At 65.4% G+C, this 113187-nt stretch carries 109 protein-coding genes, 1 tRNA gene and 5 pseudogenes (1 of these 115 only partly in view); 39 read left to right on the top strand and 76 right to left on the bottom strand.

What is annotated here, in order from left to right; genetic code table 11:
- The 4 genes from F817_RS0112610 to F817_RS0112590 form a co-directional block, all read left to right on the top strand.
- A protein-coding gene (locus tag F817_RS0112610; RefSeq protein WP_024327982.1) for a GH36-type glycosyl hydrolase domain-containing protein crosses the window boundary here: on the top strand, positions 1 to 1718 show its final stretch. Its footprint begins 6925 nt before the window's first position; 1718 of the gene's 8643 nt are visible here — the last part of the coding sequence; its start codon lies off the left edge, out of view; it ends in the stop codon at positions 1716 to 1718.
- Positions 1719 to 2051: 333 nt separating this feature from the next.
- A complete protein-coding gene (locus F817_RS0112605; protein WP_024327981.1) occupies positions 2052 to 3821 on the top strand; it encodes an EAL domain-containing protein in 1770 nt (589 codons plus the stop codon).
- 969 nt (positions 3822 to 4790) lie between these two features.
- The gene (locus tag F817_RS14405; protein WP_019568825.1) at positions 4791 to 4949 is read left to right on the top strand and encodes a DUF3309 family protein; all 159 of its coding nucleotides are present in this window, start codon (positions 4791 to 4793) and stop codon (positions 4947 to 4949) included.
- 112 nt (positions 4950 to 5061) lie between these two features.
- Positions 5062 to 5376 (top strand): BON domain-containing protein, encoded by a 315-nt coding sequence (locus F817_RS0112590; protein WP_024327980.1) that lies wholly within the window; start codon positions 5062 to 5064, stop codon positions 5374 to 5376.
- 133 nt (positions 5377 to 5509) lie between these two features.
- On the opposite strand, the gene F817_RS0112585 is transcribed toward F817_RS0112590, so the two are convergent.
- From F817_RS0112585 to F817_RS0112565, 4 genes are all read right to left on the bottom strand, one after another.
- Positions 5510 to 8065: a chemotaxis protein CheB gene (locus tag F817_RS0112585; protein WP_024327979.1), complete on the bottom strand. Its 2556-nt coding sequence runs from the start codon at positions 8063 to 8065 to the stop codon at positions 5510 to 5512.
- Positions 8066 to 8087: 22 nt separating this feature from the next.
- Entirely contained in the window at positions 8088 to 8696 is a 609-nt protein-coding gene (locus F817_RS0112580) for a PAS domain S-box protein (RefSeq protein ID WP_024327978.1), read from the bottom strand.
- Positions 8697 to 9054: 358 nt separating this feature from the next.
- Complete coding sequence (locus F817_RS0112575) at positions 9055 to 9246, bottom strand: hypothetical protein (protein WP_024327977.1); 192 nt, start codon at positions 9244 to 9246, stop codon at positions 9055 to 9057.
- 569 nt (positions 9247 to 9815) lie between these two features.
- Entirely contained in the window at positions 9816 to 10856 is a 1041-nt protein-coding gene (locus F817_RS0112565; protein ID WP_024327976.1) for a fatty acid desaturase, read from the bottom strand.
- A 690-nt stretch (positions 10857 to 11546) separates the two neighbouring features.
- On the opposite strand from F817_RS0112565, the gene F817_RS0112560 reads away from it, so the two are divergent.
- The 3 genes from F817_RS0112560 (at position 11547) to F817_RS0112550 (ending at position 13470) form a co-directional block, all read left to right on the top strand.
- On the top strand, positions 11547 to 12164 hold the full coding sequence (locus F817_RS0112560) for a Crp/Fnr family transcriptional regulator (RefSeq protein ID WP_024327975.1): 618 nt from the start codon (positions 11547 to 11549) through the stop codon (positions 12162 to 12164).
- A gap of 243 nt (positions 12165 to 12407) precedes the next feature.
- The gene (locus F817_RS0112555) at positions 12408 to 12728 is read left to right on the top strand and encodes a rhodanese-like domain-containing protein (protein ID WP_024327974.1); all 321 of its coding nucleotides are present in this window, start codon (positions 12408 to 12410) and stop codon (positions 12726 to 12728) included.
- A gap of 13 nt (positions 12729 to 12741) precedes the next feature.
- Positions 12742 to 13470, top strand: a complete 729-nt coding sequence (locus tag F817_RS0112550) for a glycosyltransferase (RefSeq protein WP_024327973.1) — start codon at positions 12742 to 12744, stop codon at positions 13468 to 13470.
- Between the two features lie 21 nt (positions 13471 to 13491).
- Here the strand turns inward: F817_RS0112550 and F817_RS0112545 are convergent, their stop codons facing one another.
- The 8 genes from F817_RS0112545 to F817_RS0112510 all read right to left on the bottom strand — a co-directional run bounded on the left by F817_RS0112545 (position 13492) and on the right by F817_RS0112510 (position 24148).
- On the bottom strand, positions 13492 to 14838 hold the full coding sequence (locus tag F817_RS0112545) for a sigma-54 dependent transcriptional regulator (protein WP_024327972.1): 1347 nt from the start codon (positions 14836 to 14838) through the stop codon (positions 13492 to 13494).
- Positions 14835 to 16343 carry a HAMP domain-containing sensor histidine kinase gene (locus F817_RS0112540; protein ID WP_024327971.1) on the bottom strand — a complete coding sequence of 503 codons (1509 nt, stop codon included), beginning with the start codon at positions 16341 to 16343 and terminating at the stop codon, positions 14835 to 14837. The genes F817_RS0112545 and F817_RS0112540 overlap by 4 nt, the downstream gene beginning before the upstream one ends.
- Before the next feature lies 1 nt (position 16344).
- Positions 16345 to 17109, bottom strand: coding sequence for a PhnD/SsuA/transferrin family substrate-binding protein (locus F817_RS0112535; RefSeq protein WP_231369417.1), 765 nt, complete (start codon positions 17107 to 17109; stop codon positions 16345 to 16347).
- Between the two features lie 168 nt (positions 17110 to 17277).
- On the bottom strand, positions 17278 to 18216 hold the full coding sequence (locus F817_RS0112530) for a molecular chaperone (protein ID WP_024327969.1): 939 nt from the start codon (positions 18214 to 18216) through the stop codon (positions 17278 to 17280).
- A gap of 139 nt (positions 18217 to 18355) precedes the next feature.
- A complete protein-coding gene (gene nrfD / locus F817_RS0112525) occupies positions 18356 to 19564 on the bottom strand; it encodes an NrfD/PsrC family molybdoenzyme membrane anchor subunit (RefSeq protein ID WP_024327968.1) in 1209 nt (402 codons plus the stop codon).
- A gap of 12 nt (positions 19565 to 19576) precedes the next feature.
- Entirely contained in the window at positions 19577 to 20323 is a 747-nt protein-coding gene (locus tag F817_RS0112520; protein ID WP_369774226.1) for a 4Fe-4S dicluster domain-containing protein, read from the bottom strand.
- A gap of 40 nt (positions 20324 to 20363) precedes the next feature.
- Entirely contained in the window at positions 20364 to 22874 is a 2511-nt protein-coding gene (locus F817_RS0112515) for a molybdopterin-dependent oxidoreductase (RefSeq protein ID WP_024327966.1), read from the bottom strand.
- Positions 22871 to 24148, bottom strand: coding sequence for a 4Fe-4S binding protein (locus tag F817_RS0112510; protein ID WP_024327965.1), 1278 nt, complete (start codon positions 24146 to 24148; stop codon positions 22871 to 22873). The genes F817_RS0112515 and F817_RS0112510 overlap by 4 nt, the downstream gene beginning before the upstream one ends.
- 605 nt (positions 24149 to 24753) lie before the next feature.
- Between F817_RS0112510 and F817_RS0112505 the strand changes: the two genes are divergently transcribed.
- On the top strand, positions 24754 to 25242 hold the full coding sequence (locus F817_RS0112505; RefSeq protein WP_231369416.1) for a peptidylprolyl isomerase: 489 nt from the start codon (positions 24754 to 24756) through the stop codon (positions 25240 to 25242).
- A gap of 242 nt (positions 25243 to 25484) precedes the next feature.
- On the opposite strand, the gene F817_RS0112500 is transcribed toward F817_RS0112505, so the two are convergent.
- From F817_RS0112500 to F817_RS0112475, 6 genes are all read right to left on the bottom strand, one after another.
- On the bottom strand, positions 25485 to 25898 hold the full coding sequence (locus F817_RS0112500) for a bacteriohemerythrin (protein ID WP_024327963.1): 414 nt from the start codon (positions 25896 to 25898) through the stop codon (positions 25485 to 25487).
- A 19-nt stretch (positions 25899 to 25917) separates the two neighbouring features.
- Positions 25918 to 26742, bottom strand: coding sequence for a universal stress protein (locus F817_RS0112495; RefSeq protein WP_024327962.1), 825 nt, complete (start codon positions 26740 to 26742; stop codon positions 25918 to 25920).
- 16 nt (positions 26743 to 26758) lie between these two features.
- Positions 26759 to 27052, bottom strand: a complete 294-nt coding sequence (locus F817_RS0112490; RefSeq protein ID WP_024327961.1) for a CC/Se motif family (seleno)protein — start codon at positions 27050 to 27052, stop codon at positions 26759 to 26761.
- Positions 27049 to 28140, bottom strand: a complete 1092-nt coding sequence (arsB, locus tag F817_RS0112485; RefSeq protein ID WP_024327960.1) for an ACR3 family arsenite efflux transporter — start codon at positions 28138 to 28140, stop codon at positions 27049 to 27051. Before arsB ends, F817_RS0112490 begins: the two co-directional genes overlap by 4 nt.
- Before the next feature lie 30 nt (positions 28141 to 28170).
- Complete coding sequence (locus F817_RS0112480; protein WP_024327959.1) at positions 28171 to 28644, bottom strand: ArsI/CadI family heavy metal resistance metalloenzyme; 474 nt, start codon at positions 28642 to 28644, stop codon at positions 28171 to 28173.
- Positions 28645 to 28745: 101 nt separating this feature from the next.
- Complete coding sequence (locus F817_RS0112475) at positions 28746 to 29123, bottom strand: helix-turn-helix transcriptional regulator (protein WP_024327958.1); 378 nt, start codon at positions 29121 to 29123, stop codon at positions 28746 to 28748.
- 56 nt (positions 29124 to 29179) lie between these two features.
- Between F817_RS0112475 and F817_RS14400 the strand changes: the two genes are divergently transcribed.
- Positions 29180 to 29911: a VOC family protein gene (locus tag F817_RS14400; RefSeq protein ID WP_024327957.1), complete on the top strand. Its 732-nt coding sequence runs from the start codon at positions 29180 to 29182 to the stop codon at positions 29909 to 29911.
- Between the two features lie 99 nt (positions 29912 to 30010).
- Here F817_RS14400 and F817_RS0112465 read toward each other — a convergent pair whose 3' ends face one another.
- Together F817_RS0112465 and F817_RS0112460 are read right to left on the bottom strand one after the other, a co-directional pair.
- The gene (locus F817_RS0112465; protein ID WP_051132352.1) at positions 30011 to 30556 is read right to left on the bottom strand and encodes a histidine phosphatase family protein; all 546 of its coding nucleotides are present in this window, start codon (positions 30554 to 30556) and stop codon (positions 30011 to 30013) included.
- 91 nt (positions 30557 to 30647) lie between these two features.
- Complete coding sequence (locus F817_RS0112460; RefSeq protein ID WP_024327955.1) at positions 30648 to 31169, bottom strand: DsrE family protein; 522 nt, start codon at positions 31167 to 31169, stop codon at positions 30648 to 30650.
- Between the two features lie 311 nt (positions 31170 to 31480).
- Between F817_RS0112460 and dapC the strand changes: the two genes are divergently transcribed.
- From dapC to F817_RS0112440, 4 genes are read left to right on the top strand one after another with little or no spacing between them, the layout of a single operon-like run.
- Positions 31481 to 32674, top strand: coding sequence for a succinyldiaminopimelate transaminase (gene dapC, locus F817_RS0112455; RefSeq protein WP_024327954.1), 1194 nt, complete (start codon positions 31481 to 31483; stop codon positions 32672 to 32674).
- 45 nt (positions 32675 to 32719) lie between these two features.
- Entirely contained in the window at positions 32720 to 33541 is an 822-nt protein-coding gene (dapD, locus tag F817_RS0112450; protein WP_018145491.1) for a 2,3,4,5-tetrahydropyridine-2,6-dicarboxylate N-succinyltransferase, read from the top strand.
- On the top strand, positions 33534 to 33887 hold the full coding sequence (locus tag F817_RS0112445) for an ArsC family reductase (protein ID WP_024327953.1): 354 nt from the start codon (positions 33534 to 33536) through the stop codon (positions 33885 to 33887). Before dapD ends, F817_RS0112445 begins: the two co-directional genes overlap by 8 nt.
- Positions 33888 to 33900: 13 nt before the next feature.
- Positions 33901 to 34437, top strand: coding sequence for a DUF2062 domain-containing protein (locus F817_RS0112440; protein WP_024327952.1), 537 nt, complete (start codon positions 33901 to 33903; stop codon positions 34435 to 34437).
- 6 nt (positions 34438 to 34443) lie between these two features.
- On the opposite strand, the gene F817_RS0112435 is transcribed toward F817_RS0112440, so the two are convergent.
- Genes F817_RS0112435 through F817_RS0112425 form a run of 3 tightly spaced genes read right to left on the bottom strand, consistent with a single transcriptional unit; the run spans position 34444 to position 36222 of the window.
- Entirely contained in the window at positions 34444 to 34656 is a 213-nt protein-coding gene (locus F817_RS0112435) for a hypothetical protein (RefSeq protein ID WP_024327951.1), read from the bottom strand.
- Positions 34644 to 35423 (bottom strand): type III pantothenate kinase, encoded by a 780-nt coding sequence (locus F817_RS0112430; protein ID WP_024327950.1) that lies wholly within the window; start codon positions 35421 to 35423, stop codon positions 34644 to 34646. Before F817_RS0112430 ends, F817_RS0112435 begins: the two co-directional genes overlap by 13 nt.
- A complete protein-coding gene (locus F817_RS0112425; RefSeq protein WP_024327949.1) occupies positions 35416 to 36222 on the bottom strand; it encodes a biotin--[acetyl-CoA-carboxylase] ligase in 807 nt (268 codons plus the stop codon). Before F817_RS0112425 ends, F817_RS0112430 begins: the two co-directional genes overlap by 8 nt.
- Positions 36223 to 36361: 139 nt before the next feature.
- Here F817_RS0112425 and F817_RS0112420 point away from each other — a divergent pair, with 139 nt between their 5' ends.
- Complete coding sequence (locus F817_RS0112420) at positions 36362 to 37084, top strand: transglycosylase SLT domain-containing protein (protein ID WP_024327948.1); 723 nt, start codon at positions 36362 to 36364, stop codon at positions 37082 to 37084.
- Between the two features lie 6 nt (positions 37085 to 37090).
- Here the strand turns inward: F817_RS0112420 and F817_RS0112415 are convergent, their stop codons facing one another.
- Positions 37091 to 37411, bottom strand: coding sequence for a DUF2007 domain-containing protein (locus F817_RS0112415; protein ID WP_029681130.1), 321 nt, complete (start codon positions 37409 to 37411; stop codon positions 37091 to 37093).
- A 49-nt stretch (positions 37412 to 37460) separates the two neighbouring features.
- Entirely contained in the window at positions 37461 to 38078 is a 618-nt protein-coding gene (locus tag F817_RS0112410) for a hypothetical protein (RefSeq protein ID WP_024327946.1), read from the bottom strand.
- 466 nt (positions 38079 to 38544) lie between these two features.
- Here F817_RS0112410 and ppk1 point away from each other — a divergent pair, with 466 nt between their 5' ends.
- Complete coding sequence (gene ppk1, locus F817_RS0112405) at positions 38545 to 40629, top strand: polyphosphate kinase 1 (RefSeq protein ID WP_024327945.1); 2085 nt, start codon at positions 38545 to 38547, stop codon at positions 40627 to 40629.
- 48 nt (positions 40630 to 40677) lie between these two features.
- Here ppk1 and F817_RS14560 read toward each other — a convergent pair.
- From F817_RS14560 to egtD, 4 genes and pseudogenes are all read right to left on the bottom strand, one after another.
- Positions 40678 to 41239 (bottom strand): annotated as a pseudogene (locus tag F817_RS14560) (hypothetical protein); the annotation flags it as partial.
- Between the two features lie 34 nt (positions 41240 to 41273).
- Positions 41274 to 42773, bottom strand: coding sequence for a Ppx/GppA phosphatase family protein (locus tag F817_RS0112395; RefSeq protein ID WP_024327944.1), 1500 nt, complete (start codon positions 42771 to 42773; stop codon positions 41274 to 41276).
- Positions 42774 to 42775: 2 nt separating this feature from the next.
- A complete protein-coding gene (locus tag F817_RS0112390) occupies positions 42776 to 43288 on the bottom strand; it encodes a histidine phosphatase family protein (protein ID WP_024327943.1) in 513 nt (170 codons plus the stop codon).
- A 5-nt stretch (positions 43289 to 43293) separates the two neighbouring features.
- Positions 43294 to 44316, bottom strand: coding sequence for an L-histidine N(alpha)-methyltransferase (gene egtD, locus F817_RS0112385; RefSeq protein ID WP_024327942.1), 1023 nt, complete (start codon positions 44314 to 44316; stop codon positions 43294 to 43296).
- An 83-nt stretch (positions 44317 to 44399) separates the two neighbouring features.
- Here egtD and egtC point away from each other — a divergent pair, with 83 nt between their 5' ends.
- The 3 genes from egtC to F817_RS0112370 all read left to right on the top strand — a co-directional run bounded on the left by egtC (position 44400) and on the right by F817_RS0112370 (position 47464).
- Positions 44400 to 45182, top strand: a complete 783-nt coding sequence (egtC, locus tag F817_RS0112380; RefSeq protein ID WP_024327941.1) for an ergothioneine biosynthesis protein EgtC — start codon at positions 44400 to 44402, stop codon at positions 45180 to 45182.
- 15 nt (positions 45183 to 45197) lie between these two features.
- Positions 45198 to 46403: an SUMF1/EgtB/PvdO family nonheme iron enzyme gene (locus tag F817_RS0112375; RefSeq protein ID WP_024327940.1), complete on the top strand. Its 1206-nt coding sequence runs from the start codon at positions 45198 to 45200 to the stop codon at positions 46401 to 46403.
- 311 nt (positions 46404 to 46714) lie between these two features.
- Positions 46715 to 47464: an SIMPL domain-containing protein gene (locus F817_RS0112370; protein ID WP_024327939.1), complete on the top strand. Its 750-nt coding sequence runs from the start codon at positions 46715 to 46717 to the stop codon at positions 47462 to 47464.
- Between the two features lie 179 nt (positions 47465 to 47643).
- Here the strand turns inward: F817_RS0112370 and F817_RS0112365 are convergent, their stop codons facing one another.
- The 14 genes from F817_RS0112365 to F817_RS0112300 all read right to left on the bottom strand — a co-directional run bounded on the left by F817_RS0112365 (position 47644) and on the right by F817_RS0112300 (position 61786).
- A complete protein-coding gene (locus F817_RS0112365) occupies positions 47644 to 48333 on the bottom strand; it encodes a hypothetical protein (protein WP_024327938.1) in 690 nt (229 codons plus the stop codon).
- A gap of 77 nt (positions 48334 to 48410) precedes the next feature.
- The gene (gene flgL, locus F817_RS0112360; protein WP_024327937.1) at positions 48411 to 49655 is read right to left on the bottom strand and encodes a flagellar hook-associated protein FlgL; all 1245 of its coding nucleotides are present in this window, start codon (positions 49653 to 49655) and stop codon (positions 48411 to 48413) included.
- A 10-nt stretch (positions 49656 to 49665) separates the two neighbouring features.
- A complete protein-coding gene (gene flgK, locus F817_RS0112355; protein ID WP_024327936.1) occupies positions 49666 to 51552 on the bottom strand; it encodes a flagellar hook-associated protein FlgK in 1887 nt (628 codons plus the stop codon).
- 62 nt (positions 51553 to 51614) lie between these two features.
- Positions 51615 to 52655, bottom strand: coding sequence for a flagellar assembly peptidoglycan hydrolase FlgJ (gene flgJ / locus F817_RS0112350; protein WP_024327935.1), 1041 nt, complete (start codon positions 52653 to 52655; stop codon positions 51615 to 51617).
- Positions 52655 to 53803, bottom strand: coding sequence for a flagellar basal body P-ring protein FlgI (locus F817_RS0112345; RefSeq protein ID WP_231369420.1), 1149 nt, complete (start codon positions 53801 to 53803; stop codon positions 52655 to 52657). Before F817_RS0112345 ends, flgJ begins: the two co-directional genes overlap by 1 nt.
- 96 nt (positions 53804 to 53899) lie before the next feature.
- The gene (gene flgH / locus F817_RS0112340) at positions 53900 to 54598 is read right to left on the bottom strand and encodes a flagellar basal body L-ring protein FlgH (RefSeq protein WP_024327933.1); all 699 of its coding nucleotides are present in this window, start codon (positions 54596 to 54598) and stop codon (positions 53900 to 53902) included.
- 4 nt (positions 54599 to 54602) lie between these two features.
- Positions 54603 to 55391, bottom strand: a complete 789-nt coding sequence (flgG, locus tag F817_RS0112335; protein WP_024327932.1) for a flagellar basal-body rod protein FlgG — start codon at positions 55389 to 55391, stop codon at positions 54603 to 54605.
- Positions 55392 to 55422: 31 nt separating this feature from the next.
- The gene (gene flgF / locus F817_RS0112330; protein ID WP_024327931.1) at positions 55423 to 56163 is read right to left on the bottom strand and encodes a flagellar basal-body rod protein FlgF; all 741 of its coding nucleotides are present in this window, start codon (positions 56161 to 56163) and stop codon (positions 55423 to 55425) included.
- Positions 56164 to 56195: 32 nt separating this feature from the next.
- Entirely contained in the window at positions 56196 to 57443 is a 1248-nt protein-coding gene (gene flgE, locus F817_RS0112325; protein WP_024327930.1) for a flagellar hook protein FlgE, read from the bottom strand.
- 43 nt (positions 57444 to 57486) lie between these two features.
- Complete coding sequence (locus F817_RS0112320) at positions 57487 to 58161, bottom strand: flagellar hook assembly protein FlgD (protein WP_024327929.1); 675 nt, start codon at positions 58159 to 58161, stop codon at positions 57487 to 57489.
- A gap of 10 nt (positions 58162 to 58171) precedes the next feature.
- Positions 58172 to 58591, bottom strand: coding sequence for a flagellar basal body rod protein FlgC (gene flgC, locus F817_RS0112315; RefSeq protein WP_024327928.1), 420 nt, complete (start codon positions 58589 to 58591; stop codon positions 58172 to 58174).
- Positions 58592 to 58918: 327 nt separating this feature from the next.
- Positions 58919 to 59326 (bottom strand): flagellar basal body rod protein FlgB, encoded by a 408-nt coding sequence (flgB, locus tag F817_RS0112310; protein ID WP_042799173.1) that lies wholly within the window; start codon positions 59324 to 59326, stop codon positions 58919 to 58921.
- Positions 59327 to 59542: 216 nt separating this feature from the next.
- The gene (locus F817_RS0112305; protein ID WP_024327926.1) at positions 59543 to 60358 is read right to left on the bottom strand and encodes a protein-glutamate O-methyltransferase CheR; all 816 of its coding nucleotides are present in this window, start codon (positions 60356 to 60358) and stop codon (positions 59543 to 59545) included.
- A 489-nt stretch (positions 60359 to 60847) separates the two neighbouring features.
- Complete coding sequence (locus tag F817_RS0112300) at positions 60848 to 61786, bottom strand: chemotaxis protein (protein ID WP_024327925.1); 939 nt, start codon at positions 61784 to 61786, stop codon at positions 60848 to 60850.
- Between the two features lie 286 nt (positions 61787 to 62072).
- On the opposite strand from F817_RS0112300, the gene flgA reads away from it, so the two are divergent.
- The 4 genes from flgA to F817_RS0112280 all read left to right on the top strand — a co-directional run bounded on the left by flgA (position 62073) and on the right by F817_RS0112280 (position 64515).
- On the top strand, positions 62073 to 62780 hold the full coding sequence (flgA, locus tag F817_RS0112295) for a flagellar basal body P-ring formation chaperone FlgA (protein ID WP_029681129.1): 708 nt from the start codon (positions 62073 to 62075) through the stop codon (positions 62778 to 62780).
- 106 nt (positions 62781 to 62886) lie between these two features.
- Positions 62887 to 63201, top strand: a complete 315-nt coding sequence (flgM, locus tag F817_RS0112290) for a flagellar biosynthesis anti-sigma factor FlgM (RefSeq protein WP_024327923.1) — start codon at positions 62887 to 62889, stop codon at positions 63199 to 63201.
- Positions 63202 to 63229: 28 nt separating this feature from the next.
- Entirely contained in the window at positions 63230 to 63715 is a 486-nt protein-coding gene (locus F817_RS0112285; RefSeq protein ID WP_024327922.1) for a flagella synthesis protein FlgN, read from the top strand.
- Between the two features lie 83 nt (positions 63716 to 63798).
- Positions 63799 to 64515 (top strand): flagellar brake protein, encoded by a 717-nt coding sequence (locus F817_RS0112280; RefSeq protein ID WP_024327921.1) that lies wholly within the window; start codon positions 63799 to 63801, stop codon positions 64513 to 64515.
- A gap of 75 nt (positions 64516 to 64590) precedes the next feature.
- Here the strand turns inward: F817_RS0112280 and F817_RS0112275 are convergent.
- The 11 genes from F817_RS0112275 to F817_RS0112225 form a co-directional block, all read right to left on the bottom strand.
- A tRNA-Pro gene (locus tag F817_RS0112275) sits at positions 64591 to 64667 on the bottom strand.
- 243 nt (positions 64668 to 64910) lie between these two features.
- The gene (locus F817_RS0112270; protein WP_018140933.1) at positions 64911 to 65267 is read right to left on the bottom strand and encodes a MerR family transcriptional regulator; all 357 of its coding nucleotides are present in this window, start codon (positions 65265 to 65267) and stop codon (positions 64911 to 64913) included.
- Complete coding sequence (locus tag F817_RS0112265) at positions 65251 to 65550, bottom strand: integration host factor subunit alpha (protein WP_017942010.1); 300 nt, start codon at positions 65548 to 65550, stop codon at positions 65251 to 65253. The genes F817_RS0112270 and F817_RS0112265 overlap by 17 nt, the downstream gene beginning before the upstream one ends.
- Positions 65551 to 65553: 3 nt before the next feature.
- The gene (pheT, locus tag F817_RS0112260) at positions 65554 to 67914 is read right to left on the bottom strand and encodes a phenylalanine--tRNA ligase subunit beta (protein ID WP_024327920.1); all 2361 of its coding nucleotides are present in this window, start codon (positions 67912 to 67914) and stop codon (positions 65554 to 65556) included.
- Positions 67914 to 68942 carry a phenylalanine--tRNA ligase subunit alpha gene (pheS, locus tag F817_RS0112255; RefSeq protein ID WP_018145455.1) on the bottom strand — a complete coding sequence of 343 codons (1029 nt, stop codon included), beginning with the start codon at positions 68940 to 68942 and terminating at the stop codon, positions 67914 to 67916. The genes pheT and pheS overlap by 1 nt, the downstream gene beginning before the upstream one ends.
- A gap of 189 nt (positions 68943 to 69131) precedes the next feature.
- Entirely contained in the window at positions 69132 to 69491 is a 360-nt protein-coding gene (rplT, locus tag F817_RS0112250; protein WP_018145454.1) for a 50S ribosomal protein L20, read from the bottom strand.
- A gap of 20 nt (positions 69492 to 69511) precedes the next feature.
- Positions 69512 to 69709, bottom strand: coding sequence for a 50S ribosomal protein L35 (rpmI, locus tag F817_RS0112245; protein WP_017942014.1), 198 nt, complete (start codon positions 69707 to 69709; stop codon positions 69512 to 69514).
- Positions 69710 to 69811: 102 nt separating this feature from the next.
- Positions 69812 to 70330 (bottom strand): translation initiation factor IF-3, encoded by a 519-nt coding sequence (infC, locus tag F817_RS0112240; protein ID WP_081644501.1) that lies wholly within the window; start codon positions 70328 to 70330, stop codon positions 69812 to 69814.
- A gap of 22 nt (positions 70331 to 70352) precedes the next feature.
- Positions 70353 to 72269: a threonine--tRNA ligase gene (thrS, locus tag F817_RS0112235; RefSeq protein ID WP_024327918.1), complete on the bottom strand. Its 1917-nt coding sequence runs from the start codon at positions 72267 to 72269 to the stop codon at positions 70353 to 70355.
- A 144-nt stretch (positions 72270 to 72413) separates the two neighbouring features.
- Positions 72414 to 73397 (bottom strand): MBL fold metallo-hydrolase, encoded by a 984-nt coding sequence (locus F817_RS0112230; protein ID WP_024327917.1) that lies wholly within the window; start codon positions 73395 to 73397, stop codon positions 72414 to 72416.
- Positions 73398 to 73559: 162 nt separating this feature from the next.
- Entirely contained in the window at positions 73560 to 74264 is a 705-nt protein-coding gene (locus tag F817_RS0112225; protein ID WP_024327916.1) for a TVP38/TMEM64 family protein, read from the bottom strand.
- A gap of 60 nt (positions 74265 to 74324) precedes the next feature.
- On the opposite strand from F817_RS0112225, the gene F817_RS0112220 reads away from it, so the two are divergent.
- On the top strand, positions 74325 to 75311 hold the full coding sequence (locus tag F817_RS0112220) for a serine/threonine protein kinase (RefSeq protein WP_018938532.1): 987 nt from the start codon (positions 74325 to 74327) through the stop codon (positions 75309 to 75311).
- Between the two features lie 235 nt (positions 75312 to 75546).
- Here F817_RS0112220 and F817_RS0112215 read toward each other — a convergent pair whose 3' ends face one another.
- The 4 genes from F817_RS0112215 to F817_RS0112200 all read right to left on the bottom strand — a co-directional run bounded on the left by F817_RS0112215 (position 75547) and on the right by F817_RS0112200 (position 78175).
- Entirely contained in the window at positions 75547 to 76317 is a 771-nt protein-coding gene (locus F817_RS0112215) for a DUF2063 domain-containing protein (RefSeq protein ID WP_024327915.1), read from the bottom strand.
- Positions 76310 to 77194 (bottom strand): DUF692 domain-containing protein, encoded by an 885-nt coding sequence (locus F817_RS0112210; protein WP_024327914.1) that lies wholly within the window; start codon positions 77192 to 77194, stop codon positions 76310 to 76312. The genes F817_RS0112215 and F817_RS0112210 overlap by 8 nt, the downstream gene beginning before the upstream one ends.
- Positions 77184 to 77480, bottom strand: a complete 297-nt coding sequence (locus tag F817_RS0112205) for a hypothetical protein (RefSeq protein WP_024327913.1) — start codon at positions 77478 to 77480, stop codon at positions 77184 to 77186. Before F817_RS0112205 ends, F817_RS0112210 begins: the two co-directional genes overlap by 11 nt.
- A 74-nt stretch (positions 77481 to 77554) precedes the next feature.
- The gene (locus F817_RS0112200) at positions 77555 to 78175 is read right to left on the bottom strand and encodes a DoxX family protein (RefSeq protein WP_029681128.1); all 621 of its coding nucleotides are present in this window, start codon (positions 78173 to 78175) and stop codon (positions 77555 to 77557) included.
- 198 nt (positions 78176 to 78373) lie between these two features.
- Here F817_RS0112200 and F817_RS0112195 point away from each other — a divergent pair, with 198 nt between their 5' ends.
- Positions 78374 to 79306, top strand: coding sequence for an AraC family transcriptional regulator (locus tag F817_RS0112195; protein WP_024327911.1), 933 nt, complete (start codon positions 78374 to 78376; stop codon positions 79304 to 79306).
- A gap of 16 nt (positions 79307 to 79322) precedes the next feature.
- On the opposite strand, the gene F817_RS0112190 is transcribed toward F817_RS0112195, so the two are convergent.
- From F817_RS0112190 to sdhC, 7 genes are all read right to left on the bottom strand, one after another.
- A complete protein-coding gene (locus F817_RS0112190) occupies positions 79323 to 80180 on the bottom strand; it encodes a NifU family protein (protein WP_024327910.1) in 858 nt (285 codons plus the stop codon).
- Positions 80181 to 80232: 52 nt separating this feature from the next.
- The gene (locus F817_RS0112185) at positions 80233 to 80487 is read right to left on the bottom strand and encodes a succinate dehydrogenase assembly factor 2 (protein ID WP_018938539.1); all 255 of its coding nucleotides are present in this window, start codon (positions 80485 to 80487) and stop codon (positions 80233 to 80235) included.
- A 136-nt stretch (positions 80488 to 80623) separates the two neighbouring features.
- Positions 80624 to 81325, bottom strand: coding sequence for a succinate dehydrogenase iron-sulfur subunit (locus F817_RS0112180; protein WP_018145440.1), 702 nt, complete (start codon positions 81323 to 81325; stop codon positions 80624 to 80626).
- Between the two features lie 57 nt (positions 81326 to 81382).
- Positions 81383 to 81745, bottom strand: a complete 363-nt coding sequence (locus tag F817_RS0112175) for a TraR/DksA C4-type zinc finger protein (protein WP_024327909.1) — start codon at positions 81743 to 81745, stop codon at positions 81383 to 81385.
- Between the two features lie 219 nt (positions 81746 to 81964).
- On the bottom strand, positions 81965 to 83740 hold the full coding sequence (sdhA, locus tag F817_RS0112170) for a succinate dehydrogenase flavoprotein subunit (protein ID WP_024327908.1): 1776 nt from the start codon (positions 83738 to 83740) through the stop codon (positions 81965 to 81967).
- Between the two features lie 10 nt (positions 83741 to 83750).
- Complete coding sequence (gene sdhD, locus F817_RS0112165) at positions 83751 to 84089, bottom strand: succinate dehydrogenase, hydrophobic membrane anchor protein (protein WP_024327907.1); 339 nt, start codon at positions 84087 to 84089, stop codon at positions 83751 to 83753.
- A complete protein-coding gene (gene sdhC, locus F817_RS0112160; RefSeq protein ID WP_024327906.1) occupies positions 84086 to 84466 on the bottom strand; it encodes a succinate dehydrogenase, cytochrome b556 subunit in 381 nt (126 codons plus the stop codon). Before sdhC ends, sdhD begins: the two co-directional genes overlap by 4 nt.
- Positions 84467 to 84644: 178 nt before the next feature.
- Between sdhC and F817_RS0112155 the strand changes: the two genes are divergently transcribed.
- Both F817_RS0112155 and F817_RS14615 read left to right on the top strand, forming a co-directional pair.
- Positions 84645 to 85691, top strand: coding sequence for a folate-binding protein YgfZ (locus F817_RS0112155; RefSeq protein ID WP_024327905.1), 1047 nt, complete (start codon positions 84645 to 84647; stop codon positions 85689 to 85691).
- A gap of 3 nt (positions 85692 to 85694) precedes the next feature.
- The gene (locus tag F817_RS14615; RefSeq protein ID WP_017942034.1) at positions 85695 to 85859 is read left to right on the top strand and encodes a hypothetical protein; all 165 of its coding nucleotides are present in this window, start codon (positions 85695 to 85697) and stop codon (positions 85857 to 85859) included.
- A gap of 76 nt (positions 85860 to 85935) precedes the next feature.
- Here F817_RS14615 and F817_RS0112145 read toward each other — a convergent pair whose 3' ends face one another.
- From F817_RS0112145 to F817_RS0112130, 4 genes are read right to left on the bottom strand one after another with little or no spacing between them, the layout of a single operon-like run.
- Positions 85936 to 87369, bottom strand: coding sequence for an FAD-dependent oxidoreductase (locus tag F817_RS0112145; protein WP_024327904.1), 1434 nt, complete (start codon positions 87367 to 87369; stop codon positions 85936 to 85938).
- On the bottom strand, positions 87369 to 87749 hold the full coding sequence (locus tag F817_RS0112140; protein ID WP_024327903.1) for a DUF302 domain-containing protein: 381 nt from the start codon (positions 87747 to 87749) through the stop codon (positions 87369 to 87371). The genes F817_RS0112145 and F817_RS0112140 overlap by 1 nt, the downstream gene beginning before the upstream one ends.
- Positions 87750 to 87804: 55 nt before the next feature.
- The gene (locus tag F817_RS0112135; protein ID WP_024327902.1) at positions 87805 to 88944 is read right to left on the bottom strand and encodes an acyl-CoA dehydrogenase family protein; all 1140 of its coding nucleotides are present in this window, start codon (positions 88942 to 88944) and stop codon (positions 87805 to 87807) included.
- Between the two features lie 34 nt (positions 88945 to 88978).
- Positions 88979 to 89527: an OsmC family protein gene (locus F817_RS0112130; protein WP_024327901.1), complete on the bottom strand. Its 549-nt coding sequence runs from the start codon at positions 89525 to 89527 to the stop codon at positions 88979 to 88981.
- Between the two features lie 416 nt (positions 89528 to 89943).
- Between F817_RS0112130 and F817_RS0112125 the strand changes: the two genes are divergently transcribed.
- The 10 genes from F817_RS0112125 to F817_RS0112080 all read left to right on the top strand — a co-directional run bounded on the left by F817_RS0112125 (position 89944) and on the right by F817_RS0112080 (position 102793).
- Positions 89944 to 90798 (top strand): ABC transporter ATP-binding protein, encoded by an 855-nt coding sequence (locus F817_RS0112125; RefSeq protein WP_024327900.1) that lies wholly within the window; start codon positions 89944 to 89946, stop codon positions 90796 to 90798.
- Positions 90799 to 90842: 44 nt separating this feature from the next.
- Positions 90843 to 92126: an ABC transporter substrate-binding protein gene (locus F817_RS0112120; protein ID WP_024327899.1), complete on the top strand. Its 1284-nt coding sequence runs from the start codon at positions 90843 to 90845 to the stop codon at positions 92124 to 92126.
- Positions 92123 to 92962: an ABC transporter permease gene (locus F817_RS0112115; RefSeq protein WP_018938548.1), complete on the top strand. Its 840-nt coding sequence runs from the start codon at positions 92123 to 92125 to the stop codon at positions 92960 to 92962. The genes F817_RS0112120 and F817_RS0112115 overlap by 4 nt, the downstream gene beginning before the upstream one ends.
- 197 nt (positions 92963 to 93159) lie before the next feature.
- Positions 93160 to 94809 (top strand): sigma-54-dependent Fis family transcriptional regulator, encoded by a 1650-nt coding sequence (locus tag F817_RS0112110; protein WP_024327898.1) that lies wholly within the window; start codon positions 93160 to 93162, stop codon positions 94807 to 94809.
- A gap of 188 nt (positions 94810 to 94997) precedes the next feature.
- On the top strand, positions 94998 to 96452 hold the full coding sequence (locus tag F817_RS0112105; RefSeq protein WP_018169997.1) for a CmpA/NrtA family ABC transporter substrate-binding protein: 1455 nt from the start codon (positions 94998 to 95000) through the stop codon (positions 96450 to 96452).
- 3 nt (positions 96453 to 96455) lie between these two features.
- On the top strand, positions 96456 to 97304 hold the full coding sequence (ntrB, locus tag F817_RS0112100) for a nitrate ABC transporter permease (protein ID WP_018169998.1): 849 nt from the start codon (positions 96456 to 96458) through the stop codon (positions 97302 to 97304).
- A 28-nt stretch (positions 97305 to 97332) separates the two neighbouring features.
- Positions 97333 to 98244: an ABC transporter ATP-binding protein gene (locus F817_RS0112095; protein ID WP_024327897.1), complete on the top strand. Its 912-nt coding sequence runs from the start codon at positions 97333 to 97335 to the stop codon at positions 98242 to 98244.
- A 34-nt stretch (positions 98245 to 98278) separates the two neighbouring features.
- A complete protein-coding gene (gene cynS / locus F817_RS0112090; RefSeq protein WP_024327896.1) occupies positions 98279 to 98725 on the top strand; it encodes a cyanase in 447 nt (148 codons plus the stop codon).
- Between the two features lie 127 nt (positions 98726 to 98852).
- Positions 98853 to 101306, top strand: coding sequence for a bifunctional diguanylate cyclase/phosphodiesterase (locus F817_RS0112085; protein ID WP_024327895.1), 2454 nt, complete (start codon positions 98853 to 98855; stop codon positions 101304 to 101306).
- A gap of 236 nt (positions 101307 to 101542) precedes the next feature.
- Positions 101543 to 102793, top strand: coding sequence for a site-specific integrase (locus tag F817_RS0112080; protein WP_024327894.1), 1251 nt, complete (start codon positions 101543 to 101545; stop codon positions 102791 to 102793).
- 422 nt (positions 102794 to 103215) lie between these two features.
- Here the strand turns inward: F817_RS0112080 and F817_RS0112070 are convergent, their stop codons facing one another.
- Entirely contained in the window at positions 103216 to 104151 is a 936-nt protein-coding gene (locus F817_RS0112070) for a LuxR C-terminal-related transcriptional regulator (protein WP_024327893.1), read from the bottom strand.
- Positions 104152 to 104461: 310 nt separating this feature from the next.
- On the opposite strand from F817_RS0112070, the pseudogene F817_RS14360 reads away from it, so the two are divergent.
- Positions 104462 to 104662: pseudogene (locus F817_RS14360) on the top strand (transposase); the annotation flags it as partial.
- A gap of 187 nt (positions 104663 to 104849) precedes the next feature.
- Here F817_RS14360 and F817_RS0112065 read toward each other — a convergent pair.
- The 6 genes and pseudogenes from F817_RS0112065 to F817_RS0112040 all read right to left on the bottom strand — a co-directional run bounded on the left by F817_RS0112065 (position 104850) and on the right by F817_RS0112040 (position 112321).
- Positions 104850 to 106178: a DUF2254 domain-containing protein gene (locus F817_RS0112065; protein WP_024327892.1), complete on the bottom strand. Its 1329-nt coding sequence runs from the start codon at positions 106176 to 106178 to the stop codon at positions 104850 to 104852.
- Between the two features lie 38 nt (positions 106179 to 106216).
- Positions 106217 to 106868: pseudogene (locus tag F817_RS13825) on the bottom strand (IS1595 family transposase).
- 297 nt (positions 106869 to 107165) lie between these two features.
- Complete coding sequence (locus F817_RS0112055) at positions 107166 to 108206, bottom strand: fatty acid desaturase (protein ID WP_024327891.1); 1041 nt, start codon at positions 108204 to 108206, stop codon at positions 107166 to 107168.
- A gap of 371 nt (positions 108207 to 108577) precedes the next feature.
- Positions 108578 to 109915 carry an FAD-binding oxidoreductase gene (locus F817_RS0112050; RefSeq protein ID WP_024327890.1) on the bottom strand — a complete coding sequence of 446 codons (1338 nt, stop codon included), beginning with the start codon at positions 109913 to 109915 and terminating at the stop codon, positions 108578 to 108580.
- Entirely contained in the window at positions 109912 to 111042 is a 1131-nt protein-coding gene (gene cfa, locus F817_RS0112045; RefSeq protein WP_029681126.1) for a cyclopropane fatty acyl phospholipid synthase, read from the bottom strand. Before cfa ends, F817_RS0112050 begins: the two co-directional genes overlap by 4 nt.
- Before the next feature lie 586 nt (positions 111043 to 111628).
- Positions 111629 to 112321, bottom strand: a complete 693-nt coding sequence (locus F817_RS0112040; RefSeq protein WP_024327888.1) for a hypothetical protein — start codon at positions 112319 to 112321, stop codon at positions 111629 to 111631.
- 250 nt (positions 112322 to 112571) lie between these two features.
- Here F817_RS0112040 and F817_RS13820 point away from each other — a divergent pair.
- Together F817_RS13820 and F817_RS0112030 are read left to right on the top strand one after the other, a co-directional pair.
- Positions 112572 to 112838: pseudogene (locus tag F817_RS13820) on the top strand (transcriptional repressor LexA); the annotation flags it as partial.
- A pseudogene (locus F817_RS0112030) lies at positions 112820 to 113187 on the top strand (transposase); the annotation flags it as partial. The pseudogenes F817_RS13820 and F817_RS0112030, both read left to right, overlap by 19 nt.

Here is a 113187-nt window from a genome sequence, read left to right as displayed (position 1 = left end):
GTAAGCGGCTGTCCGGCAAGACCGGGCCCGGCCTCGACCCGTGCGCCGCGCTCCAGACCCGGATCGAACTGGCTGCAGGAGAGGAACAAGAGATCGTGTTCGTGTTCGGTGCGGCCGCCAACGCCGACGAGGCGCGCCAGTACATCCAGCGATTCGGCGGCCGCGCCGGCGCGCGCCACGCACTCGAAGCGGTCTGGGAATACTGGAATCACACGCTGGGCGCGGTGCATGTGGACACGCCCGACCCCGCCCTGAACGTGCTGGCCAACGGCTGGCTGGTATATCAGACGATATCGTGCCGGCTGTGGGGCCGCAGCGGCTATTACCAGTCCGGCGGTGCCTACGGGTTCCGGGATCAGTTGCAGGACACCATGGCGCTCGTCCATGCCACGCCCTGGCTGGCCCGCGAACAGCTGCTTCGCTGTGCCGGACGCCAGTTCCCGCAGGGCGACGTGCAGCACTGGTGGCACCCGCCCTACGGCCAGGGCGTGCGCACCCGGTTCTCCGACGACTACCTGTGGCTGCCCTATGCCGCCTGTCGTTACGTGGCAGCCACCGGGGACACCGGCGTTCTCGACGAGTCCATCGCGTTCCTGGAAGGCCGCGAACTCCATGCGGACGAGGAGGCCTACTACGACCAGCCGCAGACCTCGTCGGAATCGGCCAGCCTCTATGAACACTGCGTGCGCGCCCTCCGGCACGGACTGCGTTTCGGCGCGCACCACCTGCCGCTGATGGGTTGCGGCGACTGGAACGACAGCATGAATCTGGTCGGCAACGAGGGCAAGGGCGAGAGCGTATGGCTCGCGTGGTTCCTGTTCGAGAATCTCGAGCGATTCGCCGACCTCGCGCGCAAGTACGGCGACGCGGACTTTGCCGAGTTGTGCACCGCGCAGGGCGAAGCACTTCGCGACAACATCGAAGCCGAAGCCTGGGATGGTGCCTGGTACCGGCGCGCCTGGTTCGACAATGGGACTCCGCTGGGTTCGTCCAGCAACGAGGAATGCCAGATCGATTCGATCAGCCAGAGCTGGGCGATCCTCTCCGGGGCTGGCGACCCGCTGCGCGCCCGCCAGGCCATGGCGGCGGTGGACACGCGCCTGGTGCGACGCGACGCGCGGATCATCCAGCTGCTCGACCCGCCCTTCGACCATTCCGACCTGGAACCGGGGTACATCAAGGGCTATATACCCGGTGTGCGCGAAAACGGCGGCCAGTACACCCATGCCGCCATCTGGACCACGATGGCGTTCGCCAGGATGGGCGACACGGAACGCGCCTGGGAGTTCTTCGCCATGCTCAATCCCATTCACCAGGGCAGTACCCCGGAGGCCATCGAACGCTACCGGGTCGAGCCCTACGTGATGTGCGCGGATATCTACGGCGCCCCACCGCACACCGGCCGCGGCGGCTGGACCTGGTACACCGGGGCGGCCGGCTGGATGTACCGGCTGTCGGTCGAGACCCTGCTGGGCCTGCACCTGGAAGCCGACCATCTGCGCATCGCGCCCTGCGTCCCCGCGGACTGGGACGCCTACCGCATCCACTATCGCTACCGCGAGACGGTCTACCACATCACCATCCGGCCGACCGCGGAACGCGAAGGTCAGGCGACCCGCATGACGGTGGACGGTGCCGAGTGCCCGGATTCACGCATCCCATTGGTGGACGACCACCAGGAGCATCATGTCGAACTCCATCTCGTTTCAAAGACGTGATCGCGCCCGGCCGCGCCAGCATCGGAGCGAGCAACGGTGGCGTGTACGGTACCGCACAGACCCCCCGGGGTGCCGGTGACAGGGTGATGCATAGGCGCTCGACCCGGCGTGGTGTTGGTATGACCCTGCCAGCATCATGCGCCCGGCCGAGCCGAATACGCGATTCGATACGGTGGTGCATGCATGCGAACACAAAGGGCTTCAGGCCTGGAACACAACAGGGACAACAGCATGGCGCATAAGCACGAGACGAGGAGTGCCTTGCGGCTCGCGGCGGAGGCCCGCCTCGACGAGGCCACGTCCGAGGAGTCCCCCGAATCCTCCCAGGCCATCCTGCATGAACTCCAGGTCCACCAGCTGGAACTGGAGATGCAGAACGATGCCCTGCGCCAGGCACAGAACGAACTGGAGGAGTCACGGAACCGCTATGTCGATCTGTTCGAGTCGGCCCCGGTGGCCTACGCCATCATTGCGGGCGATGGCCAATTGACGCAGGCCAATCAACTCGCCAGTCAGCTCCTGGGCCTGTCCCCCGAACAGCTGCGGGACTATTCCTTCGACCAGTTCATCGCACCCTGCGACCGCGAGCGATGGCAGGAACAAGTCTCGGCGGTCTGGACGACCCATCTGGGTGAACCCCGGGAGCACGAGCTTCTGCTCCAGGACGTGGAGGGCAAGCAGTTCCCGGCCCAACTTCAATGCGTCGCCCTGGCCCCATCCAACACGGGGCCCACCATGCGGATCGCGTTCTTCGACATCACCGAACGCGCCGAAGCCGCGGCGGAGATCCACCGCCTGGCGTACTTCGATGCCCTGACCGGCCTTCCCAACCGCCGTCTCCTGCTGGACCGCCTCGCCCAGACGCTGGCGGCATCCGAGCGCAAGGGCCTCTACGGCGCGATCGTGTTCCTCGACCTCGACGATTTCAAGGTGCTCAACGATACCCGGGGCCATGACGCCGGCGACCGACTGCTTGCCGAAGTGGGACGGCGCCTGCGTGCCGCGCTGCGCGAAGTCGATACCGTGGCGCGCATGGGGGGCGACGAGTTCGTGGTGCTCCTGGACAGCCTCGGCTCGACCCGGGACAGCGCAGCCCTGCTCGCCCAGAGCATCGGCGAAAAGCTGCGCCAAAGCATTGCCGAGCCCGCCGACCTGGGCGGGTTCTCGTTCCACTGCACCACCAGCATCGGCGTGCGCCTGTTCGGCCCGGGCGAGACCGAGGCCGAATTGCTCCAGCATGCCGATCTGGCGCTGTACAAGGCGAAATCGGCCGGGCGCAACCGGGTAATCTTTTTCGACCCATCCATGCAGGCCGTGCTGGATGCGCGGGGCCGGCTGGAAGATGCACTGGGCAACGCCCTGCGCGACGGCCAGATGGAACTGCACTACCAGCCCCGATTCAATGGAGAAGGACGCCTGGTCGGGGCCGAATCCCTCCTGCGCTGGCGACATCCGAAACACGGATTGATGGCGCCCCGCGACTTCCTCGGAATCGCCGGACAGACCGGTCTGATCCTGCCCATCGGGCGCTGGGTGCTGGACATCGCATGCGCCCAGCTCGCCGCCTGGTCGCAGGATCCCGCGACCCGCAACCTCACCCTGGCGGTCAATATCAGCGCGCTGGAGTTCCAGCAGTCGGATTTCGTCGAGCACGTCCGCCGCGCGCTGGATTCCTATCACACCAATCCGGAGCAGCTGACGCTGGAGCTCACCGAAGGCGCCACTCTGGATTGCAATGAAGAGACCTTGTCCCGGGCGCAAGAACTGCAGGACCTGGGTGTTCGCCTGTCCGTGGATGACTTCGGACGCGGGTGGTCATCCCTGTCCCGCCTGACCCGGCTACGACTGCAGGAGATCAAGATCGATCAGTCACTGGTGGCGAAAATCGGACAGCCCGAGACCGACGCGATCCTGGTTTCGGCGATTATCAATCTGGCCGGAAGCCTCGGTCTGACGATCGTCGCGGAGGGCGTGGAGACGGAAGCACAGCGTCGCTTCCTTGCCGACCAGAACTGCGACACCTTTCAGGGTTTCCTGTTTGGCGCGCCATTGTCGCCCGCCGATTTCCAGCGGTTCCTGCGCGACGCGAGGCCGTGCCTTTAGAGTGAAGCGAGCCGCTCGACGCGCTCGCTGCTTCGTCCCGCTTCTTGCTCGCTGACACAGCGCGGCGAGCACACGTTTAAGGCAGCCCTTTCCCTAGGGAAACACTGATCAATGTACACGCTCGCGCTCGAGTCGCTTTTGCGTGCGAACAAGGCGCGGTGACCGCCCTGCAGTCATTCTGCACAAGGGAGCCGCAACGCCGTGCGCGCGCCCGTTTTTGATAAGCACGGGCGGCCGAGCCCCTGCATTGAATGGTTTGTGGGGTTGGTACCCCAGGTTCCCCGATCCTGCGTTGCGCCGCTTGCGGGTAGAACCACTACCCGCTGCACGACACGGCTTGTCTCGGAAAACCTGGGGTACCAACGCGAGTGCGTACATTGATCAGTGTTTCCCTAGCCGTTGCGGCGATCGCCGCTCGCCGTACCGGCGTTGCGCAGTCTCTCTCGCAGGCGGTGCTGCCCGGCCCAGATTCTGGCAAGGGCCGCCCTGGAAAAGACAGGGTCAGGTGGCCCGTTTGCGCGGGGGCCCATGCGGTCGGCGTCATCCCCCGCGGCGTCTCCGAACTCGTTGGCGCTCATGATCTCTCCTGTCTCCGGACGGGATGCGAGTTCCGGGGAGCGCGCTCGCCACCCTCTCGTCCGGGTTCTCCCCGACAGAAGGCCGACGGCCTGCTCCCCGGACCGTGTCGATCCGCGGTCCGGACCACGGTACAGGAGCAGATTGCCATCCCACCCGTGGTGACTCTGTGCGCCGCCGAACAAACGGGCGTGCGAATGTCGCCCCCAAACATCTCCGTCGATCACCCCGGAGAACCCGCATTCAATCCCCTGCCGGACAACGCCGGAAGCCGCGGCGGGACGCGATCTGTGCGGCATCGTACAGACGCTGGCGCGCCCGCGAGCCAGACTTTCCGACAGTGCTAGTCACGAATACCCGGCCGCAAAGGCCCGTTACCCGGAGGGAAACGCCATGTCACTGGGAACCATCCTGCTCATCGTCCTTGTCCTTCTGTTAATCGGCGTGATCCCCACGTGGCCGCACAGCCGGAACTGGGGCTATGCCCCGGGCGGGGTGATCGGAGTCGTACTGATCATCCTTCTCATCCTGCTACTCACCGGCCGGATATAGATCCAGTCGTTCCTGCCCACGGACACGCAACCACCGACACCCCGAACCCAGGGCGGCTCCTGACCGAGACAGTCCATGGTGACTGGGTCCATACCCATCTGGAGTACAAGAAATGAGACAGTTGCGATATCTGCCCCCGATCTTCCTGACCCTCTTGCTGGCCCTGCTCCTCGCGGGTTGCGCTGGATCGGGTGAAAGACAGACTGCCGGCGAGTACATCGACGACAGCGTGATCACCACCAAGGTGAAGACGGCGTTGTTCAACGAGCCGTCCCTGAGCGGCTTCGAAGTCAGCGTCGAGACCTACGAGGGGCGGGTGCAGTTGAGCGGCTTCGTCAGTTCCCAGGAGGACATCAACAAGGCCGTCGAGATTGCACGCGGCGTCGAGGGCGTAAGGTCAGTCGACAACGACATGCAGCTCAAATAGCGACCGGACGCGACAGGTCGGCCGCGATGTGCACGCGCGGCTACCGCCGAGACCGTGATCGCGGTAACCCGCCTCCACTCGTCCATGCCCCATGAAGGCCCGCCCATCTGGGCGGGCCTTCATGGCTTGCGTTTCAATCGCGTAGCGCGGCTTCCAGCCGCTTGGTCTCGGTGATATCGACCATGGTGATCACGACCCCGTCGATCACGTTGTCCACCCGCCGATAGGGCATGATGCGCACCGTGAACCAGCGGCTGTCGTCGGTGGTGACCTGTTTCTCCGTGGAGGCCAGGGTGCGCAGGGTGTGGCGTGCGTCCTCCTGCAACTCCGGGTATTCCAGGCTGGTGGTGAGATCGCTGAGTGGCCGGCCGACATCGCTTTCCCGAAGACGAAAAATCTTGGCCGCCTGATCGGTATAACGCCGTACATCCAGGTTCTGATCCAGGAACAGGATGGCGATCTCGATACTGTTGAGCACGTTCTGCATGTCACTCTGCGCGAGCGCGAGATCGTCCAGCTTGGCCTGCAGCTCGGCATTGATCGTCTGCAGTTCCTCGTTCATGGACTGCATCTCTTCCTTGGAGCTGTTGAGCTCCTCGTTGGTCGATTGCAGTTCCTCGTTGGCCGATTGCAGTTCCTCGTTGGCCGCCTGCGACTCTTGCCGGGATGTGCGGGCCTCCTCGCGCAAGGACTCGATCTCGGCCCGGTACTGCTGCAGCTCGGCCGCATGCGCTGCCGGCCTGCCGCCCTTGCCCTTGGGACTGCGCCCCCCGTGTCCGGCGCTACTGGGTGCCAGATCGCGGAATATGACCATGGTCATGCCGCGCAAGGGGGATGGGTCATGAAAGGCGTGCACGGTCACGTCGACACGCTGCACCCCAGCGTGCGTGGGCACCTCCAGGCTGTGCAGGTGCACGGGCCGATCGCCCGTGGCGGCCTTCTTCAGCGCACTGGCCAGGGGGCCGCCCAGGCCTTCGCGGGCCATCGCGAAGATATTCCAGTTGGCCTTTCCGGCCGCCGGCTCGAGGTATTTTCCGGTGTGGCCGCTGATGTACACGATATCCCCGTCGCCGTTGAGCACGACCGCGGCGGGCGCGTACACCTGGAGCAGGACCTGGTCGGCCGCCGCCTGTAGCTCATCGGTGGGTCGCGAAGAAACCTCGGTGGAAGACACGGGATGCTCCTTGTTCGGGCCGGACAGCGGCGGGAACGCACGCAGGAGGAAATCACGCCCGCCCATGGGGGCGTGATCCTGGCGCTGGTAGAACCGCAGGCGCGACTCGATCGGGGTGAAAAGATGGTTGAATTGCCCGACGGTCTCGGAAGTCCCCAGAAACAGCACGCCCCCCGGGCGCAGGATGTAATGGAACAGGGGCAGCAGCCTCCGCTGCAGCACCGGCCCGAAATAGATCAGCAGGTTGCGGCAGGCAATCAGGTCGAGCTTGGTGAAGGGCGGATCCAGGATCACGTCATGCTGCGCGAACAGCACCATGTCCCGGATGTCCTGGTTGATCTGATAGTAGCGTTCGTGCGCGGTAAAGAAGCGGGCCAGCCGCTCCGGCGACACATCGTCCGCGATCGACAGCGGATACTGGCCTCTGCGCGCCGTCGCAATGCCATCCGGGCTCAAATCCGATGCGAAGATCTGAAGCGTGACGCCATGCGGGTCCGGGGCCCGCTCCATGACCTCCGTGAACACCATGGCCAGCGAATAGGCCTCCTCGCCAGTCGAACAGCCAATCACCCAGGCCCGCAGCTTGTCTTCCCCCTTGCGCCGTTCCAGGAGCTCGGGCAGCGCGGTCCCGGCCAGATACTCCCAGGTTGCGGCATCGCGAAAGAAGCTGGTCACGCCGATCAGCAGCTCCTTGAACAGCAATTCGCCCTCCTGCGAATTGTGTTCAACAAACTCCGCGTATTGCTCCAGTGAGGCGAGGCCATGGATGGCCATGCGCCGCTCCGCCCGCCGCTTCAACGTGCTCGGCTTGTACAGCGAAAAGTCATGGCGGATACGTTGTTGCAACAGGGTCACGATCCGTTCCAGAGGCGAGGCGGCCTCCGGTGGTGGCGTTTCATCGGAACCGGCGCCCGTCTCGCTCGGGTGTGCCATGACGGCCAGGATCCGTCCCGGCAGCTCGCTCGGCGTTGCCACGATATCGGCACAGCCCGCCTTGATCGCGCTTCTGGGCATGGAATCGAACTGGGCCGATTCGGGGTCCTGCACCGCCGTCAGGCCGCCTACGGCCTTGATGGCCTGCAGCCCCGCCGTACCGTCCGAACCCATGCCGGAGAGCACCACCCCGATGGCCCGTTCGCCCTGACCACTGGCGAGGGACGAGAACAGGATATTGACCGGCAAACGCATGCCCCGCGGCTCGGCGGGTTCCGCCAGATGCAGCGTGGTACCGACCAGCGTTAGTTCCGTGTTCGGCGGAATCACATACACGTGACCCGGCTCGATGCGCATGCCCTGTTCCGCCGCGCACACCGGCATGTCGGTGACCCGTTGCAACAGCTCGGGCAGCAGACCCTTTTGCGTGGGATCAAGGTGCTGCACCACGATACACGCCATACCGCCATCGGCCGGTATCCGGTGCAGGAACTCCTCCAGCGCGACCAGCCCCCCGGCGGACGCCCCGATACCGACAATGCGCAACGCCTCAGAGGCATCGACAGGGGAACGATGACCCATGCTCAGCCCCTCCCGGCCAGGCTCAGCGCGGCGATGGCTCGGACCTCGCGACGACCAGCAATACCTCCTCGCCCCCCGGGCCCAGGGTCGCAGTCAACTGGAACGGCTCGGCGTCGCCGCTCCCTCGGCCGCCGGATGCAACCGAGCAGCAGACACCCGCGGCGCCTTCACGGCAGGCATCGACCACTCCCTGGACGGCCGGCTGGCTACCCGGCGCGAACCACGACGCGAGGGGCTGCCCCTCCAGCCCATCCGGTTCGGTGCCAAGCAGCTCGGCTCCGGCACGGTTGCCTTCGCGGATGATTCCATCGAGCCCGACGACCAGGTACCCCACCGGGGCAAACTCGTAAAGGCCCCGGTAACGCGCCAGGGCCTGGTCCAGCTCCTCCTGGTCGCTTCGCAGCTGGGCATGCTGCAGGTCGAGCTCGACCTGGTGGGTCTGCAACTCGCTCAGCAGCCTGAGCGCGTCCGCCGCGGTATCCGGGTCGCTCGCCAGCCGGTACAGGAGCGTCAGCGAATCCGGTCCTACCGTCCAGCCCCCATTGCGCGGAGCCGAACCCTCGCGCAACCGGCTCTCGGCGTCCTGGCGCAAACGCAACTGCCTTTCGAACTCCGGGCTCAGTTTCTGCATGGGTCCTCCATTCCAATCCGTCCAGTGGCCACCGCCACTGATCCCCCCATCATAGCCCGGTCCCCGGTCGTGCTGCTGTGCCAGGGCCGCATCCGCCATCGAATCCGGTGGCCGATGGAGCCGGCGCGAAGCCCGGATCAGGTGCGACCCTTGATGTCCGTCTTCAGGTCACCGTATCTCGCCCGGGCCTGTTTCACCCACCTTCCGAGCCCGGTCTTTCTGTTCCATCGCCCGGTTTCCAAAGGCCTTTCCGGCCGCCTGCTTCACGTGAGTCTTCGCCTCTTCGACACAGCCTTGATGGGATCCTTGTTCATGTTTCCTCCTCAAGCCATCTCCTTCAGCGTTACCGACCCGCTGGTCATTCGCGAGGGGCGCGCTCCGCATTCGCGGTGCTTTCTCCGATATTGGCGAAGGATTCCCAGGCGGGTTCTACGGCGGCTTCGACCTTCTCGCCCGTCTCCGGCGTGGAACCGACCTCGAAGCCGGAAAGGGCGACGAGCATCAGAACGAAAACCAGGCCGTTGCCCGTCGCGGTTCGAAGATTTGTCATCGTTCCCTCCTCAAGCGCCTTGCCCGGCTGGAAGCCGGCCCGTTCGCTCGTTTCACATTACGAAGACCCCGGGCGCGTGTCGGTCTGTTACCGAACAAACCGCCGCGGCACGACAGTGGCCACCGAGCCTTGCCCGCAGCCGTCTCCCTGGCCAGTGGTCATGGCTGAAAGTGACCCGGCATTCCCTGTGCGGTGGCGCACCGACGCGAGACCGAGACCCCCATAACGTGGTAGGCGAATCACCGGGTTCGGACCCATCCGTCGCGGAACCCGCCCCAACCCAATGGAGAGTGTCATGAACCAGATCATCTACATCGTCGGCGCCATCGTTATCGTTTTGTTCATACTGGGCTTCTTCGGGCTCCGATAGGTCCCCCCATCGTCGCCGCGGAGGTGCCGCCTGCGGCCTTCCCTGGCAGCCAAAAAACCCCGGGCCCCAACACGGAAGCACTGCCTGGTCGGTCGCTGCGCGGGTTTCGCCGCCTGGATGCCCTCTCCGAGTCGCAGGACCGCCCGTCCCGCCCCCACCGACCAGGCCCGCACCCTGCCGCAACACTCGCGCTGACCCTTCAGGCACGTACCGGCGCCGTCGGCTTGTTCGCGTGCTCGAAGGGGATCAGGCGCTGCCGTTGCTCGTCCCACAGGGCGAGCCGGGCGCCATGGAGGCTTTCCTTCAGCGTCACACGACTGATCGTGCGAAGCTGCGGATAATCCTTCAGCACCTCGGGCAACCGGTAAAAGGGGATGCGGCTGGCGAGATGATGGACGTGGTGGATCCCGATATTCGCGGTCATCCAGCGCAGCGGGGCGGGCAGATCATAATAGGAGCTGCCGTAGAGCGCCGTTTCCTGGAAAGACCACTCCGGATCGCGCGCCCAGCGCGTCTTCTCGAACTGGTGCTGGACATAGAACAGCCAGACGCCGATCGCGCCCGCCAGAACCGCGATCGGCAGATGCACCAGGAGAAAGGTGCCCGCACCCACCAGCCACATCATCGCAACCACGACCAGCGCAATGCCCACATTGGTACCCATGGTGCTCAGCCAGGGCATCCATCCGGCGCGCATGAACCCGACGGGCATGCGGTTGTGCAACAAGAAGAGGTAGACCGGCCCCAGGCCAAACAGGATCAACGGGTGCCGGTACAGCCGGTAACGCAGGCGTTGCGCCGGAGAAAGGGCCTGGTATTCACGCACGCTCAAGGTCTCGATGCTGCCCTCGTCCGCGCGGTCCAGGTTGCCGGAGTGCGCATGGTGTAGAGCATGCGTGTGGCGCCAGAAGTCGTAGGGCGTCAGCGTCACTACGCCCAGGGCCCGGCCGATCCAGGTGTTGGCGCGGCGGGACGGGAAGAACGACCCGTGCCCGCAGTCATGCTGGATCATGAACAGGCGCACGAGAAACGCCGCGGCGGGAATGACCAGCACCAGCCCGAGCCAGTAGCCGGCACTCACGCTTGCCCAGGCCAGAAACCAGAAAAAGCCGAACGGGATCACGGTAACGACCAGTTCAAACACGCTGCGCGCGAGAAGCGGCGTACGATAGGCGTACAGGGCACGCTGTAACGCCCGCGGATCATCGGCGGGTTCGACAATGGCTGCTTGTGGCTCCATGCTGGGGCTCCGTACTGGGCTCGACATCCAGCCTCCGGGTTCGACACCCAGCGCCGGCGAGCCGGTTGATGACACGCGGCCTTCGGTCTCGACACCCCGGTGTCCGAAAGCCGCTCACTTGCCACCTATACTGGAGCCAGGCGCGTTCACCGTATGTTCGGTCCCACACAAAGCCCCCGCGATCCCATGCCGCCTTGCGGCCTCCCGATCGCGAATCGCGCCGCCCATGCACCGCCGAGGCGGCGTTCAGCCGCCTTCATCGCGCCCATCGGACACACACCTTGACCATGGAACCTCGAACCGGCTGTTACGCCGGGGATTTCCGCGACCGGCCCGCCGTGCAGGCTCGGGTGCGCACCCACCCGCGACCCGGGGCGACCCGCATCAGGGCCAATACCCGCCTGAGAACCGCGTTCGAACTCACGTTTCCTGTAAACCGCGCATTGACTGCTGGCATCTGTCCGTCTATTAAAAGGGACACGCGGTGCATCAATTGGAACCATGCACACGTCAGTCCGCGATTCAGAACCGTTGCGATCGCGGCAACCGGGGGGCGTCTATGTGCCGATGGAACCTCAAGGCAGGAGGCCCGGAATGCCGTTCGCCAGTGAATCTCGCGAGAACCAGCTGCTCGCAGCACTTCCGCCAGATGCCTGCGCACAATTCTCCCCGCACCTGGAGGCGGTGCCCATGCCGCTGGGAGAAGTCCTCGCCGAGCCCGGCCACCCGATGCGTTACGCCTACTTTCCCACCACGGCCATCGTGTCCCTCCTCAACGTCATGCAGGACGGCGCAACAACCGAGGTCGCGGTCGTCGGATACGAGGGCATGGTCGGGATCTCGTTGTTCATGGGCGGCGAGAGCACCTCCAGCCGCGCTGTCGTGCATAGCGCCGGGCAAGGATTCCGGATCAAGGCGCAGATCCTGAAAGAGGGGTTCGCGCACGGCGGCGCCATGCAGCTGCTGCTATTGCGCTACACCCAGGCCCTGCTCACGCAGATGGCGCAAACAGCCGTGTGCAATCGCCACCACACGGTGGACCAGCAGCTCTCCCGCTGGCTGCTGCTGAATCTCGACCGCCTGCACACGAACAAGCTCGAAATGACCCAGGAACTGATTGCTCACCTTATGGGCGTGCGCCGGGAAGGCATCACCTGCGCGGCCGGAAAACTGCAAAAAGCGGGCCTGATCGAATATCACCGGGGACATATCACCGTTCTCGACCGGCCAGGGCTGGAGGCATGCGCCTGCGAGTGCTATACGGCGGTCCGCGCGGAATACGGCCGCCTGCTTTCGATGCCATCCTGACCTGGAAGCGAGTCGAACCGCTGAACCGCACCGCCCTTTTCCGAACAACCCGCTCCAAACAGCGCAAGAGGCCACGAGGTTCATGCGCGCCAGCCGCGCACACTCCCGCCTGCCACGGGGACATACATCTGGGGCATCCATCCCAATAATCCGCCTCCCCCTTGGCCCCCCAGCCGCCGTCCTTCTTGCACCGAGACCCACCAAGCCCTAGCGTGTCCCTTTCACTCCGGCCCGGATTGACCGATGCAGCAGATGTCTCCCAGCGAATTGCGGGACTACCTCACCCAGGCGGCCACGGCCCCGACGCTGCTGGATGTACGCGAACCCTGGGAATACCAGCACTGCCACATCGACGGCTCGCAGCTGCTTCCGATGGGCCAGATCCCGACGGCATACCAGGATCTGAACCCGGAGGACGAGATCGTGGTGATCTGTCACCACGGGGTCCGCAGCCAGCAGGTCTGCGGGTTCCTGGCCCGCGTCGGGTTCAAGAACGTCATCAATCTTTCCGGTGGCATCGACGCCTGGGCACGCGAGGTCGACCCCCACATGCCGACCTACTGATCCGGGCCGCTGCGTGGCCCGCGCTCCCGCCCTTTCGGTCGTCATCCCGGCCTGGAACGAGGCCGCGTGGCTGCCACGAACCCTGACGGCGGTTCAGAACGCCCTCTCCGGCCTCGGCCGCGCCAGCGAGATCATCGTGGTGGACAACGCCTCCACCGACGCGACCCCGAAGATTGCACAGCGCGCGGGCTGTCGCGTTGTCTTCGAGCCGGAACGCAGGATCAGCCGCGCCCGCAATGCCGGCGCGGAGGCGGCCAACGGGGGCTACCTGCTGTTCGTGGACGCCGACACCTGGCCAGACCGTGACCTGCTGCAGGCCACGCTGACCGCCCTGGACAGCGGCCAGGTCTGCGGGGGTGGCGCACGGGTGGACTTCGACCACCTCAATCACCGCATCTACCGCTGGGGCGCGCGTACATGGAATGCGCTCTCCGCGCGCCTGGGGCTGGCCGCGGGCTGCTACGTCTTCTGCACCCGCGAGGCCTTCGCGGCGGTCGGCGGCTTCAGCGAGGCCGTGTACGCCGGGGAGGAGGTCTTCCTGTCCCGCGCCTTGCGCCGCTGGGGCCGCAGGCACGGCCAGCACGTCGAGATCCTGGACACGCCCGTCCTGACCTCCGGCCGCAAGGCGGACTGGTTCAACCCCGGGCGCCACATCCTGGTCGTGCTCCAGGTCCTGCTGTTCCCCTGGAGCCTGCGCTCCCGCCATCTCAGCTGGTTCTGGTACACCCGGCCGCGGCGCTGATACGCCGCGGATGGCCGGCCCTCAGGCCTGGCGTCCGCCATCCGCGGACAGTCCCAGGCGCTTCATGCGTTCCCAGAGATTCTTGCGGCTGATGCCCAGGTTGGCCGCCGTGTTGCCAATGTGTCCGTCGTGCAGTTCCAGTGCCCGCTGGATATAGCTCTCCTCGCAGGCCTGAAGGTACTGACTGAGCCGGGCACCTTCGACGTCGGGTCCCGGGGCGGGCTCGTCGCCCGGCTCATCGAACAGGGTATCGGCCTGCAAGCCCGGGCCGGGGCTCATGATGCAGGCCCGCTCGATCGCGTGCTTCAGCTCGCGAATATTGCCGGGCCAGGGGTGACGCAGGAGTGCATTTTCCGCGGTGGGCGTGAGCGTCTTGACCGGCTCGCCGTGTTCCCGCGCATAGCCCTCGAGGAAGCGCCGCACCAGCCACGGGATATCCTCGGGCCGCTCGCGCAACGGCGGAATGCGCAGGTGAATCACGTGGATACGGTAGTACAGGTCCTCGCGGAAGCTGCCTTCCCGGACCATCTGCAGCAGATCGCGATGGGTCGCGCAGATCAGACGCAGCTCCACCGGAATCGGCTTTTCGCCTCCAACGCGCACGATTTGACGCTCCTGGATCGCACGCAGGAGCTTGACCTGCATGACCGGCGGCATGTCACCGACCTCGTCCAGGAACAACGTCCCCCCGTGCGCCTGCTCGAAAACCCCCGGGCGAGCCCGCACCGCTCCGGTGAAGGCCCCCTTTTCGTGACCGAACAATTCGGCCTCCAGCAGGGTTTCGGTCAGCCCACCGCAATTCACCGGCACAAAAGGCTGATCCGAACGCACCGGATCAAGGCGATGCAGCTCGCGTGCGACGGCTTCCTTGCCCGTTCCCGATTCACCCGTAATCAACACGGTGCTCGCCTGTTCCGCGAGCCGCCCCAGAAGCGAGGAGATCCGGCGCATTGCGGCCGAGGTCCCCAGCGTGGTCGCGCCCGAGGCATCCTCACCCTGGCCGGTCGTCAACGCGGCGACCTTGTCCACCAGGGCGTCGAGATCAAACGGCTTGGTGATGTAGTCGGCCGCCCCGCGCTTGAGCAACTCTACGGCGCGGTCCACCGCGCCGTAGGCCGTGATGAACAGCCAGGGCGCCGCGACGCCGTGGGTCTCCTGCCACTCCAGGAAGAGCGCATCGCCATAGCCGTCGCCCAGGCGGATATCGCTCAGCACAACCGCATAGCCGCCCCCCGCCAGTCGTTCCCGGGCCTCGGCAATGCTCCTGGCCCAGTCCACCGCATAGCCCTCCAGTTCGAAGCGATCACACAGCGACTCGCCCATGATCGCATCGTCCTCGATCAGGCACAGGCGCGGACGTTCGTTCATGTGGCATCCCCTTCCGACAGTGGCAGCGTCACCTCGAAGAGCGTCGCCGTCTCGTTGCTTGTCACCTCGATCTGTCCGTCCAGTTGCTGGATCATCTGATAGGTCACCCACAACCCGAGCCCATGACCCTCGCCGCTGCTGTTCGCGAACGGTTCGAACAAATGAGCCATTCGGTCGCGGCTGATGTACTCACCTCCGTTCGAGATGGCGGCGAAAAAGTAGCGATCGTCCGCGCGCAGCGTGCAGGCCACCTCGCCGCCCTCCTCGCTGGCCTGCACCGCATTCAATAGCAGGTTCAGCAACACCTGGCGCACCTGGGACGAAGGCAACGGGATCGGCGCGTCGATCGTATTGTCCCAGACCAGACGGAGCCCCTTGCGCTGGATATCGGGCTGGACCAGAGTGCGGATATCCTGCAGGTCCTCCAGTGTCAGGGCGTGACTTTCCAGGCGCGCCTCGACCAGCAATGCCCCCACCGTACCCTTGATCTGCACAAGCCCGCGCTCCAGCAGCGAGATCGTGCGGTCCGCGACCGGGTCGCGGTCCTCCCCGTGGCGCTTGTAGGTGCTGATCGCGTTCAGCATTCCACCCAGCGGGTTGTTGATCTCGTGCGCGATCCCTGCGGTCAACCGGCCCACGGCCGCCAGCCGTTCGGAGGCCACCATGCTGCGTTCAAGTTCCTGCTTCTCGCGCAACTCGTCCAGCATGCGACGAAAGCGCATGGAGACCTGTCCGATCTCGTCGCGGCCGTCGTACAGATCGCACTGGATGTCGCTGGGGACCTCGCTGCCCACCCGCTGCATGCAGGCGGACAGATGGCTGAGCGGATCGGTCAGGCGCTTGCCCCAGTACCAGCCGAGGGGCAGCAACGCCAGCAGCACCAGGAGCGTGGCCAGGATCACCTGCTCGACAGTGTTGAGAAAGCGGGGAAACAGCAGGTCGTTCGAATAGTTCAGCACCAGCGTGCCCAGCTGCGCGCCGTCCTCGGCGAGGATGGGCACGACCATCGCATAGCGATCCGGCCAGATGTCCCGCGCCACAAAGGGCTCTCCAGCATTGTGCTCCGCGATCCGTCCGGCTAGATCCGCATACTCGCCGCCCATCTGTCCAAGCTGGACCAGCATGGGGTAACGGCGCGGGCGCGAGGCCACGTAAATCGACTGTCCCGTATCCAGCACCAGGATCTCGCGCTGGGAGGGATCCGCTGCACCCCGGTCACCATTGGACGAGGTCACCGGAGCGGGCCCCCCGGCTGCACGGGCCTCGCGTTCCAGCGGGGTCATGATCGTCTCGTAGGCCTGCCAGACATCGTCGCGGGTCAGGGCCGGGGCCAGGGTGCGGGCCAGGACACTCCCCAGGCTGAGCGCGTTGTCGATCATCTCTTCCCGATTGTCCTGATAGGCGCGTGCCAGGAGCGTGATCGACAGAATGATCGCCGTCAGTACGATGACCAGCGTGACGCTGAGCGGCGTCTTGACACGATAGCTGAGATCACGCAGACGCACCTCAGGCACGCTCCACGCGCTGCTGGAGCCGTTCTATCCCCGCGTACAGGCCCTCTTCCGGGTCACGGAAGCCGTCCAGGTAGAACTGGCCGAGCAGTTCCTGCCCGGCCTGCGAATCCGCCATCTCCTTGAGGGCCGTCCTGAACGCGTCGCGCAGGGCGTAGTCCACCTCCGGATAGGCCACCACGGGCGGGAAACCGTAGGTGTCGGAACGCCAGACCACACGCGTCCGGGCGATGAGCTCCGGATGCAAGCGTGCCAGGGCGTCATAGACATAACCGTCCACCGCGCCACCCTGGGCCAGACCTACAGCGACGGCCTCGACCACATTGCGATGGGCCCCGGCGAAAAAACTGCGACGGAAAAACATCTCGGGATCGTGTCCGGCATCCAGTAGCTGCGCCTGGGTGACCAGCCAGCCGGAATTCGAAAGGGGATCCGAATAGGCAAACACCCGCCCCTCGAGATCCTCCAGACCGCGTGTCCAGTCATCCTCCGCCGAGGCAATCAGATACGACTGGTACAAGGGGCGCCCCTCGTAAACCGGCACCAGCAGAATCTCCAGCTGCTGCCGGTAGCGCACGAACGGATATCCGCAAAGCCAGGCAAAATCCACGCGCCCGTTCAGGACCAGTTCGGTAATCTCGCGATACGTTCCGCGTTGAACGAACACGACCTCGCGACCCAACACCTGCTCCAGATACGCCCGCCAGCGGTTCAGGAAGGTCTGATCGTCAAGGAAGACCGGGGTCAAACCGATACGCACGGTCGAGCGCGCAGATGCCGATCGCGGGAAAGCCGGTGCAAGGGTGATCAACCCAAGGAAGTTGCGGCGCTTCATACGACGTACCCAGCCTCCGACGTCACCGTGGTCAACAGCAGTATATCAACGGCTCAACCGGTACCCTTGCCGCCCGGGTACCGGCCCCTCCTTCTACATCAGCTTGCGGGCATTCTCGGGGAGTTTCACCTCCATCCGACCCAGGCCCATCTCACCGTCCCGGCAATCCGTACAAACATACATATGATCCGTCGCGAGACCCCGCTCTTCCAGCTGCCGCACCATCACGGCCAGGTCGCCGCCGGGAACGAACTCGGCGCCGCATACCCGACATTCGGCAGGGGGGATATCACTCTCCCTGTCACGCACGAGCATGCGCACACGTACCTCCTCGTCCTCGGACGGGGTGGATGCTCCCGCCTCCAACGGCTGCGTGTTTACGGGCGTGATTTCATCCAGGCACGCCACCACACGCGATACCAGCGCGCGGAGCACAATGGCCAGTCGTCGATACACCTCGGCGGCAGGGGCGTGCCCCACTGCCTCGTCCAGTTGCCGCTGGAAGTTCGGTAACCACGGACTCAGAAAGCGACCGACAAACTCGCCCGCGTCCGTAGCGATCCGTTCGCGCTCCCGTGGGTCTTCGGCAGCGGCCGCAAGCCCCAGCAGGTAACCCACGAACTGCAATTGCAGGGCCAGATGGTCGGGCAAGTCGCGGAAATCCGGATCCCGTGCCAACCCGTAGCGCTGATAGAACGCCTCCATCTCCACTGTAGACGAGCCCATCAGGCTGCCCTGGAGCTGGATCCCGGCATTCAGCGGCGCAGGAAACGGCGGGGAGAGAAACAACCGGCTGTAGATCCGCAACAGTCCTCCCTCCGCGTCGCCTGTCTCGCGCAGGGCGTCTTGCAGCCCCTGCAGATCACGCTCCTTGGCGAATTCGAGTTCGCTGTTCAGCGCCTGCAGATCTTCGATCAAGGGCCCCTGCATCGCCTCTACTCGAGTGCGATCCCGAGGGGGCAAGAAGGCTTGCCCCAGACAAAGCATGGCCTCGCCAAGCGGCAGCAGGGATTGATTCTCGGTCTTGTTCATGTCGACTCCTCGGTCGCGCCGGTACGACTTCCCGCGAGCGGATTCACCATCGGGGATGCCTCATCCGGACGACAGCAAACAAACACCGGAGGCCCGGGACAATCCCGGCCTCCGGGTCTTTCGGCAAGCCGCATGGGCGTCAGGAACTGGCGGTCGCCTGACGGCCGCTCGCGGCCTCGTCCCCCGCGGTCACCATCGGGCTGTCGGAGAGATTGAACAGACGCTCGCCCAGGCCATACAGCGCGAAGACCAGTGCGATACCCATCACGGTCAGCACCCATTCCGTGGACGACGGGGCATATTCAACCAGGCCGCGCTCCCAGGTCCCCTTGAATAGCGGGACCACCTGGCCACCGACGACGAAGTAGATCCGCTCGATGAAGATCCCGACCAGCACCAGGATGGCGGCCAGCATCTGCACACCCGGCGCGTTGCGCATACCCCGCCCCAGCAGCAGTACGAACGGGAGAAGAATGCCGCCCCACATGGCGAAGTGGAACCAGCCGGAAGCCAGCAGGTAGTCACTCCAAACGACATTGACCTCGGGTGCATTCGCGTACAAGCCGGTCGTCAGCCGTGACAGGAACAGCACCAGCGTGATCCCGGCCAGCGCCAGAAACAGCTTCGGCAGGGGCCCCTCGAGATCCATGCGCAGACCTTCGGGCATACGCGAGCGATTCATGCCGTAGGACAGATAGGTGAAGAACACCAGAGCCGCGACACCCGAGAACGCCGCCGTGGCGTAGAACCAGACCGGCAGGGTCGGATCGAACCAGAACGGCCGCATGCTCATCATTCCGAATACCAGGGCAAGTGTTCCGGCCGCCAGCAGTACGGCGATGAACGACGCGACCCCGACCTGGCGACTGAGCCGACTGGTCCAGTCGCCCCGCTCCATCATCTGGAACTTCCAGGCCATGAAGATCAAGTCGAGCAGGTAGAACACCCCCATCCAGAACATCGCGGACTCGATCTGCAGGTTCAGCGGGATCGCCCAGAGCATGCGGAAGGTGTGGCCGAGTTCCATCGCCAGCACCGCGAGGCCCGCGACCAGCGTGATAATCGCCAGCCAGATGGCCCGCTTGATCAGCGGATAGTACTGCTTGAAGCCGAACACCATGGCCAGTGCCGCAACCAGGGTCAGGCCCGAGGACATCAGGGCGAAATAGACATAGGTGGCGATCGGCAGCCCCCATGCGACATTGGCGTCCATATTGAAGGCCGCGTGGCCCTGCGTAACCAGCGCGAACGCGACGATCGCGAATGTCACGATCGCGATGACGGCCCCGACGACCAGCATGCCCGTCATCAACCCCGTGTTGTTGCGATCAATGGTATCTGCACTCATGACATCTCTCCCTTAGGATTTCGGCTGGAACGCGGGGATACCGGCACCGGCACCGAGGTAGCAGACCTGCGGACGGTTGCCGGTGTGATCCTTCAACCGAATCCCGTTCTTGTTCGCGATCAGCTTGTTCACGTTGCTTTCCGGGTTATCCAGGTCGCCAAAGAACCGTGCCTTGGGGGGGCAGGTCCGCACGCAGGCCGGCACGTAATCGACCAGCTCCGGATCGTCCTCGTCGAGGTCCGGAACACCCTCGGGTGCCTTGCTCACGCGGTGGTAGCAGAAGGTGCACTTCGACACCACGCCTTTCGGCTGGACGCCGATGCCGCGCTTGCGGTCCTGATCCGGACTCTGGCCCGGCGGGTCCCAGAGCTGCCCGCCACTGCCGGGAAAGATCTCCTTGAGGTCCGGCTCCACCAGGGGGGCCTCGTCGGCGAAGAAACGCACGCCATAAGGGCAAGCAATCATGCAGTACTTGCAACCGATGCACTTGTCCCAGTCGATGAACACGATGCCGCCGGCATCGGGATCCTTGTAGGTTGCCCGGGTCGGACAGACGTGCACGCAGGACGGGTCCTCGCACTGCATGCACGGCCGGGGCAGCCACTTCATCTGGCCGCTCGGGTACTCCCCTTCGGTGTAAAACAGCACGTCCTGCCAGTTCTCGCCGGGCAGGGTGTCGTTCTCCATGCCGCAAGCGGTGGTACAGGCCTGGCAGCCCGTACACTTGTCGAGGTCAATGACCATTCCCCACTTTGCCATCTTCTAGTCTCCTGAAATCGTTCGCATCAAGGTGTCGGGCCTAGACCCGTTCCACGTCCACCTTGCCGGTGTAGTAGGCGGCCAGGCCGGAGATCGGATCCGACACGTTGGCGGTAATCTCGTTGGGGTTCCCGGGCGCCACCGAGCGCTCCTGTGCCTCGGCCCAACGACCCTGCGCCCAGTGTCCGTGTTCGTACGGCAGCACAATGGTGTCCGGGCGGGATTGAGGCATGTAGCGGACATAGCCCTCGATGGTCCCGAGATCCGCGGTGATGCGGACTCGGTCGCCATCCCGGATCCCGCGTTCACGTGCCGTACTCGGGTGCATCTCCACGTAGGTGCGATCGTTGCCCCCGACGCTGGGCTGCTGCAGGGCAATGGCATGCGGGATATTGCCGCTACGCCCTTCTGCGGTCATCGGGGTCTTGGGCGTGACGAAATAGAGGTCGCGATTGCCACCCGTATGTTCGGGCGCCACCCATTGCGGGAAGCCGACGCGGTCACGTTCCACCGCCAGATGCTGCGTGATGTAGTCGGCCTTTTCCTCGAGATGCGAGGACTTGAACTCGAACTTGCCGGACTGGGTGCGCAGGAGCTTTTCCCCGACCTCCTCTTCGGACATCTCGCGGTTGTAACCCTGGCCATCCCACTCGAGAAATACGCCCCGGTGCTGTTTCCAGTGATAGGGCTTCTTGTACCAGACCCCCTTCTCGACCCAGGACTCGTAGCTGTCCACGCCGTTATCGCCCGGGTCGTCCTCGAAGCCCCGCGCCAGGTGCCGCAGCAGGTTCTCGACGCTGTCGATCTGGCGGTAATAATCGCCGGTCGGCCCGTTAATGCGCTTGCCGATTTCGATCATCATGTTGCCGAACTCGGTGGTGTCGTAGAGCTTCTCCACCGCCGGCACCCGCAGCGCGGTCATCGGCCAACCCTCGAACGGATAGGTCGGCGAGTCCTGCAAGCGCTCCAGGTAGGTGGATTCGGGCAGGATCAGATCCGCGAACTTCGCCGTTTCCCCCGGATAGGGCGAGGTATCCACCACGAAGATCTCGCTCATCATCTTTTCCCATTCCGGCGCATCCGGCGCGGTCCAGATGGGATTGGTGGTGTAGAACATCGCCATCTTCAGCTTGTAGGGGTCACCGGCGTTATGGTTCCTCGCCGTTTCCTGCATCATGGTTCCCGCGAACGGCCAGCGTTCGGTCCCCGCCATGTCGATCCGCGGATGCTTGCCGGCCATATCGCGCGCGATATCGTCCATGTAATCGTCCGCATCCGCCGGGCCGGAGCCGTAGGACGGCCCCATCTGGTAGAACAGCCCCCCTTCGGCGAACATCGATCCAGACAAGGCATTCAGGGCATGAATGGCCATCCCGTTGTACACACCATTGGTATGCGAAGTCGGGCCGCGTTCGAAGATCGCCATCGCCGGCCGGGTCGTGCCAAATTCGCGCGCGGTCTTGACGATGTCACCGGCAGGAATGCTGGTGATGCCTTCCGCCCATTCGGGGGTGCGATCCTTCAGCTCCGCGTTCCACCATTCGACCAGACCGCGCGTCCACTTCTCGTTGAACAGGTGAGGACTCACCGTCTGCCCCGCACGGAAGCGGTTGCCCCCATCGCCAAAGTCGCCCACGAATTCGCGATCCCAGAGACCTTCGGTCAGCATCACATGGGCAATCGCCAGCGCCAGGGCTCCGTCCGTGCCCGGCTTCACCATCAGGTACCGATCGGCGGCCGCCATGGTCGGGTTCATCCGCACATCGATCGCGGTCACCTGGGTACGCGGGCTCTTGCTGCGCATATGTCCCCATACCTGCATCAGGTAGTTGTAGGGACGGAAGGCCTCCAGGAAACTGGCCCCGAAGGTCAGCAGGTAGTTGGCATTCTTGTAATCGTAGGCGTTGTACGAGTTGTTGCCGTCAGTGGCAGCCTTGGCCCGCTTGGACCCCTCCGCGCACATCGAGGCATGCCCGATGGCGGAGTTCGGCGTACCGACCAGCTGCCCGAACGCGCCGTACAGCCCCGCATCACTCGGTCCCCAGCCACGCCCGTAGAAATGCGCGATCTTGTGCGCCTCCCCGTTCTCGCGCAGTTCATTGATGCGCCTGGCGATCTCGTCATACGCCTCGTCCCAGGAGATCGGTTCCCAGCCAGGATCCTCGTTACGACCCTTTTGCGGGTTGGTACGCCGCATCGGGCCCTTGAAGCGGTCGGGGTCATACAGGAAATAGGTGCCGAGATGCCCCTTGGGGCAGAGCTTCCCGTTCGCGATCGGATTGCCCGGATCGCCGTAGATCGAGGTCACACGCCCGTTATGGGTGTACACGTTGATTCCGCACCGCGCCGGGCACTGGTGACAAATGTTCTTGGTCATGCGGGCGTCCGCAAAGGTCGCCGCGCTCGCGGTACTGGTCACACCCGCCGATCCCGCGGCGGCCGTGAATCCGGCCAGTTTGCCCATGCCGGCAACCCCCGCCACGGCCCCGGTCGCCCCGGTGGCCTGCAGAAATCGCCTGCGGTTCAGCATCTTTTCCAGGATGGCTTTCATAGATTCTCCTCCACTCCCTTCAGCTCTTCTCGTGGCCCCGTGCCGGCGCGGCCCGGAGATGTTTCATCGCGACCCGGGGCGACCGCGTCGTCCCGGGGGTGCTCGGCGGGCTTTCCGAACAGCAGTTCATACCCGCCATCCGCCAGTAGCCCGTATTTCTTCGCACAGGACGCGCAGAGCCCCTCTTCCCGATTACCGGGGCAGAACGCCCGGCATTCGCGGCAGTACTGATGCGCATGCCGGATCAGCGGCCCGGACACACCGTCCCGGGGTGCCAGTTCCAGCGCCCGTTCCGGGCAGACCCGGACGCACAACTCGCACGCGATGCAATCGGCGGGATCGAAATCGAGTCCACTCCCGTTCCCGTCGTTGACCACCCGGAGCGCACCGGTCGGACAAAGCGACGCGCATACGCGCTGGTTGCAGCAACGCGATTCGTCCATACCGAGGCGGGGAGAAAGCGACGCCGGAACCGTGTTGGCGAACGTCTGTACCGCCCGCGACAGTCGCTGGCGCGGCAGCGCCGCGATCTTGTCCACGAGGGGACGCGTTTCCGCTGCGCCCTCCGCGGGGGAATCCAGACCGGCGCCGCCCAGTGCCCCACCCGCGGAACGGCCCGCCATCTGCCGGAACAACTCACGTCGGCCGAGGCGGGTCTCGCATTCGGGCAGCGGGATCGACTTGCTCGCCGCCCGACGCGCCGGCAACGGCCGATCCTCTACCCGGGGCCAGCGCTGCGGCGGTGCCCCGGCCGACTCCAGGGCAGACGCGGCTACCGCCACCGACGCCGCCATCGGGGCAGTCTTGCCCCCGGCGGGACAGGACTCGCACCACCCGCGATTGACCAGTACGAGGGGTGCATCACGCAGGGCCGACAACTCGGCCAGGGTGCCGCTGTCCAGGCCCGCGAGACAGGGGACACGCAATGACCCGCTGTCCATGGCTTCGCGCGGCACACGCCAGCATTCGACGGGCAACTCCGCGGCGCTGTCCTCCACCGGACCGTCCAGGGTCTCGGAACGCGGGAATCCGCTCACACGCAGGGCCCCCGTGGGGCAGGCCGCGGCGCACTGGCCACAGCGCAGGCAGGTGTCCGCAAGCGAAAGTGTTCCCCTTGCGGCTTGCAACGCGTCCACCGGACAGGCTTCGGCGCACTCGCCGCACCGCGACAATGGCGAACGACCCGGGAGGCAATCGGAAGCCAGAAACGCGACCTCCGGCACATCCGGATGCAGGCGCTCGTAGGCAAGCTGTGGTGTGGCGGTTTCCCGCATTCAATCCCCCGCTGGACGAAACCGGCGCCGCAGAATCGCGGCGCCCCATGCAAGCCGGTTCAGGGCCCGCATTACGGCTTTTTTGAATCCTTGAGCAAGGGGTGTGCCAGCGCACATACAACGCCGCGTGTTGGCCCCATGGCGCGCCACTCCGAGCCATCGTCGAGCCCGCGAGGCGGGAAGATGTTACCCATCGGTAACATCTTCCCGCGCCAGACTCGGAAAGGGTTACCGGTGGGTAACATGGATCCGGTCACCCTCACGTCCCCGACAAGCCCATCCCGGAAATCCCCGTCCCGGCCGGCGCCTCCATACCCACCGCATGAGGCCTTGAGGCCCCCACAGCGCCCGTGGGAAACACCCCGGTCGTCCTTCATGGCCCGATGGTTGCTAGCAAGGAATACAGGCGTAGGACTCGAGGTCCGCACGCGACCGTGCATCTCAGGCGTGCTTCCAACGCCACCTCTGTTGGGCCGGCCTTGCGCCGGCCCTTTTTTATTGGCCTTGTTGGGAAGGCGGGACGTTCTTGCCAAAGGTGCACACGGAAAGCTGTGGGCGAGACGCCGAGAAACTCCAGACTATTGTTCGCATGGGAGAGAGATAACGTGATACCGGCAACCATTACGCGCGGCCAGGTCGTGACGCTGCTGTACACGGTTCACGACGATGCCGACGGCACACCGCTGGACGAATGGCTGAAACATCCCGCAGACGAGCCGATACGCTATGTGCATGGCCAGGAGGACGCCGGGCTGCCCGGTCTGGCGCCCGCTTTACAGGGGATGCAGGCGGGAGAGCGTGGTGAACTCACCATTCCGCCGGTACTTGCCTACGGCGAACACCGGCCCGAATTGGTCTTCGAAGCGGTACGCGAGAATCTGCCCGACAACGTCGCACTGGAACCCGGCCAGCGGCTCTACAGTCGTGGCGAACAGAATGTCTTTCAACTGAAGGTCGTTCGCCTTACCGAAAAGGGCGCGATACTGGATGGAAATCACCCGCTGGCCGGGCGAACCCTGCGCGTGCAGTACCAGATCCTGCAAGTGGGGGACGCCGACGACAGCCCGCCCCACCGCACGGCGACCGTCGACTAGCTCCCAGGCGCTGGCACCAACGCCTTCTCCCCACGTCCGGGGTCCATCGCTCCCCCGTCATGGCGAGGATCCAAAGGCGCCGAAGCATCCGAGCGCGAAGCGCGTTGAATGGCCGACGACCAGCCCGAAGGGCGAGCGAGCAAACACCCTCCAAGCGGGCGATACGCTTGTTCGCAAACGCCCGTGGTGTCGGACGGAGATTGCTTCGTCGCTGCGCTCCTCGCAATGACGAGGAAAAACGCCTACGCGTTGGCCCTTTGGGCAAACTGCGCCAGCAGCGCGTCCATGGTGGTGAAGTGGCGCTGGTACCAGGGGATGATCTCGTCATCCAGCGCGGATGCGACTTCGGCGCCCTGAACCGAGCCGTCCTCCAGCCCGGCCAGAAGCGCCTCCCAGCGAGCCAGATGGGCGGCATGCTCCTGACGGTGGTAGTCGGTCTGCGGAAAACCGATCCGCTCCATCAGCGCGTCCTCGCGGGCGAAGTGTTCGCGGTTACACTCGACAAAGGCCGCAAACGCCTCGCGCAGGCGGGCGTCGTCCCCCGCCGCCCGGGCCTCGCCCACCCGCTCCAGCAACCTTGCCGCCTCCTGGTGATCCTCGTTCATGAAGGCCTGTTCCAGCTCGGGCACCTTCAGCGGGCGTTGTGCATCCGTCATGGTCCTGTCCTCCTTGCGTTCAATCGTGGCTCGGTACCAGTAGCGTCAGGCGCCGGGCCTGGCGGCACACGGCCTCGGCGGTACTGCCCAGCAACCGATCGGTAACCGGGTTGCGCCCGCGCTTGCCGATAATCAGCAGGTCGGCGCCCTTTTCCTCCGCGACCCGCCCGATCTCGACCGAAGGCTTGCCCTGGCCCAGGAGTACGGTGTCAAACCCGGGCTCGCCGACCTGTTTCGCCAGCTGCGCCAAATGGGCCTCGATCGTCGCACGCTCGCTCTCGCGCTCCGGCTCAGCATCCCAGCGCCCGACGCAGACGACCACCCCGCGCCGACACCGGGGCAACACCTGGAGAAATGCGGCCGTCGCCGCGGCAGCGGCCCTGGAACCATCGGTCGCCAGGAGCGGCCGACACACCGGCGCGCAATCCAGCTCGACATCCCCATCGGTGGGCGCCAGCAGCAAGGGGCGCCGCGCGCGACGCGCCAGATCCAGCACCGTACTGCCGAGGAACAGGTCACGCAGTGTGCCGTGCCCGTGGCTGCCCGCCAGGATCACGCCGGCGCCGCGTTCTGCGGCGATGCGTTCCAGCTCGGTCACCACATTCCCGACCCCGACCGCCGTGTCCGCATCCAAGCCCTGCTCGCGAACGGTCGCCGCGATCCTGTCCAGACGCTCTTCGTAGTAGGGCCCATGCCCCACCTCGGGTGCCTGGGTATATCCCTCGGCCAGGACATGAGCCAGGGTCAGGCGCCGGCAACCCAGGGCCCGCAGACGATCGAGTTGGTTCTCCAGCCGGGCCCAGGCCGGCGAGAAGTCCACCGCCACCAGAATGTGTTCAAACATCGTTCGCCCCCGGCATTCAATCGTGCCTTTGCCCCATTTCGCCTTCCACCACCAAACGGCGCCAGCGAAACAGGCCGTCGATGTCAATTCGGTAGGGCCCCGGACCCAGACCCTCGGCCACATGGACCCGGACTCCCTCGATCTCACGCACCGTGTAGCCGTCGGCCCGGCGGGGCGCGCCGGGCTCGGCCACTGGAACCGCCGCCTGGCCGCCACAACAACCGTGGCGCGTGGACCATCGCAGCACCACCTCGCCGCCCTGCCCGGCCAGCCACTCGCGCGCGGCGTCGGTCAGGGTGATCGCGGTCATGCCGATCTCGCCTCGGTGTCCGCCGGGAACCAGTGGCGGGTGCGATTGGCGATGCGCACCAGCGCCAGCATCAGCGGCACCTCGACCAGCACACCCACCACGGTCACCAACGCCGCCCCCGACTGCAGGCCGAACATCGCGATCGCCGCGGCCACCGCCAGCTCGAAGAAGTTGCTCGCGCCGATCATCGCGCCGGGGGCGGCCACCGCGTGCCGCACGCGCCACGCCTTCGCCCAGTAATAGGCGATGTAGAACACCAGGAAGGTCTGGATGATCAGCGGGATCGCGATCAGCACGATATGCCCCGGGTTCTCCAGGATGCGCTCGCCCTGGAAGGCGAACAGCAGGACCAGCGTCACCAGCAGGCCGATCGGCGTGACCGGGCCCAGACGCTTCATGAACACGTTGTCGAACCACTCGATGCCCTTTTTGCGGATCAGCCAGATGCGCGTCAGGTAGCCGGCGACGAACGGAATGACGATGTACAGCAGCACCGACAGCGCGACGGTGTCCCAGGGCACGTGGATGTTCGACACGCCCAGCAGGAGCACCACGATGGGGGCAAAGGCGAACAGCATGATGATGTCGTTCACCGCCACCTGCACCAGCGTGTAGGGGGCATCCCCGCGGGTCAGGTAGCTCCAGACGAACACCATCGCGGTACACGGCGCCGCGCCCAGCAGGATCGCCCCGGCCAGGTACTCGCGCCCCAGGTCTTCCGGGATCCAGGCGGCATACACCACCATGAAGAAGAACCAGGCGATCGCGAACATGGTGAACGGCTTGATCAGCCAGTTCACCGAGGTGGTAATGGCCAGGCCCTTCGGCTCCCGGCGCACGCCGAGGATGGCGGAGAAGTCGATCTGCACCATCATCGGGTAGATCATCGCCCAGATCAGGATGGCCACCGGGATGGAGACCTGGGCATATTCCCACTGCGACAGCGTTTCCGGCACCACCGGCAGGAACTGCCCCAGGGCGACGCCCGCCACGATGCACAGCGCCACCCACACGCTCAGGTAGCGCTCGAAGATGCCCATGCCTTCCTTCGTCGAGATCTCCTCGACGGAGGCGTTCCGGTCGGTCATTGCTTTCTCCGTATCTGCCGGGGTGAAGCGTCAGCCGCAACCCTTGGCTTCATCGTCACGGTCTGGCTGGCACGCGCCGCTTGACGTCCCTTCCGGTACACAGCAGTCACCCATCCCTTCTTCATCCTGTGCGCCGAACATCGGGATGCTCCCGAGCGTGTGATAGCTCTCCCAGGCGATCCCGGCCGGATCGGTGGTCCAGTACTTGTCGGATTGCGCGTAGCAGCAATGCGTGCCCATCTCCTCGCGCACGTCCGCGTCGATGTCGTCCAGACGCCGGCCCAGCTCCGCGAGCTCGCCCGCCTCTTCGGCCTGGATGCCCAGGTGGTTCAGACCCACCGGCGCACCGCGCGCCGACACCGCGAAATTGACCCGCGGGTCCTCCAGCATCCATTTCGCGTAGTCGCCCTTGACCACGCTCGGCTCGGCCGCGAACAGCTGCGAATAAAAGCGGATCGCCGGGCCCAGTTCCGGCACGGAAACGTGCAGGTGCATGCGCTTCATGGATCATGACTCCTCTCGCGGATCGGCCCGGGGTCCCACTGGCCTTCCCGGGTGAACCCGGCCCGGCTCGGTTGTTGCGGTCCCCACGCGGGGCGCGCGGTCTATCGGACTTGCCGACCCGGCACTCGCAGAGCCGCTGTGGCTTCCGTCTCCCCTGCACAGCCCAGGGCCGCAGGCAACGCGCAGCCGTCAGAGTCGGCCGCGCAGCAGTTTTCGGTCAGGTAGGCGACCAGGTCCTGCATCGCGTCGAGATTCACCCGATAGCGCTGGTAGCGCCCTTCCTGCGTGACCGTCAGCAGACCCGCCTGCGTCAGGGTCTTGAGGTGAAACGAGAGGTTCGTGCGCGGCAGTTCCAGGGTTTTGGCGATCTCGCCGGCGACCAGCCCGTCATGGCCGTGACGCACCAGCAAGCGCACGATGTCCAGGCGAATGCCGGAGGCCAGCGACTCGAACATGTTGGTGGCGGTGCCCTTGTCCATATGCCAAAGCGTCAATTATCCTTGAACTATTGTCAACCATTTTCCGGAGGAACGCCATGGCCCAGATCCTGCCCGTGATCGGATCGCTGGAGCCCCGCTTCCAGCAAGTACTCGAGCGCGTCCTGGGCGAGTTCGACCTGCGCCCCGACCCAGTCACCGTGGATGAACCGGGGACCGGTAAGCCCGTTTCGCTAAACAAGACCGCCTCACGGGCCCTGCGCGAGGCCGGCACGGCCTTCTACAACTGGGATTTGCTGTTTGACAATCTCGGTCCGGACGACGTCGATGGCGAGATCGAACCCAAGCTGCGCGAGCGCGTGCGCATCCTGCAGGCCGTACGCGAGCTCGACCCGGGCTTCGCCTCGCGGGAGTTCCACGGGAGCATCCGCGTCCATGACCTCGCCACATCGGCCCGCTTCTACACCTGGCTGTTCGGAGTCGAGCCCGCCGAATGGACGCACCGTTACGTGACCTTCCTGCGCCCGGACACCCGCACCAACTTCGTGCTGCTGGTGAATGACGGCATGACCCTGAATCACGACACGCTGTTCCATCTGGGGATGGGCGTCGCGGACAAGCACACGGTCGTGCGCGCCTGGCAATCCGCGCGCAACAACGACTTCCACGTCGAGAAACCACCGCGCACAACCTGGCGTGGCACGCCCCTGCACGAATTGTGGCTCAAGGACCCGGACGGCACGCTGATCGAGATCTACGCCATGCTCACGCAGGAGGAACTGGAACAGATGCCGCCAGACCAGGAACCCGTGTTTCTGGTTCAGGAATAACGTCCGACGGCCAGTCCGAAAAAAGAACGGGGCCCGGAAGGGCCCCGGCAGACTTCGCGGCGCTACGGGGGTCACCGCTGGCCGCGCGGTCCAGCCCTGCTAGTGATAGCTCTCCACCGGGATCACGCCCAGCACCTCGACGCTGCCCATACCCTCCGGACGCATCACCACCAGGCTTCCCGCTTCCACATTCTCGAACACGATGGTGTTGATGTTGGGCCGGTGCGAAACCAGGAACAGGTTGCCCGCACCCTCGAATTCACTCATCCGATCACGCACATCCTCGATCAACCACTCGGATTCGCCTTCCGGCATCGCGGCAATCAGGTTCAGTGCATCCCAGCGCTCGTATTCGCCAAACACCGCCTCGGCCGTTTGCCGGGCCCGACAGAATTCACTGCTCAGCACCCCGTCGACTTCTATCCCGCGCTCCTTCAGCGCCCTGCCGAGCGCTTCGGCCTGGGCCCGGCCCTCGTCTGTCAGTTGTACCTCTTGGCTGCAATCGCCGCCCGCGTCCAGGTGCATGGATCGTTCGGCCTCGGCCTCCTCGGATTTGGTGTGGCGCAACAGCACGACCTTGCCCCCTTCCGCCAGGGCTTCCCACAGGGCCTCGTCGGCAATCGCGGTGGTCGAAACACCGAACATCGCGGCCCCCAAAACGGTGCTGGCAAACAGCACGCGCGAACGGAGCAACACGGATCGAGCGAAGTTCACGATATTCACGTATGACATCTCCTCAGTTGCGGTAGGCATGCATTACGGCATACCCCTCATGATGCAAGTCACCCAGCTGAACGATGCCTGAATCGACCCGTTCAATCGGCTGGTAGAAGGCGTCCATGTCCAGGCCTACGGCTGCGCGCGTGCTATCGCACAACTCCAGGCTTACGTTATGCAGATTCACCAGTTGCATCAGACGTGACCGAAGTTCGCCGCGCTGTTCGGCGAATTCGCCGTCGGGATCAACCTCGAACGGCGTTCCCTCCATGTTGTCATCGGTGACAAAACGGATGCCCTGTGCGCGGAACACGAGGCGGATGTCGTAGTCGATCAGTCGACCTTCGTAAGCCTCCACCATGCTGTTGATGCTGCCGAGCATCGAGCTGTACTGGGAAGGGTCTTCAAACCCCACGTGCCAGGCGATCTTGCGCTCCTCGAACGCCAGCGCCTGTGACGATGCCAGCGCCATCAGCAGGGACGCCAGCACCAAGGCCGGAAGGGGTACGGTGAAATAACGGGAAAGACGGGCTCTGTTCATCTCCAACACTCCTCGCGCTTGCGGAACCTTCCCCGGGGTTCCATTCATCATTCCGGAACGATGCAGTCGAACCACCCACGTCGAAGCTGCCCTTGCGCTTGTTCTTGTTGGCGTCGGATTTCCACTCAAATGGCAGGGCTTTGCATCGTACTTTAGGAAACCCGGCCGGCAAACACCAGTCACGGCGAGATGTACTTTCGATGGAAATTGGCCCGGTCGTCGCTGGTCTGTCGGGGTTTTTCCGCGGGGCATCGAGGCCCGGTATACTGCGCGGTCTTCCGTTCAACTCCGACCACGACGCCCGAGCCGCCATGAACCCGCGCCTGGACCGGCTACAGCCCTATCCGTTCGAACGCCTGCGCCGGCTGTTCGCGGACCTGCAACCGCCTGCGGACCGGGAGCCCATCGCGTTGTCGATTGGCGAGCCGCGTCACGCACTGCCCGATTTCGTCGAACCCGTCCTGCGGGCCTCCCTCCAGGGCTTCAACCACTACCCGACCACACGCGGCGAACCGGCCCTGCGCGAGTCCATCGCGGCGTGGCTGCAACGGCGGTTTGACCTGGGCAATGTGGACGCGGAACGGCAGGTGCTTCCGGTCAGCGGAACCCGCGAGGCCCTGTTCGCGATTGCCCAGGCGGTCGTGGCGGAGAAGCCCGGTGCCCGCGTGCTGATGCCGAATCCGTTCTACCAGATCTACGAGGGCGCGGCGCTGCTCGCCGGGGCCGCGCCGGCCTTCTACGACCTGGCGCCGGAGAACGGCTACCTGCCCGACTTCTCGGCGGTCGACCCGGCCACCTGGGAAGACGTGCAGCTCGTCTACATCTGCAACCCGGGCAACCCCGCCGGGGCCTGCATGTCCGAGGCCGCGATGCAGGATCTGATCCGCCTGGCCGAGCGCCATGACTTCATCATCGCGGCGGACGAATGCTACTCCGAGATCTACCACCCCGATGGCGAGCCGCCGGCCGGCCTGCTGGGGGCCGCGGCGCGCATGGGCAACGCCGCATTCGAGCGCTGCATCGTCTTCCACAGCCTGTCCAAGCGCTCCAACCTGCCGGGGCTACGCTCTGGTTTCGTGGCCGGCGATGCGGCCCTGCTCGAGCGCTTCGCGCTGTACCGGACCTACCACGGCTGCACCCTGCCGCCGCCGACCCAGGCCGTCAGCCGCGCCGCCTGGTCAGACGAGGCCCACGTGACCGAGAATCGTGCCCTCTACGCCGAGAAATTCGCCGCGGTGATCCCCATCCTGGAACCGGTCCTCGACGTGCAGACGCCGGCCGCCGGCTTCTACCTGTGGCCGCGCGTGCCGGATGGTGACGACGAGGGCTTTGCCCGACGCCTCTACGGCGAGGCGGGGGTCACGGTCCTGCCGGGGCGCTACCTCTCCCGGACCGACCCGGAGACCGGGCACAATCCCGGGGCCGGACACGTGCGCATGGCGCTGGTCGCCGCGCCCGCCGCCTGCATCGAGGCGGCCGAGCGAATCACTGCGCTTTATCGTTAACGCCACTCATCAATTTATTTTTCATTGCCTTAAAGGGAATACCTAATGTCCGACATCCAGAGCACCATCGAAGCCGCCTTTGAACGCCGCGCCGACATCAACCCGCGCAACGTGGAAACCAACGTCCGCGACGCCGTGAACGAGGCGCTGGATATGCTGGACACCGGCCGTGCGCGCGTCGCCGAGAAAAAGGACGGCGACTGGGTGGTGAACGAATGGCTCAAGAAGGCCGTGCTGCTGTCGTTCCGCATCTCCGAGAACGAGTTCATCAAGGGCGGCTTCACCAACTACTACGACAAGGTCCCGTCCAAGTACGCCGACACCTCCAGCCGCGACTTCCGCGAGGCGGGCGTGCGCGTCGTGCCCCCGGCCACCGCCCGTCGCGGGAGCTTCATTGCCCCCAACACCGTGCTGATGCCGTCCTACGTGAACATCGGCGCCTATGTCGATGAAGGCACGATGGTGGACACCTGGGCCACGGTCGGCTCCTGCGCCCAGATCGGCAAGAACGTGCACCTCTCCGGCGGCGTGGGTATCGGCGGCGTACTGGAGCCGCTGCAGGCCGCCCCGACCATCATCGAGGACAACTGCTTCATCGGCGCGCGCTCCGAGGTGGTCGAGGGCGTGATCGTCGAGGAAGGCGCGGTCATCTCCATGGGCGTGTACCTGGGCCAGTCCACCCGCATCTACGACCGCGAAAACGACGAGATCCTCTACGGCCGCGTGCCGGCTGGCTCCGTGGTCGTCTCCGGCAACCTTCCGTCGAAGGATGGCAAGTACTCGCTGTACTGCGCCGTGATCGTGAAGCGCGTGGACGAGAAGACCAAGGCCAAGGTGGGCCTGAACGCCCTCCTGCGCGATGTCTGAGATCGCGCTCTACGGCATCGCCAACTGCGATACCGTCCGCAAGGCTCGCCGGTCGCTGGATGCGGCCGGCGTGGGCTATCGCTTCGTGGACGTTCGCAGGGACGGGCTGGAGGCGGATCGGCTGCGCGGCTGGGTCGACGCCGTCGGCTGGGAGACCCTGGTCAACCGGCGCGGGACGACGTGGCGCCAACTATCCGAGGAGGAGCGCGAGGGAATGGATGCGGAACGCGCCATCGCGCTGATGCTCGAACACTCGGCGCTCATCAAGCGGCCCGTCATTGAGCAGGACATCGCGATCACCGTCGGCTGGACGCCCGAGACCGCGGCCCGGTGGGGAGCGGCCTGAGCCCCCCGCAGCCATGCTGAGGCGGGCCAGCATCCGCTGGCGGGCCTTGCGCTGGCGCGCCCACAACTGGCTGGCCCGTCATCCGCGCCTGCATTCCGGGCTACATGCCGCCGGGAGCATGAAGAGCGGCCCGGAGGCGATGGCCCGCGGGGTCGCCATCGGTCTGTTCATTGGACTGACGCCGACGGTCGGGTTTCAGACCGTGTTGATCATCATCCTCTGCATCGCGCTGGCCGGGAATTTTCCAACGGCCTTCGTGGCCTCGTTCGTCAGCAACCCCTTCACCGCGGCGCCCCTGTACTGGGTCTTCCATGAACTCGGGGAAGCGGTCTTCCGCTATATCCCGCTCCTCGCCCAGGATATGGACGCCTGGTATCTGCAGGGGATCGGGGACGAGATCACCTATACCCTGCTGGGCAGCCTGTTGATCGCCACGCCCACGGCCATGGCCGGCTACTGGGCTTCCCGCCAACTTTCGGCCGCCTGGCAACGCCACCGTGACCGGCGCCGGGCCGAACGCGCTGCCCGCCGTGACCGCCGTGACCGCTGAACGCTGTTACCAGCGCGATTCCTCCGCCACCGCGTCGCCCGAAACGGCCCCTTCCGTCACCGGCCGTTCCACTCGCACATCGAGCAGTTCGACCCTGCCTCGATCGCGTTCCACGGGCGGCACACCCGCATACGGGTCCGGATCCAGGCGCCCGTCGTGCCAGGTCCAGGCGAAATACCCGAGGTTCACCAGTGCGAGCGACAGGATCAGCCAGCGCATACGGCATCGTCCCAGCGCGACAACTCCCAGAGCCCGTCGAGCACCAGGTTGGGGACGATTCGCGCCTCCTCGCGCAACAGCGGCGCAAGCCAGTAGGCATCGCCCCCAGTCAGCCAGCAGGCGGCGGGTTCCCCGAGGTCGGTGCGCGATCGGGCAATCAGCCCGTCCAGCGCACCCGCGAGTCCCAGGCCCCACCCTCGCTCGAGCGCATCCGCGCTGTTCAGCCCCGGCGCTGGATCCAGGTCTTCCGGCCACTGGGAGGCCTCGCGCGGCGCAATACGATCGGCCAGACGCGGCTGTAGCGCCTCCCAGCCGAGCTGTCGCCCCGGCAGCAAGTACCCACCGGCGTGCTGTCCGTCGGCATGCAGGACGTCCACGGTCACCGCGGTCCCCGCATCGACCACGATAACCGGCGTATCACCACAGGCGCGCGCGGCCACCAGCGCGCAGTACCGATCCACGCCCAGTTGCCCTACGGCATAGTCACTATGCAGGCCGTTCGGCCCGACGGCCACCGCCTGGACCGCATGCACCGCCGCGCCAAGACCGGCGGCCGCGAGTTCCCCGGAAAACTCCAATCCCCGGTCTCCTGTCACCCGCGAAACCCACACGGCCGTGAGCGGCGACGCCTGCGCCATGGAGGCCAGCGCGCGGACACAACCCGCGGGCTCCCGGGTCGCCCCGGACCCCGTCACGTCGCCATCCGGGCTGCGCACCTGCCATTTGACGCGGCTACTGCCGATATCCACCAGTGCGATGTCACCCATGTTCACATCCCCGTACCGAAACCTCGCCCGAATGCAGGTGCCGCACCGCCCCATCATCGAAGACCGCGACCAGACAGCCACTGGCTGGATCAATCCCGAGTGCCCGCGCATGCGCGCCATCGCCCAGCACCTCGATGGCATGCCCCCTCAGCAGGTCGATCCGTTCCAGCTCGGCCTCCAGCGGCGCAATCCCCTCACGCAACAATACCGGATGCAGACGACATTGCCGCTCGATCACCCGGGCGGCCAGTTCCAGCCACTCCGGCGCCCCTCCGGGGAAGTGGCTGGCGAGATCGGTCACCGCGCGCTCCAGCCCCAGCGTATCCGCGGACTCACGGTTGATCCCAATGCCCACGATAAGCCAGCCCGGACGGTCAGGTCCCGGCATCCGCTGCTCCACCAGGATCCCGCCCAGCTTGGCACCATCCACCATCAGGTCGTTCGGCCATTTGAGCCGCACGCCTTCCAGACCCAGGCCCTCCAGGGCCTGGACAACCCCGATGCCCACACCGACTGGGTAGGATGGCGGAACCCGTCCGTGCGGGATCGGCCATGCCAGCGACAGGGCCAGGCTCGCGCCGGGTCGCGCATGCCAGATCCGGCCGCGCCGGCCGCGCCCCGCCGTCTGGCTCCTTGCCAGGCAAGCGCGTGGCACATCCCCGGCTGCGGCGGCCGTCTCCAGCAGATAACGATTGGTCGAGTCGACCGACTCCAGCACCTCGACCGTCGGAACCGCCACCGCGCCGCCCGCGAGCAGGCCGTCCACCCACTCTTTAAGCCGTGCGCTTTCAGCGGCCATAATGCAGACTGTGAACGGGGTCTCGGTCATCGGGATCGGTACTCGGCTCGCAGCGGGGCCAGGGAGAACAGGGGTGGGGTTGTACACAAGGCACCATGGTAAGCATTCCGGCCGGGCGCCGCTGCGCCTGCTCGTACTGCTGGCAGGTCTGGTGCTGGCCGGGAGCAGCGCCGCCGAACTCTACACCTACCGTGATGCCTCCGGCGCCCGGGTCCTGACCGACGAACGCCCGCAAGGCGTCCCCTACGAGACCATCCGCTCGCCCGCGCGCACCGGCACGGCCACCCCGGCGCCGGGTGGTGGCGACTGGTCCCCCAGCCAGATCTTCGTGTTCCAGGGCCCGGGGGGCGAGCGCCTCGTCACCAACCAGCACCGGCAGGACAACGGCATGGAGCTGATCGCCACCTACGGGCGTCCCACCGCGCGCGCCCGCTGCGGCGAGCGGGCACGCCATGCCCTGGCCACCGGGGGTGGCGAGTTCGCGGATCTCATCCACACGGCGGCCACCCGCCAGGGTGTCGACCCGGCGCTGGTGCAATCGGTCATACACGTGGAGTCCTGCTTCGATCCGCAGGCGGTGTCGCGGGTGGGCGCGCATGGCCTGATGCAGCTGATGCCCGCGACCGCCGCCGACCTCGGAGTCACCGACCGCTTCGATCCCGCCCAGAACATCGATGGCGGGACCCGCTACCTCGCGGCCATGCTCGATCGCTTCGGGGGTAACCTGGATCTCGCGCTGGCCGCCTACAATGCGGGCCCCGGCGCGGTGGAACGCCATGGCGGCGTACCCCCGTTTCGCGAGACCCAGACCTACATCCAGCGCATCCGTGCACAGTACACCGGCAACGGACGGGCCCACTGACCGGGCTCAGGTCCGGGGCTTCTCCCGCCCGCAGTTCCAGCACTGGGTGAACTGGGGCTCGATCACCTCGCCGCAGCGCGGACACTTCCAGTCGCGGCCGTCGTGTTCCGGCTCGCCTTCGAGGTATTCCAGGATGATGGCGCGGGCCTCCTCCGCCTGTTCTTCGTGCACCACCATGATGCGGGCCCAGGTCTCGGTCGGCGGGACTTCCCCGACCGCGCCGTACAGTCCGGCCTGGTTAACATAGGCCGGGATCCCGGCCTCCTGCAGCAGGGTCTCGATGAACCCGGCCATCACCGGGTCGGCGGCGGAATAGACGGTCCTCATAAGGGAAACCGTAGCACGCGGCCCGGACCCGGCGCAGCGGCGGACGTGTCTACTGCACGGTGCCCTCGTTGGCAGCCTGGAAGTACTCCATCGCCTTCTGGATGGCGAAGAACGGGGCCTCGTCCAGGGCGGTCCGGGTGTGCGGCAGATTGATGTCCGCGTGGTATTTGCGCATCGCCAGCACGTGGATCGGCAGCTCGCGCGCGAACATCGGATTCTCGAAGTTGAAGTACTGTCCCAGCCCCAGCACAAGATCCTGGCGCTCGTCGGCGTCCAGGCTCTCCGGGGATACGCGCACATCGGGGAGCTGTCCGGCCTGCCCATCGACCGATACCACCACCTGACGGTCCCCGTCGGCTGCGGCCGGCACCGCGTCGCCACTCACCAGCTGCAGGTTCTCCGACAGGTCCAGGTAACCCTTCGACAGGATGTGACCGTGGGGCTGGAACACCTTGCTGGACATATTCACCGCCCAGAGCTCCAGGGTCTCCTTGAGGTCCTGGGCGGCCTGGACCTCGCCGAGGGCGAACAACTGCTGGGCATAGAGGATGTCCCAGACCCAGACCTGGCCGTACTCGGGCAGCTCGCCCTCGGCGGACACCGAGACCTTGCGCAGCTCCGGGTTCGCATCATCGCGGGCATGCAGTGTCAGGGAAAATTCGGCCAACGGACTTCTCCTTACGGCAGCGGGTTTTGCGCTGCATGATCAAGCACTGAATTATAGCCGCCCCGGTGCATATGCCGCAGTTCAGACACGCGGCCCGGGGACATCGATCCCGGCCGCCAACCCCGTTCACGGAACTGACATAATGCCGGAGGGAAACACTGGTTAATCTACACGTTCGCGTTGGTGCCCCATGTTTCCCGAGACAAGGCGCGGTGCGCAGCCGGTAGTGGGGCTACCGGTAAGCGCCGCAACGCTGCATCGGGGAACATGGGGCACCAACCCCACAAACTATTGAACGCAGGGGCTCGGCCGATTTTGCGCGCGCACGGCGTTGCGGTTCCCTTGTGCAGAATGCTGCACGGCAGTCACCGCGCCTTGTTCGCACGCAAAATCGACTCGAGCGCGAACGTGTAGATTAACCAGTGTTCCCCTAGACTCTCGGTCCCACTTCTGCCGCGAGTCGTGCATGCCGGATGCCGACGTGACCCAAACCGATCTGTTCCTCAATCGCGAACTGTCCCTGCTGGAATTCAATCGCCGGGTGCTCGCCATCGCCCAGGACCCGACCTTCCCGCTGCTGGAACGCCTGCGCTATCTCAGCATCTCCTCCACCAACCTGGACGAGTTCTTCGAGGTGCGCGTGGGCTCCCTGCGCCAGCAGGTCGAACTGAACGTACAAGCCCCGGGACCGGATGGCCTGTCGGCCGCCGAACAGCTGCGCCAGATCGCGCCGCTCGCCCACGAACTGGTCGAGGCACAGTACCGCACCCTCAACGATGAACTGATCCCGGCGCTGGCCGCCGAAGGCGTCCACTTCGTGCGCCGCACCCACTGGGACGCGGCCCAGCAGGAATGGGTGCGGGAATACTTCCGCGAACAACTCCAGCCGGTCCTCAGCCCGATCGGCCTGGACCCGGCTCATCCGTTCCCGCGCATCCTCAACAAGAGCCTGAACTTCATCGTCACCCTCAAGGGCAAGGATGCCTTCGGGCGTGAATCCGGCCGCGCCGTGGTCCAGGCGCCGCGTTCCCTGCCGCGCCTGGTACGACTGCCGCGCGAGGTCGCCAGCGGCGACAACGACTTCGTGCTGCTGTCGTCCATCCTGCATGCGCACGTGGACGAGCTGTTCCAGGGCATGAAGGTCACCGGCTGCTACCAGTTCCGGCTGACCCGCAACTCGGACCTGTTCGTCCAGGAAGAGGAGATCGACGACCTGTTAAACGCCCTGGAGGGCGAGCTACCTCAGCGCAACTACGGTGCCGGCGTGCGCCTCGAGGTCGCGGACAACTGCCCGCAGGAGGTCGCGGAGTTCCTGCTGCAGCAATTCCACCTGGAGCCGGACGACCTGTATCAGGTCACGGGCCTGGTCAACCTGAACCGTCTGATGGCCGTGCACGAACTGGTGGACCGGCCGGACCTCAAGTTTCCCCCGCTGGTCCCGGCCCTGCCCCGCAGTGACACGAGCGGCAGCGGCATCTTTGCCTGCATCCGCGACCAGGAGTTGCTGCTGCATCACCCCTACCAGTCGTTCATGCCGGTGGTCGACTTCCTGCGCCAGGCGGCGGCGGATCCGCGGGTGCTGGCCATCAAGCAGACGCTCTACCGCACCGGCACCCGCTCGCCGCTGGTCGAGATCCTGATCGAGGCGGCGCAGGCCGGCAAGGAGGTCACCGTCGTGATCGAGCTGCGGGCGCGCTTCGACGAGGCCGACAACATCGAACTGGCCAACCGCATGCAGGACGCCGGGGTCCACGTCACCTACGGCGTGGTCGGCTACAAGACCCACGCCAAGCTGGCGCTGGTCGTGCGCCGCGATGGCGACCGCATCACCCGCTACGCCCACCTGGGTACCGGGAACTATCACTCCGGCACCGCCAAGGCCTATACCGACTTCGGCCTGCTGACCGCCGACCCCGTGCTTACCGAGGACGTCCACCGCGTGTTCCTCCAGCTCACCGGCCTGGGCAAGGTGACCCGGCTGCGCCAGCTGCTCCAGGCGCCGTTCCGCCTGCACGACGCGATGCTCGAAAAGATCCAGCGCGAGATCGACAACCACCAGGCCGGGAAGCCCGCCCGCATCATCGCGCGCATGAACTCGCTCAACGAGGCGAAGATCATCCAGGCCCTCTACAAGGCTTCGCAGGCGGGCGTCCCTATCCAGCTGGTCGTGCGCGGCATCTGCAGCCTGCGCCCCGGGGTGCCCGGCGTCTCGGAAACCATCGAGGTGCGCTCGGTCCTGGGGCGGTTCCTGGAACACTCCCGCGTGTTCTATTTCGAGAACGGCGGCGAACCCGAGGTGTTCCTCTCCAGCGCCGACTGGATGCCGCGCAACTTCTTCCGCCGCGTCGAGGTGGCCTTCCCCGTGCGCGACCCGGAACTGCGCGAGCGCGTGGCGGAGGAGTCGTTGTTCAACTACCTGCGCGACACCACCACCGCCTGGGCACTACAACCCGACGGCAGCTACACCCGCATCCGGCCAGCCGACGGGCAGGAACCGTACTCGGCACAGGAATCCCTTTCCGCCCGGCTGGCAGGCTCCCCCAGCGGCTGACACAGCCGTTCCCCGTCGGCTCCAGGACCCATCGCGGTCTCGATTCGGCGACTGCGCCTCCGACCGTGGGGCATCGTGCATCCCGCCCAGCAGGCTAACCTCGGCGTCGCCGTGGCGCAGCAGGTCCTGCAGCAGGACCACGATCCCCGCCACGCACAGGAACAGCCCGAAATTCAGGCCGATCGAGACTGCACATGGCGGAGCACAAAGAAGAATTCCGCCTCCTGCACCGGAATCCACAGGATCGGCGCCATCACCCCCAGCAGCGCCACGAATGCGTACACCATGAACCGGATGAAGTGGACGGGAACCCGCCGGATGCTCAGCCCGTACACGATGGTCGCCACGATCAGGACGCTTGCCGTCGCCTGGACCGCAATCATCGCGCGGTCGGTGATGAAGATCGTGCGGCTCTCCTCGTCGGTGGCCTCGCTCAGCCCGCCGAACCCTGCCACCAGGATCGCGTTGCCGATCACGTAGGCCAGGCTCAAGAAGAAGGGCAGCCCAGCAGCGGGTTGTGACGCATCAGCCGGAACCCGGTCGCCGACCACCAGATGCCGATCCACAGTGGCACCGCGAGTACGTAGATCCAGACCACCAATGTCAGCATCCTGCGTTCTTTGTGTCAGGTTCGGAATAGGGGCTCACTCGAACTCCAGCACCAGCTTGTTGCGCGCCCACTCCTCGCGTTCCGTTTCCAGATCGGCGCGCGTTAGCGGGTGGGTATCCAGCCAGTCGGGCGCGAAGGTCAGCGTCAGACCCTCCTGCGTCGCCTCGATCCGTTCCAGCGGGACGGGGTCCGGCGCCCGCGAGCGATGCAACAGCACCGCCAGGCGCAACAATGCCGCCATGGACAGCAAGGGCCGGGCACGGCCCTCGCGCACGCCGGACAACAGCTTGGGCTTCAGCGAGCGTCGGTGCAGCCGCACCAGCAGCGCCAGTTCAGCCTGCTCGGGCTGCGAAAAGCCCGGGAGGTCGGCCCAGGCGAGGATGTATTCCCCGTGCTTGTGGTACTTACTGTGCGCCAGCGCCAGGCCGATCTCGTGCAATTCCGCCGCCCAGTCCAGCCGCTCGGCATCATCCTCGTCGAGTCCCCAGGCCGCGCGCGCGGCCGTCACCAAGCGCGCCACCGTCGCCTGGACCCGATCGGCCTGCGCCGCATCCACCGCGAAACGCCGGCGCAGGGTGTGGATGGTGCGACCGCGCACGTCCTCGTGCCGGAACCGCCCCAGGAGATCATGCACCACGCCCTCGCGCAGGGCCCCTTCCGAGGGATGCAGGCGTTCGATTCCCAGGGCCTCGAACGAGCCCAGAAGCACGGCCAGGCCGCCGGCAATCACCGGGGCCCGGTCCTCGGCCAGCCCGGGAAACTTCAGGCCCTCGATCGCCCCCTGCTCGATCAACGCATCGCGCAGCGCCTCCAGGTTCTTGCGGCTTACACCGGGCGGCACGTCCAGCCCCGCCTCGTGCACCATGCGGTCGAGCGCCAGGATCGTACCGGAGGCCCCCAGCGCCTGATCCCAGCCCTGTTCGCGGTAGGCCGTCGCGATCGGCTGCAGCTCCTGTTCCGCCCGAAGCTGTGCCGCGGCAAAGGCCTTGCGGGTCAACCGGCCCTCCGCGAAAAAACGCCGCGTGAACGTCACGCAGCCCATCTCCAGGCTCTCGGCCAGGACCGGTTCGAAGCGCTCGCCGATGATGAACTCGGTGCTGCCGCCCCCGATATCCATCACCAGCCGGCGTCCACTGTCATCCGCCAGCGTGTGCGCCACGCCGAGATAGATCAGCCGCGCCTCCTCGCGCCCGGCGATGATCTCCACCGGATGTCCGAGCGCTTCCTCGGCCGCCCGCAGAAAGGCCCGGCTGTCGCGCATCTGGCGCAGGGTGTTGGTCCCGACCACACGGACATGCCCGCGCGGGAGTTGACGCAGGCGCTGGCCAAAGCGGTCCAGACAATCCAGGGCCCGCTGCGCGACCTCCGGATCCAGCTGGCCATCCGGGGCGAGACCACTGGCGAGACGCACCATCTCCTTGAGCCGGTCGACCTTCAGGACCTCGCCCTCCTGACGCCGGGAGACGATCATGTGAAAACTGTTGGACCCCAGATCCACCGCCGCGACCGTCTGCGCGTCATTCCCCGGCTGCATATTCAACTGGCCGCCCCCCCGGCCATCCGTTCCAGAACCTTCCGGGGCAGATGCCAGTCCAGCTGCATCGGCCCCGGCAACTGGCCCGTCAGACCGCAGGCATCGCCCTTGCCCATGTGTACGAGACTCCGACCGCCGGCGGCGCCCAGAAGGCAGCTCGCCAGCAGCGAAAGATCGGGTTCATGGCCCACCAGCACCAGCCCGCCATCCGCCGGAAGGTTGCGCGCCAGGGATTCGACCTCCAGCCCCGCGGGCTGCCCCGGGGCGAGCCATTTCTTCTGTCGTATCGGGACATCCAGCGCCTGCGACAGCGGAATCGCCGTCTGCCGGGCACGCAGATACGGGCTGCAAAGGAGCTCCACCGATTCCGGCAGCATCTCGCCGAGCGCCTGCGCCATGCGCACCGCGCTGACCTGGCCCTTCGCGGTCAGCGGACGGTCGCGGTCCGTCCCCTCCCAGTCACCGGGGTTCCCGGCCTGCGCGTGCCGGATCAGCACCAGGCGCGGTGCTCGCATATTGCTCAGGCCACACCCGGGCGCAGCAGGAACAGGGAGTACCAGTCCTCGGGGGCGGACCATTCGGACTCGTGTTCGAGCCCCGCGATCGCCAGCAGCCGGTCAATCGCCGCGCGACTGAACTTGCGCGAGATCTCCGTACGAATCGCCTCGTCTTCCGCGATTTCGAGCCGGGCCTCCGGTTCCGACACGTGCACCACCTGATCGCGGCGCGACACCAGATGCATCTCGATCCGCGACTGGTCCTCCACGAAGGGTGCGCGATGTTCGAACCCCTCCGGATCGAAGTCCGCTCCGAGCTCGGTATTCAGCACCGCCAGCAGGTTCAGGTTGAACGCCGCGGTCACCCCCGCCGCATCGTTGTAGGCCGCCTCGAGCACCGGGCGCGGCTTGATTCGGTCCAGCCCCAGCAGCAACCGGTCTTCCGGCTTCATGGTCTCGCGGATTCGCCGCAGCAGGTCCCCCGCCTCGGCATCCTCGAAATTGCCCAGGCTGCTGCCGAGAAACGCGAACAACCGTGGACCATCGGCCAGCGCCCCGGAGACCTCCCCCAAATGCGCCAGCGCTGCCGTGTAGTCCCCGCACAGGCTGTCCACCTGCAACTGCTCGAAGCGCTGCAACAGACGTACGCCCGCCTCGTCCAGGATCTCGCCACAGACATCGTTCGCGACGTAGTGCGGCTGTGCGACCCGTGCGGCCAGGGCCTCCAGCAGATACTCGGTCTTGCGCGAGGTGCCGCTGCCCAGCTCGAACAGCGTGCGCGCCCCGGACGCCTCCATGATCGCGCCGGCGTGATGCTCCAGCAGCTCCGCCTCCAGGCGCGTGGGGTAGTACTCCGGGGTGTCACAGATTGCGTCGAACAGCTGCGACCCCCGTGCATCGTAGAAATACTTGGGCGGCAGGGACCGCGGGGGTTCCAGCATTCCCGCGCGGAAATCGGCCAGCAGCTCGGCGTGGGCGTCGCGCTCCTCCACCACCCGGCGGCTGTAACGGGGAGTCATGCGGGCAGCGCTGGGGTCGGCGAACATGCGGGCTTCCGTATCGAGAGGGTTTGCGGCACGCTAGCATGAAACCCCGGACGCCCCAACTGCCCCCAGGGAAGCGCTGACCAATGTGCCGACATCTCGCTTATCTGGGTCCGCCGATCGCGCTGCGCAGCCTGATCCTGGACCCGCCGCATAACCTGATCGAACAGGCCATGGCACCGCAGGAGCTGGTGTACGCGCGGGTCAACGTCGATGGGTTCGGCTTCGGCTGGTTCGGCCAGGGCGGGGTCCCGCGTCATTACCGTCGCGCCGATCCACTCTGGCAGGATCCGAACCTGGAGGATCTCGCCAGCGACATGGCCCAGCCGCTGTGGATCGCGGCCATCCGCAGCGCCACCCCCGGCTTCGGCGGTGACACGGTCAACGCCCAGCCCTTTGCGCGCGACGGTCTGCTGTACAGCCACAACGGCCTGATCGGGCGTTTCCGCCCGGATATCCGGCGTCAGATCCAGAACATCCTCAGCCAGGAGATCGAGGCAAGCATCGAGGGCACCACCGACTCCGAGCACTTGTTCGCACTGATACGGCAATACCTGGCTGACGACGACAACGCCACGCTGGAAGGGGCGCTGGGTGAGGCCTTTTCGACGCTGGAGGCCTGGATGGGCGAGGAAACCGCGCTGCTGAACGTGATCCTGTCCGATGGGCGCCGTGTCATCGCCAGTCGTCACGCGATCAATGCGCCCTGCCCCAGCCTCTACTACACCACGGACGACGAGACCTTCCCCGACGGGGGCGTGGTCGTCGCCTCCGAGCCGCTCACCGATCGCGAACGCTGGCGCCCGGTTCCGCCCGGCCATCTGCTGATCCTGGACCCCGACGAACCGCCGGAACTCCTGGCGCTGTAACCCGCTCCACCAGATATGAATGCCGTCCATCCGCAGCCCGGTGCAAACCCGCACCCATCCGACCTCCTGGACTGTCTGGCCTCCCAGCACGACCGCCTGAACGCAGCACTGGAATCCACGCCGGGGAATGAATGGCGCAATCAGTACCACCCGGACCTGAGCCCCATTGGCTGGCATTACGCCCACTGCCATTTCATCGAGGCGGTATGGCTGCACGAACGCATCCTGGGCGAGCCGCCGCCCGCCCGACGCAACTGGCATGACCTCTATTGTCCGGAGCGAAGCCCGAAATGGCGTCGTGGCGGCAGGCTCCCGCCACGCGCATCGCTGCTGGAATGGGGGCAGGCCTGCCAGCAACACCACCTGGATCTGCTGCACAGCCACCCGGACGTGCGGCGGCACCGCCTGCTCGAGAACGGCTATCTGGCCGGCTTTCTCGCGCAACACCACGCGATGCACCTGGAAAGCCTCGAGCAGGTCCGCTGGTTCGCCCGCCTGCGGCGCCCCGAACGACCCAGCATCCAAAAGCCGACGCCCACCCCCGGCACCAGCAGCGACTGGATCGAGCACCCGGGGGGCGACCACGTCGCCGGAAGCGAAGCGATCACCGCCTTCGACAACGAACGCGGATGTCACACCATCCGGATGGCGCCCCACGCCATCCGCTCGCATCCCGTCTCCAACGCCGAGATCGCGACGTTCGTCGACGCGGGGGGCTATCGCCCCGGCCCCCACTGGGACGCTGCCGGCCGGGCCTGGCTGGAACAAACGGGGGTCACGGCCCCCCTGGGCTGGGGCTGCCTGGCCGACGGGACGCGGGTCCAGACCCTGCCGGACGGCACCCGGCTGCTGGACCCCCATGCACCTGCCGTCGGGCTCTCCTGGTTCGAGGCCAGCGCCTACGCGCGCTGGGTGGGGGGCCGCCTCCCCCACGAACACGAATGGGAACACGCCGCCCAGGCCGGCCGGCTACGGGGCACGGGGCAGGTATGGGAATGGTGCGCGAACACCTTTCAGCCCTACCCCGGGTTCCGGCCCTACCCCTACGAGGAATACTCCCTGCCCTGGTTCGACGGCGAGCATTACGTCCTGCGGGGCGGCAGCACCTGGAGCGACGCGCTACTTACGCGTTCCACGCTGCGCAACTTCTTCACCCCCGACAAACGCCACGTGTTCGCCGGTGTACGGCTTGCACGCGACCTCCAGGGAAACACGCACTAATGTATCCATACGCGCTGGTAGCCCAGATATTCCGGGACCAGGCACGGCCCGTGGCCGGAAGGGGTTCTACCGGCCCATTTTTGACCGGTTCGGGCCGCAACGCAGAAGCGGCGGCCCTGGGATACCAGTCGCACAAGCAATTGAAGGCAAGGGCTCGGCCGCCCGTTGTTGACAAAAACGGGCGCGCGCACAGCGTTGCGCCTCACCGGTAACCGCATGACTGCACGGCGACCCAAGTGCCTTGTGGCGTGCTAGAGCGACGCAGCAACGGGCGTGTACACACAACAGGATTTCCCTCGAGGCTCATGATGATGCAAACCCGCCACAGCCGCCCCGTACCCGTCCGGTCCTGGCTCCTCACTGGTCTTGCCGCACTGGCGCTGGCGCTCCCGGGGAGCGCGATCTCCAGCGATGGCAGCACGACGCTGACCCTGACCGGCAAGACCGAACGCCAGGTCGCCAACGACCACATGACCGTACTGATGACGACCGAAGCCCGCGCGCCGGAGGCGGCCACCGCGGCCGCTGCCGTGAACCGCAACATGGAGGCCGCACTGGCACGCGCGGCAGAACACGACGCGGTCGAGGCGCGCACCATTGGCTATTCGACCCGCGCCATCCACGACTCCGATGATCGAAGCCGGATCAACGCCTGGCAGGTACAGCAGAACCTGGAATTGAACAGCGGCGACTTCGACGGACTGGGCGAGCTGGTCGGCAATCTCCAGCAACACGAATTGACCGTCAGCCAGATCCGCTTTTCGCTGAGCCCCGAGGCACGCCAGGAACACCGCGAGGCGATGATCGAAGAAGCCATGGAGGACCTGAAGGAACAGGCGCGGGTCATCGCCCGTTCACTGGGGGCCACGCATCTGCGCACACTGGACGTGGAACTGCCGGATGAGCACTACGACCGCCCACAACCGATGATGGCCATGCGCGCGATGGACGAATCGGCCAGCCAGCCGTCGCTGGAAGCCGGCCATTCGACCCTGAGCCTCAGCCTGCGCGGGCGCCTGCAGGCCCTGGGCGCCGAGACGCTGCGCGTCACGCCGCGTTAGCGCGAAAACCGAACCCGTAGGGTGCTGTGAGGCGCCAGCCGAACCGCACCGGTATTATGCCGGCCTCGGCCCCAAGCGCCCCAAGCGCCCATCGGTGCAATTCGCTGCGCTCATTGGCACCCTACATTGTTCATCATCGTGGGATAGCCCCTGGACATCAGAGTTCGCGAAAACGCCCCTCAGCGGGCCAGTGCCAGCACCAGTTCGCCATCACGCACCTCGACCGACTCAATGCCCGCGCGCAGCTGCTGGAAGGGCTCCAGCGCCAGCAGATCCTCGTCCTTCAGGCCACCCAGCCAGGCATCCGGAAGCGGGATTCCAGCCACACTGACACCCACCAGGCGCGCGTGCACCCGCCCCGCGTCGGTCTCAAAGCGAACGCCCGAGCGCACATTCACGACGCGCCCGCCCAGCAGGGGGACATCCGCCGGCACATCGATGCGCACCCGGGTGCTGACCTGCCCCGGCGTCAGCCGGATGGCCACCCGTCCCGCCAGGTCCGGGTCCCGGGCAATGAGGGCGTTCAGTTCGCGCTCGCTGAAGCGCACCTCGCGCGCCTCGGCCCGTTCCTCGTAAAGCTCGGGGACCAGCGGCTCGGCCTCGGCATCGAGATCGATGATCGGGTCTCCGGGCGCCTGATCCGGGCGGGGCTCGGCATCGCGCGGCCCCAATGCCTGCAACTTGGCCTCCAGCTCCGCCTGCTCCTCGACGTCCAGCGTCACCGCCTCGGGCTCGCCCGACTGCAGGTGGATCACGCCCCAGAATCCTGCCCACAGTGCAGCCAGGATCAGCAGGACGATCAGATAGCGCGGGGGCCGCCCGGTGGAGCGATACTGGATGGGCGCGGAGGGTTCGTTGTTCTTGGCCATGCCGGACTCTCGCAGATCAGGACGGCGTCATGGTCGCACAAAGGCGCAACCATGGCCCGCCCGGCTAGGGACGCGGATCAGAGGAAGTCGAACAGCGACAGGCGATTGACCTGGGTATAGGTCTGCTGCGCGGCCTGCAGGGCCACCTGCTGCTGGTTGAAGCGGCTGATCGCCTCGGCATAGTCCAGATCGCGGATCTCGGACACCGCGCTGTTCAGGTCCACCAGCCGGTCCTCGTTCAGATCCTTTTGCTGGTCAAAGGTCTTCAGGCGCGACCCCACCTCGGCGCGGATGTCACTGAAATTCCCAAGCACGGCATCCAGATCCGCCAGCGCGGTGTTACTGGCCGTGGCCAGATTCGCCCGGCTGGCACCATCGGCTCCGCCCTGCTCCAGGGCGTAGATGATCGCATCCAGGGTATCGAAGACACTCTTGTCCTGCGCCGGCCTGGACAGGACCATGTCCAGCTCATCAGGCGTGCCACTCACCGTGACGGAACGGCCTTCAAACTCGATCGCCGCTCCCGGGACATAATTGCCTTCTACAACTACATCGTCTTCGTCCGCCACCTCGCCATTCTCGTCCGCCTGGTACACGCCATAGCTAAAACTGCCATCTTCGTTTCCCTCGAACCGAATCAGAAAGTTATCAGTGGTGTTCAGGGCGGCCTGGTCACTTACCCCAGTCTGCTCCACAACCAGCCGACCGGTGTTTTCGGGATGCGCGGCGGCCCCAACCCGTCCGTCGTTCTCGGGGATGGCCATGAACACTCGTTCGCCGGTGTCACCCACCGCAACCTTCCGGTTCGGGGAGATTGCGACCTCACGAACGCTGCCCGTTCCCTTGGCCCCGTCGTAGATGACTTCCCCGTCGCCATTCTGGCGGAAGGGCTGATCCAGAGACTTCGTACCGGCGAACAGGTATTCGCCATTGGGATCCTTAGTGTTCGCGATATCGAACATCCCGTCGCGCAGTTGACGCAGTTCGCCGGCGAGATAACTACGGGTCTCGTTGGTCTGGGAATCGTTATTGCCGGCCACCACCAGCTCGCGCGCACGCTGCAGCAGGTCGGTTCCGCTTTGCAGGGCCGATTCCTCCTGCTGCAGGCGCGGCTGGGTGTTGTCGATGTTGCGCTGGTACTGTTTGGTGGCCTGGATGATGCGTTCGAACTGGTTGACCTGGGTGGCACCGCTCGGGTCATCCGATGGCGACAGGATGCGCTCCCCCCGCCCCATCTGCAGCGAGGTCCGGTTGAGCTCCGTCTGGCCGCGCTGGATCTGGTCGATCCCGGTCTGGAAAATCTGGGTGGTCGAAATGCGCATCATCGTATCCCTAGCGGCGGACCGCACCGAGCAGTGAATCGAACAGCGAATTGCTGACCGAAATAACCTGGGCCGCCGCCTGGTAGGCCTGCTGATAGCGGATCAGGTCCGCCGCCTCTTCGTCCAGGTTGACGCCGGACACGGCCTCGCGCTGCGCCCGAGCCTGCTCCAGTTGCGCATCGGCCGATTCCTGCGCGACCTGGGCCTGGCGGGTGCGCGTGCCGACGTTCGCCAGCAGGCTGTTGTAGCCATCCCCGAAGGTCCGGTCACCACCCACCAGGCGTTCGTCTGAAAGCTCGTTCATCGCCAGCATGTTGCGGTTGTCGCCCGGATAACCTTCGTTGCTGCTGACCTCGAAGGTATCTCCATCCGCTGGCGTCCCACGGATCTCCATCTCCCAGCCATTGAATTCGATCGTGGTCACCCCGTCCGGTCCCAAATCGGCGACCTGATTACCATTTATAAGAAACCTTTCATCAGCAGCGTCATACTCCACCGTGACCGGGTCATCAGAATCCCAAGGATCACCAAGATCACTATCAACCGCTTGTACGGAACTGATCGTGGCTGATTGGCTATTGCCCTCACCGAGATCCGCCCGCACGGCAGCAGCGGCTGCAATCCCCGAGGGATCGGTCATGTCCACCGACAGATCCCGTGCGCCGTTGCGTGTCGGCTGGATCAGCCAGCCATCCCCTTCCACTGGTCCGGTAATCGTGTCTGTATCCACAACGATCCCGTCCGCCTCAAGGACTCCATTGCCACTCGCCACGACCTCACCATCCGACAGCTTCCGCAGTTCATAGTCCGTACCGTTATAACTTAGGCGGTAATCGGACGTGGTCAGGTCGCGCACTTCGCCGAATTCGACAGACGGAACATCGTCAGACTCATTGCCGGGGAAACTGCGCACCGCCGGATCACCGATCCCGAAGATATCCGCGCCCAGCTCGTCGTTCAGATCCAGCCCCAGGTTGTTCTGCTGGTTGTACTCCGCCCCGATGCTGATCGCGAGCCGACCCAGGGTGTTCTGGGCCTCGTCGATGATCCCGGTGCGAGTCTCCAGCAACGCACCCAGCTCGCCGCCCTGGATGAAGCGGGAGATGTTCACCGGGTCACCACTGGTGGCCAGCCCGATGTCCGGGGAGCGCGGGTCGCCCGTGAGCGACTCGGCGACCAATTCACGGTTGTTGCCGCCCAGTACCAGCGCCTGGCCATTGCCGACGAACACATTGACCGCCCCGTCATCTTGCTCGGTAATGCGGACGTTCACTTTCTCCGCCAGCTGGTTCAGCACGCGGTCGCGCTGGTCCAGCAGGTCGTTCGGGGTGCCCTGGGTGGACTTGGATACGATCTCGCGGTTGAGCCCGGCGACCGCCTCGGTCAGGGAGTTGATCTCCTCGACGTTGGTGCGGATCTGCCCGTTGATGATGTCGCGCTGCTCCTCGATGCGCCGGTCGATGGAGGCAAAACGCTCGGCCAGGGATTCCGCCTCGGTCAGGAAGACCGTGCGCGCGGCGCTGGAGGTCGGATCGTTGGCCAGGTCCTGGCCGGCATCGAAGAAGTCCTGCAGCACCGGGGTCAGGCCGGAACTGGAGCTGCCGAGCAGGTCGTCGATGCGCCCGGCCAGCGACGCCTTCAGCTCGGCGTTCGACTGATCGGAGATCGAATTGCGCAGCTGGGTGTTGACGAAGTCGTCGGAGATCCGGCGGATCGTGTCCACCTGCACGCCCTGGCCCTGGAAGCTGCCCCCCAGGAACTGCGGCGTCAGGTTGGACAGCTCGGTGCGCTGGCGGCTGTAGCCTTCGGTCGCCGAGTTCGCGATGTTGTTGCTGGTGGTCCCGATCGCACGCTGAAAGGCCAGCAGCGCGGAGGTCCCGATGCCGGACGCACTCATACCCGTGCCTCCCGCGACAACGCGTATTCAGTACACGGACTGGGCCATTTCTGCTTCATGCTCTACCCCTCGGTACGGGTAACGGCCGCATCGGCCGCGACTTGAGTCGATCCGCTGCCCTGGTGCGCGGCCAGCTGATCGCGCACCCGCAGGACCTTGTCCGCATACGCCGGATCCGTCGCATACCCGGCATCCTGCAGCTCGCGGATGTACTGCGCGTCATCGCCGGCCTGCAGGGCCCGGTGGTAACGCGGATTGTTGCGGATGAACTCCACGTAATCGGAGAACGATTCGGACGGATCGGCATAGGCGCGGAAGCGTGCCTGTTCCCGCTGCGCAACCCCCTCGCGAAACTCCAGGGTGCCCACGGAGACACGGTCGCCATCCCAGCGGCTGTCGGCCTTGATCCCGAACAGGTTGAAACTCGGCTGGCCGTCGGCCCGCGACGGCACGTGCTGCCCCCAGCCGGTCTCCAGCGCGCTCTGCGCCAGCAGGATGCCGGGCTCGACCCCGAGCTCGGCGGCGGCATCCCGTGCCAGCGGTTCCAGGGTCTGCACGAAATCTGCGGCATCCCGCGGCGGCCAGGCAATCGGCGCCGGTTGTGCCGAACCCGGTCGTGCGGCTTGCGGGCCGGTAGACTCGGGTCGCTGCGGCCCCACGGGCTGCAACTCGGCCTCGGGACCGCCCTGCAACGCCCGCAGGGTGTCCAGCTCCGAGCGCCGGCGGGGCAGTTCGAGCGCCGCCTGACGGTCGGGGTCGTTCAGGGACTCGGGGTCGGCGGGCTGCTGGGCGGAGAGCTGGCGCATCAGGGCATCACGCAGGCCGATGCCGTCGCCCTGGCTCATGGCCTTGGCGAACTCCTGATCCTGCATCTCCAGGTACATCTCGCTCTGGTCGTTGTCGAACAGGCCGTCGCCCAGAGAGGCCTCGCGCATCTGCTTGAGCATCTGGCCGATCAGCATGGCCTCGAACTCGCGGGCCACGGCTTCCAGACCCTTCTGATCGCCCGAACGCGCGCCCCGGGCCAGGTCCTGCAGACCACTGGGGTCCGAGGCCATGGCCGCGCGGGCCTGCGTCTGGGTATCGACGCCCGAGCCAATCATCAGATCACCACCAGCTCCGCACGCAGGGCACCGGCCTCGCGCAGGGCCTCCAGGATCGCGACCAGATCGCCCGGCGCCGCGCCCACGTTGTTCACGGCGCGGACAATCTCGTCCAGCGAGGTGCCCGGGTCGAACAGGAACATGGTGTTGTCGCCCTCCTCGATCGCGATGTCGGTATCCGGCTGGATGGCCGTCTCGCCCTCGCCGAAGGGCGCCGGCTGTACGACCTGAGGCGCCTCGCTGATGGTGACAGTCAGGCTGCCGTGGGATACGGCGGCCGGGGTCACCTGCACACTGGAGCCGATCACCACGGTCCCGGTGCGCGAGTTGACGATCACCCGCGCCGGTGGCGCGCCGCGTTCGATCGGCAGGTTCTCCAGCTCGGCCACGAAACCGACCCGGTGATCCGGGTTCGACGGCGCCCGCACCCTCACCGACGAGCCATCCAGGGCGTGAGCCACGCCCTGGCCGAAGGTATCGTTCACCGTCTGCACCAGGCGGTTCGCGGTGGTGAAATCCGGACGGTTCAGATTCAGGGTCACATGATCCCCCTGGGCAAAGGCCGTCGGGACCTCGCGTTCGACCGTCGCACCGTTGGGGATGCGCCCGACGCTGGGCACGTTCACGGTAATGCGCGAGCCATCGGTGCCCTCGGCGCCGAATCCGCCCACCACCAGATTGCCCTGGGCGATACTGTAGGTCTGCCCGTCCGCGCCCTTGAGCGGTGTCATCAACAGCGTGCCACCGCGCAGGCTGGTCGCATTGCCCATGGACGACACGGTAATGTCGATCCGCTGCCCGGGCTTGGCGAACGGCGGCAGTTCGGCCGTCACCATCACCGCCGCAACGTTGCGCAGCTGCGGGTTGCCGGCATCCGGTGTCAGGCCCAGCTGTCCCAGCATGTTGTTCAGGCTCTGCACGGTGAACGGGGTCTGGGTGGTCTGGTCCCCCGTACCATCGAGGCCGACCACCAGGCCGTAGCCGATCAACTGGTTGTCACGGACGCCGGAGACACTGGCCACATCCTTGACCCGCTCCATGTAACTGCGTTCCTGCAGGGCGGCTTGTTGCTGGATGGCCGTCTGGGCCGACACGGAGGCACTTCCCAGCCCACCCACCAGGAGCGCCACTAGGAGCAGCAGCCCCATCTGGCGCCAGTCTCCGCGCAGTACGGTCCGGCTGCCGGGGCCGTGTTGCTTGAGGGGTGTGGAATCCATGTCGTACCTCGCCACGGTCATGCCGGGTCAGAAGGGCCAGATCGGGCTGTTGAAGAAGCGCGTAATCCAGCCGGGTGTGTTGCTGTCGGCCAGTACGCCGGAGCCGCCGTAGTACACGCGGGCGTTCGCCACCTGGGTGGAAAGCACGGTGTTGTTGGTCGTCACGTCCACCGGGCGCACGATGCCGCGAAAGCGCACGTACTCCTCGCCCTGGTTGATGCCCAGCCATTTCTCGCCCTGCACCACCAGGTTGCCATTCGGCAGGACCTCGGCGACGGTCACGGTGATCTCGCCGTCGAGCTGGTTGCTCTGCGAGGAATCGCCGGATCCATCGAAGCTGCGCGAGCTCGAATTGCTCGCCCCGAACAGCGGGCGCCCGTTGAAAGTCGCATCGCGGCCGAAGGCTGTGAGATTCCCCAGTTCGAGGTCCGAGTCCTTGCCGGTGGAGGTCGACGCCGACTTCTGCGCGTTGGTGCTCTCTGCCAGGATAACGGTCAGGATGTCGCCGACGTTGCGTGCCTTGTAGTCCTCGAACAGGCCCTGGGAGTGGGCAGCCTGGTAGATGCCGCCATTGTTCTGGGACTGCGGGACCGGCTGCGCCGGCATCACCGGCTGGTAATCCGGATTGTCGTCCGGCTTGGTCGTCTGGGTGGCGGCGCAGGCCGACAACGCCAATGCGGCGGTCGTGGCCAGGGCCAGGCGGAGAACGGTTCCGAGGTGCATCATCACATCACCCGATCGTCTGGTTGACGAACTGCAGCGACTGGTCGGCCGCGGAGATCGCCTTGGAGTTGACCTCGTAGGCGCGCTGGGTCTCGATCATGTTCACCAGCTCCTCAGCAATGTTCACGTTCGAGGTCTCCAGCGAACCCTGCACCACCGTGCCGGTGCCGTTCAGGCCCGGCAGGGACTGCTGCGCCACGCCCGAGGCCGCCGTCTCGCGGAACAGGTTCTCGCCCACCGCCTGCAGGCCGGCCGGGTTCACGAAGTCCGCCAGCTGGATATTGCCCAGCTCCACCGGTGCGGCCTGCCCCGGGATCTGTGCGGTCACCGTGCCATCCTTGCCGATCGAGAGGGACTGGGTGTCCTCCGGCACGAACAGGCCCGGCTGCAGCGGGTAGCCATTGGACATCACCACCTGGCCGTCCGAATTCAGCTGGAAGCTGCCGTCGCGGGTGTACCCGACGTCGCCGTCCGGCAGCAGGATCTGGAAGAACCCGCGTCCCTCGATGGCAATATCCAGCGAATTGTCCGTCTGCTGCAGGTTGCCCTGCTCGAACATCTTCTCGGTGGACACGGCACGCACGCCGGTGCCGATCTGCAGGCCCGAGGGCAGCTGCTGGTCCTGCGTGGCCTGGGCACCCGGCTGGCGCACGGTCTGGTAGATCAGGTCCTCGAATACCGCCCGGTCCTTCTTGAAGCCCGTGGTATTCACGTTGGCCAGGTTGTTCGAGACCGTCGACATGCGCGTGTGCTGCGCGTCGAGGCCGGTCTTGGCGATCCACAGTGCCTGGTTCATGGTGTTCTCCCGTTATCTCTCAAATGCCGTGCTAGCCAATGCCAAGCAGGCGATTACTACTTTGTTCCAGCGTGTTGGCGCTATCCATCATCTTCACCTGCATCTCGAAGTGGCGGGACAGCTCGATCATTCGCGTGAGCGCCTCGACGGTGTTCACGTTGCTGCCCTCCAGCATCCCGGAGACGATGCGCACCTCGGCATCTGCCGGCGCCTCGCCGCCATCCGCCAGGCGGAACAGACCGTCATCCCCGCGCTGGAGCTCGTCCGTATCCGGGTTGACCAGGCGGATGCGTTCCACCGCCGCCAGGGCCTCCGGGCCGACACCCAGCGGACGCACGCTGACCGTGCCATCAGTACCGATTTCGATCTTCTCCGCCGGCGGGATGGCAATCGGCCCGCCATCGCCCAGCACCTGGTGGCCCTGCGCCGTGCGCAGCAGACCGAAGGCATCCACATGCAGCGAGCCGGCGCGGGTGTAGCCCTCCTCCCCGTCCGGGCCCTGCACCGCGATGAACCCCTCGCCCTCGATGGCGATGTCCAGATCCCGGCCGGTGCTCTGCATCTTGCCCTTGCTGAAGTCCACCGCCTCGTTGCCCACCTGGGTGTAGTCGCGCGAGGCATAGCCCGGGCCGCGTACCGGCACGGTGTCCGCCGTGGCCAGCGCCTGGCGGAAGCCATCGGTATTGGCGTTGGCCAGGTTGTGGTTGTTGATGGCCTGTGCGTGCATCGTCTCCTTCGCACCGGACATCGCGATGTACAGAAATCGATCCATGCTCAAGCCCTCTTCAGCGTCTCATCCGCGACTTAGCGGATGTTGATGATCGTCTGGGTGACCTGATCGGCCGTGGAGATGGTCTGCGCGTTCGCCTGGAAGTTGCGCTGCGCGGTGATCAAATTCACCAGTTCCTGGGCGATATCGACGTTCGATGCTTCCAGTGCCCCCGCTTGGATCTGACCGCGATCCCCCGTACCTGGGGCACCGTCCTGCGGTTCCCCCGATGCAAATGTCTGGGCCCAGTTGTTATTGCCTAGTTGTTCCAGCCCCTGCGGATTACGGAAATTGGCTAATGCAACCTGCCCGAGCGCCGATGCCTGTCCATTGGTAAACCGGGCAAACACCACTCCACTCGAGTCGATGTCCACCCCAGTCAGCCGGCCCGAGGCAAAGCCATCCTGGCCCAAGTCATTGACCGAAAAATCGCCGCCGTACTGAGTAGTCCCGGCGAAGTCGAAATTGATCTCAAGGTCATCCGCGCCGTTGTCCAGATTCTCAAATGTAAAGGCTTCCTCAGTGGCACCGGTCAGTTGGCCACTCCCGTCAAACTCAAGGGGGATCGCGTCACTCTCAAGAAACTGGGGGATACCATCCACATCGACGCCGTTAGAAATACGCGAATGTGCCTCCCAACTTTGAGGCCCGGTTTTCACGAAATACAGGTTCGCGTCCCGTGCGGTACCAAGCGAGTCGTAAACCGTCAGTGAGGTCGAGAAGTTATAGGTATCTGGCTGCTCGGGATTGAAGTCGCCCCCATCCAGTTCTGCCGCGTCTGACTGCAGGTTGACTAGCGCCTCGATCTCGCTGGTAGCTTGTGGCTCAGAGGCTCCGGTCTGCAGCCGAAGATCATCCCGCTGTCCGGTTGTAAAATTCGGATCAGCACTACCGGGATCTTCCGGAGGATAGCCTTGCAAACGCTGGCCCTGGTTATTAACCAAAAAGCCCTCGTTATCCACTTGGAATTCGCCCGCTCGGGTATACAGCTCGTTTCCCTGATCGTTGAGTACAAAGAAACCCTCACCGTCGATCGCCAAGTCCAAGCCGTTCTCAGTGAACTCGGTCCGACCCTGGGAGAACTGCTGGGTCACGGCCTGCAGCCGAGTACCGGAGCCGATTGCGGTCTGGCTGATGCCACCGAAGCTCTGGGCGAACACGTCTGCAAACTCCGCCCGCGAGCGCTTGAACCCGGTGGTTCCCGAGTTGGAGACGTTGTTACCAGTGGTCTGCAGATCCGCCTGGGCCGCGTTGAGACCGCTCAATCCGATATTGAAAGGCATGGGGTGTTTCCTCCGTTAGGGTTCGTTCGTCGCGGGCCCGGCGTCAGCCGCCAATCCGCCGTACATCCGAAAAACTGATCTCGCCAAGGCCCTGCACGGTCAGTGCAAGCCCCGAATCGCCGCCTACCGCGACGCTCTCCACACGGGCATCCAGAAAGGTATCCACGGATTCGGTCTGAGTGCCGGAACGAGCCGTTGCCTTGAACTCGTACACACCGGGCGGGGCGAACGTGCCGTCATCACGCATGCCGTCCCAACTGAATTCCTGCAGGCCGCTGCCAGCGGCCCCCATATTCATTCGTCGGATGCGTTCGCCATTCGGGCTGTAGACGTCGATCTGCAATTCCTCGGTCGAGCGCTCCAGGTCCACTGCACCCTTGACCATGCCGTCTGCACCGAGCTCACCGAATTCCACCGGGACCAGCACGTCCTTGCCCACCAGGGATGCCGCTTGCAGCGTCTGGTTCTGCCCCAGCGACTGCGCCAGTTTCTCGAACGACTTGGACAGCTCCTCGATGCCGGTTACGGTCGAGAACTGCGCCATCTGGCCCAGGAAGTCGCCGTTATCCATCGGCTCCATCGGGTCCTGATTCTCCAGCTGGGTCGTCATCAGCTTGAGAAAGTCGGACTGACCCAGGCGGTCCATGTCCTTGTCCTGTTTCTGCTCGGGGCGCGAGAGGCCCAGGCGATCCAGCAATTCGGGGGATATCTGTGTCATCGATGGCTCCCTAGCCTTGACCGATCTGCAATGTGCGCTGGAGCAGTTGACGCGAGGTCTCCATCACCTCGACGTTGGCTTCGTAGTTGCGCGAGGCGGACATCATGTTGGCCATCTCCTCTACCACGCTGATCGCGGGCCGGAAGATGTAGCCGTCCTCGTTCGCCTGCGGGTGGTGCGGCTCGTAGTGTGCATTCGGTGCCGCCTGCGACTCGGTGACGCCGGCCACCCGCACGGCCGTCGACGAACCGTTCGGGTTGGCCTGGTCCATCACGCTCTGGAACAGCACCTGCTTGGCGCGATAGGTCTCGTCCGGGTTGGTCGCCGCGGTGTTCGCGTTGGCCAGGTTCGAGGCCACGGTGTTCAGGCGCACCGACTGCGCCGAGAGCGCCGAGGCGGAGGTATTGAACAGGCTGAACATATTGCTCACGACATCGATCTCCCGATCAGGTCCGCGTTAAGGAAACACTGATTGATGTACACGCTCGCGCTCGAGTCGCTTTTGCGTGCGAACAAGGCGCGGTGACCGCCGTGCAGTCATTCTGCACAAAGGAACCGCAACGCCCTTCCCGCGCCCGTTTTTGATAACAACGGGCGGCCGATCCCCTGCTTTCAATGGCTTGCGGGGGTTGGCACCCCAGGTTCCCCGATCCTGCGTTGCGGCCCTTGCCGGTAGAACCACTACCGGCTGCGCACCGCGCCTTGTCTCGGAACACCTGGGGTACCAACGCGAGTGTGTACATTAATCAGTGTTTCCTTAACGATCGCCCCGCAGGGCCTCGCGGATGCCGGAGACCCGGCGATTAAGGAACTCCAGACTGCTCTGGTACTGCACCGCGTTCTCGGCAAAGGCGGCCCGCTCCATCTGCGGATCCACCGTGTTGCCGTCCAGCGACGCCTGCGACGGCACGCGATAAAGCGCTTCGGCCTGCCCGTTCATCGCGCCGACGTTGGGGTCGAGATGCGCCGCCTGACTGCGCACCATGGGCAAGGTATTGCCACCCCCGGCGGCGGATTCAAGCACCGAGCGGAAATCGATGTCGCGCGCCTTGTAGTTCGGGGTATCCGCGTTGGCGATGTTGGACGCCAGCAGCTCCATGCGTTGCGCCCGCACGTTCACCGCCTGCGGCAGAATGCCCATCGCCTTGTCGAGAGAGAGACTCATACCTTCCGTCCTGTCCGCCGTGGCGGACCCTCGCTTCGAGTACCGGGACGCAACCGTTGCGGTCCCTTGCAGCCAGGAAGATGCAAACGCTGTGCCATCAAGGCCGGCGCGCTCGAACGGGCGGGGATGTTCCGGCTAGAACGATAGGGGACTGGAAAGGCGCGACACCCGCATTGCACGGGCGTTCCCGGGAAACCGACCCGGGGCGGAACTACATCAGGATTTCAGCCGCAGGACCGAGCCGTACTCGGTGCGGACGGTCTCGAAAGCCTGGGTATAGGGCCCGGCCGTCTCGGAAGCGCCAAGAAACAGATACCCGCCCGGATTCATCTGCCGGGCAATACCGTCAAGAACCTGTCGCTTGGTCTCGCCGGAGAAATAGATGAGCACATTGCGGCAGAACACCAGGTCGAACTTGCCGAGCGCCGCGTAGCTGTCGACCAGGTTGAGCTTCTGGAAACGGCAGCGGCGCTGGACCTCGGAGATCACCTTGTGGCCGTCCGCCACGGTCTCGAAGAAACGGGCGCGCCGGCTCTCGCTGAGCCCGCGCACAATACTCAGACCGTCGTACACCGCCCGCCGGGCATCGTCCAGGATCTTTTCCGACAGGTCCGTCCCCAGGATGGAGACCGGCACCTTGCGGGTCGGGCGCGACTCCTCCCACTCCGAGACAACCATGGAAATGCTGTAGGCCTCCTGGCCGCTGGAACAGCCCGAAGACCAGACCTTGATGCTGCTGCCCTTCGCGGCGAGTTCCGGCAGCAGCACATGGCGCAGGATCTCGAACGGAAAGCCATCGCGAAACCAGGAGGTCTCGTTGGTGGTCATCGCATCGATGACGCGGGTACGCAACCGAGGATTCGGCGCCTGCCGCATTGCATGCAGAAGCTCCGGAACGCTCTTGAAGTCGAACTCGTCGAGCAGCCGTGAAAGGCGGCTGGACACCAGATACTGCCGACTGTCGCCCAGCACCAGGCCGCAGCAATCCTGCAGGAAGCGGGAAAACTCTTCGTAGTCGCGGGAATCGATCACCCGTTCATCCCCCAGGGAAACACCGCTGAATGTACACGTTCGCGCTCGAGTCGCTCTTGCGGGCGGACAAGGCGCGGCGACTGCCGTGCAGTCACTCTGCACAAGGGAGCCGCAACGCCGTGCGCGCACCCGTTTTCATCAACGACGGGTGACCGAACTCCCTGGGGTGGGTACCCCAGGTTCCCCGATCCTGCATTGCGCCGCTTGTGGGTCGGACCACTACCCACTGCAGGACGCGCCTGATCGTGGAAAACCAGGGGTACCCGAGCGAGTGCTCACGTTCATCAGTGTTTCCCTAGCGCGGTCCATCGTGATTAGGCATCCTGATGACGAATCCTTGACAGCGGCACCCGCGCCGCAGAACCGGGGCAATCCCCGCGAATCGGGCCCCAGTATACGGCGTCGCGCCCATGTCACGACAGACACGGGTACGCGGTCTTGCACCGCCACACTGCGCTTGCCGGGCGGCAAACCCGTTCCGCCCGGCGGTCATTCGCCCTGCCGATCCTCGCGCCCGGTCTGATCCAGCACCGCATTGGCCAGCTCGTCCGGGTTGAACTTCGACAGGAAGGCATCGGCGCCGGCGCGCTTGACCATGTCGGTGTTGAACTCGCCACTCAACGAGGAATGCAGCAGCACCTTGAGATCCTTCAGGGCCGCATCGTCCCGGATACGCGCCGTCAGGGTGTAGCCGTCCATGCGCGGCATCTCGATATCCGAGATCACCAGCTCGACCTGGTCCCGCACCGGCCCTTCCGCCGCCTTCTGTTCCAGAAAGTCGAGTGCCTCCTGGCCATCCTTGAAGACCTCGTACTCGAATCCGAGCCCGCGGATCGCACCCTCGATCTGCTTGCGGGCCACCACAGAGTCATCGACGATCACGACCTTGCGGCCGCCCTCCACGGTAGCATCCGCGCGGATGGACTCGGAGACTTCGGAAGGCAGCGGATTGACGATGGAGAGCACCCGCTCGACATCGATGATCTCGACCAGCTTGTTGTCGATCTCGGTGACGGCAACCAGGAAGGATTCGCGCCCGGTCCCGCGCGGGGGCGACTTCACGTCCTGCCAGTTCACGTTGACGATGCGATCCACGGCCGACACCCAGAAGCCCTGCACCGACCGGTTGAACTCGGTGACCACCACCTTCTGATCCCCACTGTCCCCCGCGCCGGCACTTCCGCGCAGGCCCATCGCCCGCGCCAGGTCGATGATCGGCACGGTACCGCCGCGCAGTGTCGCCACGCCGCGTACCACACTCATGGACCCCGGGATCTGGCGCAACGGCGGCGACGGGATGACCTCGCGCACCTTGAACACATTGATTCCGAACGTCTGCGAGCCCCCCAGATGGAACAACAGCAGCTCCATCCGGTTCTGCCCTACCAGCTGTGTTCGCTGGTTCACATCGTCAATGAATTGACTCATGGTCCTGCTCTCCTTGTCCCGCGGCCGCATGCTGCGGGCAGGTTCCGAAGGCCAAGTGTGCACCGCGCAACCCCGGCCTGTCATTTGCATTGGCTTGAACGCGCACGCTGGCGCCGCCCTACCGGGATAACGGCGGCGGCGCCCGGGTCTTGAATGTCGTCAGTCTCTAATCTTGGCACCAAACCTGCATGGCAATGGGTCCGTGTTGCGACCGGCCGACCCGCGGCCACCGATTGATGTCCGCCCAAAGGGCGAGGACCGAAACATGAACCAACAGCCAGCCTGCATGCTCCGACGGGGCCCTCTCGGGCTCTTGTTGCTCATCGCGTTGTCCGCGTTCCCGGCAGCGGCGCAGGCGGAGATCCACCCGGTCTCCGAGATTCGCGAGGCAGCCGAGGAATTCCTGCTGCAGGAACTGGACGCCGCGAATGCCGAAGACATCAACATCGAGATCGGTCAGCTCGACAACCGTTTGCGCCTGGCCTATTGCAGCGACGGCCTGAATGCTCGCTTCCCTCCCGGCGGTCGTCGCGACGGAAACACCGCGGTCCACCTCCAGTGTGCCGGACCGGTCACCTGGCAGCTGTATGTCCCCGCGACCGTGGAGCGCTATGCCCAGGTGCTGGTTGCCAGCCGCACCCTGCCGCGTCAGCACACGCTCACCAACGGCGACCTGCGCTTCCAGCGGATCGAGACGTCGCGGCATGCCGGCAGCTATCATGAAGACAAATCCGCCCTGGTCGGGCAGCAAACGCGGCGCAGCATCCGGCCGGGCCAGATCATCGGCACCCAGCATGTGACGCAGCGCGAGATCGTCAGCCGGGGCCAGCGCGTAACGATCCTGGCCGAGAACGGATCCATCGCGATCCGCATGCAGGGCGAGGCCCTGGAGAACGGCACCCTGGGCGATCGCATCCAGGTGAAGAACACCTCCTCCGGGCGGGTCGTGGAGGGCGAGATTCAGCCCTCCGGACATGTCCGGGTCGCACTCTGAACGCGGGTCTGTGACCGGCGTTACAAAATCGAATGCCGCGGGACTACAGTTTCAGACATTCCGGCCGTAAACAATTGCAGCACAGTTACAACGACAGGACGGCACAATGGATATCAAGGGCCTCAATTCGAACAACCTTCGCCCCGACGGCCAGAGTTCCACGGTCAAGGGTCGCGAGGACAACAACGGCGCAGCCAACCGCACGCAGGGCACGGACAATGCGCCGGCAGCCGGCAACGACTCGCTGACCCTGACCGGCGCGGCCCAGGCCATCAGCTCGGCGGCCGGCGCGAGCGACAGCGCGCCGTTCGACGCCGCACGGGTGGCCGAATTGCGCGAGGCGATTTCCAGCGGCAACTACCCGGTGGACAACGAACAGCTGGCCGATCGCATGATCGACCTCGAACGCCTGCTGCGCTAACGACGGACCAACGACGGGACCCGACGCCATGAATGCCGACTCGCGCCATCGCCTGCAGCGCTCCCTGGAGACCTCGATCCGGCTGGCCCACCAGCTGGAAGAGGCACTGCTGCAGGAGACCCGCGCGGTCGAGGCGCGCACGCCCGATACCCTGCAGGAAGTCGTGACCACCAAGCAGGGCCTCCTCCATGACCTCGAGACCGAGACCCGCCAGCAACGGGAAATCGCCGAGGCCGAGAACGAGTCATTTACGCCGGAGGGCATGGCCCGACTGCTGTCGCGCCTGGACGACGGTGCCATGCTCAACAACCACTGGCTGGCACTGCGCCAGTCCATCGAACGCTGCAATACCCTCAACCAGGGCAACGCGCGGCTGATCGATCGTGATCGCCAGCGCGTGGAGCTGTCGATGCAGATCCTGCGTGGCGAGGAGGCCGGTCCGGCCGCGACCTACGACCCCTACGGCCGCACACGCCCCAACAGTCGGGGCGGACGCCGTATTACGCAGGCCTGATGCAGCTTTTTCTCTCTGGCGCTGGCATTTCCCGGCACCGACCAGTACCTTGCGTCCTCACACTTCAATAACGCCACGGACGCATGGACGACACCGACTACACGGTCGACAAGCCGGACCGGATCGCCGGCATCCTCAAGGATCTCGATCACAAGCTTACCCTCGTCAGCGTCCGTCTCGACGCTGACGGCCCGCTGTACACCTCGGCCCTGGTGCGGCTCGATTCCGGGGCCAGGGAACTCTTTCTTGACGAGCTGAACCCGTCCCGCGCGCACCAGCAGGTCGCCGCCGGCATGTCGCTGCGCGTCTTCGCGGCCCTGCGCGGGGTCGCGGTCCGGTTCACCACCACCGTCGCGCGCATCGAGCAGGAACAGGGGGGTGCCCTGTACGCCTGCCCCTATCCCGACACACTGCAATACCTCCAGCGCCGCGAGACCTTCCGCGTCCACATCCCCATGGCCCAGCGCCCGCAGATCGAGCTGCGCGCCCCGTCCTGGAACGATCCGGTCGTTGCGGAACTGGTCGACCTGTCGGGCCAGGGCATGTGCATCGAATTGCCGACCACGATCCTCGACACCCTGGAGATCGGCACCACCCTCGCGTTCGCGAACCTGCTGCTCCCGGATGTCAGTGAACGGCTTTCGGGTGACATGCGCCTGGCCAACCGTCGGCGCAGCACGCGGGACGGCTACGAGTACGCCGGATTCGAGATCGTCGGGATGACCCAGTGGCTGGAGCGCCAGACCAACATCGCCCTGCTCCACTATCAGCGCGCGGCGCGCCGACGTTCAATGGAATAGTCCCTGGGCCCGTTGGTCGAAGCCACAGACACGAAAAAGGCCGCTTTCAAGCGGCCTTTTTCGTTGGTTCCTGTTTGGTCGGGACGGCAGGATTTGAACCTGCGACCCTCTGCACCCCATGCAGATGCGCTACCAGACTGCGCCACGCCCCGAAGCCGCGAACTATATCCGATTCCCCGCCTTCACGAAAGCATCGGCCACCCCATTGCTGCGAGATCCGTGCGGACCATTCGTGCCAGGTACACCGAGAATGGAGCATTGATGCGATTCGCTTCGCTCGTCGCATCCTACAGGCCGGAAATTTCGAACTGAAGTTGGGTACAGAAGGACACCGTAGGATGCGACGAGCGAAGCGAATCGCATCAATACGGCGTCTGGGCGTCCCCTACGGAGACTCAGGCGCGCAGCACGCGCAGAACCGATTCAAGCTCGGAGATGGTGTCCTGGATGATCTGCTGCGCCTGTTGCCGATCGCCCTTCGCCTCGTCTCCGGAGAGCTTCTGGCGGGCTCCGTTGATGGTGTAGCCCTCCTCGTACAACAGGGCCCGGATCTGGCGGATCAGGATAACATCCTGGCGCTGATAGTAGCGACGGTTGCCGCGGCGCTTGACCGGTTCCAGCATCGGGAACTCCTGTTCCCAGTAACGCAGCACGTGCGGCTTGACCTGGCACAGCTCCGCCACCTCGCCAATGGTGAAGTAGCGCTTGCCCGGGATCGCGGGCAGTTCCTGGTGGTTACTCGCCTCCAGCATAGCTCTCTACCCGCTCGCGCAGTTTTTGTCCCGGGCGGAAGGTGACCACGCGGCGCGCGGAGACCGGGATCTCCTCACCCGTCTTGGGATTGCGCCCCGGCCGTTGATTCTTGTCGCGGAGGATGAAGTTGCCGAAACCGGAGAGCTTCACGCCCTCGCCCGACTCCAGCGACTGGCGCATCTCCTCGAAGAACATCTCGACGAATTCCTTGGCCTCGCGCTTGTTGAGACCCAGTTCCTCGTTTAGCACGGCGGCGAGATCCGCCTTGGTTACAGCTGCCATGGGCTATTGTCTCAGGGTTGCGTTGAACCGGGTCTGGAGATGCCGCACCACCGCATCGGTGACACCAGCGACGTCCTGTTCGCCTAGGGTGCGATCAAAAGCCCGTAAAATCAAGCCCAAAGCGAGGCTCTTTTCGCCCGGATTCAAGCCCTTGCCCTGGTAGACGTCGAACAGGCGAACGTCCTGCACAAGTCCCAGGTTCAGTTCGTCGATGGCCGCCAGCACGTCACCCGCCGCCACCGACTCCGAAACCACAAGCGCCAGATCCCGGCGGATCGACGGATACGGCGACAACGGCGCGAACTGCGCCACCGGCGCGCGCACCACAGCCACCGCATCCAGATCGAACAGGTAGACTGGGTCCACGTCGAAACGCTCGCACAGCGACGGATGCAAGCGACCGACCCAGCCGATGGCCTGATCGTCCACCAGGACCCGGGCCGACTGGCCATCATGCAACGCTGGGTGACGCTCGGCGCAAAAGCCGAGTCGCCCGCCCACGCGTGCGCACAGGCCCTCCACGACCCCCTTGGCATCGAAGAAGTCCAGCTCGCGCGCCGCACCCTGCCAGAATTCCGGGTGTGCCCGTCCGCCGATCAGGCCCGCCAGGCGCGCCTCCTGGCGCAGCCCCGAGGCATCGGGCACGAAGCGCAGGCCATGCTCGAACAGGCGAAGATCCGATTGCTGGCGCGCCTGGTTATAGGCGGCAGTGGTCACCAGCCCCGGCCACAGACCCGGGCGCATCACCGCAAGGTCCGAAGAAATCGGATTGGCAAGCGCCAGCGGTTCCACGTCCGGATAAAAGGCCTGGGCCGCCTCGCGGGCGACAAAACTGAAACTGATGATCTCGTGGAATCCCTGACGGGCAAGGCCGGTGCGCAAGGATCGAAGACCCGCGTCCGGGGTCGCCGGCGCCACCGGCTTCGGGAGCGTCTGCGGCAGGGCATCGTAGCCGTGCACCCGCGCCAGCTCTTCGATCAGGTCCTCCTCGCGCTCGAGATCGAAGCGTGCACGCGGCGCATGCACCGACCAGCCCTCGTCGGTGGTCGTGACCTGACAGTCGAGCGCGCGCAGGATGCGTTCGACCTCGGTCGCCTGGAGCGTGACTCCGAGCAACCGCTGAACGCGCGACGGCCGCAGGGTTATGGCCGACTCGCCATGGGAGCTGGGCGTCTCGCCTACCTGTTCGACCGGGCCACACTGTCCGCCGCAGATCTCCAGCAGCAACTGCGTCGCGCGTTCCATTGCCTGCGGCACCAGGGTGGGATCGACGCCCCTCTCGAAGCGGTGGGAGGCATCGGTGTGCAAACCATGGGCCCGCGCCCGGCCGGCCAGCGCCCGCGGCGTGAAATGGGCGCACTCGAGGATCACCCGTGTGGTGGCATCATCGACCGCACTCGCGGCACCCCCCATCACGCCGGCGAGCGCCAGCGGACCCTCGGCACTGGCGATGACCACATCCTGCGGAGAAAGCTTCACCGTCTGATCGCCCCCGAGCAGGGTCAGGGATTCCCCCTTCTCGGCCCGGCGCACCACAATCGGGTCGCCCGTGCGTCCGGCATCGAACGCGTGCAGGGGCTGTCCCAACTCCAGCATGACGTAGTTGGTCACGTCCACGATGGCGCTGAGCGGCCGCACACCGGCGCGACGCAGCCGTTCCGTCATCCACAACGGCGTCGCGGCCTGGGCATCCAGCCCTTCCAGGACTCGGGCCGCATACAGCGGACAGGCCTCCGGGTCCCTCACATCCACAGCCACCCCGGCCGCGCTGGCAACCCCCACAACCGACGCCGCAGGCGCCTGCAGCGGGCGGTCCAGCAACGCCGAGCATTCCCGCGCGATGCCGCGCATCCCGAGGCAATCCGCCCGGTTCGGGGTCAGGTCCACTTCCAGGATGGTGTCGTCCAGCGCCAGCGCCTCGCGCAGGTCCTGTCCGGCCTCCAGCGTCGCCGGCAATGCCAGCAGCCCCGCGGCATCCTCGGAAAGTCCCAGCTCGCGCGCCGAACAGAGCATGCCTTCGGAGGCCACCCCGCGCAGTTTGGATCGCTTGATCCGGAAATCGCCCGGCAGAACCGCGCCAATCACAGCCACCGGCGCACGCATCCCCTCGTGAACATTGGGCGCCCCGCAGACAATCGTCAGCGGCTCCGCCTCGCCCGCCTCCACCCGGCACACGCGCAGGCGGTCGGCATCCGGATGCGGCTCCACGGACAGCACGTGGCCCACCCGGACCCCGCTGAAGTCCGGGGCCGCGGGTTCCACGGCATCCAGCTCCAGGCCCGCCATCGTCAGGCGATGACCCAGCGCCTCCGGAGTCTCGTCAATCTGCAGCCATTCCTGCAGCCATTGCACACTGATACGCATTAGCCTGTCTGCCCGAATTGCCCGATGAAGCGGATATCGTTGTCGAAGAACAGCCGGAGGTCGTTCACGCCATGGCGCAGCATCGCCATGCGTTCGACGCCCAGGCCAAAGGCAAAGCCGGTGTACTGCTCGGCGTCGATCCCCACGTGACCCAGCACGTTGGGGTGCACCATCCCGCAGCCCATCACCTCCAGCCAGCCGGTGTGGCTGCAAACGCGGCAGCCGTCACCGCCGCAGTGCACGCACTGGATGTCGACCTCTGCCGACGGCTCGGTGAACGGGAAGTACGACGGCCGAAAGCGCGTGGCCAGATCGTCCCGATCAAAGAAGGCCTGAAGAAATGCACTCAACACGCCGCGCAGATCCGCGAACGTGATGTCCGTATCCACGCAAAGCCCTTCCACCTGGTGGAACATCGGGCTATGCGTCAGATCCGAATCGCAGCGATACACGCGCCCTGGCGCGATCACGCGCAGCGGCGGGCGCTCCTGTTCCATGGTGCGGATCTGCACCGGCGAGGTATGCGTACGCAGCACGCGGTGGGCATCAAAGTAGAAGGTGTCGTGCATCGCCCGCGCCGGGTGATGCTCGGGGATGTTCAGGGCCTCGAAGTTGTGGAAGTCATCTTCCACCTCGGGGCCCTCGGCCACGCGGAAGCCCAATCCGGCAAAGAAGGTCTCGATGCGTTCCAGGGTTTGTGTAATGGGGTGCAGCGCGCCATCGGCCTGACGCCGCCCCGGCAAGGTCACGTCGACCTGCTCGCCCGCCAGCTGTTCCGCCAGTGCGCTCTGCGCCAGGGCCTCCTTGCGCGACTCGATCAGGCCGGCGACCTCGGTCTTGGCCTCGTTCACTTTCTGCCCCGCCGCCGGCCGTTCCTCCGCCGGTAGCTTGCCCAGCTCCTTGAGCTGTGCCGTGAGTGCGCCCTTCTTGCCGAGATAGTGCACCCGGACCTCGTCCAGCGCCTTCAGGTCCGTGGCCCCTTCGACGCGCTCGCGCGCCTCGGCGACCAGCTGTTGCAGTTGTTCCACGACTTCCCCCGACTGGTACGGGCCTCCTCGGCCCCCTGTTCGCCTGCAAGGCAGCGGCCCCCGAGTGCGGGCCGCTGCCTTGCAGGCGCCTCGTTTCCTGTTCCCGAAACAAAAAAGGGAGGGCATCGACCCTCCCTTCTCGGGACCCGCCGGCACACCGCCGGCGGGCAGTCCTTCAGGCCCTGCGGCTCAGGCCGGCAGTGCAGCCTTGGCCTTCTCCGCGATCTTGCCGAACGCGGTCAGGTCGTGCACGGCCAGATCGGCCAGGGTCTTGCGGTCGATATCGATCTCGGCCTTGTTCAAACCGTTCATCAAACGGCTGTAGGAGAGATCGAACTGACGGGCCGCCGCATTGATGCGGACGATCCACAGCGACCGGAACTGACGCTTCTTCTGGCGACGGTCACGGTAGGCATACTGACCGGCCTTGATGACGGCCTGGTTGGCAACGCGGAAGACGTTCTTCCGGGCGCCGTAGTAGCCCTTGGCTTGCTTCAGGACTTTCTTGTGACGGGCGTGAGCGGTTACACCGCGCTTGACTCGTGGCATGTCTCGATTCCTCGGTCAGTTCAACGGTACGGCAGCAGCTTGCGCACAGCCGGGGCATCCGACTCGTGCACCATCGCCGGACTGCGCAGGTGACGCTTACGCTTGGTAGGCTTCTTGGTCAGGATGTGGCTGCGGTGCGACTGGAACCGCTTGAACTTCCCCGACCCAGTACGGGTGAAGCGCTTGGCCGCACCCCGATTGGTCTTGATCTTTGGCATTGCTCTCTCCGGCATTTTGGACCGTACCCAGCGTGGGCCGGCCGTTTATGGGAGGACCGGCAGGTATGCGGAGACCTGCGCGATCCTTGTCGTCCGACCGGCCTACTTCTTCTTGCCGGTCAGCACCATGATCATCTGGCGCCCTTCCATCTTCGGGCGTTGTTCCACGACCGCGATATCGGCCATGTCCTGCTCGATCTTGTCGAGCAGCTCGCCCCCCAGCTCCTGGTGGCGCATCTCGCGCCCGCGGAAGCGGATGGTCACCTTGCCCTTGTCACCGGCCTCGATGAAGCGACGCAGGTTGCGAAGCTTGACGTTGTAGTCGCCCTCGTCCGTACCCGGACGAAACTTCACTTCCTTGATCTGGATCTGCTTCTGCTTCTTCTTGGCTTCCTGCGCCTTCTTCGCCTGCTCGAACTTGAACTTGCCGTAGTCCATGATCCGGGCCACGGGCGGCTCGGCATTCGGCGAGATCTCGACCAGGTCCAGACCCGCTTCCTGGGCCATTTCCAGGGCCTCTGCAGTGCTGCAGACACCGCGATTCTCGCCTTCGGCATCGATCAGCCGGATTTGCGGACAGTTGATCTGATCGTTCAGGCGGACCGTTTTTGCTGCGCTAATAGCCTTCTCTCCAGTTCAAGGTTCAGTGTTGGCGACTGCCGACCTCCTCCCGGAGGCGCTCGCCGAAGGCCTCGAGGCTCATGACCCCGAGGTCTTCCCCGCTTCGCGTCCGTACCGCGACCTGCCCGTTTTCCATTTCCTTGTCGCCAAGGACCAGCAGATACGGCACGCGCTTGAGCGTGTGCTCGCGAATCTTAAAGCCGATCTTCTCGTTTCTCAAGTCGGACTCGACCCGGAAGCCCTTGCCCCGCAGCGTCTTCGTGACCTCGCGGGCGTAGTCGTCCTGGCGCTCGGTGATCGTCAGCACCTCGGCCTGCACCGGGGCCAGCCAGGTCGGGAAGTGACCGGCGTAGTGCTCGATCAGCACGCCGAAGAAGCGCTCCACCGATCCGAGCAGCGCGCGGTGGATCATGATCGGGCGCCGACGCTCGTTGTCCTCGGCGACGTATTCCATATCGAAACGTTCGGGCAGGTTGAAGTCCAGCTGCACCGTGGAGCACTGCCATTCGCGGCCGATCGCATCGTGGATCTTGATGTCGATCTTCGGCCCATAGAAGGCCCCGCCGCCCTCATCCACCGAGTATTCCAGCCCCTTCTTCTCGATCGCCGAACGCAGCGAGGCGGTCGCATGTTCCCAGATCTCGTCGGAGCCGACCGCATCCTCGGGCTTGGTCGAGAGGTTCACGTCGAACTTCTCGAAGCCGAAGGTCTGCAGGACCTCGAGGGTCAGATCGATCACGCCCATCACCTCGGCCTCGATCTGGTCCTCGCGGCAGAAAATATGCGCATCGTCCTGGGTAAACCCGCGCACGCGCATCAGTCCGTGCAGCGCACCGGACATCTCGCGGCGGTACACCGTGCCCATCTCCGCCCAGCGCAGCGGCAGGTCACGGTAGGAATGCAGCCGGTCCTTGTACATCAGCACGTGGAACGGGCAATTCATCGGCTTGAGCTGGAAGGACTGGTGCTCGTCCTCCATCGGCTCGTACATGGATTCGGAATAGAAATCCGCGTGGCCGGAGGTCTTCCACAGCTCCAGGTTCGCGATATGCGGCGAGACCACGAAGTCGTAGCCGGCCTTCTCGTGCATGTCGTACCAGTACTTCTCGATCTCGCGGCGGATGCGCGCGCCCTTCGGGTGCCAGAACACCAGGCCGCCGCCGGCCTCGTCCTGGATCGAGAACAGGTCCAGCTCCTGGCCGATCTTGCGATGGTCGCGGCGCTCGGCCTCCTTCAACCGTTCCAGATGTTCCTTCAGCTGGTCCTTGTTCGGCCAGGCCGTGCCATAGATGCGCGTCAGCATCTCGTTGTTGGAGTCGCCACGCCAGTAGGCGCCGGCCACCTTGGTCAGCTTGAAGGCCTTCAGCTTGCCGGTAGACGGGATATGCGGGCCGCGGCAGAGATCGACAAAGTCGCCCTGCTTGTACAGCGAGATGTTCTCGCCCTGCGGGATCGACGCGATGATCTCGGCCTTGTATTCCTCACCCATGTCGCGGAAGTACTTCACCGCCTCGTCGCGATCCATCAGCGAGCGCTCGACCGGCAGGTCCTGCTTGGCCAGCTCCTTCATGCGCTTCTCGATCTTCTCCAGATCCTCCGGCGTGAAGCCGCGGTCGTAGGCGAAGTCGTAGTAGAAGCCGTTCTCGATGGTGGGGCCGATGGTCACCTGGGCTTCGGGAAAGAGCTGCTTGACCGCCTGCGCCATCAGGTGCGCGGTCGAATGCCGGATGATCTCCACCCCTTCCGGGTCGCGGTCGGTGACGATCGCCAGCTCGGCGTCGTCGTCGATCTCGTGGCGGGCGTCCACCAGCTGGCCGTTCACCTTGCCGGCCAGGGTGGCCTTGGCGAGGCCCGGACCAATGTCCTTCGCCACGTCCAGCACGGTGACCGGGTGATCGAACTCGCGGCGGCTGCCGTCGGGGAGGGTTACTGCGGGCATTGCGAGGCTCCTTCGCCGACCCATACGCGGGGTCGAACGTCGCTTGTTAAGAGTGGGGGCTGCCACAAATGACAACGCCGCGAAGCCTATCACAGGCGTCGCGGCGTCGGCAGTTTTCCCGGCCGCCGGCCGGGACTACGGAGGCTACATGTTGCCTTCAATAAACAGGTACGTCCGGTTCACGTTCGGGCGGTGCCAGTCATCGTAGTGGCGCAGGTGCTTGAACTCTTCCAGGTCCGCCAGACGATCGACTACCTCGCCAAGGGATTCCCAGTCCTCGATGCCTGCCGTCACCTCGCGCACCAGGAGCTCCAGGTAATCACCCGTATCCTGGCGTGCCTCGGCCATGTCGGTCGCGCGGCCATGCCCCGGCACGACGATCTCCGGATCGATGGATTCCAGGTGGCGGAAGGCCTCCAGCTTCTCCACCGGGTTGCTGAAGGGATGGATGCCCAGCATGCGCTCGGTGTAGACGATGTCACCGGTAAAGACGACATCCTCGCCCGGAAGGTGAACCATGATGTCGCCCGGGAAGTGGGCATCCCCGGCATAGATCAGCTCGAAGTCCACACCGCCGACGGTCAGCGTGTATTCATCGGCATCGATGGGGTTCGGTGCCGGAACCGGCTGGGTGCCGTCCATCGCCTCTTCGCCCACGGAGTTGGCCAGCGAGGCGATCTGCCCCTCCCCGCGATCGGCCTGGGTGCTCGCGGTCCGCTGCAGCGCAACCAGCTCCGCCCCCTGCTCGTGGAAGTAGCCGTTGCCGAGCCAGCGGTGATCCTGGCTGCCCACCGAGATCACGTGCGTGATCGGCTTGTCGGTCACCCCGGCAATCGCCTTCTCCATGCGCTGGGCGACCTGGTAGCTCGGCCCCGAATCGATCAGCACCACGCCTTCGTCGGTTACCACGAAGCCGGTGTTGTTGGTGAAACCGAGATTGGCCGGCGTGCGGTTCTCGAGCGAGCCGTAAAAGTAATGCACCCGGTCGGTCAGCTGAATCGGCTCCAGCACCTTCTCGATGGGCCGATCAAGCGGCTCTTGTTCCGCCTGGGCGGCCAGGCCGAGGCCCATCAGGCCGAGCGCGAGGAATGCCGCCTGACCCTGGCGTAACAGAACATTCAATGTCATGGAAAACTCCTTGTGTCGTTCGCGCCCCGAGTCGGACAGCGTACGCAATATGTGACGGGATCGTTCGTTGAACTTCGAGATTGTGTCCGGCGGCGCGCGCTCCACGGCCACCTCCCAACGGTAAACCCTATTATATACGCGATGGCAGATACTGCGTGCGGGTTAGTCCGCGCCCGGGTTCTCCAATCGAGCCCGCCTGCGGCGCACGGCATTCACCAGCCACCTCGCCAGGAGCGGAAAAAGCCCCGTGGCAACCAGGGACAGGACCAGCACCGGCGAGAGAATGCCCTCGATGCCATCAAGCCGCCCCAACTGCGTCCCGGCATTCGCGAACACCGCCGTGGCCGGCAGCATCCCCACGAGCGATACCCAGAAATACGTCCAGATCCGGATCGGCAACAGGCCCATCCCGGCGTTGACCAACAGGAACGGGAACACCGGAATCATCCGCAGCGCGAACAGGTAGAACGCGCCCTCGCGCTCAAAGCCCGCATTGATGCGCCCAAGTTGGTTCTTGTAACGACGCTGAACAGCATCGCGCGCCAACGCCCGCGCCACCACAAAGGTCAGGGTCGCCCCCAACGTCGAAGCCAGCGACGACAGCACGGTGCCCCAGACCACGCCAAACAGGGCACCGCCGGCCAGGGTCATCACCACGATCCCCGGCACCGAAAAGGCGGCCACCACCATATACAACAGGAAGAACACCCAGGCCGTGACGAACGGGTGCGCGACCCGCCAGTCCTCCACCTGCAGGCGCGCGACCTGCAGGGTCTCCAGATCCAGACCCGGGCCCATCGCAACCACCAGCCAGACGGCGACGAGACCCACCAGGGCAACAACCAACCCCCAGTAATAGCGATTCAATCGCGACTCCTCGCGGTCAATTTGCCGGAACCATGCGCGGCAAACCCGTACACTGCAAGCATGCATGCACATCCGTACGACGAACTGAAACCCGGTGTCATCCTCGACGCGGTGGAAACAACCGGTTTGCGCTGCGACGGGCGCCTGCTGGCACTGAACAGCTACGAGAACCGCGTCTACCAGGTCGGCATCGAGGACACCACACCGGTCATCGCCAAGTTCTATCGTCCGCAACGCTGGACACCCGCCGCCATCCGCGAGGAACACGGCTTCAGCCAGGAACTTGCAAGCCGCGAGATCCCGGTAGTCGCCCCTCTGGCCGATCCTGAAGGCGAAACCCTGCACGATCACGCCGGGTTCATGTTCGCCGTCTACCCGCGCTGCGGCGGTCGCGCACCGGATCTGGAGCAGCGCGACACCCTGGTCCGCATCGGCCGCTTCATCGCGCGCATCCACGAGGTCGGACGCGCCGCACGCTTCCACGAGCGACCGGTACTCGATCCCGTCCCGCGTGGCGAGGAGGCGCGCCAGGCCGTGCTCGCCTCCGGCTTTCTGCCCCTGGAGCTGGAATCCGTGTATCGCGATCTCAGCGCCGACCTCCTGGGGCGGATCCAGCGGGACCTCGACACAATCGGACCGATTCCACAGCTACGACTGCACGGCGACACCCACCCCGGCAACATCCTGTGGACCGACGACGGCCCGCACTTTGTCGACCTGGACGACGCCTGTACCGGCCCCGCCATGCAGGACCTGTGGATGTTCCTGTCCGGGGAACCGCCCGAGATGGCCTGGCAGATGCAGGCTCTCCTGGAAGGCTACGAGACCTTCGTACCGCTGGATCGCCGCCAGCTCGGGCTGATCGCCCCGCTACGCACCCTGCGCATCCTGCGCCACGCCGCCTGGCTGGCCCGGCGCGCCGACGACCCGGCCTTTGTCGACGGCTTCCCGATCTTCTACACGCCGCGCTTCTGGGAGGATCACATCCTCACCCTGCGCGAGCAGGCCGCAGCACTCGACGAACCCGCCCTCGATCTGGGTTACTGAGGCCCGGTCTCACCGCAGGTTCCGGATCCGCTCCAGCACCGAGTCGCGTGTGTCGTCGAGGCACGAGAGTACGCTCTGCAAAGAGACAATGGCGCCGCTGTGCCGAGGCCACTGCGCCCGTATCCGGTGGCGCCTGGGGGACAGCTGCTGCCTGTTTCAGTAACTAGCGGTTGCCCTGGATTTTGCCCATGCCTGGACGTCCGGGTCTGCGGCGTGCGCGTCCAGTCTCTCCGCGTCAGGTGGATGCGCGGTCAGTCCGGGTCCCCACGATGGCGCCCAGCCCGCGGTAGTGCTGCAGCAACTGGCGCCCACTGGTTACCAGCTCGTCCGAGAGTTCCAGCCCGAAATCGCCGGCCACCCGGCGGATCTGTTCATCGCCGGTCGCCGGTGTCTCGATCACCCGCCACAGCAGCCGGGCGCCGAGCGGGTTCAGCTCGGCAAACCGCACCCGCTCCTCCCCGGTGCGGTACGCCAGCAGGTAGGTCGGCACCTCTCCCGGTTGATCGGGCTGGAAGTCGGCCCCGATCCGGTGCACCGGGTACTCGTAAGCCAGCAGCCGCGCGGCCTCGGAAAACACCGGAACCCGGACCATCAGGTCGCCATCCGGCTCGACATCCGGAGGCGGCGTGGCATCCGCATAGACCAGTTCGGTCTCCACCCGCTCGTAGTGGGCCAGCTCGGCCAGGAAGGGCAGATCGCCGGGCTGCGCCGGGCGTTCCTCCGCCAGGTAGCGCACGAACTCCGCCGCCAGCTGCGGAAAGTACGGCGTTTCGCTGCCATGATCGCGATAGAAGTCGCGCACCAGCTGTTCCCAGGCGGCCGCCTCCAGCAGTCCCCGCAGGACCGGGAACCCTTTGGCCAGCAGGTTGGCCACGTTGTTGAAGAACAGACGCCGGTAGATTGCCAGGCGCCGGCTCTCGATCCCCTCGGGGGGCGGATAGCGCTCCGGGTCACGCAAGTGCCGCGCGAAGGCCTCCTGTACCTGCTGGAAATCCGCCTCAGGCATGCAGGAGCCGCTCTTCCTGGCCCGCGCGCGCCTGCAACTGCAGCTCCCGAATCCGGTCGGTCTCCACCAGCAGTTCCTCCAGCGGCGGAAAGTTGAAGTCGCGCTCAAGGAGGGTGGGCACCGGCCCGATGCGCGCATAGGTGGCCTCCAGCAGCGCCCAGACATCGGAACAGATCGGCTGGCCATGGGTATCGACCCGCAGATCCGGGGCCTCCTCCTCGTGCCCGGCGATGTGCAGGTACCGCACTCGCTCCAGCGGCATTGCATCCAGGAATTCGGTCGGCTCGTAGCCGTGATTGATGCTGTTGACGACGATGTTGTTCACGTCGAGCAGGAGGTCGCAGTCGGCCTCCTCCAGCACGGCCCGCACGAAGGTGATCTCGTCCAGTTCGGCCCCCACCGGGGTGTAATAGGACACATTCTCCAGCGCCATCCGGCGCCCGAGGATGTCCTGCACCTGGCGCACGCGATCGGCCACGTAGCGCACCGCCTCCTCGGTAAACGGGATCGGCATCAGGTCATACAGATGCCCCTGGCCGTCGCCACAGGCGGAGAGGTGCTCGCTGTAGTCCTCGATCCCGTGGGTATCCAGGAAGGCACGCAGGTCCTGCAGGAAGGCCTTGTCCAGCGGCCGTGGCCCGCCGATGTCGAGAGACAGCCCGTGGCAGACAAAGGGCTGGGCCTCGGTGTATTCGCGAAAGATACGGCCCAGGCGTCCGCCCAGGTGCATCCAGTTCTCCGGAGCCGCCTCGAAGAACCCCAGGCGCTCCGTCGCCTCCGGGGCCTCGGCCAGCGGACCCAGCAGGGCCCGCCGCAAGCCGAGCCCGGCGCCGCTGACGCGGGCCGGGTTGGTGGGGTGGACGACTTTAGCCGCCACAGGTCCCCTCACCACAGGCGCCTTCGGAATCCTTCTCGTCGCCGTCCGATTCACCACAGGTGCCTTCGCCGCAGCTGCCCTCACTGTCCTTGGTATCGCTCGCGCCACCACAAGTGCCTTCGCCACAGTTACCCTCGGCCAGCATCAGCGGCGACTGGCCGCCCTGCTGATAGCCGTGGTTCAGGTCGGCCGAGGCAAACACCGGGCTGGTGGCCATGGCCATGCCGATCGCCGCCGTGCCGACGGCACCGGCCAGGGTCTTGGTGGAAAACAGATCGTTCTTCATGGTCGTACTCCTCGTCTTGCGATTATGGATCCGCTGGACCCGTTGTGTAATGGCTGCTGAAACAGCTCTTGGAGTTATCCCCTGCTCATCATCCTCCGACGGATGTAATAGTCGATGCTGACATAACGTCCCGCTCCCCAGAAGAACAGGACCAGAAGCATCACGAAGAAGGTCGCGGCCATCTCGATGCCGTTGTTCACGATTGCGAAATTTCCGGTTTCCGTCAGCCAATTGTAGTTGCCGTGCTCCTGCAAAATGGACTTGGCGCGATCCAGGCGCATCTGTGCCTCCTCGATCCCGGAACAGTTGAACAGACACATCATCGGGTCGGAGATCCGTTGCCACCCGTGTTCCAGATGCACGGTCACGGCCGCCACCACCATCGTGATCATCAGCGGGATCGAGAACCAGCGCGTCGCCAGACCGAGCAACAACGCAATCGCACCCAGCACCTCGGCATACGCCGACAGCATCACCATCAGATAGGGGAAGGGCATGCCCAGCCCCCAGTCCGCGTTGCCGTACCACATCACCACGTTCTCTTTCGGCAGGATGCCGTCCAGCTTGTTGGTCCCCGCCATCCAGAACACCGGCGCGAGGTAGAGCCGCAACAGCAAAGGCGCCAGGAAGTCCGCGCCTCGCGTCCAGTCCAGCCAACCCTGCAAGCGCACTGCCAAGGTTCCAGTCGCAGCCATCGTCCTGATCTCCTTTTCCCCTTCTACTGGGTACAAAGCCTAGACCGCGGGCTCGTACCGTACGCGGGGTGATCCGCCGGCTTTTATGTCCGATCGTCCGGGACCACGGGGAGAGGCCCGTGACGCCCGGCAACCGGGCGTCCTAAGGTCTAAGGTGAAGAACCAACAGGAAAGGCCAAAAGGCAAAAGGAAGGGTCGATGGACATCAGCCCCCACGAAGACGTGCTGTCGACGGTTCTGGCCGCCTACAACCTGCGTGCCCGCATCGACACCAACCCGCGCCTGTGCGGGGAGTGGCAGCTCAGCACGTCGGGCTCGGGGAATGCCAGCTTTCACCTGGTGGGGCAAGGCGGATGCTATCTGCACATGGAGGCGATGGCCCCCGTCTGGATGGAGGCCGGCGATCTTCTCCTGCTGCCGCATGACGATTGGCATCTGATGGCCAGCCGCGACACCGTACCCGACCGCGACAACCACCTGACGCTGGTGGAAGGCGAGGATCCGCCGGATATCCCGGTCACACAGCTCCTGTGCGGCCACTTCGAGTTCGATTCCGGCCGCCGCAACCCGATCCTGGCCGCACTCCCCGACCACATCATCATCCGCCGCCGCGAATCCGGCGACCGGCTGTCACACCTGGCGGACCTGATGAATATCGAACTCGCGGAGCGCTCCTCCGGCTACCGGCCGGTGCTGGACCGCCTGGCGGACACCCTGTTCGTGATGGCCGTGCGCCATCACATCTGCTCGCAACGCGAACACTCGGAGGGATCGCTGATCGCCGCCCTGGCCGACGACCGCATCCGCCGGGCACTGGATGCCCTGCACGCCCACCCGGAGGCGGCCTGGACCCTGGAGGGGCTGGCCAGCGAGGCGGCCATGTCGCGCAGCAGCTTCGCGGAGCGCTTTCATGCGCTGGTCGGCCAGACGCCCATCGACTACCTGACCCAGTGGCGGATGGTCCTGGCGGAACGCCAGCTACGCGACGGGCGGGAGTCGGTCGCGGGCGTGATGGACGCGGTGGGCTATACCTCGGAGGCGGCCTTTCGCAAGGCCTTCAAGCGGGTGCACGGATTCGGGCCGGGGCGCATCCGGCAGCTACTGCGCCGGCTCGGTGCCGGCCAGGCTTGACTGCCAAAACTCGGATTCAGAAGGTGTTGGCGACGCTGGCCACGCCGGGCGCACGCGACCGGACCAGGCGCTCGACCACATTCTTGAGGTCCAGCGTGGAGCGCGGACAGCCCACACAGGCTCCCTTGAGCCGGACCCGCACGGTACGACCATCGAGCTCCACGAACTCGATATCGCCACCGTCCTGCATCATGATCCGCCGCGCCTCCTCGATCGCGGCGCGCACCGCGTCCTCGTCGATAGGACCATCGGCCGGCACGTCGGCCGCCTCGCGTTGCGCATGGGTCTGGGCTCGGTCCAGGCGCAGCGCGAGCTCCGGATCGAGTTCCTCGATCGCGTCCAGCTCATCCTCGCTGTACACGTGATCGGGCTCGTCGCTCAGCAGGTGTGACACGTCCACCATCACCTGCGCATTGTCGGGTCCAGCCATGTTCGGGCCTCCGGGTACTCGGCTTTTCGCCAGTATAGCAACGCCCCGCTCCACCCCCGCGCGAAGCCGCACCCGCCAGCCGGGATCCACCACCTCGCGCGCGGGCGACCAGCGCAACCGCACGCGCAGACGGCGCAGGTCCTCCGGATGCATGCGCCCGGCGTGCAGCCACAGGCGCCATACCCGGCCGGTCGCGGGCACCCGAACGACGAGGATGACGACCCGACGCAACACCCGTGTATCGGGCAGCACCTCCACCCAGTCCACCTGCTCCTGGCGCAGGCCCTCGGCGGTGGCCAGCCAGGTTGCACCCTCGGGCGTCTGCCCCAGCCAGTCCCAGGCCGGCGGTTGCGAGCGCCCTTGCCACCACCACCCGGCGATGGCCAGCCCGAAGACCGGGGCCAGCGTCCACAACGGGCTGTACACCAGCACATAGGCGGCCACAGCCAGGAGCAGGAGGATCTGGCCCGCGAGCGCGAGCCGGGGAAGAACCGGGTCAGGCCGGAGCCGAAGCCTGAGTGGCGGCGCGGATCGCCGGGACAAGACGGGCTATCCCCTCGTCCACCGTGGTCTGGCGACCCATGACCACGTCCAGCAGCACGTTGTCGGGGTAATCGAGCAGGCGCTCGAAGGCATCGCGACCCTCCTGGTCCAGTTGCGCATATCCCTGCGCGAGAAAGTGGCCGAGCAGCCAGTCGTTCTCCAGCATGCCGCGGCGGCAGCGCCAGCGTGTCCGGTTATCGGGTTCCATCACCCAAACACCAGTCCAGGCCCCCTGTGGGAGCCTGCTTGCAGGCGAATGCCCCTGCCAAAGCAGGACGCGGGCAGGGGCTTCGCCTGCAAGCAGGCTCCTACCGGGGTGGAACAACCGTTGGGGGTCGCGCCGATCACAGCGACTTCTTCAGCATGGTGCGGCGGATGTCGCTGATCGCGCGGCTCGGGTTCAGGCCCTTCGGGCACACCTGGGTGCAGTTCATGATGGTGTGGCAGCGGTAAAGCTTCCAGGCATCATCCAGCTGTTCGAGACGGTGCTCGGTGGCCTCGTCGCGGCTGTCGTGGATGAAGCGCGCGGCCTGCAAAAGCGCCGCCGGCCCCAGGAACTTGTCCGGGTTCCACCAGTAGGATGGGCAGGCAGCGGAGCAGCAGCCGCACAGGATGCACTCGTAGAGCCCGTCCAGTTGTTCGCGGTCTTCGGGGCTTTGCTTGCGCTCCACCTCGGGTTCCGGGCTGTCATTGACCAGCCAGGGCTCGGCCTTGCGGTATTGCTCCCAGAAGTTGTCCATGTCCACGATCAGGTCGCGGATCACCGGCATGCCCGGGAACGGACGCAGGGTCACGGGTGAGTCCAAATCCGCCAGCGGCGTGATGCAGGCCAGGCCATTGGTGCCGTTGATGTTCATGCCGTCGGAGCCACACACCCCGTGCTGACAGGAGCGGCGAAAGCCCAGGGAGTCGTCCTGTTCCTTCAGCAGAAGCAGGGCATCCAGCAGCATCATCCCGGGCTCGACCTGGTCATCGGGCAGGCTGAAGCGCTGCATCTTCGGCAGCGTGTCCGTCTCCGGGTTGAAGCGGTAGATCGAGAACTCCATCGGTATCTCCTGTCGGTGACCGCGGCCACCGTTGTCACACGCTGCGGTAAGCCCCAATCAATCCTGTTCCTGCGCCTCGGCACAGGCAATGCATCGCTCGGCCGACGGGTCGATCTCCAGCCGCGAGCGCGCAATCGGCTCCAGGCAGTCGATGCACAGTCCGCCCTCGTCCTCCTCCAGCCGCTTCAGCGCCCGGCGGGCACGAACACGCTGGGCCTCGCGCCGCTGCTGGCTCGCCTTGGCCATGGCCTGGCCTTGCAGCGCGTCCATCCGCGAGAGCCGTCCGGTGCGCTGCTGGTCCAGCTCTACGGTCGCGCCACTGTCGGCGGCGCCCGCGAGCGCGGCATCCAGCTCCGTCAACAGCACCTCGAGCTGCTCGTGCAGCCACGCCTCGGGTACCGGTTCGGCAGGGTTGCTCATTGCTCGTCTCCCATTGGGCGCGTTGCCCATGGTTGAACGCGCGGGCTGCCATGCCCCCTGATGCGATTCGCTTCGCTCATCCGCATCCTACGGCCTGTATTGATGCACCGGTGTCGTAGGGTGCGTTGAGCATCGCGAAACGCACCGATGCCGGTGGGAATATCCGCCACATGATGCGATTCGCTTCGCTCATCCGCATCCTACGGTCGAGTCGACCCATCAATAGACGCGTTCCTTCGGCGGGAACGAGGCCACGGTATTCGGCTGGGTGCGCACCGGCTTGTAGTCCAGGCTGTCGTCCGCCAGCGAGTACAGGCTGTGCTTGAGCCAGTGCTGATCGTCGCGCTCGGGGAAATCGATCCGCGAGTGGGCACCGCGGCTCTCCTCGCGCCCCAGCGCGGAGCGGATGGTCGCGATCGCGCAGTCCATCAGGTTCTCCAGCTCCATCGCCTCCACCCGCGCGGTATTGAACGTGCTGGAGTGATCCGCGATCACCGCATGGTTCAGGCGCTCGCGCAACGCACGGACCTTCTCCACGCCCTCGCGCATCACCTCGTCGGTGCGGAATACCGAGCAGTGGTCTTCCATCACCTTGCGCAGCTCGCGCTTGAGCGGCTCGACCTGCTCGGCGGAGCCATCGCCCGGGTCCTTGCGATCCCAGCGCGTGAGCCGCGCCATCGCCTGTTCCACGGCCGACTCGTCCAGCGGCCGGTGGTAACGGTTCTCGGCCAGGTACTCGAGGATATGGTTGGCCGCCGCGCGGCCGAACACCAGGATGTCGAGCAGCGAATTGCCGCCCAGGCGGTTGGCCCCGTGTACCGAGACACAGGCCGTTTCGCCGGCCGCGTACAGCCCGGGGACCGGGTCCTCGGGCGTATCCTTCTCCGGCGCCACCACCTGCCCGAAGCGATTGGTCGGGATGCCGCCCATGCTGTAGTGACAGGTCGGGAAGATCGGGATCGGCGCCTCGATCGGATCGACCCCGAGAAAGGTCATGCTCGTCTCGCGGATCCCCGGCAGGCGCTGCATGATCGTATCGGCCCCCAGATGGCGCAGGTCCAGCAATACATGATCCGCATTGCGCCCGCAGCCGCGTCCCTCGCGCACCTCGGTGGCAATGGAGCGGCTCACCACGTCGCGCGAGGCCAGGTCCTTCGCCCGCGGGGCGTAGCGCTCCATGAAGCGCTCGCCCTCGGAATTGATCAGGAACCCGCCCTCGCCGCGCGCGCCCTCGGTAATCAGCATCCCGCGCCCGGCGATCCCGGTCGGGTGGAACTGGACGAACTCCATGTCCTCCAGCGGCACCCCGGCGCGCAGGGCCATCGCCATGCCATCACCGGTGTTGATCAGCGCGTTGGTCGTGGTGCGGAACAGCTGTCCCGCCCCGCCGGTCGCGATCAGGGTGGTCTTGGCCTCGATCACGATCGGCTCGCCGGTCAGGATCTCGAACGCCAGCACGCCCAGCACGCAGCCCTGCGCGTCGCGCAGCAGGTCCACCGCGAAGTACTCGTCGAAGAAGTGCGTGCGCGCGCGCAGGTTCTGCTGGTACAGCGAGTGCAGGATCGCGTGCCCGGTGCGGTCCGCCGCGGCGCAGGTGCGCGCCGCCTGGTCCTGACCGAAGTTCTGGCTCTGCCCGCCAAAGGCGCGCTGGTAGATGGTGCCGTTGTCCAGGCGCGAGAACGGCACGCCGAAGTGGTCCAGCTCGTAGACCACCTTGGGTGCGGCACGACACATGTATTCGATCGCGTCCTGGTCGCCCAGATAGTCCGAGCCCTTCACCGTGTCGAACATGTGCCAGTGCCAGGAGTCCGGCAGGACGTTGGCCAGCGCGGCGTTCACCCCGCCCTGCGCCGCCACCGTGTGCGAGCGCGTGGGAAACACCTTGGAGACCACCGCGACCTTGGCATCGCCATTGGACAGCTCCAACGCCGCGCGCAGCCCGGCCCCGCCCGCCCCGATGATCAGGGCGTCGAACTTGCGTCGCGCCACGTTCATGCCAGTCCCTTCATGCCAGTCCCGCCCGAATCAGAATGAAAAATGCCCACAGCCCCGTCAGGAGCAACCCGCCGGCGGCCAGCACGAACACCAGGAGCCGCGTGCCGGGCGCATGCACGTAGTCCATCACCACGTCGCGCAGCCCGATCCACGCATGCAGCAGCATCAGCAGCACGAACACCGCCGTCAGCAACCCAATCACCGGGTGCCCGACCATACCCAGCCATGCGGCATGATCCGCCGGCGCGGCCAGCACGAAGAATCCGAGGGCCAGGATCACGTACACGCCCACGTACACCGCCGTGATGCGTTGCAGCAGCCAGGCGCGCTGTCCGCTCAGGAGCCTCACAGCACCAGCCCCAGCCACACCAGAACGGTGCCGAGGATGCCTGCGTACAGGGCATCGCGCGCCGTGCGCAGCGAGCCCGCGCGATCCTCGCCAATGCCGAATTCCATCAGCAGGTAGCGAATCCCGGCAAACAGGTGATGCAGCAGCCACCAAAGCCCCAGTGCCAGCGCCGCCAGGCCGATCGGGTGATGGATAATCGCCACGACGTGGGCAAAGCCCTCGGGGCTGGCCAGCGAACGGTCCAGCAGCCAAAGCAGCACGGGAATCGACAGAATCAGGAAGACACCGGTGATCCGGTGCAGAATGGAGACCACGGCATTCAGCGGCAGTCGGATCTTGCTCAAATCCAGAAAGACGGGACGTCCCTGCCGAGTCATGCCAACCCCTAATAGCCGGAAGAAAAGGACCGTCAGGCTGACACCCCGCGTGGGGTTCGTCTACCATCGATCCACCGAATCAGCTTACCACTCCATGCTGCCGTCGTGACCCCGTATCGCCGCCTCCCGCGCGGTACGCCCGGCGATGGCATGGGCAGCAGTCCACTGGAGATCCTCGATGCGCGAAGACTGGAAAAACCACTTGATCGATGCCGGCGCCGAGTTCGAGGAGGACGACCTCCTGCACTACGGCAACCCGGAACGTGAACGCCGCATGGCCGTCAACGGCGAGGTGATCTGCGACCTCTCCCATCGAGGCCTGCTGGAGGTTCGCGGCGACGACGCCAGCGACTTCCTGCAGGGCCAGTTCGGCAACGACATTCACGCCGTCGATGCGCAGCACAGCCAGCTCTCCAGCTACTCCAGTCCCAAGGGCCGCGCCTACGCCGTGTTCCGCGTACTGCCGACCCGCGACGGCTACCTCCTGGAGATGCCCGCCGACCGGATCGAGCCCGTGGCCAAACGCCTGCAGATGTTCGTGCTGCGGGCGAACGTGATCATCGAGCAGGCCGGCGACTCCCGCATCCATTTCGGCTTTTCCGGGCCGGACGCCGAAAAGGAGCTGCAAAGCGCCCTGGGCATCTGCCCCGCCGCGCCCGAAGAGGTGGTCGAGAAGGCCGGCGTGACCGTAGTCCGGGTACCCGGGCTGCACCCGCGTTTCGAGCTGTTTGGCGAGATCGATGCCATGCGCAAGGCCTGGGACAGCCTCAACGTCCATGCGGCCCCGGTGGGCCCGCGCGACTGGGCCCTGCTGGACATCCTCGCCGGCGTCCCCACCGTGGTGGAGGAAACCACCGAGATGTTCGTGCCGCAGATGCTGAACCTGCATGCCCTGGGTGCGATCAGCTTCGAGAAGGGCTGCTATCCCGGTCAGGAGGTCGTCGCCCGCATGCACTATCTGGGCAAGCTCAAACGGCGCATGTTCCGTCTGGCCATCCATGCCCAGACGCCCCCCCAGCCCGGGTCCCCGGTCTTTCGCGCGGACGGCAATCCCGAACAGTCCGACGGCGAGATCGTGGCGGCCGAGCTGCATCCCGACGGCCTCTACTCCGCCCTCGCGGTGGTGCAGGTCAATGCCGCCGAGGGCGGGTTGCGCTGGGGCGCGCCGGACGGTGCGAAGGCCGACGTCGTGGATCTGCCCTACGCGGTCCCGGAAGGAGCCTGACGCATGCGCTTCCTCTTTTTCTTTTTTGTCCTGATCCTGCTGGCGCTGTGGGCGGCCTTCTTCAGCCGCCCCGACAACCCCACGCTGTCCAACTGGCTCTACGTGCTGGCCGGCGTCCTGGCGGTGCTGTTCCTGATTGGCTACTTGCGCCTCGACGGGGTCATATAACCCGCATCCACCAACCCACTCTGCGCGACCCGCATCGCAAAGATCCGGTGGCCCGACACCTGCCGGGCCACCCGACTCAGGAAGCCAGCCGGGTCCGGGTATCCGCCGCCGGCTCGCCCAGACGCGTCTCCAGTTCGCGCGCCCGCCGTGCATGGCGACCGGACAGGGCAAACCCGGCGAGCCGCCCGTTCACGTGATACTCCAGGTGGCGCCCCTCGGCATCGACCACGATCTCGAGCCATTCGCCGCCGCCCATTTGCGGCGGGCAGATGTTCAACGGCAGGCTGCCCGTCTTGACCTGCACGACACCGGCATCCGGCCGGTACACCGTCGCCTCGCCCGCCAGGGTTCGCGCCAGCGCCGCCGCCTGCCCGCGCAGCGTCTCCACATAGGGCCGCAGCTGCCCCTCGAACTCGCAGCCATCGCCCAGGGCAAAGATCGCCGGGTCGGTCGTGCGTAGCAGCGCGTCCACCTCGATCCCCTGGTGACAGGCGAGCCCGATACGCTCGGCCAGTTCGCGGTTGGGCACAAGCCCCAGCGCGCTGATGACCACTTCGGCCTCCACCGCCTCGCCATCGGCGAGCGCGACTCGCGCCGTACCCTCGGCAACCGGTTCGACGCGCTCGACCGTGGCCCCGGTATGCCACTGCACACCGTGGTCGGCCAGCGCTTTCTCCAGATCGTCGCTCAGCGACTCGGGCAGCAGATTCGGCAGCGGCCGTGACGCGCATTCGATCAATGCCACCGGATGGCCACCCGTCGCCAGGTCGTCGGCCAGCTCGCAGCCCACCAGGCCGGCGCCTATGATGGCCACACGGGTATGGGTCGGTGACTCTTCCCGCGCCTCGAGGGCCGCGCGCAGCGCGCGGTAGTCTTCCAGCGTGTTCACGGACAGCGGCGCCCCGGCCCCACCCGGGAACGCCATTTGCCGCGGACGCGCCCCGGTGGCCAGCACCAGCTGGCCGTACGGCACGCCCCCACGGGCAGTGATGACTCTTTGCTGCGCCCGCTGGACATCCAGCACACGGACAAACGGCATCAGGTCAATACCGAGCCGGGCCGCCCGCGCCACGCCAGTCTCCTCGACCAGATCCGCGACCGCGACGCCCCGGGCAAAGGCATTGGAGATCCGCGGCTTGGTGTAGTAATCACCGGAATCGGCGGTCAGCAGACGGATCGGGCGCCGCGGATCCCGCTCGCGCAGGGCCTCGGCCAGGGCCCAGCCCGCCATGCCGCCGCCGACGATCACCACCGCGTCCGGATCGGCCGCGCCGGCGCCGGCACTCCAGGCCATCGCGGCGGCACCGGCGTCCGCGGTCTCGGCGCGCGGTTCCAGGGCGGTGAAATCCGCCTTGGTCACATTACAGTCGGGGCAATACCAGTCGTCGGGGATGTCCTCGAAGCGGGTCCCCGGGGCCAGACCGGAATCCGGGTCGCCCTTGGCCTCGTCGTAGATATACCCGCAGACCTTGCAGATATAGCGCTTGAACTCGTCGGTTTCGGTGCTCATCACGCGGCCTCCACGGCATCGAGAATGGCCTTCAGCTTCGGGTCCAGCTCGGATCCGATGGCGTCCAGATCGGGGTTGGCCCACGGCGCGAACACGTCCCGCGCCGAGCGCGCGCTGACGCGCAGCATCTCGCCATCGCCGGAGACGTGGATTCGCAGGGGGATGTCGATGCCGGCTGGCTTGCAGGCCTCCCAGACACGCACCGCATAGCTCGGATGAAAAACCTCCAGGATCTGGTCGGTCGGGACCTCGACCCCGATCTTCGCGGCATTGGCCTGGCCGTTGATGTGGGAGACCAGCTTGAGGCCCTGGGCGTCAATCGCCTCCTTCAGGGTCGCGACCGCGGTCTCGGGATCCAGTCGTGTAATGGTTTCCAGCATGACGATTCCTTCGTTCGGTGCGGGGCCCCGGTAGGCCCCGACCGTGGGTGGTGGACTAGTGCGCGTGGATCCGCGCCAGCTCCTTGCGCAGGTGCTTGATCGCCGGGGTCACGATGGCCACGAAGTACGACTCGCGCAGCTTGCGCTGGGCGGCGGCATTCGCCAGATACCCCCGGGCCCCGGCATGCAGCAATGCCGACTGCGACGCACGCAGCGACAACTCGGAACCGGTCAGGCGCATCTGCAGGACATCGGCAAAGAAGCGCTCGGATTCATCAAAGGGGGTCTCCGACAAGGCATAACAGGCCGAACGACCATCCTCCAGTGCCTCTTCCAGCTCGCCCACCTGGTCATCCAGATAGCCATTCACATGGGCCAGCGTCTCGTTGGCCTCGCGCATGGTCTGGATGCAACCATCGATCAGCCCCAGACCCATGCCCATCTGCAGCAGCACGAACCCCGGTCGGATCCGGCGGATGTACTCGGGCAGGGCGTCGGCCAGCACGTGCTCATCGGGCACGAACACGCGATCGAAATGGCAGCCGAAAGTGCGCGAACCCTCCAGCGCGGTGAACTCGGGGCAGGCCGTCAGGCTGAACCCGGGGTCAGAGCAGTTGATCAGTGCCATCACCGGCCGCGGGTTCGTGCCGGTGGTGCGGAAAATCGCCCCGAAGTAGTGGTCCTCGCCCAGGTTGGATACCCAGGGCAGCGCACCGGAGACCACATAGCCCCCGTCGACACGTTCGGCGGAGAGCTTGAGGTCCTCGATGTTGGCAAACCACTTCATCGGATTGGACAGCGCGGTGGCACCCAGTGCCTCGGCATTCGCCAGCCTCGGCAGGGCCTCGCGCTTCAGGGTGTCCGAGGCACTGTTCTCCACGTACCAGGCACAGGCGTTCTGGCACCAGGCAACAAAGCCGGTGGTCATGCACTCGGCCGAGATCACCTCGGTCGCGCGGATGGCACTGGCAATATCCGTGGTGCCGCTGGCGTTCTGGCTGGCCAGGTGGCGGTTGAAGGCGCCGAGGCGACCGGCCTCGCGCAGGAAGTCTTCGGGGTACAGGCCTTCGCGGTCGATACGGGCGGTCAGCGGAGCCAGATCGCGCTCCACCAGCGCCTGCAGCGCGGCATCGGCATCCGCCGGCCCTGCGGCCGGCGACACCCCCGTCACGTCGTGAGTGCGGGTTTCAAGCATTGGGGTTTACTCCCGTTGGGCAGAAGGACCGGAATCAGGCCAGTTCGACGCTGAGCTTGACCGGGTTGCGCATGGTGTTGGCCACCGGCGACCAGAAGTCGGCATGGGCGACCAGCTCCTTCAGCTGTTCCTCGCTGGCATCCCCTTCCAGATTCGCCTTGACGCGGATATCGGAGAAGCCGAGGTGCTTGTTCACATCGGTATCCCCGACGCCCCATACGGCGGTCACGTTGATATCGCCCTCCAGGGTCAACTCGAGCTTGGTCAGCGTGATGCCACGGTCGATGGCGTTGGCATGCATGCCGACCGACAGACAGGCGCCGAGGCTGGCCAAAGCGGCCTCGGAGGGGTTCGGCGCGGTGTCGTCGCCCAGCAGATGCGGCGGCTCGTCGATCACGTGGGCCTCGAGGTCGCGCACGAAGGTCAGGTTGCGGAACTTGCCCTCGCAGACCGTGGTGGCCTTAAGCGTCACGACGCTCTCGGGGTTGGCCTTGCCCTTGGCGGCGAGGTTATTGAGGCCGTCCTGGTCGATCGGCTCCAGGGCGTTGATGGACAGGGAGGTGGTGGCTTCGGCTGCAGACATGGTGGTGCTCCTGATAGTTGGGATTCGTGGATCCCCGGCATTCGACCGGGTCGTCCATCCCGGTGCAGAAGCCGTGCCAAAACCGTGCGGACCGCACCACAAAGCCATTTCCAGCTGGGCCACCCGAATCCAACCCATCCCCCCGTCGGACAATCCGTCCGCTTTGTCCACTCGAACTGGTCCGCATTGTCCGGATTGTCCACTTCTCGCCCCCCACGCCGGATCCCCCCCGCTTCTGCGATGCCTCGTTCGCCGCTCCCTGTATTGCGCACCAGCGCGCCGTTTCGCCCCCGGTCCAGACGAAATTCCCGGGCAACACGACGGGTTTGGCACGCCCCTTGTAAGGAACCCCCTTGAACGCGCCGCCGATCCGATCCATCCGGCGGCTCATGAACGAAGGTCAAGAGGGAAACGCCATGGGCGCCGCCATCTCCATCGACTACATCACCCACCACTATCCCGGGCAGGAAGCCCCCACGCTCAAGGACATCCAGGTCACCGTCGCACCGGGCGAGACCGTCGCCCTGATCGGCCAGAGTGGCTGCGGCAAGTCCACCCTGCTGCACATGCTCGCGGGCCTGCTGCTGCCCAGCGAAGGCTGCGTGCGAATCAACGGCCACCAGGTCATCAAGCCGAGCCCGCGCTGGAACATGATGTTCCAGAAGCCCTCGCTCTACCCCTGGATGACAGTGCGCAAGAACGCCTCGCTGGGCCTGATCTTCCAGGGCCGCAAGACCGACATGCGCGAACGCATCGACCAGCTGCTGGAGACCGTGGGTCTGAGCGAGAAGGCCGAGGTCAACGTGCAGTCGCTCTCCGGCGGCCAGCAACAGCGCGTCGCCCTGGCCCGCAGCCTGGCCACCGACCCCGAGCTGCTCCTGCTCGACGAACCGTTCTCGGCCCTGGACGCCTTTACCCGCGTCGCGCTGCAGGACGAAGTCACCCGCCTGGCCCGGGAACGCGGGATCTCGGTGGTGTTCGTCACCCACGACATCGAAGAGGCCGTCGCCATGGCCGACCGCGTGCTGGTCATGGGCTCCAACCCGGGGACCATCACCGCCGAACTGCCGATCGACATTGCCCACCCGCGCGATCGCAACAGCCAGGCCTTCGTCGACCGCAAGGCCGAACTGATGGGCTACTTCGGCGCCACCCGCACCCCGGCCACTGACAAGGGTTCAGCGGAGGCCGAAGCCCCGACGCCGGATACCGAAAGCGAACAAGACGAGTCTTCTTCATCCGAATCCCGGGCGCGCGTACGCGCCGCATGATCCACCTCCACCACTACCCCGAACCCGAGCGAGGAACCGCCACCATGTGCAACTGCGACAACCACCACGACATCGACAGCGAACTGGACCGGCTGCTGGATCGCAGCTTCTCCCGTCGCAACTTCCTGCGTACCGCCGCCGTCGGCGGCCTGGCCGGGAGCGGGCTTGCCCTGCCCGGTTCATTGTTCGGGGCCGAACCCGGAAGCCTCGAGGAGCCCGAAGGCGTCGTCAGCGACTTCGACGGCGTCGTGCGCATCGGCTACATCCCGATCACCGACGCGGCCGCCCTGCTGGTCGCCCACTCCGAGGGCTATTTCGAGGACGAAGGGCTGGAGGTCGCCGACCCGACCCTGATTCGCGGCTGGTCGCCGCTGATCGAGTCCTTCGCCGCCAACCGCTTCAACCTCGTGCACCTGCTCAAGCCGATCCCGCTGTGGATGCGCTACCAGAATGACTTCCCGGTGAAGATCATGTCCTGGGCCCACACCAACGGCTCGGCCGTAGTGACCGGCCGCCATGTGGATGTACAGACCTTCGCCGATCTCGGCGGCAAGAGCGTGGCCGTGCCCTATTGGTACTCCATGCACAACGTGGTCATGCAGATGGCCCTGCGCGACGCCGGCCTGACCCCGGTGATCCGCGACCAGGGTTCGGCCCTGGAGGCGCACGAGGTCAACCTGATGATCATGCCGCCGCCGGACATGCCCCCGGCGCTGGCCGCGCGCTCCATTGATGCCTACATCGTGGCCGAGCCGTTCAACGCGGCCGGCGAGCTGCTGGCGCGCGGCAACGTGCTGCGCTTTACCGGCGACATCTGGAAGAACCACCCCTGTTGCGTGGTGTGCATGAACGAGCGCCTGACCGACCGCGAGCCGGAGTGGACCCAGAAGGTGATGAACGCCGTGGTCCGCGCCCAGGGCACGATCCAGGAAGACAAGAAGAGTGTCGCCACCATGCTCTCGCGCGATGGCAAGGGGTATCTCCCGATGCCCGCCAACGTGGTGGAACGCGCGATGACGAACTACCACGACGACAGCACCTACGCCGACAGCGGCGCGATCCGTCACCCCGAATGGGAGAACGGCCGCATCGACTTCTCGCCCTGGCCCTACCCGTCGGCCACCAAGATGCTGGTCGGAGCGATGAACGAGACGCTGGTCGGCGGCGACACCACCTTCCTCGAAGGCCTGGACCCGGAGTTCGTGAGTGACGACCTGGTGAACTACGACTTCGTGCGCAAGGCGATGGAAAAACACACCGCCTGGCAGGGCGCCCCGGGCGTGGACATGGATTCGCCCTATGCCCGCGAGGAGGTGGTGGTCCTATGAACCGCGAAGCCACACTCTCCGTCGACACCGCGACCGTGGAGCGGCTCATGCCGCTGCTGCGGTTCGCGGACCAAGCGCGCCGGGCGCTGCAGTACCCGGCGCTGGGCATCGCCGGCCTGTTCGCCCTGTGGTACTGGGGCGGCTGGGCCATCGGCAACAACGAGGACACGATGGCCTTCGCGAGCTTCGCTCCGGGGCCCACGCTGGCGGCCTTCTGGGACATCGTCAGCTCCGGGGCCGTGTGGTCGCCGATCGAGTCCAGCCTGTACCGCGTGGGCTGGGGCCTGGCCTACGCCATTGCCATCGGCGTGCCACTGGGCGTCATGATCGGCTACTTCCTGACGCTGAAGCAGGTCACCCACGTGCCGTTCCAGTTCCTGCGGATGATCTCGCCGCTGGCCTGGATGCCGGTCGCGGTACTGGCCTTCGCCACCTGGGATGCGGCCATCATCTTCCTGATTGCCATCGCGGCCGTCTGGCCCATTACCTACGCCACGGCGCACGGGGTGCAACGGATCGATCCGATGTGGCTCAAGGTGGGCAACAACCTGGGCGCCAATCCGTACCACACCCTGCGCTACATCGTGATGCCCGCGATCGCCCAGGATGTGTTCGCCGGGATTCGCCTGGCGGTGGGTGTGGCCTGGATCGTGCTGGTGCCGGCCGAGTACCTGGGCGTCACCTCGGGGCTGGGCTACGCCATCAACGATGCCCGCGACACCCTGGAGTACGACAAACTGGCCGCCTTCGTGCTGGTCATCGGCATCATCGGCTATATGCTCGACGCCATCTGCGTGCGCCTGATCAAGCGCAGCAGCTATCACGCGGAGGGCTGATCCCTCCAGTCCATGTCCAGGCCCGGCCGTTTCTGGCCGGGCCTTTTGTGCGCACACAATACGGGCAAGCGCAACCCAACAGTGCAAGGCCCTGCCCCACCTCGAGGCAACCGCCTCGTCCCGACCCAGCCAGATACGCCCGAACGCCCTTCAGAACGTCGTTTCGGCGCTGGCAGGCTTTCTGCATGAGCCCTCGCATGGCATCGCAACCCGTACCCGATTCGGCGGCACCCGACCTGGCCACCCGAGAGCAGGAGATCACCCTGCTGCTGGAGGTTGCCAAGCTGATGGGCCGCTCCGGCGACCCGGATGCCGCGATCTACCGCATCCTCGGGATGATGTCCCAGCTACTGGGACTCAACCGCGGCCGGGTCCTGTTGCCGGATCCGAACAGTGGCCAGCTGCGTATCCGCCACGCCTACGGCCTGACCGATGCCGAGCGCGACCGCGGCAGCTACAGCCTCGGCGAGGGTGTCACCGGGCGCGTCATGAAGACCGGCCAGATCGCCCTGATCCAGGACATCGACAACGAGCCCGAATACCTCGCGCGCGCCATTGACCGTTCCACCCTGCCGCAGGAGACCGTCGCCTACATCGCCGTGCCCATCGTCCAGGACGAGCACGCCATCGGCGTGCTGGGCGTCCACCGGCTGCGCCGCCGCTCGCGCCAGTTCCAGGACGATCTGAACCTGCTGCGCGTCGTCGCCAGCATGATCGGCCAGGTCCTGCGCATCCATCAGCTGATCGCCGAACGCACCGCCGAACTGGTCTCGGAGAATCGCTATCTGAAGAGCGCCCTGGATACCCAGGGCGGGCAGTACGGCATCCTCGGCGAGAGCCCGGCCCTGCGGCACGTCCTCAAGCAGGTCCACCGCATCGCGTACACCCAGGCCACGGTGCTCGTGACCGGGGCCTCCGGCACCGGCAAGGAAAAGATCGCGCGCATGATCCACCGGATCAGCCAGCGCAACGCGAAGCCGTTCATCTCCATCAACTGCGCCGCCATCCCGGCGGACCTGCTGGAATCCGAACTGTTCGGGCACGAAAAGGGGGCCTTCACCGGTGCTTCCAGCGCCAAGACCGGGAAGATCGCCCTGGCCGACGGCGGCACGCTGTTCCTGGACGAGATCGGCGACATGCCGGAGGCGTTGCAGTCGAAGATCCTGCGCGTGCTGCAGGAGCGGGTGGTCCAGCCCATTGGCGGCAACCGCGACCTCCCGGTGGACGTACGCATCATCGCCGCGACCCACCAGAACCTGCAGGCCGCGGTGAATGCCGGGAACTTCCGGCTCGACCTGTTCTACCGCCTGAACGTGATCCCGCTGCACATGCCGGCCCTGCGCGACCGCGCCAGCGACATCCGCCTGCTCACCCGCCACTTCCTCGACCGCTACACCCACCTCCACGGCTGGAACGTGGTCGTCGACGAGGGCGTGTTGGAACGCCTGGAGGCCTTCGACTGGCCCGGCAACATCCGCCAGCTGGAGAACGTGCTGGAGCGCGCGGTACTGCTGTCCACCGATGGCCGCATCGGCACGCCGCTGATCGACGAGATCCTGCACGAGGAATCCCGCATCAGCCCGTTCGAGGCCGAGCGGCACGGCCTCCGCGACGAGCATGCACCGGCACCATCGCGGCACAACGAGCCCCGAACCCTGCCCTCTTCCGGCGCGTCCTGCACCAGCGCGGTGCGGCCGTATCAGCGCGTGCAGGCCACCGAGGCGGAGCGCCTGAAGCGCGCGATCGAGCAAACCGGGGGCAACAAGACCCGCGCCGCGATGGACCTGGGCCTGACCCCGCGGCAATTGCGCTATCGCCTGAAAAAGCTCGGCATAGAAACCACTTAGGCCCACCGCTCAGACACCAGCGGACCTTTTGTCCCCTTCGTCGACAATGTCGACCAATGGTCCGATCTCCCGGCACTCGCGCGCCGCCCTGGCGGCCCATTCCCCACGCTTGGCATGGCACCTGCAATGACCCTCGACATGCGCGGCAACGATGCCCGCATCGATTCGACCCACGAGGAGAGCCGACCATGCCGACCAAGAGTCTTCACGATCCCTTCGACGCCAACGCCGACCTGCGCCACGGCTCCAGCTGCCGCCACGGGCACACCGGTCCCGGCAGCTGCAGCTGCTTCGACACCGCGTCCCCGGACCTGGAAGAGAAACTGGAACGACGCGCCACCCATGAGCCCGTACAGGCCGATGCCCACGCCACCGGCGAGGACCTGAGCGACGAGGCCATGGTCGATCGCGCGGTGGAGAGCGCCATCGTGCGCGGCATGTTCGGCCACAACGAGATCAACCGCCGCCGCTTCCTGCAGATGATCGGGGGCGGCACGGTGGCCGCGGCCCTGGGCTCCATCCTGCCGTTGGACAAGGTCAAGGCCGCAATCAAGGACGGCGGGCCTCTGGAAAAGACCAAGCTGCGCGTCGGCTTCGTCCCGATCACCTGCGCCACGCCGATCATCATGGCCCACCCCATGGGCTTCTACGAGCGCCACGGCCTGGATGTCGACGTGATCAAGACCGCCGGCTGGGCGGTGGCCCGCGACATGTCGCTGTCCGGTGAGTACGACGCCTCGCACATGCTCTCGCCGATGCCGCTGTCGATGACCCTGGGCTCCGGCTCCTCGCGCGAGCACTACATCATGCCGGCGGTGGAGAACATCAACGGCCAGGCGATCACCCTGCACAACAAGCACAAGGACAAGCGCGATCCCAAGGACTGGAAGGGCTTCACCTTCGCCGTGCCCTTCGAGTACTCCATGCACAACTTCCTGCTGCGTTACTACGTCGCGGAACACGGGCTGGATCCCGATCGCGACATCAGTATCCGCGTCGTCCCGCCGCCGGAGATGGTCGCCAACCTGCGTGCCGAGAACGTCGACGGCTACCTGGCCCCCGACCCCTTCAACCAGCGCGCGGTCTGGGACGGCATCGGGTTCATTCACATGCTGACCAAGGAGATCTGGGACGGCCACCCGTGCTGCGCCTTCGCCTGCTCGGCCGCCTTCGCCGACGAGCATCCGAACACCTTCGGTGCCCTGTTCCGCGCGTTGATCGAGGCCACCCAGTACAGCTCGGATATCAACAACCGCGCCGAGATCGCCGAGGCCATCTCCCCGCGTGCCTATCTCAACCAGCCGCAATCGGTGGTCGAGCAGGTGCTGACCGGGCGTTACGCGGACGGGCTGGGCGAGGTCAAGAACGACCCGCACCGGATCGACTTCGACCCCTTCCCCTGGCACTCGATGGCCACCTGGATCCTCACCCAGATGAAGCGCTGGGGCTATGTGGACCGCGACTTCGACTACAACCGCCTCGCGGAAGACGTCTTCCTCGCCAGCGAATGCGCCGAAGTGATGACCGAGCTGGGCTACGAAGCGCCCAGTGACACCTACAAGAACTTCGAGATCATGGGCAAGGTGTTCGACTACACCGACCCGGAAGGCTATCTCGACAGCTTCGACATCCGCAGGAGCTAAGCCATGTTGAGCAATCTCAACTTCCGGGCGACCGTCCTCTCGCTGGTGATGCTCGTGGTCTTCCTGGGCGTGTGGCAGCTGGCCACCGCCCCGGAGGTCATCGCACCCCAGCAGGGCGAGTTGAGCGAGTACGAACAGCTGATGGGGGGCGGGGCCGATCGCAGTTCCAGCAGCGGCATCCCGGCCCCCACCCAGGTGTTCAGCCACGCCTTCGGCGAACTGAGCAACCCGTTCTACGACGCGGGCCCGAACGACAAGGGGATCGGCATCCAGCTGGCCTACTCGATCTACCGGGTCCTGCTGGGCTTTGCCCTGGCCGCGCTGATCGCCATCCCGCTCGGCTTCGTGATTGGCATGTCGCCGCTGCTGAACAAGGCGTTCGATCCGTACATCCAGATCCTCAAGCCGATCTCGCCCCTGGCCTGGATGCCGCTCGCCCTGTTCGTGATCCGCGACTCGAACATGTCGGCGATCTTCGTGATCTTCATCTGCTCGATCTGGCCGATGCTGGTGAACACCGCCTACGGCGTGGCCTCGGTGCGCAATGACTGGCTGAACGTAGCCAAGACCCACCAACTGTCGAACCTGCGCACCGCGTTCACCGTGATCCTGCCCGCCGCGGCCCCGACCATCCTCACCGGCATGCGCATCTCCATCGGCATCGCCTGGCTGGTCATCGTCGCCGCCGAGATGCTCGTGGGCGGCACCGGCATCGGCTACTACATCTGGAACGAGTGGAACAACCTCGATCTCGCCAGCGTGATCTTCGCGATCATCATGATCGGCATCGTCGGCTTCCTGCTGGATGCCTCCCTCGCCCAGGCCACCAAATTCGTGCGCTACGCCGACTGAGTCGGCGCAGCCCCAAAGGAGACCAAACATGAGCAAGGGATTCCTCGAGATCGAGAACCTGAGCCAGCGCTTCCCGCAGCCCGATTCCAGCGACCTGATGACCGTGTTCGAGGGCGTGGACGTGACCATCAACAAGGGCGAATTCGTCTGTTTGATCGGGCATTCCGGCTGCGGCAAGTCCACCATCCTCAACGTGCTCGCCGGACTGGCCACGCCCACCGACGGCAACGTGATCATGGACAACAAGGAGATCACCGGCCCCAGCCTCGACCAGGGCGTGATCTTCCAGAACCACAGCCTGCTGCCCTGGCTGTCGGCGCGCGACAACGTGATGTTCGCGGTGCGCGCCCGCTGGCCGAACTGGAGCAAGGCGAAACGCCTGGAACACGCCGAGCGCTACCTGCACATGGTCGGGCTGGACCACGCCATGGACCGCAAGCCCGCGCAACTCTCCGGCGGCATGCGCCAGCGCGTCGGCATCGCCCGGGCCTTCGCCATCGAACCCAAGCTGCTGCTGATGGACGAGCCGTTCGGAGCCCTGGACGCCCTGACCCGCGGGGTCATCCAGGAGGAGCTGCTGAAGATCTGGTCGGAGACCCACCAGACCGTGTTCATGATCACCCACGACGTGGACGAGGCGATCCTGCTTGCCGACCGCGTGCTGCTGATGACCAACGGGCCGCATGCCCAGGTCGCCGAGTCGGTCAAGATCGACATCCCCCGGCCGCGCACCCGGGCCACACTCCACCAGGAAGAGGCGTACTACCCGATCCGCAACCACCTGGTCGATTTCCTGGTCGAGGGCGCCAAGGTGATGTCGGCCAAGGCCCAGGAGGCCGCCGCGCGCGGCGACAACCCGCGTCACACCCCACGCATCGTCAACCCGGCCAAGTCGGAGGCCGAACCGGAACCCGGCCCGCGCATGGTCCGCGCGGTCTGATCCCGACCCTTTTCATCGTTCAAGGAGCATTCAGATGAGTCTCAGCAAAAGCGCCATGACCACCACCATCCTCGAGGCCAAGGAGAACCGCGGAACCACCTGGGCCGCGATCGCCGAGGCCACCGGGCTGCACGAGGTCTACGTGACCTCCGCCTGCTACGGCATGAACCACCTGGAGGACGACCAGGCCGACAAGCTGGCGACCTTCCTCGGCCTCGGCCCCGAGGTCTCGCAGGCGCTGCAGGCCTTCCCGCACAAGACCTGGGACAAGTCCATCCCGACGGACCCCGTGATCTACCGCTTCTACGAGGCGATCAACGTCTACGGCGACACCATGAAGGCGCTGATCCACGAGAAGTTCGGTGACGGCATCATGAGCGCCATCGACTTCACCATGGACATCGACAAGGTCGAGGACCCGAAGGGCGACCGTGTGAAGATCACCTGGAACGGCAAGTTCCTGCCCTACAAGAGCTGGTAGCGTGCCCCATCGGTCACGCGGCGGCCAGAAGCGCCGCGTGACCGCCCCTTCCCGCGAGCCGGTACCCCAGCGCCCGTTCGCGCCCCAACGTGTACGGCAAGTCCCTTCGCATAGTAGGCTCTTGCCGATGCGCCATCCATCCACCTTGCCCCGTCTGCTGATCCTGCTGATCAGCCTGTCCGTTGCCGCCCCCGCAATGGCGGCAAATAGTGACGGCGCCAGCGTATACACCATCGGCGTGCTGGCCTTTCGCGATGCCGAAGAGACCGCGAATCAGTGGCAGCCCACCGCCGCGTATCTGAGCACGCAGATCGACGCGGCCGAGTTCCGCATCCGCGCCCTGAACTATCCGGAGCTCGACCAGGCCGTCGCCGCGGGGGACATCGATCTTGTGCTGACCAACACGGGGCACTACGTGCGCCTGGAGGCCGAACAGGGCATCACTCGCCTGGCGACCCTGATCGTCGAGGAACAGGGCCAGCCCATCCGCCAGTTCGGCGGGACCATCCTGGTCCTCGACGAGCGCGAGGATCTCCAGTCGCTCGCCGACCTGCGGGGCCAGCGCCTCCTCGCCGTGAACGAGGACTCCCTGGGGGGCTGGCTGGCCGCCCACGAGGCCCTGCGCAGCGCCGGTGTGGACCCCCGGGAAGACCTGACCTCGCTGGACTTCACCGGCATGCCTCACCACCGGGTACTCGAAGGGCTGCTGGCCGGGCAGGCCGATGCCGGTATCGTGCGCACGGGCGTGCTCGAAGCACAGCTGCGCTCGGGCAATCTGGCCCCCGACACCCTGCGGGTGCTGGAACCCCGGGAGATCGCGGGATTCCCGTTTGCCCACTCCACCCGGCTCTACCCGGAATGGCCGTTCTCGCGTCTCGAACACACGCCGGACCACCTGGCCGAGGCCGTCAGTATCGCGCTGCTCAGCCTTCCCGCGGACCATCCCGCGGCGCGCGCCGGTGGCTACCACGGCTGGTCGGCGCCGCTGTCCTACGCCTCCGTGCATGCCTTGCTGGAGGACCTGGGACGCCCGCCGTATGACCGTCCGGTGGTCATCGACCTGCGCGCCTACTGGGAGGCCCGCCCGGAGGTCCTGCTCGGGCTGCTGGCCGGCCTGCTCCTGCTGAGTGGCCTGGCGGCGCTCTACTACCGGCGTCTCAATACCCGTCTGTCGCTGGAGGTCGAACAGCGCCGCGCGGCCGAGGCCCGCCTGCGCTCGCACGAGGCTCAACTGGCCTATCAGGCGGGACACGATCCGCTCACCGGCCTGCCCAACCGTACGCTGCTGCAGCAACAGCTGAACGAGGCCATGGAACAAGCCCACCATGGCAAGGGGCCACTGGCGATCCTGTTCGTGGACCTGGACCGCTTCAAGACCATCAACGACAGCCTGGGTCACCGCGTGGGAGATGACCTCCTGCAGATCCTGGGGGAGCGCCTCACGACGCGCTTCGAGGCCCGAACCGTTGCACGCATCGGGGGGGACGAGTTCATCGCGATCATCGACGACGTCGCCGAACACCGCGAACTCGAGGCCCGTGCCCGCCAGCTCCTGGCGCTGATCGCCGAACCCTTCGCGGTCGGGGGCTGGAACGACCTCCAGGTGGGCGCCAGCATCGGCATCGCCCTGTTCCCCGACGATGCCACCGAGGCCGGCGACCTGATTACGCAGGCCGACGCCGCGATGTACGAGGCCAAGGACGCCGGGCGCAACACCTTCCGTTTTTACCGCACCGCCCTCACCGATGCCGCCAATCAGCGCCTGGAGACCGAGAACCGGCTGCGCCGCGCGCTGACACAGGGCGAACTGGAGGTGTTCTACCAGCCCCAGATCAAGACAACGTCCGGGGCCATCACCGGCGTCGAGGCACTGGTGCGCTGGCGCGACCCGGAACGCGGTCTGATCGCGCCGAACGTGTTCATCCCACTGGCCGAGGAAACCGGGCTGATCGCGGATGTTGGCGCGTTCGTCCTGCACGAAGCCTGTCGCCAGGTCGTGGACTGGGACCGGGCCGGGCTCCCGCCGCTGGAGATCTCGGTCAACCTTTCGGCCCGCCAGGTCGCCGCACCAGGCCTGCAACAGCAGGTCCGCCAGGTCCTCCAGACGACCGGCCTTCCGGCCCGGCGCCTGATCCTGGAACTCACCGAAAGCACCCTGATGGAGCAAACCGACACAACCCGCGGCACCCTGCAACAGCTCAAGCAGCTGGGCGTGGCACTGGCCATCGACGACTTCGGCACTGGCTATTCGTCGCTGGCGTACCTGAAGGAATTCGCGATCGACATCCTGAAGATCGACCAGACCTTCGTGCGCGACCTTCCCGAGGACCGCAACGACGCCGAGCTGGCCGTGACCATCATCGGCATGGCCCACAACCTCGGACTGGACGTCCTCGCCGAGGGGGTGGAAAGCGCCCCACAACTCGGATTTCTCGCCTCCCAGGGCTGCGACGCCTGGCAGGGCTATCTGTGCAGTCCGCCCTTACCGGCCGATGCCCTCGCCGATCACGTCCGGCGACATGCGCCCGAGCACTTCGCCCGCCACCCTGCCGCGCCCGCCCGGCGCCGAGCGAACCCGTAACCCGCAAAAAGAAAAAGGCCTGCGACAGCAGGCCTTTTTCGGTGTTTGGTGGAGCGGAGGACCACCGCCCCGGTGTTTCAGTAGGTCTCACAGAGCCTCTCTATCTCTCTGGTTCTTCGGCCCTTGTCCGGACTCCCCGTTCTCTCCTTGTTGAACTTCGTCTCAACCTGTAGCATCCAAGAACATCTTTTTTGGGTATACAGGAGGCACTACACAAAAAGCCTCCACATAACTCTGTGAGGGACGACGTGCCGAAGAAGGCGAAGGAGCTAACCGCCATTGAGGTCAAACGGATCGACCGTCCAGGCTTCCATGCGGTGGGCGGCGTGTCCGGCCTGACGCTGCGGGTGACGGACACCGGATCGAGGCAATGGGTGTTACGCGCGCGCGTGGCCGGAAAACGTCGCAACTTCGGTCTTGGAGGATTCCCCGATGTCATGCTCGCACAAGCGCGTGAGCGGGCTCGGGAGCTCAAGGATCAGCTGTGGCGAGGGATCGATCCAGTAGTCGAACGCAGGGCCGCAGAGGACGCCAGGCGCGCCGAGGAAGCCAAGCGACTCACCTTCGCCGAAGCCGCCCACCAATGCCATGCCGCGAAGCAAGACGAGTTCCGCAACCTGAAGCACCGCAAGGATTGGATTCGCTCGCTGGAGCACTACGCCTTCCCGACGATGGGCAAACTTCCGGTCTCCGCTATCGAGTTGGGGCACGTCAAAGCCGTATTGGACCCGATCTGGAAAGAAAAGACCGAGACGGCCAGCCGGATACGCCAGCGCATTGAATCGGTGCTCAGCTGGGCCACCGTGAGCGGTTATCGCGAAGGCGACAACCCGGCCCGCTGGAAAGGGAACCTGGAGGTTGCGTTGCCTGCCCCGCGCAAGATCCGCAAGCGCGACCATTACCGAGCCCTGCCCTGGAACGATGTCCCAGCATTCATGGAGGCGCTGCGCCAACGGCCCGGCATGGGCGCACGGGCGCTGGAATTCGCCATCCTGACGACCGCCCGATCGGGTGAAGTGCGCGGCGCAACGTGGGATGAAATCGATCTGGACGCCCGAACATGGACAGTGCCTGCTGAACGGATCAAAGCGGGCAAACAGCACAGGGTTCCGTTGTCCGATGAAGCCGTGGCCCTGCTGGAAGGCCTGCCCCGCTTCGCGAACTCCAATTTGCTATTCACCGCACCCCGAGGCGGTGCGCTGTCCGATATGAGTATCAGCGCCGTCTGCAAACGCATGCAGGTGGACGCGGTACCGCACGGATTTCGATCGACGTTCAAGGACTGGGCCCGCTCCTGCACCACCTACGCCGATGAGGTGAGCGAATTAGCGCTGGCACACGTCAACAGCGATGCCACCCGAGCGGCCTATGCCCGCGATGAGTTGTTACCTCAGCGGGCGCGACTAATGGCGGATTGGGCGCGGTTTCTGCGCGAAGGGACGCCAGACGGGGCCACCGTTACCAGCATCGAAGATGCTCGGGCCTGACAGGCCTGCGCAAAGAGAATCGACGTCGAGACCCTGAACGTGAACATCGCCTCGGGCATCCCGGTCCACTTTAGTCCTTCACCTTCCGGCCGCCCTCGACTTGCTTCAGCGTCTGAACAATCTGGCTTTCCGTAAACCGACTCTTGCGCATCTCGGCCTCCTTTGGCTCTAGTGTGCCCGGAAACCTCCAGTTTTCAATGGACCGAATTTACGGGAAGGCGACAGTGGGATTTGTCTGCCCGGGGAAGGGGAACCCCGACCTTCAACCGTTTTGTGCAACAGAGCCGCTAATCCTTCAAAGGACGAAAAGCGCGATGAGCCAGGCAAGCTCGAAGCATGAGGCCATTGGTAGCATGGGCGCTGTACAGTAAGCAGTCATTCGGGGGCGAACGGGAAGTTGCGCCGGCAAGCGGGCTTGTCGGTCAGTCGATGAGGCCTAGTGCGCGGGCCCGGGCGACTGCCTCGGCGCGGCTGTGGACCCCGAGCTTCTTGTAGGCGCGCTCTGCTCGTTGCTTCGCGGCTGCCCGTGAGATGCCGAGTTTCTCGGCGATGACCGCGAAGGTCAACTGAGTGGGCAAGTAGCGCAGGACCAGTGCCTGAGCCATGGTAATCGATGCTGCTTTGATGGTGGCGGCACCTTCTGACACAGCCTCGGCGGCTGCTTCGTGGGCAGCGGCGGCGATGAGGCCGGCCTCGATCAAGGCGTCGACGGCCTCGTGGGCGGCTGCTTCCTCCACAAGCCCTGCAGTGATCAGCGCCTGTATGGCGCGAGCGGCAGCGGCACCGCCGATCGCTTCGGAGGCTGCGATCGACTCAGCTGCATGGGTCTGTGCCGCCAAGGCCGAGAGCAATGCGTGGGCTTCGGCGGCCTGCGCTGCCGCAATCTCCGTCGCTGCCTGCTCCATCGCTGCGACCTCAGAGCCGACGAACAGCCCGGTTTCGGGCGTGAGGAATCCTTCGCCCAACAGTGTGCCACCGGTCTCGGCGATCACGTCGAACAGTGGCTGCGCCCAACTGTGCTCAATGAGCAGGAATGCGAGTGCCGTCCCCGGCGACAGGGACTCGATCAGTGCCCATGCGTCCGCCGCATTGAAGCCCGACGAGCCATCGCCCACTGCGGTTTTCACGTGATGGGCACCGTCGAGTGGGATGATGCTCGCCAAGAGAACGCCGAAGTCCTCGTCGTCACCGATGACCAGGCGCTGGATCGTGCCGTCCTCGTCCTTAGCAACGAAGAGCATGTCGATGAGGCGCAACACTCCTCGACCTTGCAGTCGATCGACTTCGGCCAGGACCCGGACTCCGCTGTCGGCGCCGGGACCGAAACCCACCGCGATCACCTGTAACGGACTAAGCATCTAGCAGCCTAAAAATGATGGTTTCCACATATTGCCGACTTCCCTTAGTTCTGGTCAACAAAAACCGGACACTTTATTCAGCGCGTTTTCGCACTCTAAAGGTGACAGATCACCGGCGGCCGTATGACGCCGCTCCAGGTTGTAATACCTAGTATAGACTGCCACGTCCTGCTTCATATGTTCTATCGCCGAAAGATCCGGACGGGTTCTACCCCGTTAACGCGGACACTTACGATGAGTCCCATACTGAGCCGAAGGAATGTTCATGTCGAAACGTAAACGTTACACCCCCGAATAAAAGCGGGAAGCGGTGTAGTTGGTCCGTCGATCGGACACAAGCTGCCGGCAGATTGCCCTGGAGCTAGGTATCAGTCCGAACCTGCTGACCCGCTGGGTTCGGGAGGCGGAGGCCGGGGCCAGCAAGGCCTTTTCCGGTACTGGGGCGCCAAGGGATGAGGAGGTCGCGCGTCTGAGGCGCGACCTGGCCCGGGTGACCAAGGAACCGGATTTTTTAAGAGACGCGGCCGCGTACTTTGCCAAGGGATTATCTCTCAGCAGTTTCTGCAATGCTCGTGTGGGGATGGAGAGATATCGATCTCAGCCCAGATAAGTAGCGCAGTTGGCGGGTCCGTCGTCGGGGTCGCTATAGAACCGGGGTACTGCTGCCGGGTTGCCTGATCATCCGGTGCGGCCCTAGGCTATGCGTTTGACTTTAACGCCATTTGAGCCGCCTGATAGCTGCCCTCGATGTCGGCCATGTCGGAGGCTCCCGACGCCCCGCAGCGGCCGGCTTCGGCGATGATGACGGCGTGATCGTACAAAGCGTCGCGTTGGCTGGACAGGCGGACGTTGACCGCAAGCCGCGCAATGGTGTTGAGCATATGGATGATGACCGCGGGGTGGGTAGCTCCGGCTCGGCGGATCTGGTGGAAAGCGACGTCCATGAAATCACGGAAGCTCGGCGCTCGGCCAACCACGCGCACCACGCCGGCCTCATCGCAAAACACCTCGGGCTGGAGTTCCCGCCGCATCAGTTCGCCGAGCGCAGCGCCCAAGCGATCGATAACGGCAGTGGCGGTGAAGGGATCGTTGATGCCCGACGAAAGCGCGCGCACGGCGATTTCGACCAGGTGGCGGATCGAGAACTCCAGATCCTGAACCTCCGTGCGATCTTCGCCGACCAGGATCGCGCCTTCGATTTCGGTCACCAGACCCGGCTCGGGCAGGCGCCCGGGATAGATACTGGCCTTGTGCGATCCTCGCATGACGAAATCACCGGCACGGAAGTCCAGGCGGACCACCGCCTTGTGCCGGCAGGCGATTTCCACGAGGTGCGCATACTTGATCGCCTGCACATAGCCTTCTTCGGATAGCCACAAAGAAGCCGCATGTTCATCGAAGTCGGCCGGCAGCACGTCATCCGCCTTCGGCCGCTCAACGGGAGGTTGACCTTCGTCCTTCGCCGGCAGAAGGCGTGAAATCGAATCGCGGAGATCTCTGTTGACACGTCGGATCGCTGTATCGGAAATGATCGACCGAGCTAAAATGTGGATAAAAAACAGCAGCGCGAACAGGTTGATGAGGGCGAGCGCAGTGCCGATCGTGATCGCAATGTGCGGCACCGCGGAAATGTCGAATTCGCTGTCGAGGGTGCGAAGCACTAGCAGGCAATAAATGATGGTCATGAGGAAGGTGCCGAACACGATCTGTGTGCGGAGATCGCCCATGAAGTTGCCTACCAGTCGTGGTCCAAGTTGACTGGCGGCTAGCGTCAACACCACCATGGTGATCGATATTACGAGTGTCGCCATCGTGACCATTGAGGAAAAGACGGTCGACAGCAAATTGCGGGCGTCCTCCGGCCCGCCGCTGTGGAGCCAAAACTTTCGGGCCTCCTCCTCCGGCAGGCCGGCATCAAGGTTAAGGGCTATAACAGCCAGCCCGACCGCGCCGACAGCCATGAGCGTGGGCACAAACCAAAAGCCGGTCCGCAGGGTTGCCCAGAGATTGTAGAGACGGCTCAGCATGGTCGACCTCGCAGGATGGAATACAATCCAACACCTCATTAGCACGAATGCTCCCCAAACCGTAATTCGCGTTCCGGCCGCCGACCGCAGTGCACCACAGCAATCAGCAAGCGCTGCGGCAACGTGGCCGGGTCGAAGCGTCGGTTGAACCGGTATGCGAACGCAGCCAGGTAGCGGGCCGCATTATTGGAGGAGGCAAAGGCGTGGTAGGTCCCGCTCAGACTGGTCTTCAGATTGCCGAGCACGGTGTTGATCCACTGAAACTCCGGCAGGTCCTTCGGCTTGCGGCCGCCGACCACGGTGGGCTGGTGCGCGCAGTCGGCCATGGTGACCGCGTTGAAGCGGGCCAGACCGTCGGAGTATACGGTGCAACCCGGCGCCAAGCTCTGGCGCGACCAGTCCCACAAGGCTCGGAAGGTGAAACCCGGAACCGGGGACAGCTTCACGCGCAGCGGGTGTTCGTCCTCGGTCAGCAACACCGCGGCCACGAACGGGACCTTGTTCTCCGACCCGCGGACAGCCTTAATCACGCCGTGCGCCGTGCGCCGCGCTACCGCAGCGCGGGCAGCGAAAGCCATCGGGCCAGCGGGTCTGCTCCAGCGCCGCTGCGCATTGTGCCTCGGTGCCGTACTGGGCGATGAACTCGGGCATCGACATTCCTGCCTGAAACTGATTCCGATTCTGGGCCATGCTGCTGCGCTCCGTTCTGGGCGCAGGTCCAGACTACGCCCGGTGGTGGCTCACAGAGTAAGCCTGCGGAGCATCCGTGCTAATCAGGTTTCGCTTTAGGCTCCAGAGCTTCCGTGGCCGCCTTGTGATCAAGCCTCGCGAATACCTCATCGAACGAGCCATCTGCCAGACAGGGGTGCAGCCCGAGCCACGCACGCAGGATTTGCCTGTATCGCGCTTGCACGCCTATCTTCCGCGCCTGACTGACAAGTCGAGCGCGGGCGACCTATTCCCTGCCGGAGAACTCGCTCTTCGCGCTCACGCGCGCACCGGAGGCGTCTCCGCGTTCGCGTGCTCGAAGGGGACCAGACGCCGGCGCTCCTCGTCCCACAGGGCGAGTCGTGCGCAATGGAGACTTTGCCGCAGCGTGAGACGACTAATCTCGCGAAGCTGCGGGAAATCCTTCAGCACCTCGGGCAACCGGTAGAACGGGATGCGGCTGGCGAGATGATGGACGTGGTGTACCCCGATATTCGCGGTCATCCAGCGCAACGGAGCCGGCAGATCATAGTAGGAGCTCCCATAGAGCGCGGCTTCGCGGAAGGACCACTCCTCGTCGTGCGCCCAGCGCGTATTCTCGAACTGGTGCTGCACATAGAACAGCCAGACGCCGATGGAAGAAGCCAGAATCGCGATCGGCAGGTGCACCAGAAGAAAGGTTCCCACCCCCACCAGCGACATCATCGCTATGACGACCAGCACGATGGCCGCATTCGTACCCATGGTGCTCAGCCACGGCATCCATCCCGCGCGCATGAACCCGACGGGTACGCGGTTCTGCAACATGAACAGGTAGACCGGCCCCAGGCCGAACAGGATCAGCGGGTGGCGGTACAGCCGGTACCGAAGACGCTGCATCCGGGGCTGGGCCTGGTATTCGCGCACACTCAAGGTGTCGATGCCCCCCTCGTCAGCGCGATCCAGGTTGCCAGAGTGCGCGTGATGGAGGGCGTGGGTGTGGCGCCAGAGGTCGTAGGGCGTGAGCGTCAACACCCCCAGGGCCCGTCCCACCCAGTCGTTGGCGCGCCGGGACGGAAAGAAGGAGCCGTGGCCGCAGTCATGCTGGATCATGAATACCCGCACGAGAAATCCAGCGGCGGGTATCACCAGCAGCAGACCGAGCCAGTAGCCAGCGCTCACGCTTGCCCAGGTCAAAAACCAGAAAAGGCCGAACGGGATCACCGTAACAAGCAGTTCGAAGACGCTGCGGGCGAGGCGCGGCGCACGATAAGCGGACAGTGCCCGCTGTAACGCTCGGGGATCACCGGTTGTTTCTTGGTGCAGTACTTCTGGATCCATGTATGGACTCCGTAATAGGCTCGACCTCCAACCTACGGGTTCGCAACCCATCGCCGGCGTGCCGGTTTCTGACACAGAGCCATCGCCCCGATACCGGTCACAATAGCCATAGCCTCTTAAGCCATATTGGACCCATGCGCGTTCACCGTCTGTTCGATACCGCACACCGAACCCGCGATGCCGCTACCCGGCGCGGGCAGCCCCAGGGTGGGGCTCAAAAGCGCAAACTACGTTGATGCGGTCGGACCACGACAACCAGGACGCGCGACGGGGCATTCACCGTGGATCGCGATCTTGCCGGTCTCCGCGATTTCCCGGCGCGCAATCAGCCAGGGTGGACAAGGATTTTCCGCCTGGAGGAAAAACCGGCCTCAGCCCCGTTGCACCGCCTTTTCATAGAGTCCCGGAAAGCGCCCTTCGGGATCGCACTCGTGTTTGAGGGCCTCGTAGGCCGGGCGGTCGTAGTTCTGCCAGAAGGTCGCTTCGTCGTAGGTACTGCGCGAGTACAGGCTCTTCTTGCCGCCGTGCTTCGCGACCAGTGCCTCGACCCTCGCGTTGTAATAGCCGTCGGGCTCGCTGGAGCGGACGATGTCCCAGAAGCCGAAGTTGATGTACGCCGTATCGGGACGCAGCTCGAACAACGAGAACCCGGCCTCTGGCACGACAAACGGGCAGATCCACACCGGACGGATCCCGATTTCGGCCTCGAAATCTTCCAGAAACGCCGCGGCGCTGGCGATCGGGATGTCGACGTCCTGGATCACCGCCTCGCTGCGCGGCCGTACGGCATGGAGCAGGCTCAGCGGCCAGCGGCGGCTGGCGCGCATGATCTTCTGGTAGGTCACGCTCGACAGGCGCTTGCGTCCGAGCAGCAGCCGCACCGGCTTGAGATGGGCGCCGACGTTCTTGCTGCACCAGAACCAGTCGGTGTCCCAGCGCCAGAGGTAGTCGTGGATGCTCAGATAGTCCTCGCGCCGCTCGCGCAGGCTCTGCCAGTACTGACGCATCCAGGTGTAGTCGCTGGCCTCGGTGCCCGCCGGCGGCGCTTCGACACAATGCGCGCGGGTCAGCACGAAATCGCCGGGAGCGAAGTACACGCCATCGAGAAACGCGCAGGTCGGGTGCGCGCATTCCTCGGCGATCGCGGCGAACAGTTCTTCGGGGTCGCGGAAGCGTGTGTGCTCGAGCCGGACATAGGGCTGCACCGGAATCAGCCGCAGCCGGACCCGCGTGGCGTACCCGAGGCTGCCGTAGGAGTTCGGAAAGCCGTAGAACAGTTCCGGGCGCTGCTCGCGCGAGCAGGTCAACACGCGGCCGTCGGCGACCATGACGTCGAGCTCGTCCACCATGTCGTGCACCAGGCCGTAGCGGAACGCGCCCGACTCGATGCCGATCCCGGTGGTCGCGCCGCCGACCGTGATGCTCTTGAGCTCCGGCACGATGGCCGGTGCCAGGCCGTGCGGCAGGGTTGCGTCGACCACATCGGCATAGGTCGTCATGCCCTCGACCTCGGCAACGCAGGCCTCGGCGTCGATCTCGATCACGTGGTTGAGCGAAGCCACGTCGATCTCGGTCCGGCGGGCCTCCTCGCGCGGCCTGAACAGGTTGCTGGTGGACTTTCTCAGGCGCACCGGCCCGTCGGACCCGGCCAGCGCCGCGGCCATCGCCTCCACACGATTGCGGTGGGCGGCCCAGGCGGCGCTGCTCATCGGACCGGCTCGTAACGCGGCAGATCCCCGTGGCTGAGCACGAGCTGCCAGAGATTCAGATGACGGGCCCGGAACGCGCCGGCACAGCTCAGCAGGTAATAGCGCCACATCCGGTAGAAGCGTTCGTCCAGCCCTTCGCTTTGTTTCAGCTCCGGCCAGGCGGCGACGAAATTGGCATCCCAGGCCATCAGGGTGCGGTCGTAGTCCGGGCCGAAGTTGTGCCAGTCCTCCAGCACGAACACCCCCTCCTTGGCCCGGGTGAGCTGCGCCTCGGACGGGATCACGCCACCGGGAAAGATGTATTTGGCGATCCAGCGGTCGGTGCTGCTGCGGCTGACGTTGCCGCCAATGGTATGCAGCAGCATCAGGCCACCGGGCTTCAGACGGGAGCGCGCGAGTTCGAAGAAGGCGCGAAAGTTCTTCGGGCCGACGTGCTCCATCAGGCCGATGCTCACGACACGATCGTATTGCCGGGATTCGTTGGCCGCCTCGCGGTAGTCCTGCTGCCGGATATCGACCGGAAGGCCCTCGCAGAGTCCTCTCGCGTACTCCACCTGCTGGCTGCTGATGTTGTAGCTGTCCACCTCGCAGCCGTGCTCGGCGGCCAGATACCGGGCCAGCTCGCCGAACCCGCCGCCCAGCTCGAGCACGCGCATGCCCGGCTCCAGATGCAGCTTGCGCGCGATCAGGTCCAGCTTCGCGCGCTGGGCTTCGTCCAGGGTCGCGTCAGCCCCGTCGGGGCCGTAATAGGCGCAGGTGTACTGCATGGTCGGCCCGAGCATGGACTCGTAGAGCCGGTTCGAAAGGTCGTAATGCTGCTCCGCGACCCGCCGCGAGCGCCGGCGACTCTGCTCGTTGCCGAGCCAGCTCAGCAACACCTGGCCAAGTACCGACGGCGTACGGACCTTGTCGTCCAGGCTGGCCTGGAGGATCCGGAAGAACAACTCGTCGAGCCGCTCGGTGTCCCACCAGCCGTCCATGTAGGCCTCTCCAGCACCGAGCGAGCCCTCGGCCAGAATGCGCTGATACAGGCGCTCGTCGTGGACCTGGAGATCCCAGGGCCGCTCGCCGCCGGCCTCGACGTCAGCGCTGCTCAGCAGTTCCGTGACTTGTTGTCTTGCTGACATGCTCGCGCTCCTTGCAGGAATCGGATGGCCGGGGTCCGGGCGCAATAACCGCGCCACATTAGCCTTAATCAGAGCTAGACCCAAGCTCGCAACGTTCCATTCTCCTCCGGATCCGGACGTCCCCGGAAGTGGTGCAGATCGAGGGTGGTGAAGCCACCGTGAGCCTTCGTTAGAGTTGCAGTCGCCGAACTCGCAACAACGAAGGAGAACCCCACCGCTCTTACTCCACTGGACGCGACTCGGGTTCTACCCCATTTCTGACAACCGAACGCAGGGATGGCATCAATGGCGAGTACGACTCATGCGAACGTGCTCCACGCCCCAGATCGGGCGAGAGCTTCAGGAGGCACCATCCAGCGGGAGTGATCCAGAACTGGCGCGGCGCTATGGCATCGCCGGTATGACCGTGCGCATGAACCGCCCCGGGTTTCCCGGAGTCCCGTTGGTTTGGGTCACGCTGCACGAACGGACCCCTGAAGTGGTTGATGGTAGTGCGCTTCGATCGCCGCCGGCGGTCCGAACCCCCACGTATTATCCCAGACGTGCACGATCGGCACCGCCCACGGCGGAGTAAATCGGTGTTTCCCTAACGGACGAGATCTGCTGTGCGGCGTGTGGTCGAGCCGAACCACAGGGGTTTGTCGACGACGAACTTCATCGACCGTTTCACCAGTCCTTGGCCGGGGAAGAAGCCAAGATCGAGCCAAAACCGGATCACCGCCGGAGCATCAAGATCGATGCTCTGCTCGATCGGCACCAGGAAGCCTTCGTAATCACCCGCCGGAGTCGCATACCGCTCTAGAGTGATGGGCATGACTCGGTGCTGGTACTCACCCGTGTGTTCAACCTCTTGCGTCTCTCTATTCACGACGGTGGCCCTGCCAGAGGCGCTCCATGTCCGGTCGGGCACGATCCTGCTGGGTAGCAGCACCACGGGTGGCTCGTACAGCACGGTCTGGCCTTGCGTCAGCACGTCCAGACCGGTCAGCACCACGCTGCCATCCCAAAGCTCGGAAAGATGGAGAATGTTGTAGTCACCAAATCGAACTTCCCAGCGGCCTTCACCGTCTGCGGGAATCAGTTCCAGCACGACTTGCCGTCCTTCTCCGTCTCCGTCGACCACCCTGAACGTGCTTTTACCGGGAACCAGAGGGAAAAGCTCCCCAGCCTCAACCTCTTGAACCGTCGATATCGGAGGCGCCGATGTCTCCGCGAGGGTGGCCCCGGAGGTGCAGAGGCCGACGCCGATCAGTATCGCTCGCGCGTAAGACTGGTACATCGCATCTCTCCTGGAGTCTGAGGGCAGGGTGCCGCGCAACACTCGTGGCAGTGAAACGACGTCAACGGCAGAACCGGTGCCACTGGCGGGGGATTGTGAGATCTCTCCTAGATTGTAGAGGACGTCCGCGTCGTGGTCCTCGGCGGTCCAGAGGTATTAGTCGGTTTCGCCGGTGAGTACAGGCATGGACGGCCTCGTTGCCAAATGCATGGTTGCCTGAAGCGGTTAGATCTGCCCCTTCAGTCGGGTTATGCGCTCACACGGCTCGCTGCACAAGCACATCCGGGCCCTGGAGGCCGCGGGATATGTGCAGGCCATCCGCGGGCGCCATCAAGGGGGCCGGCTAACTGACGGCTTGTTCCGCTCACCCTCTCGCGAAGACGAAGGTGCGGCAACCGGGTCATGGGGTACCCACACCCTGCCCCTGCTCAGACGCATCGCGGCCAACCAACCGATCGAGGCGCTGGCGAACCCCGAACCCGTGGAGGTACCCCCGGCCCTGCGCGGGCATGGCGAGTGATCAAATCTAGCCGCTGGTTGCTGTCGCGCAACCGGACGTCGTTGAACGCCGGCCAGGCGGTGCACCTGGACGAGCTGCTGCAGGCCAACCAAGCGTTACTGACGGTCTACCTCTTACGCGACGAACTCAAGAGACTGTGGTTCCAGCGCAGCCCCGAGCGGACGCACCAGGCGTGGCGGCAATGGGTGCAGCAAGCGCACGAGAGCGGAATCCAGGCCCTGCAGCGCTTCGCACGCCTGCTGGAGCCCTACCTGCCCGGCATCGTCTCGCGCTGCCGCCACCGGCTGAACACCAGCGTCGTCGAGGGCATTAACAACACGATCAAGGTCATCAAGCGTCGGGCCTA

The sequence above is a fragment of the Thioalkalivibrio sp. AKL19 genome (assembly GCF_000420165.1).
Taxonomy (GTDB): domain Bacteria; phylum Pseudomonadota; class Gammaproteobacteria; order Ectothiorhodospirales; family Ectothiorhodospiraceae; genus Thioalkalivibrio.
The sequence above is the reverse complement of the archived record's forward strand: the minus strand, read 5'-3'. Positions and strand labels throughout refer to the sequence as shown.

Excerpts from the sequence above, each read along its gene's own strand:
- egtD (WP_024327942.1), bottom strand. The coding sequence starts at position 44,316 with ATGTTCGCCGACCCCAGCGCTGCCCGCATGACTCCCCGTTACAGCCGC.
- F817_RS0112105 (WP_018169997.1), top strand. The coding sequence starts at position 94,998 with ATGCCGACCAAGAGTCTTCACGATCCCTTCGACGCCAACGCCGACCTG.
- F817_RS0112345 (WP_231369420.1), bottom strand. The coding sequence starts at position 53,803 with ATGGGGCTGCTGCTCCTAGTGGCGCTCCTGGTGGGTGGGCTGGGAAGT.
- flgA (WP_029681129.1), top strand. The coding sequence starts at position 62,073 with ATGCTCCGACGGGGCCCTCTCGGGCTCTTGTTGCTCATCGCGTTGTCC.
- F817_RS0112135 (WP_024327902.1), bottom strand. The coding sequence starts at position 88,944 with ATGCTTGAAACCCGCACTCACGACGTGACGGGGGTGTCGCCGGCCGCA.
- F817_RS0112560 (WP_024327975.1), top strand. The coding sequence starts at position 11,547 with ATGCCGCTGGGAGAAGTCCTCGCCGAGCCCGGCCACCCGATGCGTTAC.
- F817_RS0112500 (WP_024327963.1), bottom strand. The coding sequence starts at position 25,898 with ATGACGGATGCACAACGCCCGCTGAAGGTGCCCGAGCTGGAACAGGCC.
- F817_RS0112130 (WP_024327901.1), bottom strand. The coding sequence starts at position 89,527 with ATGTCTGCAGCCGAAGCCACCACCTCCCTGTCCATCAACGCCCTGGAG.
- F817_RS0112140 (WP_024327903.1), bottom strand. The coding sequence starts at position 87,749 with ATGCTGGAAACCATTACACGACTGGATCCCGAGACCGCGGTCGCGACC.
- F817_RS0112065 (WP_024327892.1), bottom strand. The coding sequence starts at position 106,178 with ATGCTGAGCCGTCTCTACAATCTCTGGGCAACCCTGCGGACCGGCTTT.
- F817_RS0112110 (WP_024327898.1), top strand. The coding sequence starts at position 93,160 with ATGGCATCGCAACCCGTACCCGATTCGGCGGCACCCGACCTGGCCACC.
- F817_RS0112180 (WP_018145440.1), bottom strand. The coding sequence starts at position 81,325 with ATGGAGTTCTCGATCTACCGCTTCAACCCGGAGACGGACACGCTGCCG.
- F817_RS0112365 (WP_024327938.1), bottom strand. The coding sequence starts at position 48,333 with ATGGCCAAGAACAACGAACCCTCCGCGCCCATCCAGTATCGCTCCACC.
- F817_RS14615 (WP_017942034.1), top strand. The coding sequence starts at position 85,695 with ATGCGCTTCCTCTTTTTCTTTTTTGTCCTGATCCTGCTGGCGCTGTGG.
- thrS (WP_024327918.1), bottom strand. The coding sequence starts at position 72,269 with ATGCCCGCAGTAACCCTCCCCGACGGCAGCCGCCGCGAGTTCGATCAC.
- F817_RS0112585 (WP_024327979.1), bottom strand. The coding sequence starts at position 8,065 with ATGGGTCATCGTTCCCCTGTCGATGCCTCTGAGGCGTTGCGCATTGTC.
- F817_RS0112265 (WP_017942010.1), bottom strand. The coding sequence starts at position 65,550 with ATGGCAGCTGTAACCAAGGCGGATCTCGCCGCCGTGCTAAACGAGGAA.
- F817_RS0112270 (WP_018140933.1), bottom strand. The coding sequence starts at position 65,267 with ATGCTGGAGGCGAGTAACCACCAGGAACTGCCCGCGATCCCGGGCAAG.
- F817_RS0112115 (WP_018938548.1), top strand. The coding sequence starts at position 92,123 with ATGAACCGCGAAGCCACACTCTCCGTCGACACCGCGACCGTGGAGCGG.
- F817_RS0112545 (WP_024327972.1), bottom strand. The coding sequence starts at position 14,838 with ATGAACGAACGTCCGCGCCTGTGCCTGATCGAGGACGATGCGATCATG.
- F817_RS0112565 (WP_024327976.1), bottom strand. The coding sequence starts at position 10,856 with ATGGAGCCACAAGCAGCCATTGTCGAACCCGCCGATGATCCGCGGGCG.
- dapD (WP_018145491.1), top strand. The coding sequence starts at position 32,720 with ATGTCCGACATCCAGAGCACCATCGAAGCCGCCTTTGAACGCCGCGCC.
- flgL (WP_024327937.1), bottom strand. The coding sequence starts at position 49,655 with ATGCGCATTTCGACCACCCAGATTTTCCAGACCGGGATCGACCAGATC.
- cynS (WP_024327896.1), top strand. The coding sequence starts at position 98,279 with ATGAGTCTCAGCAAAAGCGCCATGACCACCACCATCCTCGAGGCCAAG.
- F817_RS0112510 (WP_024327965.1), bottom strand. The coding sequence starts at position 24,148 with ATGCGGGAAACCGCCACACCACAGCTTGCCTACGAGCGCCTGCATCCG.
- nrfD (WP_024327968.1), bottom strand. The coding sequence starts at position 19,564 with ATGAGTGCAGATACCATTGATCGCAACAACACGGGGTTGATGACGGGC.
- F817_RS0112460 (WP_024327955.1), bottom strand. The coding sequence starts at position 31,169 with ATGAACAGAGCCCGTCTTTCCCGTTATTTCACCGTACCCCTTCCGGCC.
- F817_RS0112120 (WP_024327899.1), top strand. The coding sequence starts at position 90,843 with ATGTGCAACTGCGACAACCACCACGACATCGACAGCGAACTGGACCGG.
- F817_RS0112520 (WP_369774226.1), bottom strand. The coding sequence starts at position 20,323 with ATGGCAAAGTGGGGAATGGTCATTGACCTCGACAAGTGTACGGGCTGC.
- F817_RS0112530 (WP_024327969.1), bottom strand. The coding sequence starts at position 18,216 with ATGAACAAGACCGAGAATCAATCCCTGCTGCCGCTTGGCGAGGCCATG.
- arsB (WP_024327960.1), bottom strand. The coding sequence starts at position 28,140 with ATGACCGACCGGAACGCCTCCGTCGAGGAGATCTCGACGAAGGAAGGC.
- flgM (WP_024327923.1), top strand. The coding sequence starts at position 62,887 with ATGGATATCAAGGGCCTCAATTCGAACAACCTTCGCCCCGACGGCCAG.
- rplT (WP_018145454.1), bottom strand. The coding sequence starts at position 69,491 with ATGCCACGAGTCAAGCGCGGTGTAACCGCTCACGCCCGTCACAAGAAA.
- F817_RS0112440 (WP_024327952.1), top strand. The coding sequence starts at position 33,901 with ATGCTGAGGCGGGCCAGCATCCGCTGGCGGGCCTTGCGCTGGCGCGCC.
- F817_RS0112145 (WP_024327904.1), bottom strand. The coding sequence starts at position 87,369 with ATGAGCACCGAAACCGACGAGTTCAAGCGCTATATCTGCAAGGTCTGC.
- F817_RS0112370 (WP_024327939.1), top strand. The coding sequence starts at position 46,715 with ATGCAAACCCGCCACAGCCGCCCCGTACCCGTCCGGTCCTGGCTCCTC.
- F817_RS0112040 (WP_024327888.1), bottom strand. The coding sequence starts at position 112,321 with ATGTACCAGTCTTACGCGCGAGCGATACTGATCGGCGTCGGCCTCTGC.
- F817_RS0112320 (WP_024327929.1), bottom strand. The coding sequence starts at position 58,161 with ATGACACAGATATCCCCCGAATTGCTGGATCGCCTGGGCCTCTCGCGC.
- F817_RS0112280 (WP_024327921.1), top strand. The coding sequence starts at position 63,799 with ATGGACGACACCGACTACACGGTCGACAAGCCGGACCGGATCGCCGGC.
- F817_RS0112435 (WP_024327951.1), bottom strand. The coding sequence starts at position 34,656 with ATGCGCTGGCTGATCCTGTCGCTCGCACTGGTGAACCTCGGGTATTTC.
- flgE (WP_024327930.1), bottom strand. The coding sequence starts at position 57,443 with ATGCCTTTCAATATCGGATTGAGCGGTCTCAACGCGGCCCAGGCGGAT.
- F817_RS0112195 (WP_024327911.1), top strand. The coding sequence starts at position 78,374 with ATGGACATCAGCCCCCACGAAGACGTGCTGTCGACGGTTCTGGCCGCC.
- F817_RS0112070 (WP_024327893.1), bottom strand. The coding sequence starts at position 104,151 with ATGCTTAGTCCGTTACAGGTGATCGCGGTGGGTTTCGGTCCCGGCGCC.
- F817_RS0112515 (WP_024327966.1), bottom strand. The coding sequence starts at position 22,874 with ATGAAAGCCATCCTGGAAAAGATGCTGAACCGCAGGCGATTTCTGCAG.
- F817_RS0112415 (WP_029681130.1), bottom strand. The coding sequence starts at position 37,411 with ATGAGGACCGTCTATTCCGCCGCCGACCCGGTGATGGCCGGGTTCATC.
- F817_RS0112555 (WP_024327974.1), top strand. The coding sequence starts at position 12,408 with ATGCAGCAGATGTCTCCCAGCGAATTGCGGGACTACCTCACCCAGGCG.
- F817_RS0112220 (WP_018938532.1), top strand. The coding sequence starts at position 74,325 with ATGCATGCACATCCGTACGACGAACTGAAACCCGGTGTCATCCTCGAC.
- ntrB (WP_018169998.1), top strand. The coding sequence starts at position 96,456 with ATGTTGAGCAATCTCAACTTCCGGGCGACCGTCCTCTCGCTGGTGATG.
- F817_RS14405 (WP_019568825.1), top strand. The coding sequence starts at position 4,791 with ATGTCACTGGGAACCATCCTGCTCATCGTCCTTGTCCTTCTGTTAATC.
- flgG (WP_024327932.1), bottom strand. The coding sequence starts at position 55,391 with ATGAACCAGGCACTGTGGATCGCCAAGACCGGCCTCGACGCGCAGCAC.
- F817_RS0112590 (WP_024327980.1), top strand. The coding sequence starts at position 5,062 with ATGAGACAGTTGCGATATCTGCCCCCGATCTTCCTGACCCTCTTGCTG.
- flgJ (WP_024327935.1), bottom strand. The coding sequence starts at position 52,655 with ATGATTGGCTCGGGCGTCGATACCCAGACGCAGGCCCGCGCGGCCATG.
- flgK (WP_024327936.1), bottom strand. The coding sequence starts at position 51,552 with ATGAGTGCGTCCGGCATCGGGACCTCCGCGCTGCTGGCCTTTCAGCGT.
- F817_RS0112430 (WP_024327950.1), bottom strand. The coding sequence starts at position 35,423 with ATGGGTGACATCGCACTGGTGGATATCGGCAGTAGCCGCGTCAAATGG.
- F817_RS0112175 (WP_024327909.1), bottom strand. The coding sequence starts at position 81,745 with ATGAGCAACCCTGCCGAACCGGTACCCGAGGCGTGGCTGCACGAGCAG.
- sdhC (WP_024327906.1), bottom strand. The coding sequence starts at position 84,466 with ATGACTCGGCAGGGACGTCCCGTCTTTCTGGATTTGAGCAAGATCCGA.
- flgH (WP_024327933.1), bottom strand. The coding sequence starts at position 54,598 with ATGATGCACCTCGGAACCGTTCTCCGCCTGGCCCTGGCCACGACCGCC.
- F817_RS0112200 (WP_029681128.1), bottom strand. The coding sequence starts at position 78,175 with ATGGCTGCGACTGGAACCTTGGCAGTGCGCTTGCAGGGTTGGCTGGAC.
- F817_RS0112205 (WP_024327913.1), bottom strand. The coding sequence starts at position 77,480 with ATGAAGAACGATCTGTTTTCCACCAAGACCCTGGCCGGTGCCGTCGGC.
- F817_RS0112285 (WP_024327922.1), top strand. The coding sequence starts at position 63,230 with ATGAATGCCGACTCGCGCCATCGCCTGCAGCGCTCCCTGGAGACCTCG.
- F817_RS0112185 (WP_018938539.1), bottom strand. The coding sequence starts at position 80,487 with ATGGAACCCGATAACCGGACACGCTGGCGCTGCCGCCGCGGCATGCTG.
- sdhA (WP_024327908.1), bottom strand. The coding sequence starts at position 83,740 with ATGAACGTGGCGCGACGCAAGTTCGACGCCCTGATCATCGGGGCGGGC.
- F817_RS0112395 (WP_024327944.1), bottom strand. The coding sequence starts at position 42,773 with ATGCAGCCGGGGAATGACGCGCAGACGGTCGCGGCGGTGGATCTGGGG.
- F817_RS0112575 (WP_024327977.1), bottom strand. The coding sequence starts at position 9,246 with ATGACAAATCTTCGAACCGCGACGGGCAACGGCCTGGTTTTCGTTCTG.
- F817_RS0112465 (WP_051132352.1), bottom strand. The coding sequence starts at position 30,556 with ATGTTCGGTGTTTCGACCACCGCGATTGCCGACGAGGCCCTGTGGGAA.
- F817_RS0112425 (WP_024327949.1), bottom strand. The coding sequence starts at position 36,222 with ATGGCCGCTGAAAGCGCACGGCTTAAAGAGTGGGTGGACGGCCTGCTC.
- F817_RS0112085 (WP_024327895.1), top strand. The coding sequence starts at position 98,853 with ATGCGCCATCCATCCACCTTGCCCCGTCTGCTGATCCTGCTGATCAGC.
- F817_RS0112050 (WP_024327890.1), bottom strand. The coding sequence starts at position 109,915 with ATGAGCAGCGCCGCCTGGGCCGCCCACCGCAATCGTGTGGAGGCGATG.
- F817_RS0112445 (WP_024327953.1), top strand. The coding sequence starts at position 33,534 with ATGTCTGAGATCGCGCTCTACGGCATCGCCAACTGCGATACCGTCCGC.
- ppk1 (WP_024327945.1), top strand. The coding sequence starts at position 38,545 with ATGCCGGATGCCGACGTGACCCAAACCGATCTGTTCCTCAATCGCGAA.
- flgF (WP_024327931.1), bottom strand. The coding sequence starts at position 56,163 with ATGGATCGATTTCTGTACATCGCGATGTCCGGTGCGAAGGAGACGATG.
- F817_RS0112490 (WP_024327961.1), bottom strand. The coding sequence starts at position 27,052 with ATGACCGCGATCACCCTGACCGACGCCGCGCGCGAGTGGCTGGCCGGG.
- dapC (WP_024327954.1), top strand. The coding sequence starts at position 31,481 with ATGAACCCGCGCCTGGACCGGCTACAGCCCTATCCGTTCGAACGCCTG.
- F817_RS0112215 (WP_024327915.1), bottom strand. The coding sequence starts at position 76,317 with ATGCCTGAGGCGGATTTCCAGCAGGTACAGGAGGCCTTCGCGCGGCAC.
- F817_RS0112375 (WP_024327940.1), top strand. The coding sequence starts at position 45,198 with ATGAATGCCGTCCATCCGCAGCCCGGTGCAAACCCGCACCCATCCGAC.
- F817_RS0112155 (WP_024327905.1), top strand. The coding sequence starts at position 84,645 with ATGCGCGAAGACTGGAAAAACCACTTGATCGATGCCGGCGCCGAGTTC.
- F817_RS0112480 (WP_024327959.1), bottom strand. The coding sequence starts at position 28,644 with ATGAAGCGCATGCACCTGCACGTTTCCGTGCCGGAACTGGGCCCGGCG.
- egtC (WP_024327941.1), top strand. The coding sequence starts at position 44,400 with ATGTGCCGACATCTCGCTTATCTGGGTCCGCCGATCGCGCTGCGCAGC.
- F817_RS0112300 (WP_024327925.1), bottom strand. The coding sequence starts at position 61,786 with ATGAGTCAATTCATTGACGATGTGAACCAGCGAACACAGCTGGTAGGG.
- rpmI (WP_017942014.1), bottom strand. The coding sequence starts at position 69,709 with ATGCCAAAGATCAAGACCAATCGGGGTGCGGCCAAGCGCTTCACCCGT.
- flgB (WP_042799173.1), bottom strand. The coding sequence starts at position 59,326 with ATGAGTCTCTCTCTCGACAAGGCGATGGGCATTCTGCCGCAGGCGGTG.
- pheT (WP_024327920.1), bottom strand. The coding sequence starts at position 67,914 with ATGCGTATCAGTGTGCAATGGCTGCAGGAATGGCTGCAGATTGACGAG.
- F817_RS0112125 (WP_024327900.1), top strand. The coding sequence starts at position 89,944 with ATGGGCGCCGCCATCTCCATCGACTACATCACCCACCACTATCCCGGG.
- F817_RS0112495 (WP_024327962.1), bottom strand. The coding sequence starts at position 26,742 with ATGTTTGAACACATTCTGGTGGCGGTGGACTTCTCGCCGGCCTGGGCC.
- F817_RS14400 (WP_024327957.1), top strand. The coding sequence starts at position 29,180 with ATGGCCCAGATCCTGCCCGTGATCGGATCGCTGGAGCCCCGCTTCCAG.
- F817_RS0112475 (WP_024327958.1), bottom strand. The coding sequence starts at position 29,123 with ATGGACAAGGGCACCGCCACCAACATGTTCGAGTCGCTGGCCTCCGGC.
- F817_RS0112095 (WP_024327897.1), top strand. The coding sequence starts at position 97,333 with ATGAGCAAGGGATTCCTCGAGATCGAGAACCTGAGCCAGCGCTTCCCG.
- cfa (WP_029681126.1), bottom strand. The coding sequence starts at position 111,042 with ATGTCAGCAAGACAACAAGTCACGGAACTGCTGAGCAGCGCTGACGTC.
- F817_RS0112390 (WP_024327943.1), bottom strand. The coding sequence starts at position 43,288 with ATGCGAGCACCGCGCCTGGTGCTGATCCGGCACGCGCAGGCCGGGAAC.
- F817_RS0112230 (WP_024327917.1), bottom strand. The coding sequence starts at position 73,397 with ATGACATTGAATGTTCTGTTACGCCAGGGTCAGGCGGCATTCCTCGCG.
- F817_RS0112580 (WP_024327978.1), bottom strand. The coding sequence starts at position 8,696 with ATGCAGAAACTGAGCCCGGAGTTCGAAAGGCAGTTGCGTTTGCGCCAG.
- F817_RS0112055 (WP_024327891.1), bottom strand. The coding sequence starts at position 108,206 with ATGGATCCAGAAGTACTGCACCAAGAAACAACCGGTGATCCCCGAGCG.